Source organism: Jiella soli (genome assembly GCF_020615385.1).
Taxonomy (GTDB): domain Bacteria; phylum Pseudomonadota; class Alphaproteobacteria; order Rhizobiales; family Rhizobiaceae; genus VKMB-3413.
Window position 1 is genome coordinate 255,431 of the sequence record NZ_JAJAVB010000025.1, and the last position, 112,631, is coordinate 368,061.

The window sequence follows — 112,631 nt, forward strand, 5'->3', positions numbered from 1 at the left end:
CCACGATGCGCAGCAATTCGTCGCCACAGGACTGGCCCAGGCTGTCGTTGATCTCCGACAGATCGTCGAGATCGATATAAAGATAGGCCATCTGCTCGCGCGTCGCCCGGATCGTCGCCAGAACCTGGTCGATGTCCTCCTGCGTCCTGCGGCGGTTGAGGAGGTGCGTCAGCGCGTCGTGATTGTCGAGAAACTGGATGCGCTCGTCGGCCTCGGCGATCTTGCGCTTGCGGCGGAGATAGAGAAGGAAGGGGGCGCCGGTCGCGGCGAGCAGAACCAGCACGACGAGGACGGACGTGCGCGCCAGGGTTACCTCATAGCGATACCGGTCGCCGATCATGTCGGCGACGACCGAGACATAGCCGATCGTCTGGCCGTCGCGGATCAGGGGCTGGATCACCGAGGGATTGGTGCGGCCGTCGTCATAGACGATCTGAAAGTCGCCGGTCCGCGCGAGCACCGAGGGGCTCAGACGGTCGCCGGAACTCAGGCCGCCCGGCCGGTCGCGCAACAGCCACTCATAGCGATCTGAACGCGAACGATAGACCTCCACGCCCTTACGGTCGAAGATCGCGAAACTGTCGATGGCGGCGAGGTTGGCGACCTTTCGGATCGTCGCTTCCGCATCCGGCTTGCGGGAAATGCCGGTGAGAAAGGCTTCGACCTGGCCGTCCGGCGTCAGAAGCAACCGTGTGAAGTCGGCGCCGCGGCCCCGCATCTCAGCCTCGACGAGCTTGCCGACCGCGTTCTGGCCGAGAGACAGAATGGTGACGACGACAAAGCCGACGATGGCTGCAACGCCCAGGATTACGGCCCAATGTCGCTTGAGGAAGAAACGCACCATCGACTCTTCGTTTCTTGAATCGAGACGAGGCTAGAGGCGAGAAGTAAATTTTCTGTCCTGCTACCGGATTCAACCTGTTGCTCTTGCAACGAAGGTGCCGAGAACATCCGGTAGGCCCGCAGAAACAGGGCGTCTGGTACCATCACGCGGAAGGCTCGCGCACCCGCGCAGCGAAATGCCTTAACGGAACCGAAGGGTAAGTGGGGCCGCTAGGCTTTGCCATCTTGAGCAAGGCGCGCCGTAACCATACGAATGGGTCCGAGTTTCCTTCACAACTTCGGCAATTGACCGCGATCAGCCTCCGACCTAGTGTCTTTTTTGCGGCAAAAAGACGCCAATTATCAGGCTGGAGAAGTGAAATGAGAAAGTTTGCCCTGGCGATCGCCATGATCGTCGGCAGCTTGACGCTCGGCCTCGGCGGAGCGCAAGCGGGTCTCGTGGCGAAGGTCGACCTGTCCTCGCAGACCTTGACGGTCATTCAGGACGGCCACGTGAAGTATCGCTGGCCGGTTTCCACCGCCCGGCGCGGCTATGTCACCCCGACCGGCAGCTACAGGCCGACGCGGACCCACCGCATGTGGTATTCGCGCAAATACGACAACTCGCCCATGCCTTATTCGGTTTTCTACCACCGAGGCTACGCCATTCACGGCACCGGTGCGATCAGCCGCCTCGGTCGTCCGGCCTCGCATGGCTGCGTCCGCCTGCATCCGTCGAACGCGAAGATCTTCTATTCGCTCGTCAGGCAGGTGGGCATGGGGAACACGCGGGTCGTCGTCCAGCGCTGAGCGCACGCCAGGACGCTCGAATCATCCCGGATGATTACCCCTTCGGCCTGCCGCACCACGGTGGGCCGAAAGCAGTCGCGGCATTCGGCTGAACAGCCTGTCCCATAGCGTTGGTGCCGCGGCTGGCGCATCGGGCCCGAAACTGGCAACCGGCTTTCGAGAAAAATCCGATGCGACAGCAATGAAGATAGGCCGGAGGAGCGATTCCGATCTGCTTCCCAACGCCCAACGCCCAACGCCCGAACTTTAAAGGTGCGTAGGTCGTCAGCGCGAAGATTTCAGCCGGGCCCTCCGTGTCGGGCCTTCACTGCAACGGGCGCAGGATCCGCCGGCGCAGGCCTGCCGCCGTCGCAGGCCGCAGAACCTCGATCGAGACGCTGTAGCCGAGTCGCTCGACGCGCGAGGCGTCGAGGATGGCCGAACGGATTGCATCGACGCGGCGGCCGAACAGTCCGTGCGGTTCGTGGCAGAACGAGACCGCCCAATGCTGCCCGACCGGCTCGACCCGGTATTTCACTTGACCGGAATGCATGCTGCGGTCCTCCTTCCCGGCCGATGTCACGCTTGGCGCGGCGTGAGCGGCTCTTCGTCCTCCCGTCCGGTGCGTCCACCGTTTTCGGCGACCCCTTGGCGGAAAAGCCCGAAGCTGTTCGACGGCCGGAAGCGCCGGGGGACTCGACCGTCGACGTCAGTGCGCCATGAGAATCGGATATGGGCTGCTTTGCAACAATTCTCGCGTCACGCCGCCGAAAATCATCTCACGGAAGCGTGAGCGGCCATACGCTCCGCAGACCAGAAGGTCTGCGCCGAGGACGGTGGCCTCGTTCAGGAGCCCGGCGGCGGGATGATGCCATTGCGGCACGTTGCGGATCTCCACCTTCACACCGTGCCGGGCCAGATGGCGGGCCATGTCGGACGCCGGGAGGAGGTGGCGTTCCTCGTCGGAGGCATCCTCGGTGACGGAGACGAGATGCACCGCTTCGGCCCGGACCATGAAGGGGAGGGCGGCGGCGATCGCATGCGAGCATTCGCGCGTGTCGCGCCAGCCGACAACGACGGTCCGCGGCGCGCGTAGCGGCGCCGACGGCGCGTTCGGAACGATGAGCGTGGCGACGCCTGCTTCGAACAGCACCGCTTCCAGCATGTCCCCGGACTGATCGAGCTGATCCGACGGCTGGCTGATCACGAACAGGTCGCTCGTGCGGGCGAGCCGGGCAGCGGCGATGGCCAGATCGCGGATCAGTCCGTCGGTCCGGCGCAGGTTCGCCTGCGGTGCGAGCCGTCCCATGCGCTCGCGCAGAGCGGTCTCGAACCGGTCCCCCGCCGCCTCCGCGTTCTTCCAGATTTCTGCGATCAGCCAGTCGGAGCCCGGACCGATCGGGATCGCGGTGCTCGGGACGAGATTGGCCAGGAAGCAGTCGAGATGGGCATCGAAGGCAGAGGCGATCGTCTCGGCATAGGCGAGCTTGGCCTCGTCGTCCGGGCCGCCGGACAGATGCACGGCGATGTCGGCGATAGGATGCGTCTTGCTGGACGGCATTGCCTGCGGACGTGCGGCTGCGGTGCCGGACTGGCCCTCTGGGTCGGCGATCGTCTCGGACGTCATGGTGGGGTTCCTCCTCTGGCCGCCTCCGGCCGTTCGATCCGCAGCACCTTGCGTGACTTACATCGGTCGGGCCTTGATCGGAATCAATGAATGCGAGGGACGGTTGCGCGGCAGCAGGCTGCTTCGGCCGCCGGTCCTCAGCGGGCCTTGCGCCCCGGCTTCTTCGGTCGCGTCTGCCAGCGGTCGTGGAACCACATCCACTGCTCGGGATGTTCGCGCACCCAGCCCTCGACCACGTCGTTCAGAAGCTGGCAGCTGACAGTCACGTCGATGTCCCCGGTCGCGTTGCGCGGCAGGTCAAGGCGCGGCATCAGTTCAAGGCGGTAGCGTCCGTTCGGAAGGCGGATCGAGCGGGCCGGATAGACCTCGGCGTCGAACTGCCGCGCGAGCTTGGGAACCAGCGGATTGGTATGGCAGGGCCGTCCGAAGAAGGTGGTCGGGACACCCTTCTTGAACTTCTGGTCGACGAGCATGCCGACCGCCCCGCCGCGCTGCAGGATGCCGGCGAGCGTCCAGGCGGCCCCCGCCTTGGACGGCACCAGATGGCCGCTGGCGGTCCGGCGGGCCGACTGGACCTCCTTGGCGATGTAGCGGTTGTTCGGCTGGCGGAAGAGGGCGGTGAACTCCAGGCCGAAGGCGGCCGCGCCGATCGGCAGCAGCTCGAAGCAGCCGAGATGGCCGGTGAAGAAGATGAACGGGCCCTTGCGTTCGCGCAGCTCGACGAAGGTGTCGATGCCCTCCACCTCGACGCGTCCGGCCTGGGGGTTCTCCGGATCGAAGTCGAAGAGGTCGTCGAGAAAGACGAACTCGGCGGCTATCCGGCCCATCTGGCCCCAGTTGGCGCGGGCCGTCCTCTCGACCCAGTCCTCGTCTTTTTCAGGATAGGCCTGGCGCAGATTGTCCTTCGCAAGGCGGTGCCGGGCGGTCAGCGGGCCCAGCCAGCGCGCTGCCCGATCCGCGAAGGCAAGCCCGGCGCTCGCCGGAAACAGCCGCAGGAGCTTCAGCGCGGCGAAAAGGATCTGCGCGACGACGAAGTCGCCGGCGCGCTTTGCCCTGAGCGCGAGTTTGGCGGTTCGCGGATTCATGCGGAGAGGACGTCGCCATCCCCGTCGAGCCTGAGGATGATCTTGCCGAAGACTTCGCGCGCTTCCATCCGCTTCAGCGCCAGCCCGATCCCCTCGAAGCCGATCTCGGTGTCGATCACCGGATGGACGAGGCCGCGCGCCATCTTCTGCATGGCATTCGCCATGTTCTCCATGCGGCAGCCGAAGGAGCCGAAGAGCTTCAATTGCTGCTGGAAGAGCTGCATCAGGTTCATCTGCGTCGAGACACCCGAGGTCGAGCCGCAGGTTACCAGCCGTCCGCCGCGCTTCAGGCACAGCATGGAGCCCGCCCAGGTGTCGGCGCCGACATGCTCGAAGACGACGTCGACGCCCTTCTTCTTCGTCAGCTTGCGGGTGACGCCCTCGAAGCGGTCGGCCCGGTAGTTGATGACGTGGTCGGCACCGAGCGCCTTGGCGCGCTCGATCTTGTCGTCAGAGCCGACGGTGGTGATCACCGTACAGCCCTGGCGCTTGGCGAGCTGGATCGCCGCCGAGCCGATGCCCGAGCCGCCGGCATGGATCAGGATGGTCTCGCCGGGCTCGAGCTTCGCATTGTCGAACAGCATGTGCTCGACCGTCCCGAAGGTGACGGGGGCGAGCGCTGCGCCGACGGCGTCGCAGCCGGGAGGCGCGGGGACGAGGAGGCGGGCCGGCAGGTTGATCTTCTCCTGCGCGAAGCCGTCGAGATGGAAGCCGTGGACCCCGGAGACGTTCTCGCAGAGATTGTCGCGGCCCTCGCGGCAGGGGCGGCAGAGCCCGCAGGTCTGCGCGCCGTAGATCGAGACGAGCTGGCCGGGCAGAACCGAGGCGACGCCGGGGCCGATCGCCTCCACCACGCCCGCGGCCTCGGCGCCGACCGTCAGCGGCAGCTTGCGCCTGGCGAAGGCCATGCCGCGCCAGCCCCAAACGTCGATATGGTTCAGCGCCACCGCCTTGATCGCGACGGTCGCCATGCCGGGACCCGGCGCCGGCGGCGGAAGAACGTCCACCGCCCTCAGGTCGCGATCGCCGAACAGCTGCAATGCCCGCATGATGATTTCCTGTCCGCGGTTCCGGTCTGCCTCAGGCGCGCGGTTCGCGGCCGATGACGAGGCAGGCGTTCTGCCCGCCGAAGCCGAAGGAGTTCGACAGCACCGCCGCAATGTCGGCCGAGCGCGCCTTGTTCGGCACGGTGTCGAGTTCGATCGCCGGATCCGGATTGTTGTAGTTGATGGTGGGCGGCAGGATGCCGTCCTTCAGCGATAGGACCGAGAAGACCGCCTCGATCGCCCCGGCCGCCGTCAGCGTGTGGCCGATCATCGACTTGTTGGAGGAGATCGGCGTCGTCTTCAGCGCCTCCCCGAAGACGGCGGCAAGGCCGGTCGCCTCCATCCGGTCGTTCTCCGGGGTCGAGGTCCCGTGCGCGTTGATGTAGTCGATGTCTTCCGGCTCCATCCCCGCATCGGCGATGCCCGCCCTGATCGTCGCGATGATCGGGGAGCCGTCGGGCTTGGACCGCGTGCGGTGGAAGTCGTCGGCCCGCTCGCCGCAGCCATGGATGACGCCGAGGATCTTCGCCCCGCGCGCCCTGGCCGCCGACAGGGATTCCAGCACCAGCGCACCGGCGCCCTCGGCCATGACGAAGCCGTCGCGGTCCTTGGAGAAGGGCTTGGAGGCCTTTTCTGGCACGGCGTTGTTGGTCGACAGGGCCGACAGAAGCGAGAAGCGGATCAGCGATTCCTGGGTGATCGAGCCGTCGGTGCCGATGGCGATCGCCCGGTCCGTCTCGCCGCGGCGGATCGCCTCGACGCCGAGCTGGATCGCGCTCGCGCCGGAGGCGCAGGCGGTCGACAGCGTGATCGGCAGGCCGCGGGTGCCGAGCTTGTCAGCCAGGAGTTCGGAGATCCGGCTGCACTGGGTGAGGTGGTAGATCGCCGGGTTCGGCCGGCGGCGGGCGATCTCGAGCAGGCGGTCGTAGCCGGCTTCCTCGCGGCTCGCCCCGTCCATGGCGTCGAGCTCGAGCCGGTGCTGCCACTCCATCTCGACCGGCGGCGCAGCGAGGAAGAGCGGGCCGCCGAAATCGTCCACCGGCAGGCCGGCCATGGCGATCGCCTCGGTGCCCGCCGCGTCGGCCATGAGATAGGAATGGCCTGTCGAGGTCTCGCTGCCGGGCCCCATAAAGTCGACGCTGCCGGAGATCGTGGTCTTCAGGCCGTCGGTGGCGAACCGTTCGATCCGATGGATCCCGGATCGGCCGGCGGTGAGTGCCGACCAATTGTCCTCGATGCCGCGGCCGAGCGACGAGACCAGGCCGAGCCCGGTGATGGCGATCACCGGGCGGCCGAGGAAATCGGTTTCGCTGTCACGCATTGTCTGACCTTTCACAGGCTGCGGCCGTCGATCGCCTCGATCAGGCAGGCGCCTTCGGCATGAAGATGGCCGATCGTCGTGACCACCGCCTGCCGCGGCGCCTTGGCCGCCGGACGCTCCTCGCCCGGATCGAAGGGCGGCAGGGCGATCCCGCGGGCGAGCGCACCTGCCGCGAGCGCGACGCCGGCCGGCATCTGCGTCTCGAAGGAGTGGCCGAGAATCGTCCCATAGGCTCTGACCGGACTTTCCGGCAGCTTTTCGGCAAGAACGCCCATCTCGACGTCGAGAAGCGGCTGCAGCCCGGTGGCGCCGGACAGGACCAGCGTCTCGTCGGCCGGAACGCTCGGCTTCGGCAGGACAGCCGCAAAGCGGGCGGAGGTCGCCGCGCTCTCGCGCCGGCCGCGATCGCCGGATGCCGCGACGAAGCGGGCATAGGCCGTGGCCGAGCGCGCGGCGGCGTGCTCGGCCGATTCCAGGATCAGGAAAGCGCCGACGCTGCCGACGGTGACGCCGTCCTTGGGCTCCCGGCGCGCGAGTACGGGCCGCCACTCGTCCCGCAGCATCAGCCCGGCGAGGTCGAAATTGAGGATCAGGTCCTTGCGCTCCGCCGAAAAGGCGCTGCCGACGAGGCAGATCTCGCTCTGGCCGGCCGCGATGCGCGCCCTGGCCGAGGCGAGCGCGGAAATGCCCGCCGCCTCCTCGCCCATGAAAGTGCGCGAGGAACCTGTCACCTTGTGGACGATCGAGATGTTGCCGGCGAGGAGGTTCGACAACTGCGCCAGGAAGAGCGTGGGCCTGAGTTCCGTCGACAGCGTCTCGTTGATGACGGCCTCGCGATCGTTGGCGGTGCGGGCGCGCTCCATCAAGAGCGCGTCGACGGCCGCATCGCGCTCGCCGCCGCCGGCCGCCACGATCATGTCGATCTTGCTGCGCACCGCCTCGTCGGCGGGAATGCCGGCGTCTTCGAGCGCCAGGCCCGCGGCATAGGTGCCTAGCTTCTGCCAGGTCTCCATCTGGCGCTGGTCGCCCTTTTTCGGGATCTGCTTCGACCAGTCGATGGCAGGCAGCGGGTGGACGAAGTAAGGCGCGTAGGCTTCCGTCTCGATCCGCGGCTGCAGGCCCGGCCCGCGGGCCATGATGTCGAGATGGGCCGCGATGCCCTCGCCGAGCGAGGACACCAGCCCGATCCCGGTAATCACGACGTCCCTGTCTCGCTCACTCATCGGGATATTCCATCAGTCCGCCGCGTTCGAAAACGCGTTCCGCCTGGAGCGCGGCGCGGCGCGTCGCGTTGGATCCACGACGGACGCTCCAGCCTATTCGATCATCGCACCCGAGGTCACCGCAAACCGGTGCCGGTCTTCGGGCCGATGCTGTCGGTCGCCGGGCCCGCCCTTCCATGTGCCGGGCCAGGCGAAATCGGCGTCAGCCGGCGGCCTTCGCCGCGCGCAGCTCATCGATCTTCGCGCAGAGATTCTTCAGGACGAAATATTCCTCGGTCGGAACTTCGCCGTCATTGACCTCCTGCGTCCACTTCTCGAGCGGGATCTTGATCCCGAACTCCTTGTCGATCGCAAAGACGATATCGAGGAAGTCGAGAGAATCGATGCCGAGATCGTCGATCGTGTGGCTCTCCGGCGTGATCTGGTCTCGGTCGATCTCGCTGGTCTCGGCGATGATATCCGCGACCCGGTCGAAGGTGGAAGACAATGTCCGGTCCTTACATGTTTCGCATTCGTGAATTCGGCGCGAAGCTATAGGGATTCAAGCCCGAAAAGCAAAGCGAGAACGCCTCCTCGGCGATGTCGGCCGCAAAGGTGTGACATTCCGACTTCGGCGCCGCCCTTTCGAATTCGAGCCGCGGGCTCCTCCAACCCTCGCGGGTTCCGAAGATGGGCGTCGGCGCCCGCCTCCGAAGGCCGGCCCGAGGCATGCCCGGCCGAGACAGACGCAAATTCCAACGATTGTCGAGGCAACGTCTTGGGCGACGGCGCGTTTGGACTGGACCTCAAGCCGGGAAATCTTCGCAAGAGCCGAAATGAGCGGTCGAATGATGAATGTCATGTCTGAAGAGAGCCGCGTTCTTTCGGTGACGAACCGGCTGATCCGCGCGGCAACCGCGCTCGGGCGCATCACCGCACAGGTACACAAACGCGAACACGGGCTGACCGTGCCGGAATTCGGCGTGCTGATGATCCTCGGCGGCGGCGAGCACGAAGCGGCCTTCACCTCGTCCTACATCGTCGACGCGACCGCCATGGATAAGACCAAGGTCAGCCGGGCCGTGTCCTCGCTCGACCAGCGCGGCTGGCTGATCCGCAACCGCGCCTCCGCCGACCGGCGATTCGAGCATCTGGCGCTGACGGATGACGGCCGAAAGGCCTATGCGGATCTGATGCCTAAGGTGCGGGCAGCCGAGCGGTCGGTGCTCAAGCACCTGTCCGAGGCCGAGCGGCGCGGCCTGGAGGCCGGCCTCGAAGGGCTCGACCGCGCCTTCGGGCACTGACGCCGCAGTCGCACCTACTATCCGCGTTTGAACGAAAACGGCCCCGCCGCGGACGACGGGGCCGGAAAGACCGGGCGGCAGCGGTAGCAGCCGCCCCTGCGTTCAGGTGATTACTTGGCCTTCTCGGTGTCGACGCCTTCGCTCGCCTTGAGCTGATCGCCGCCCTTCTCGGTCATGTCGGTGTTCTCGGCAACGTTGACGTAGTCATACTTGCCGTCCTTCCACTCGTAGACGACGTAGCCCGGCAGGGTGACGTCGCCCTTGTCGTCGAAGGACAGGTCGCCGATGACGGTGTTGAAGTCGCCGTCGTCGAGCGCCTTGACCACCGGATCGTAATCGGTCGAGCCGGCCTTCTCCACCGCCTGCGCCCAGGCCTGGATCGCCGCATAGGTGTAGAGGACGTAGCCCTCGGCGGTCTGGCCCTTCTTGTTGAGCTCGTCGACGACCGGCTTGGCCGCCTCGTTCTTGCGCGGATCGGGCGAGAAAGTCATCAGCGTGCCCTGGCCGGCATCGCCCGTGATCGCCCAGTACTCGTCGGTGACGAGCGCGTCACCGGACATGATCTGGGTGTCCATTCCCTGCTCTTTCATCTGGCGCGCCATAAGGCCCGCCTCGGTGTGGTAGCCGCCGATGTAGAGGAGGTCGACGCCCGCCTGCTTCAGCTTGGTGACGAGGGCGGTGTAGTCCTTTTCGCCGGCGGTGTAGGATTCCACCAGCGCCGGCTTCACGCCTTGCTTTTCCAGGTTCTTCTGCGTCTCGTCGGCAAGGCCCTTACCATAGGCGGTCTTGTCGTTGATGATCGCGACCTTGGCGTCCGGGAAGTTCTTGGCGATGTAGGCCGCCGCGACCTCACCCTGCTGGTCGTCACGGCCGCAGACGCGGTAGATGCCGGGGCCGGGACGCTGGTCGGTGAAGGCCGGGTTGGTCGAGGCCGGCGAGATCTGGACGATCTGCTCGTCGGCATAGACCTGGCTTGCCGGGATCGAGGAGCCCGAGCAGAAGTGGCCGGCGACGAAGGGAACGCCCTGCGAGGCGAACTGGTTCGCGACCGCGACGGCCTGCTTGGGATCGCAGGCGTCGTCGCCGACGGACAGCTTCAGCATCTCGCCGTTGACGCCACCCTTGGCGTTGATGTCCGCGACCGCCTGCTCGGCACCGACCTTCAGCTGCTGCCCGAAGCTCGCGTACTGGCCGGTCATCGGGCCGGCGACGCCGATCGTGATGTCGGCGAAAGCCGAGCCTGCAAAGACGAGATTGAGAGCTGCGCCGGCGAGGAGTGCTTTCTTCATAGGAACCTTCCCTGTTTTTCTATGAGGCGACCGTCCGGTCATGGAACGAGGGGACCCGTTCCTGCCTGGGCCGGATTAAAGACCGGATCGGCTTCGGTTGAAAGCCGGTCGGCCTAAATTTTCGACCATGGTTATAGATGAAGCAGGGCCGAGGGCCGGTGCCTGCGGAAGGACCTGAGCGCAGATCCCGGTCAAGCCGCCGACCGGCGAAGCGGACCGTACTGGCGGGCCATCTGGCGGTTGCGCACGAAGCTTCGTCCCGCCGCGGCGAAGGCGAACAGGATGACGTAGTCGACGATGCCGTGGTGGAGCCCGACCCAGAAGGTCGACAGCGGCAGGAAGAACGAACCGCTGAAAAGCCCGTAATGAATGAAGCGCACGGCGATATCGAGCAGGAGAACATAGAAGGCCATCAGCCCCCAGCCGCTCCAGGTGAGCGCCGTCGAGCGGCCGATCATCCAGGCGCCGGCGCCGCCGAGGATGACGGTGACGAAGAGGAACTCGGCGAGCGAGACTTCCCAGATCAGCCCGTCCATCAGTGCGCTCCCCCTTCCAGATAGGCGCTGCGCACCTCTTCGCGGGACAGCAGCTCGCGCCCCGTGCCCGACATGGTGATGACGCCGTTGACCATGACATAGCCCCTGTGGGCGAGGCGCAGCGCATGGAAGGCGTTCTGTTCGACGAGGAACACGGTGAGCCCCTCATTGCGGTTGAGTTCGCGGATGACCTCGAAGATCTGCTTGACGATCAGGGGGGCCAGGCCGAGCGAGGGCTCGTCGAGGAGGAGGAGCTTCGGCCGGCTCATCAGCGCCCGGCCGATCGCCAGCATCTGCTGCTCGCCGCCAGACAGCGTGCCGCCGCGCTGGCCGCGCCGTTCCTTCAGGCGGGGGAACAGCTCGAACACCTTGCGCAGGTCGTCCTCGAAATATTTCTCGTCCTCGAGGATCGCGCCCATCTGCAGGTTCTCGATCACCGTCATGCGCGGAAACACCCGGCGCCCTTCCGGCGACTGGGCGATCTGGCGCGACATGATGTCGTGCGTCGGCAGATGGGTGATGTCGTCGCCGCGATAGAGGATCTGCCCCTCGCGCGCCTGCGGATTGCCGCAGACAGTCATCATCAGCGTGGACTTGCCGGCGCCGTTGGCGCCGATCATGGTGACGATCTCGCCCTCGTAGACGTCCACGTCGACGCCCTTCAGCGCCTGGATCTTGCCGTAGAACGTGTGGACGCCGCGGATCGCCAGCAGCGGAAGCTCGTCGCCGCGTTCGGCCGTCGCCTCGGCAACGGCCGCGCTCGTGCCCGCCGCACTCATGCCCTGTCTCCCGAAGTCTCGCGTCCCGCCCCGCCGGCGGGCGGTGCTTCCTTGATCTCGAGCTCCTGCTCGACCTCGTCGACCTCCTCGTCGTCGACGCCGAGATAGGCCGCGATCACCTTCGGGTCGCGGCGCACGCGCTCGGCATTTCCGTCGGCGATTTTCTTGCCGTAGTCGAGGACGACGATGTGGTCGGAGATCTCCATGACGACGCCCATGTCGTGCTCGATCAGGAGGACCGAGACGTCGTGCTCGTCGCGGATGTGCCGCAGGAGCGTGTTGAGCTCGGTCGATTCGCGCGGGTTGAGGCCCGCCGCCGGCTCGTCCAGGCACAGAAGCGCCGGACCGGTGCACATCGCCCGGGCGATCTCCAGCCGGCGCTGGGCGCCGTAGGGAAGGTCGGAGGCGGGATCGTCGGCCCGGTCGAGGAGGTCGGTCCGGCGCAGCCAGTCGACCGCCTTGTCCTTGGCCGCGCTGGCGGCCCGGCGATAGCCCGGCAGCCCGATCAGCCCGCCGATGGTCATGCCGGAGGCGCGCATCAGCTTGTTGTGCTGGGCGACGAGGAGGTTTTCCAGGCAGGTCATGCCGCCGAACAGGCGGATGTTCTGGAAGGTGCGGGCAACGCCCGCGACGTCCGTGATGCGGAAGTCGGCCATCCGCTCCAGCAGATAGATCGCGCCCTCTTCGTGCTCGTCGTGCTGGCGGCCGCTGGCGGTCAGTGCGTCGACCCGCTCCTGCGGGATGCCGCGGCCGCGGCGCAGCGCGATCCGGCCTTCGGTCGGCTTGTAGAAGCCGGTCACGCAGTTGAAGACGGTGGTCTTGCCTGCGCCGTTCGGGCCGATCAGCGCGGTGATGTCGCCACGACCGACATTGAAGGACAGATCGTCCACCGCCACGAGACCGCCGAAGCGCATGGTCAGCCGTTCGACGGTCAGGACCGGGTCGACGGCCCAGCTTTCGGTTTCCTTGAGCATCAGTGTCCCTCGCCCTGGCTGACGAGATCGGCGCCGATCGCCTTCTTCTCCTTGTAGACCGCCGACGGCGAGCGCGACGAGACGAGACCGCGCGGCTTCCAGACCATGATCGCCACCATGGCGAGGCCGAAGATCAGCATGCGGTACTGCGTCGGGTCGAAGCCCGCCCCGAAGATCCCTTGCAGGAAGGTCAGGTTGCGCAGGAGCTCGATGCCGCCGATCATCACCACCGCGGCAATGGCGACGCCGAGCTGCGAGCCGAGCCCGCCGAGGACGACGATGGCTAGGATGATCGCCGATTCGATGAAGGTGAAGCTTTCCGGCGAGATGAAGCCCTGGCGCGTTGCGAAGAAGGCGCCGGCGAAGCCGCCGAACATCGCGCCGGTGGCAAAGGCCGTCAGCTTGACGTTGACGGTGTTGATGCCGAGCGAGCGGCAGGCGATCTCGTCCTCGCGCAATGCCTCCCATGCCCGGCCGACCGGCAGCTTGCGCATGCGCAGGGTGACGAAGTTGGTCAGGAGCGCCAGCGCCAGGATGATGTAATAGAGGAAGACGAAGCGCTGCACCGTGTCGTATTCGAGCCCGAAATAATCGGCGAAGGAATTGTCGCCGCGGGTGAATTCGAGACCGAACAGGGTCGGCTTCGGAATGCCGAGGACGCCGTTCGGTCCGCCGGTGAAACTAGCCCAATTGAGGAGGACGACGCGGATGATCTCGCCAAAGGCGAGCGTCACGATGGCGAGGTAGTCGCCCCTGAGGCGCAGCACGGGGAAGCCGAGCATCACGCCCCAGGCCGCGGCGAAGAAGCCTGCCATTGGCAGGCAGACCCAGAAGCCGAGGCCCGTGCTCTGCGCGATCAGCGCGAAGGAATAGGCGCCGACCGCGTAGAAGGCGACATAGCCGAGGTCGAGAAGGCCGGCGAGCCCGACGACGATATTGAGGCCCCAGCCGAGCATCACATAGGTGAGGATCAGGATCGACAGGTCGAGGAGATAGCGGTTCTGGCTCGGGACCAGGGTCGCCAGGAGGTAAGGGAGAAGCAGCGCCAGGATCAGGAAGACGATGGCGACGATCTTGCCGACCGGCAGGCCGCCGGTGCCGAACTTGACCTTCTTGAACCAGCCGGTGACCGGCCGCTCCGATTTATAGACGAAATAGGAGAGCAGGAAGCGGCCGACGAAGGCGATCCCGATCCAGATCACCCAGAGCGCCGGCGTGGCGGTGAGATCGAGGCCGCCGACGGCGATGTCGGTCCGAAAGGCGAAGAAGAAGACGGTGATCGCGGCGACGAGCGCTGCGGTGATCCCGGCTTCCTTGAGTGCGGCGACGAGCCGGCTGTCGGTGGTCGGTTCGGGGGCGAAGGGCGGCTCGCCGCGCATGGCGGCGCGGCGTTCCTCGGACAGGCGCTCGGCGCCTTCCGGTCGGTTTGCGGAAGCGGCGGTCGTCTCGGAGGCCATAATCTCAGACCTTCTCGACTTCGGGCCGTCCGAGCAGGCCGGAGGGCATGAAGATCAGGACGATGGCCAGGATCGAGAAGGCCGCGACGTCCTTGTATTCGACGGTGAAATAGCCCGACCAGAAGGTCTCGATCAGGCCGATGGCAAGGCCGCCGAGCATGGCGCCCGGGAGCGACCCGATGCCGCCGAGAACGGCCGCGGTGAAGGCTTTCACGCCGGCGATGAAGCCGATGTAGAAGTCGATCACCCCGTAATAGAGAAGGTACATCATCCCCGCGACCGCGGCGAGCGAGGCGCCCATCACGAAGGTCAGAGAGATCGTCCGGTCGACATTGACGCCGAGCAGGGAGGCCATCTTGCGGTCCTGCTCGCAGGCGCGCTGCTGGCGCCCGAGCGAGGTGCGCGAGATGATCAGCGAGAAGATCACCATCAAGACGATGGTCATGCCGATGATGATGATCTGCATGTAGGACAGCTGGACGACGATGCCGCTGGGGCTATCCATCAGCGTGATGCCGCCCTGGATCTGCGGCGGCAGCGGCTTGACGCGCGCCCCTTGCGTCACCTGGACGAAGTTCTGCAGGAAGATCGACATGCCGATCGCGGTGATCAGCGGGGCGAGGCGGAAGGAGCCGCGCAACGGGCGGTAGGCGACGCGCTCGATCGTCCAGCCCCACATCGCCGTGAAGATCATGGCGACGATGACCATCAGGAGAAGCACGATCGGAAGGAAGGTGATTCCGAGCGCCGCAAGTCCCAGGAAGACGGTCAGCGCGATGAACGCGCCGATCATGAAGATCTCGCCATGAGCGAAGTTGATCATGCCGATTATGCCGTAGACCATCGTATAGCCGATGGCGATCAAGCCGTAGATCGACCCGAGGGTGATCCCGTTGATCAGCTGCTGCAGAAAATATTCCATGAACCGCCCGTGTTCCGGTGCTTGTTGAATGCCTTCATGGGGCCGGTGCGGTGGGATCTGTCAGGAACGCCGCGCCGTGAGGCATGATGAATTCCACAGCAGTGTGGCCTGTGCAAGTTAATCCCGCAAGCGCCCATCGCTCCTCCACAGCCGGCATTGCGGACTTCGCGCGTCGCGACACGCCGGCCCCGCCTCTCGATCGGCTCACCGCGAACGGGCGGCAGTGTAGGCGCCCTGCAAGTCCTGGTGACAGCCATACGAAAGCCGCATAGGCTCATCGCCGGGTGGAAGAGCAGCCTGCCCAAGAGGCAAGCGGGGAGCGGGCCCGATCGAGACGACGGACATCAGCCGGCATGCCTGCGGAATCCGCACCGCCGTCTATCGCGGGAAGGGGGTGGACGGGCTCTGTGCGTTCGCCGAGACCGTTGCGGCGGAAGACGACTTCTCCCTGGTCCTGGTGTTCTTCGACCCCGCCTTCGACGGCGGCGAACTGGCGCGCGGGCTGAAGCGCAGCCTCGCCGTTCCCACGCAGATCTGCTGCTCGACCGCCGGCGGCATCGGTCCGTTCGGCTATCTCGACGGCGGCGCGATCCTGATCCTGTTTCCGGCCGCGTCCTTCGAGGCGCTGGCCGCCGTGATCCCGGACCTTTCGGCGGGCGGCATGCGCGGCGGCGCCGAGATCGCCGAAGCGCTGCGCGGCCGCTTCGATCGTCTGATCGCGGAGCGGGCGCAGGGTGCGCCGCTGGCGCTCGCCTTCATCGACGGGCTGTCGATGCACGAGGAGATGGTCGTCGCCGCCTTCGACTCGGTCTTGCCGGACGTGCCGCTGGTCGGTGGCTCGGCCGGCGACCGGCTCGACTTCGGCGTCACCCGCGTCTCGCTCGACGGGCGCGTCTACGAGCACGGCGCGGTGCTGTGCCTGATCTGGTCGACAGTGCCGTTCAGGATCTTCAAGTCCGACCACTACCGGCCGACCCAGACGCGGCTCGTCGTCACCGAATCGGACCCCGACCGGCGGCTGGTCACGGCGCTGAACGGCGCGCCGGCCGCCAGCGAATACGCAACCGTCCTCGGGCTGGATCCGCTCGGCCTAAACCGGTTCAGCTTCGCCTCCTATCCGGTCGTGGTGAAGATCGGCGGCGAGCACTATTGCCGCTCGATCCGGCGCATGGAGGAGAACGGCCTGTCCTTCTTCTGCGCCGTGGAGACCGGCGTCGTTCTCACCCTCGCCGAATCCCGCGACATGGCCGATTCGATGCGCGACGCGCTGTCGCGGGTCGCCGGGGACCTCGGCGGCATCGACGTCGTCGTCGGCTTCGATTGCGTGCTGCGCCGTGTCGAGGCGGAGGAGCGCCAGCTCAGCCGGCAGGTTGCTTCGGTGTTCTCCGACTACAAGGTGTTCGGCTTCACCACCTATGGCGAACAGTACCGCTCCATGCATCTCAACCAGACCTTCACCGGCGTCGCCTTTGGCGCGGCGGCTGGCGATGCGGCCGGCTCCGCATGAACCGCATCCTCCTCGGCACGCTCGGCGCGATCGGCGAGGACGCGGTTCCAGACCGTCCACCGGAGGAGGTGCGCCGGCTGGAGCTCGTCAACGCCGCGTTGATGCGCCGCATCGAGCAGGTTACCGACAGCCAGGCCAACGCCTACTCGCTCTTCCAGACGGCGATCGACCTGGAATCGCAGGTTCGCCGGCGCACCGTCGAGCTCTCGCAGGCGCTGGCACGGGTCGAACAAACCAATCGCGAGAACCTCGCCGCGCTCGAACTTGCCGACCGCGCCAACCGGTCGAAGACGAAGTTCCTCGCCGCCGCGGGCCACGACATCCTGCAGCCCCTGAATGCGGCGCGCCTCTCCCTCTCCGCGCTGATCGCATCGGGGGTGGCCGAGGACGGCCATCGCTACGCGGCGAGCATCGACAAGGCGCTCGACACGATGGAGGGGCTGATCACCAGCGTTCTCGACATCGCGCGGCTCGACGCCGGAGCGATGACGCCGGAGATCGGCGAGATCTCGCTCTACGACCTGATCGCCAGCCTTGCCGCCGAATTCTCGCCGATCGCCGAGGGCAAGGGCCTCTCGCTGAGGGTCGCGGGACCGCAGGTGACGGCGCGAAGCGACGGCGCGCTCCTGCGCCGGCTGGTCGCCAATCTCGTCTCCAACGCCATCCGATATACCCGCGAAGGCGGCGTCCTGATCGGCCTCAGGCGCCGGGGCGACCAGGTGCGGCTCGACGTCTACGACACCGGCATGGGGATCGCGCCGGACCAGTACGAGCTGATCTTCCAGGAATTCCACCGCGGCCGCGTCGCCGGCGACGATCCGCGCGCGGCGATGGGCACCGGGCTCGGGCTCGGCCTCTCCATCGTCCGGCGCATCGCCGAGGCGCTCGGCCACCGCCTGTCCTTCCGCTCGGTCGAGGGGCGCGGCACGGTATTCTCGCTGATGCTGCCGGCGGTCGCCGAGCCGGCAAGGACCGTCCCGGTGCGGACCGCAGAATTCCGGCCGTCGGGCTTCGGCCTGGCACTTGCCAAGGTCCTGGTCGTCGAGAACGACCAGAGCGTGATGGACGCGACGCTGGCGCTTCTCGAACGCTGGTCCTGCACGGTGCGCACCGCGACGGAGATGCGCGACGCCTTGCCGATCCTTTCCCATGAGCGCTTCCATCCGGACGTCATCCTCGCCGATTTCTGGCTCGACAAGGGCCAGATCGGCCTCGACGTCGTCGAAGCCGTCAGGGCGATGACCGGCTGGGCGGTGCCGGCGATCGTGATGACCGCCGATTATTCTGCGGAGACGCAGGCCGCGGTCGAGCGCGCCGGCTGCGAACTCCTGTTGAAGCCGGTCAAGCCAGCGGAGCTGCGCGCGCTGCTCGCCCACTTGGCATCCTGACCCTGAGACGGCGCGTCCCTCGTCAGCGCGAGGCGGGAGGCTGCGCGGGCGCACCGGCCGGCAGGACGCCGAGCTTGTCGAAATCGAGCTTGGCGACCTCGATCACCGCCTGGGTCCGGCTGAAGACGTTGAGCTTGCGAAGGATTTCCGAGACGTGCGCCTTCACCGTCGTCTCGCCGACATTGAGCTCGTAGGCGATCTGCTTGTTGAGGAGTCCCTGGCGGATCATCGAGAGGACGCGCAGCTGCTGCGGCGTGAGACTGGCGATCCGCGACGGCAGGTCGCCGGCGTCTGCGCGGCGATCGCTCTCGCCGGAGATCAGGCCGGGCTGGACATAGACCGAGCCTGCCAGCACCTCGGTGATCGCCGTCGACAGATCGAGCTTCTTGGCCGATTTCGAGACGAAGCCGGCGACGCCATAGGCGAGGACCTGCCGTACGATCTTGGGATCGTCGAGGGCCGAGACGACGAGGATCGGCAGCCGCGGAAACCGGCCGCGCAGTTCGAGAAGGCCCTCGAAGCCTGTGGTGCCGGGCATGGTCAGGTCGAGAAGGGCGAGATCGAAGGAGCGCTCGGCGGTCTCGACGGCTTCGATCGCGGTCTCGATGGCACCCGCCTCGACGATCTCGGCCTTTGGATCGGCCAGCGCGACGGCGCTGCGCAGCGCCTCGCGGAACAGCGGGTGGTCGTCGATGATCAGGAAGTGGTTCATCCCTGGCGCTCCGCCTCGATCCCGGCCAGAAGCCCGTGAAGAGCCCGGCCCTGATCCCGCAACAGGTTAGGAGCCGGATTTCGGCCGGGCAAGTGGACCTTCGGACGAAGCTCGACCCTGCTCCGCACCGTTAAGAACGGCCGGAGGGCTCGGCATGGGCCTTGTCGCCGGATGAATGCTCGAAGCTCGCGGCCGCTGCCTCGGCCGTGATCTCGTCCGAGCCTTCTTCCGGATCGACCGCGCCGTGCGCCTCCAGCCACTGGGCCACGAGCCACCAGCCGAGCGCCCATGCGGCGCCGGCAGTCCAGCCGGCGAGGACGTCGCTCGGCCAGTGGACGCCGAGATAGACCCGGCTGACTCCGACGAGGATCGTCAGGAAACAGGCGCAGGTGATCAGATAGGCCCGCACCCGTCGGCGCGGCTCGACCCGCGCGACGAGGGTCGCCAGCGTCAGATAGACGATCGCCGACATCATCGAATGGCCGCTCGGAAAGCTCGCCGTATAGACGTAGGAGCCGTGCGGGACGAGGTCGGGCCGTGGCCTGTCGAAGCCCATCTTCAGGAGGCGGCCCATCATCTGCCCCGATCCGATCGCCGCCAGCACCAGCCACATCGAGCGCCGCTTGCCGGAAAAGAGGAGGTAGAGCGCGACGAAGACGGTGATCATGACGAGGATGCCGGTGCCGCCCAGCGCGGTCAGATCGCGGCCGAGCTCTTCCAGCCAGGGCGGCCCCAGCGGGTCGGACATGTCGGCGGGACTGCGGAAGGCGAGCAGGATCGTCGTGTCGAAGCCGGTGGTATCGCCCTCCACCACTTCGCCTGCGAGCGAGACGAAAGCCCAGACCGCCGCCGCGACGAGAAGCGCGACGGCGAGCGTGGTGATCTCGACCCGGCTTCGCAGATGAGCCCATATCGCCTTCGCCTGATCGAATTGCATCATCGCTCCCTGTTTCCGGCCGCCGCCAACCGTTCGGCGGCCGGACCTGCCTATTTGGCTGGCAGGGCGAGGGCAAGCGTTGCGCTCTTCGCGTCCACGTGATCGGGCGGAAGCTGACCGGTCAGGCCGGGACCCGCTCGGACGTGCGGGCGATGACGGCGCCGATCTCGCTTCGGCAGGAGCCGCAATTGGTGCCGGCCTTCAGCGCCGCACCGACCGCCTCGACGGTGAGGGCGCGGCCGGAGGTGACGGCGGCGGCGATCTCGTTGACGCCGACGGCAAAGCAGGAGCAGACGACCGCGCCCGGGTCCGGCCGGTCGACGCCGCCGCGCCCGGCGAGCAGCCGGATGCGGTCGCGGCCGACGAAGGCGCCCTGCGAGAGGTGGCCGGCCGCCCAGACGCGGGAGACGGCGACGGGCCTTCGCGACAGGAACAGCGCGCCGGACAGGCGCTCTCCGCCGAAGGCGGCGAAGCGATGTTCGCCGGCCGCCTCGTCGCGATAGGCGAGGAGATCGCCGTCCCCTTCTGCTCCGAGCAATCTTGCCGCAAAGCCCGCGGGATCGGCGAGCGGGGCGAGACCGGCGATCTCCATCCGCCACCCGGCTTCGGCCCGCGCCATCGCGAAATAGTCGAGGCCGTCGGTCTGCGGGCGGTGCGCCGTGACGGCGAAGCCGTACCATGCGGCGGCGAAGCGTTCGAGCGTCACCGGCGTCGCCTTGAGGCCCGGCTGGCCGGAGACAGGATCGGTCGCCGGCGCGACGACCGCGTCGATGCGACCGTGCGAGGAGAATTGGCCGGTCCAGTGCATCGGGGCGAAGACGGTGCCCGGCCGCTGGCGGTCGGTCACGAGGCAGCGGATGATCGCGGCTCCCTGCGGCGAGCGGATGGTCACCAGATCGGCTTCTCCGAGCCGCAGCCGGGACGCGTCCTCGGGGTGGATTTCGGCGAAGGGCTCGGCGATGTGCGCCGACAGCCGCGCCGACAGGCCGGTGCGCGTCATCGTATGCCAGTGATCGCGCACCCGGCCGGTATTGAGCAGGAAGCCGCCGGTTCGAAGCGGTTCCGGAAGGGGCGGGCGGACGGCCACGAAGCGGGCGCGCCCGTCGGCGTGATAGAACCGGCCGCGCGCGAAGAAGCGGCGATCGCCGGCCCGATCCGCCGAGGCGGCGCTGCCCGGCACCGGCCACTGCACCGGGTGAAGCGCGTCATACCCGGTCTGTCCGAGGCCAGCGAGACCGCCGATGTCGAAGTCGCGCGATCCGGCGTTCTCCTCGGCCGACAGACGGGCGTGCTCGTCGAAGATGTCCGCAGCGCTTCCATAGGCGAAGGCGGCGCCGAAGCCGAGGCGCCGGGCGACGGCCGTAAGGATCCACCAGTCCGGCCGCGCTTCGCCCGGCAGCGGCAGGAACGCCCGCTGGCGCGAGATCCGCCGCTCGGAATTGGTGACGGTGCCGTCCTTTTCTCCCCAGGCGGCGGCGGGCAGCGCCACATGGGCGAAGGGCAGCGTGTCGTTCTTCGCGACGACGTCGGAGACGGCGACGAAGGGGCAGGCGGCGAGCGCGGCCTTCACCGCGTCCGCGTCCGGCATGGAGACGACCGGGTTCGTCCCGATGATCCAGAGCGCCTTGATCCGCCCATCGGCGACGGCCCGGAACATGTCCACCGCCTTCAGCCCCGCCCGCGCGGCGATCGTCGGGGATTGCCAGAAGCGCTGCACCAGCGCGCGGTGGTTCGGGTCCTCGATCTCCATATGGGCGGCCAGCATGTTGGCCATGCCGCCGACCTCGCGCCCGCCCATGGCGTTCGGCTGGCCGGTGATCGAGAACGGCCCCATGCCCGGCCGGCCGATCCGGCCGGTGGCGAGATGGACGTTGACGATCGCATTGACCTTGTCGGTGCCGCAGACCGACTGGTTGACGCCCTGGCTGTAAACGGTGACGGTCTTTTCGGTGGTCGCAAAGAGATCGTAGAAGCGCCGGAGGTGGGCCGGTGCGAGCCCTGTCGCGGCGGCGACGGCCGCAATGTCGAACTCGTCCGCGGCGCAAAGCGCCGCGTCGAAGCCCCCGGTGTGGTCGGCGACGAAATCCCGGTCGATCGCGCGTGCCCCGGCGAGATGCCGCAAGAGGCCGGCGAAGAGCGCGGCGTCGCCGTCGGCGGCGATCGGCAGATGAAGGTCGGCGATGTCGGCCGTCGCCGTGCGCCGGGGATCGATCAGCACGACCCGCATATCGGACCGTGCGGCCTTGGCGGCGGCGATGCGTTGATGGATCACCGGATGGCACCAAGCCAGATTGGCGCCGACGATGACGACGAGATCGGCGCGTTCCAGGTCCTCATAGGTGCCGGGAACGGTGTCCGAGCCGAAGGCGCGGCGGTGACCGGCGACCGAGGACGCCATGCAGAGGCGCGAATTGGTGTCGATATTGGCCGAGCCGACGAAGCCCTTCATCAGCTTGTTGGCGACGTAATAGTCCTCGGTCAGAAGCTGGCCGGAGACGTAGAGAGCGACCGAATCCGGCCCATGCTCGGCGATCGTGCCCGCGAAGACATCCGCCACCCGGCCGAGCGCCTCGTCCCATGTCGCTGGCCTGCCGCCGATCGTCGGAAAGAGCAGCCGTTCCTCCAGCGACAGCGTCTCACCCAGCGCCGAGCCCTTCGAACAGAGCCGGCCGAAATTGGCGGGATGCGCCGGGTCGCCGGCGATCGTCACGGACCCGTCCGCCTGCGGCGCCGCGAGCACGCCGCAGCCGACGCCGCAATAGGCGCATGTGGTTCGCACCGATGTCTCGCGCGGCCGCTGTTCCATCGTCTGCCCGCCTATTCCGCCGCTTGCGCGAACGGCTGCGCGCCGGCCGCATCGAGCGAGATCTCGATCGTCTCGGTCAACGGATCGACACGGATGGCAAAGGTCCTGACCGCGCCCTCATCCGGCCCTTCGACGCGGCCGGTCTTGAGCGAGATCACCTGGTTGTGCAGCGGGCAGGTGACCGAGGCGTCGTGGACGATGCCTTGGCTGAGCGGGCCGCCCTTGTGCGGACAGCGGTCCTCGGTCGCGAAGACATGATCCTCGGCGGTGCGGAAGATCGCGATCCGCCCCAGCGGGGTCAGGACGCAGCGCGCGCCGCGGCGGGGGATGTCGGTGATCGTTCCGATCCTGTGCCAGTCGCTCATCACTCCGCGGCCTCCCGGAAGGTCAGGTCGGCCATCGGCCGGAATTCATGGGATGCGACGCGGCCGGTCGCCCGGTCCGCCCAGGGATCGCGCTGTGAGAACTTCTGGCTGAAGACGAAGGCATCGAAACACGCCCGGCGCTTCTCGGGGTCGTCGACGATGGCCGCGTGGATCGAGTCCATCCCGACCCGCTTCAGCCATTTGTACATGCGCTCGAGGTAGTGGCCCTGCTCGCGATAGAGCTGGACGAGGGCGACGATCATCTCGAGCGCCTCGTCCTCGGTCCTAACCTGCGTCAGGACTTCGGTACCCTTGATGTCGAGCCCGGCGGCGCCGGCGAAATGGATCTCGTAGCCGGCGTCGGTGCAGATGACGCCGACATCCTTGCAGGTCGCCTCGGCGCAATTGCGCGGGCAGCCGGAGACCGCCATCTTGACCTTGGCCGGCGTCCAGGAGCCCCACATGAAGCGCTCGATCCGGATGCCGAGGCCGGTCGAATCCTGCGTCCCGAAGCGGCACCAGTCGGTGCCGACGCAAGTCTTCACGGTCCGCAACGCCTTGCCATAGGCGGCGCCCGAGACCATGCCGGCGGCGTTGAGGTCGGCCCAGACGGCGGGCAGGTCCTCCTTCTTCACGCCCAGCATGTCGATGCGCTGGCCGCCGGTGCATTTGACAGAGGGGATGTCGAACTTCTCGACGACGTCGGCGATGGCCCTCAGCTCCTTCGCCGAGGTCATGCCGCCCCACATGCGCGGCACCACGGAATAGGTGCCGTCCTTCTGGATGTTGGCGTGGACGCGCTCGTTGATGAAGCGCGACTGCTTGTCGTCGAGATATTCGCCCGGCCAGTCGGCAAGGAGGTAGTAGTTCAGCGCCGGCCGGCATTTGGCGCAGCCGCAGGAGGTCTTCCATTGAAGCTCCTGCATGAGCTCGGGGATCGACTTCAGGCTCTTTGCCCTGATCAGTCGGCGCACATCCGCATGGCCGAGCTCGGTGCAGCCGCACATCGGCTGGACGGCGGAAGGATTGTAGGCGTCGCCGAGTGTCAGCGCCATCAGCTGCTCGACGAGGCCGGTGCAGGTGCCGCAGGAGGAGGAGGCCTTGGTGTGGGCCCTGACGTCCGACAGCGTCGTCAGGCCCTTCGCGGCGATCGTGCCGGTGATCTTCGACTTGCAGACGCCGTTGCAGCCGCAGATCTCCGCATCATCCGGCAAGGCTGCAACGGCCGCCATAGGGTCCAGGGGGGCGCCTCCCTGATAGGACCGGCCGAAGATCAGCGTCTCGCGCATCTCCGCGACCGGCGTCTCCTTCTTGATGAGGTCGGAGAACCAGGCGCCGTCCGCCGTCTCGCCGTAAAGGACGGTGCCGATGACGCGGTCGTCCTTCAGGATCAGCCGCTTGTAGACCCCGGCGGTGGCGTCGCGCAGGACGATCTCCTCGCGTCCGTCGCCATCGGCGAAGTCGCCCACGGAATAGAGATCGATGCCGGTGACCTTCAGCTTGGTCGGCGTGTCGGAATGGGCGAAGGCGGTGGTCTCGTCGCCGCAGAGCCTTGCCGCGGCGACCCGCGCCATCTGGTAGAGCGGCGCGACGAGGCCGTAGACCCGGCCGCCGACTTCGGCGCATTCGCCGAGGGAGAGGATGTCGGGATCCGAGCTGCGCATGCCGGCATCGACGACGATGCCGCGATTGGTCTCGAGCCCGGCGTCCCTGGCGAGCGCCGCGTTCGGCTTGATGCCGGCGGCCATGACGACGAGGCTTGCGGGGATCACGGTGCCGTCGGCGAGTTCCACCGCCTCGACCTTGGCATCTCCGCGGATCGCCTTGGTGTTCGCCTTCGTCATCACCTTGATGCCGCGTTGTTCGAGCGAGCGCTGCAGCATGAAGCCGGCGGCGGGATCGAGCTGACGCTCCATCAGCGTCGGCATCAGGTGAAGGACGGTGACGTCCATGCCGCGCGCATGAAGACCCGCGGCGGCTTCCAGCCCAAGCAGGCCGCCGCCGATGACGACCGCCTTCTCGCGTGACTGTGCGGCAAGGAGCATCGCCTCGACGTCGTCGAGGTCCCGATAGGTGAGCACCCCCGGCAGGTCCTTGCCCGGCACCGGCAGGATGAAGGGTACCGAACCGGTTGCGATCACCAGCCTGTCATAGGCCTCCGTCACGCCGTGGTCGGAGGTGACCGTCTTTGCGGCCCGGTCGATCGAGACGATCCTGTGGCCCTTGTAGAGGGTGATGCCATGGTCGACATACCAACCGTCGCCATGGATCACGATCTCCTCGAAGGCCTTCTCCCCGGAGAGCACCGGCGAGAGCATGATGCGGTCGTAATTGACCCGCGGCTCGGCGTTGAAGATCGTCACGGCATAGCGGCCGGGCGCCTCTTCGAAGAGGTGCTCCAGCATGCGGCCCGGCGCCATGCCGTTGCCGATGACGACGAGTTTCTCAGTCATGGGCGGAGGCTCCATGGAGGGGTTTTGGACGATTGTCGTTGGCGGGATCGCCACCTAAGGTAGCTGGCGCTGCATCGAGGCGGGCGGGATGGCCGGATGCGATTGGGACGAGACGAAGCGACTGGCGAATCTCGCCAAGCATGGGGTCGATTTTGAGTTTGCGTACGTCGACGCAAAGACCGGAAAGGAAATTCTTCGAGTCATAAGTTTGAGAAAGGCGAACAAACGCGAGAGGCGCTTCTATGAAGAAGCCATGGCTGACCGAACCGATCAGCGATGAAGAGGACGCCGAGATCACGGCTGCCGCATTAAGCGACCCGGACATTCCGCCTCTGAGCGACGAAGACTGGGCTCGCTTGCGTCCCGCCCGCGAGGTCATGCCGCCTGAGTTCTTCGAGCCGGTCACATCGCCGCCCAGACGGTTCTTCATGGCGGAGATCGAGCTGGACGTCGCCGAGCATTTCAAGCGCGAAGCTGGCGAAGACTGGCAGGCCCGCATCAACGACATCCTGCGGGCGGTCATTGCGAAGGACGCTGCAGAATAGACCGGAGCGGCGAGGGGCGAGGCAGGGACCATCACGCTGCCTTCCTGGCCTTCGCGGCCCGAGCGGATTTGCCGGCTGCGTCGCCCAGGCCTGTCTCGGCGGGAGACTTCGCCTCGCCCGGCCGTGCGCCGCCCTCGTATTCCTCGAGAAAGTCGAGCAGCTCCTGCCGGTAGCGCCAGTAGTCGGGATGTTCGAGCAGCGCCTTGCGGCTCCTCGGGCGCGGCAGGTCGACCTTCATGATCTTGCCGATCCTGGCCATCGGTCCGTTGGTCATCATCACCACGCGGTCGGCCAGCAGGATCGCCTCGTTGACATCATGGGTGACGCAGATCGCGGTCACCTGCGTGCGCTTCCAGACGTCCATCAGCACGTCCTGAAGCTCCCAGCGGGTGAGCGAATCCAGCATTCCGAAGGGCTCGTCGAGAAGGAGGAGCTTCGGCGACAGGGCGAAGGCCCGGGCGATGCCGACCCGCTGCTTCATGCCGTTGGACAGATCGGCCGCGCGGCGGTGTATGGCGTCGGCGAGACCGACGCGGTGGAGATAGTGCTCGACGACGTCGCGGCGCTCGGCCGGCGCGGCGTTCGGATAGACGCGGTCGACGCCGAGCGCGACGTTCTCGCGGGCCGTCAGCCAGGGCATCAGCGACGGCGCCTGGAAGACGACGGCGCGGTCCGGTCCGGCGCCGGAAACCTCGCGGCCGTCGAGGACGATGCCGCCCGAGGAAATGTCGGCAAGACCCGCCGCCATCGACAGGACCGTCGACTTGCCGCAGCCAGAATGGCCGATCAGCGTGACGAACTCGCCCTTTTCCATTTTCATGTCGAAGCCGTCGACGACGGTCAGCGGCCCCTTCGGGGTCGGATAGACCTTGCGGACCTCGAAGAACTCGACATAGCCGCGCGCGATCGGCGAATGGGCAGCGTCGCGATAGGCCTTCGGCAGGTCCGGCGCGGGTGCGCGGGGCTTCGATCCGAGCGTGATCGGCACGACGTTCGGCAGCGCGACCGCGTCGCCCGCCTCCTCGTTCGCATGCCGGCCCTTCTCGACGAGATAGCCGGTGACCTCGCGGCGCAGCCGCTTGAACGTCTCGTTCCCGTTCATGGCGCCGCGCTCGCGCGGATGCGGCAGATCGACCGGGAAGGATGGCCCGAGGCTCGCGCGCGGACCGGGATCGAGCGGAATGATCCGGTCGGCCAGAAGGATCGCCTCGTCGACGTCGTTGGTGATCAGGATGATGGTCTTCTTCTCGACCCGGCTGATGGCGGCGAACTCGTCCTGGAGCTTTCCCCGGGTCAGCGCGTCGAGCGCCGAGAGCGGCTCGTCGAGAAGCAGGATCTCGGGGCTCATCGCGAGCGCCCTGGCGACGGCGACCCGCTGGCGCATGCCGCCGGACAGTTCCGCCGGCCGGCGCGCATCGGCATGGGAGAGGCCGACCATGGCGATGTACTTGTCGATACGGCGCTTGCGCTCCGCCCGGCTTTCGCGGGCAAAGACCGTGTCGACCGCGAGCGCGACATTGCCGCGCACCGTCAGCCAGGGCATCAGCGAATAGGACTGGAAGACGAGGCCGCGCTCGGGGCCGGGACCAGCCACCGGCTTGCCCTTCATCAGGACTTCGCCGGCATCGGGTGAAATCAACCCGGCGAGCAGCGAGATCAGCGTGGTCTTGCCCGACCCGGAAAAGCCGACGATCGCGACGAACTCGCCCTCGCGGACGGACAGGTTCACGTCCTTCAGGATTTCGCTGCGGTGCTCGCCTTCGCCGTAGGATTTGGAGACGGACTTCAGTTCGATGATCCGGGAAGGGATGATGGTCATCTTGATCGCCCTCCGACTTATCGGCTCGAGGAGAAGGTGAAGGCGGCCTGCAGCGCGGCCATGATCCGGTCGAGCACGAAGCCGACGATGCCGATGGTGATGACCGCGACGATGATGCGGGCGAGCGAGTCCGAGGAGCCGTTCTGGAACTCGTCCCAGACGAACTTGCCGAGGCCGGGATTCTGGGCGAGCATCTCGGCGGCGATCAGCACCATCCAGCCGACGCCCAGCGACAGCCTGAGGCCGGTGAAGATCAGCGGCATCGCCGAGGGAAGCACCAGCTTGGTGATCGTCTTGTGGGTCGGCAGCTGCAGCACCTTGCCGACATTGACGAGGTCCTTGTCGATCGAGGCGACGCCGAGCGCGGTGTTGATCAGCGTCGGCCAGAGCGAGCAGAGCGTCACCGTGATCGCCGAGACCACCATCGACTTCGGAAGGGCGTCGGAGGCGTTCACGTAGAGCGCCGAGACGATCATCGTCACGATCGGCAGCCAGGCGAGCGGCGAGACGGGCTTGAAGATCTGGATCAGCGGGTTGAGCGCACCGCTGACGGTGGAGGAGAGGCCGCAGGCGATGCCGAGCGGGACGGCGATGATCGTCGCGAGCAGGAAGCCGAGGAAGACGGTCTTCAGCGAGGTGAAGATCTGCTCGGGATAGGTCGGTGCGCCGGTATAGTCGCGGACCTTGACGCGGTCGGCATGGCCGGCGGCGACGAGCTTCTGGTTCCTGGCCTCCTGGCGCTCGTAGAAGGCCACCTTGTCGGCCTCGGTGCGCTGGTAGTCGGCATAGAGCGATTCCACCTGGCCCCAGACCTTGGCCGGGCCCGGCACCGTGCCGAGCGAGGTCTGCACCGTCGGGGCCAGCGCCGCCCAGACGGCGAGGAAGGCGAGGATGCCGATCAGCGGCACCGCGAGGCCCTGCCACAGCGCCTTGAGATTGGAGCGCGGATCGTCGCCGGCGGCGATCTTCATGATCGGCACAGACCAGCCGAGACCGATCGCCGTCAGCGGGCCGGTAGCGCGGGTGATGCGCGTCATCCGTCTTTCCAGACGCAGGGTCCGGCGTTCCTCGGTGGAGAGCTCGTGGCCCATGAAGTCGGAGGCGGTGCTCATGGCAGGATCCGTCGTCGGGAAAATCGGGGCGCGGTTCATCGGACCGGCGCGCCTTGGCGCCGGCCGCGGGTTCAGTTCGAGGCGAGGCTGGCGACGTCCTCGTCGCCCTTCAGGCCGATCTCGAATTTCTTGAGGTACGCATTCGGCGTCCGGCCGTCATATTCGACGCCGTCGATGAAGGCTGATGTCGCCGGCTTGTAGCCGTCGGTCTGCGGCACCTCGGAGGCTTCGAGGCGGCCGTCGTCGACGAGCGAGGCGGCGGCCTGCCTGTAGATGTCCGGCAGATAGACCGACTTCGCCGTCTCTTCGTACCAGTCGTCCGGCTTCGCCTCGGAAATCTGGCCCCAGCGCCGCATCTGGGTGAGGTACCAGACGGCGTCGGAATAATAGGGATAGGTCGCGAACTTCTCGAAGAAGACGTTGAAGTCCGGGGCCGGGCGCTTGTCGCCCTTTTCATATTCGAAGGTGCCGGTCATCGAATTGGCGATCACCTCGGCGTCGGCGCCGACATACTCCGGCCGCGCCAGGATCTGGACGGCCTCCTTGCGGTTTTCAGGGCTTTCGTCGAGCCATTTGCCGGCGCGGATCAACGCCTTGGTGACGGCAACTGCCGTCTGCGAGTTCTCCTCGACGAAGCCTGCGGTCATCCCGAAGACCTTCTCCGGATTGTCCTTCCAGATCTCGGTGTCGGTGATGACGGGAACGCCGATGCCCTTGAAGACGGCCGCCTGGTTCCACGGCTCGCCGACGCAATAGCCCTGGATGGTGCCGGCCTCGAGCGTCGCCGGCATCTGCGGTGGCGGCGTCACCGAGAGGAGGATGTCGGCCTTCACCTGCCCGGACGTGTCGGAGGGGGTATAGTAGCCGGGGTTCAGCCCGCCGGCGGCGAGCCAGTAGCGCAGCTCGTAATTGTGGGTCGAAACGGGGAAGACCATGCCCATGTTGAAGGGCTTGCCGGCTGCCTTGTACTGGTCGACGACCGGCTTCAGGGCGCTCGCCGAGATCGGATGCTGCGGCCTGCCATCGGCGTTTTCGGGGATATGCTTCTTCATCTCGGCCCAGACGGCGTTCGACACGGTGATGCCGTTGCCGTTGAGGTCCATGGAGAAGGGCGTGACGATATGCGCCTTTGTGCCGAAGCCGATGGTCGCGGCGAGCGGCTGGCCGGCCAGCATGTGCGCCCCGTCGAGCTCGCCGGTGATCACCCGGTCGAGCAGTACCTTCCAGTTCGCCTGCGGCTCCAGCGTGACGTAGAGCCCCTCGTCCTCGAAGAAGTGCTTCTCCTTGGCGATGGCGAGCGGAGCCATGTCGGTCAGCTTGATGAAGCCGAACTTCAATTCGTCCTTCTCGGGGATCAGCATGTCGGCTCGCGCCGGCTGTGCTGTTGCGGAAAGGCCGGTGAGGGCGCCGGCAAGGGCAATCGCGGCGACGCCGCCGAGGAAGGCGCGTCTGGAGAGGTCGGTCAGTCTGGCCATGGGCGCAGTTTCCCCGTTGCCGGAAGCCCCGAGGGGGTCCGGAGTGGATGACGAAGGACATGAAAAAAGGCCGCTCGACCAATCGCGGCGCCTGCCATCTGGAAGCGCTCTTGACGAAGGGTCGGCAGCCTTGCCGGTGACGTCCATCGTTGGACGTCGGGTCAAACGGAGCCTCAGCAGCTTCCGTTTTCGAACAGGCGCTACGGTCTTTCGAAGCGCAGGTTGTTCGACTGGGTTTATAGCCGGCCCGCGCTCATGTTGCAATGCGAGCGGAGCAATTTTTGCAGCTTTTCTAGACTTCCGTAGTAATTGTGCAAATAATGAGCAGACCGCTGCGCCTGCAGGCAGCGGAGTTGCGCAGAGGCTAGGCGTCCGCCACGCCAGCCTCGCGGTCGAACAGCCCCGGCGGAACGTCTGGCCCATCTGCCACATCGGAGGATCCGGAGGCCTCCGAATTCGCCTCCGGGCCTTCCCCGAGCGCCTGTCGATAGAGATCCGGCCGGAAGACGTCGCCAGCGACGGCAAGGCTTTCGGGCGAGAGCGGCGCGTCCCCCCACCGCACCATCTGGCGTAGGAGCCAGCGTCCCTGGCGCGGGTCGGGCCGGTTGGCCCCGCTGGCGTGAAAGACGATGAAGTCGGGGATCACCAGATGCCGTCCGGGCGAGACCTCCAGTCGTCCGGCAAGCGCCGGCAGGAGATTCGTCTCGGCGAGACCGAGATTCTCGGGCGCGGCGAGGAGCGCGGCAAGCGCAAGATGGTTGGCCGGGTCGTCGCACCAGGCCGCGGCATCGGCGAGCGCCAGGATCAGCCGCTCCAGCGCGTCGGGGCGCTCTTCGGCAAAGCCTCTTGCGACGCCGAGCACCTTTTCCGGGCTGCGCCGCCAGATCTCCGCCTTGGTGGTGACGATCGCCCCCGCGCTGCGGCGGACCGCGATGGTGCTCCAAGGCTCGCCGACGCAGAAGCCGTCGATCTGGCCGCCGGCCAGCGCATCCGGCACCAGGGGCGGCGGAACCACGGTTATGTCGACGTCGCGCTCCGGCGCGATGCCGGAGGCCGCCAGCCAATAGCGCAGATCGTAGTTGTGGCTCGAATGCGGGTGGACGACGGCAAAACGCAGCGGCGGCTCGCCCTTCGCCTTGCGCCGCTCGACCACGGTGCGGAGCGCCGCGCCGGCATCCGCCGGGCCGGAGCCGAGGGGGCGGACGGTCTCCATCGTGGCCGCGACGGCCTGCGACACGGTGACGGCGTTGCCGCCGAGGGCGAGCACCATCGGCGCGATCATCGGCACGGCCAGCGGCCCGATCCCGAGGCTCGCGGCGATCGGCATCGGCGCCAGCATGTGCGCCACGTCGAAATGGCCGACGCCCATGCGGTCGCGGATCGTCGCCCAGGAGGTTTCGCGCGAGAGCTTCAGATGGATGCCGCGCGCCTCGGCAAACCCTTCCTGCGCCGCGGCGACGAGGACGGCGCTGTCGAGCAGCGGCAGGAAGCCCGCGCGGATCTCGATTGTGCGGCTCATGACCCGTCTCCGAGCAGGCTGTGGGCGCTGACGAGTGACTTCGCGACCTCGGCAATCCGCCGGTTCTCGTTCATCGCGGTCTTGCGCAGAAGCCGGTACGCCTCGGGCTCGTCGAGGCCCTTGGCCTTCATCAGGATCCCCTTGGCCCGGTCGATCATCTTGCGGTCGGCGAGCTCGCTGCGCGCATCGTGGAGTTCGCGGGTCAGCCGGTTGAAGGCGTTGAACCGCATGATCGCCATGTCGAGGATCGGCTTCACCCGCTCCTTTTTCAGCCCGTCGACGATATAGGCCGAGACGCCGGCGGCCACGGCCGCCTCCATCGAGGCGGAATCGGAGCGGTCGACGAACATGGCGATCGGCCGCTGGACCGAGCGCGAGACCTGGAAGAAGTGCTCCAGCTGGTCGCGATTGGGGTTTTCCAGGTCGACGACGATGACGTCCGGCTTCAGCGTCTCGATCCTGCGCACCAGGCCGAACGTCTCCGTCACCACCTCGACATGGCTGTAGCCGGCTTCCCGCAGCCCGTCCTCGATGATCGCGGCGCGCGCGCGGTTTTCGTCGACGACCAGAATCGAGAGGAAGGGACCCATAAGCGCAGTTTGCACCTGCGAAGACGCGCCTGACAATTGCAGCTGAAAGTGCGGGCGATCTGCCTAAACAGGAGGCAGGAACAGGAGCGCCCGCGCCTCCGAAACGCTCGCCGGATGCCGGCCGTGGCGTTCGCAGAGCGCCGCGGCGCGCTCCACCAGTGCGGCGTTGGACGGGGCGAGCGTCGTCCTGTCCAGCCGGACATTGTCTTCCAGCCCGGTGCGCAGATGGCCGCCGAGTTCCAGGCTCCAGTCGTTCAAGGTGATCTGGTGACGGCCGATGCCGGCGCCGGTCCAGGTCGCGTCCGGCTCGAGTCGCTTCAGCGTCGCGGCGAAGAATTCGAAGCTCTCCCGGTCGACCGGCATGGCGTTTGTCACGCCCATGACGAACTGGACGTGCAGCGGGCCCGCGATCAGCCCGCGCTGCTTCAGCGCCGCAGCCTGGAAGATCATCGAGAGATCGAAGGCTTCGATCTCCGGCTTGACCCCGTGGCGCAGCATCTCGCCCGCCAGCCATTCGACGAGGTCTGGCGGGTTGTCATAGACGCGCGTCGGGAAATTGCAGGAGCCGGTGGCGAGCGAGGCCATGTCGGGCTTCAGGGAGAGCATGGCGCCGCGCGCCGCGCCCGCGCCGGAGCGACCGCCGGTCGAGAACTGGACGATCATGCCCGGGCAATGGCGGCGGATGCCTTCCATCAGCCGCGCGAACTTCTCCGGATCGGAACTCGGCGTCTCGTCGTCGTTGCGGACATGGCAGTGAACGAGGCTGGCACCCGCCTCGAAGGCGGCCTGCGTCGATTCGACCTGTTCGGATACGGTTATCGGCACCGCCGGATTGTTCGCCTTGGTCGGAAGCGAGCCGGTGATGGCGACGGTGATGATCGCGGGCGTCGTCATGAGGCTTATCTGGCCGGGGTTTCGCCGAAGTCGAGAGCGAGCGGTGACCGGGCGCGGACGGCGCCCCGGAGGAGCGAAATCCGTCCGGCCCGGTGGTGGGTCCTCCGTCGATTGTCATGGAACCGAATCCGATCCGACATCGAGGGTTCACCGACGGCCAATAGTCCACTGCCGAACGCGGCGCTCCCGGGCCACCACCGGTCCACAGCGGGCGGCGCAGCGAACTTGGCCGAGCATGGTGAACCGATGCTGAAACTGGAAAACGTCTCCCGACGTTTCGCCACGTTCACCGCCGTGAACGGCGTTACGCTGTCGATCCCGGCGGGACAGATGGTCGGTGTGATCGGCCGCTCCGGCGCGGGAAAATCGACGCTCCTGCGGATGCTGAACCGGCTGATCGACCCCAGCGGCGGCCGGATCGGCTTCGGAGAGACCGACGTGACCGCGCTGCGCGGGGCCAAGCTCCGCCGCTGGCAGCGCGACTGCGCGATGATCTTCCAGCAGTTCAACCTCGTGCCGCGGATCGATGTCCTCACCAATGTTCTGCTCGGCCGGCTGAACCACCGCAACACCGTCCTCAACCTCCTCGGCATCTTCTCGGACGAGGAGCGCGTGAAGGCGCTCGCGGCGCTCGACCGGCTCGGCATCGCGCAGACCGCCCTGCAGATGGCCGGGACGCTTTCCGGCGGCCAGCAGCAGCGGGTCGCCATCGCACGGGCCCTGATGCAGGAGCCCAAGGTCATCCTCGCCGACGAGCCGATCGCCTCGCTCGACCCGCTCAACGCCGAGATCGTGATGGACGCGCTGCGCGACATCAACGAGAAGGAAGGCATCACCGTCATCACCAATCTGCACACGCTCGACACCGCACGCGCCTATTGCGAGCGCATCGTCGGGCTGGCGGCGGGCGAGGTGGTGTTCGACGGCGCCCCGGAAGCCCTGACCAGCGACGTCGTCCGCCGGATCTACGGCGCCGACGACAAAGCGCTCAGCGAGCATATCACCTCCACCAGTATTTCCCGTCCCCGGGCCGAGGCCGCGCAGGCGCCGCAGAGATTCCGGCCGGTTCTCGAAGCCGGCTGACGAGACGGATTTTCGTACTTCGCTGCCCCGACGTACGCCGTCGCGGCGGCAAGAACCGGTACCCACGCATCCAACAGGAGAGAGAAAATGTTGAAGCAAGTCCTTCTCGGCGCCGTCGCGATCGCGACTGTGGCCGCCGGCACGGCGTCCGCCTCCGCTTCGGAATTCCGCATCGGGATACTCGGCGGCGAGAACCAGGCGGATCGGCTGCGCAACTTCCAGTGCATGGTCGACCAGCTGAAGCCGGTGCTCGGCGTGGACGAGGTCAAGCTGTTCCCGGCCGCCGACTATGACGGCGTCGTGCAGGGCCTTCTCGGCGGCACGCTGGACGAGGCCGAGCTCGGCGCTTCGGGCTATGCCAAGGTCTATCTGGAGAACAAGGACGCGGTCGATCCGATCCTGACCACGGTCCAGACCGACGGCTCCACCGGCTATCGCTCGGTCATGGTCGCCCGGAAGGATTCCGGCATGACCAAGCTCAAGGACATGAAGGGCAAGAAGCTCGGCTTCGCCGATCCGGATTCGACCTCGGGCTATCTCGTCCCGAACGTCGCCCTGCCGAAGGACATCGGCATGCCGATCGATGAGTTCTTCGCTTCGACCGGCTTCGGCGGCGGCCATGAGAACCTCGTCCTCGAAGTCGTCAAGGGCACCTTCGACGCCGGCACGACCTGGGCCTCGGGCGTCGGCCAGTTCGAGGACGGCTACACCTCCGGGAACCTGCGCAAGATGGTCGACAAGGGCGAACTGGACATGAACGACCTCGTCCAGCTGTGGGAATCCCCGCTGATCCCGAACGGCCCGATCGTCGTGCGCTCCGACCTCGACAAGGACATGAAGCAGAAGTTCAAGGATTGGATGATGAAGCTGCCGGAATCCGATCCGGCCTGCTTCTCGGCGATCGAGGGCGGCGAATTCAAGGGCTTCACCGAGGTGACGCCCGCCTTCTACGAGACCATCATCGAGGCTCGCCGCTCCGTCATCGGCGGCTGATCGATCCCGCCCTGTCGGCGCGTCGCGGCCCCCGCGGCGCGCCAATTTGGTTCAGGTGTCCCGTATGCCCGTTTCCGCGGCCGATCTCGGTCACGATACACAGCTCGTCTATCGGCATTTCCGGGAGCTGCAGTTCCAGCGCCGGCTCTACAGCTGGGGCGGTCTTCTCGTCGTTCTCCTGGCGCTCGCCGGATCGCTCTGGTTCGCCAACGAGACCAATGCCGGCAAGTTCTTCGACCGGCTGCCGCACTTCTTCGACTTCATCGACCAGATGATCCCGCGCGACGCCACCGAGGTCTGGCGCGCTTTGTTCGACCTGCCGTCGCCCTACGATACCGGCAGCCTGAAGTACAACTACCCGGTCGGGCGCTTCTACATCACGGACGGGTTCTACATTCCCGAATATTTCTACAAGATGGTGGAGACGCTGAACATCGCGCTGGTCTCCACGATCATCGGCTTCGTCTTCGCCTTCATTCTGAGCTTTCCGGCAGCCCGCAATCTTAAGGCGCCCTTCTTCGTGCGGATCCCGGTCAAGCGCTTCATGGAGATCGTGCGCGCCTTCCCGGAAATCGTGCTCGCCGGCTTCTTCCTGGCGATCCTGTCGATCGGGCCGATCCCGGCGATGATCGCGGTGTCGATCCATGCGATCGGCGCGCTCGGCAAGCTCTTCTATGAAGTCGTGGAAAACGCCGACATGAAGCCCGACGAGGGCCTCAGGGCGGTCGGCGGCTCCTGGGTGGAGCGGGTGCGCTACGGCATCGTGCCGGCGGTCCTGCCGAATTTCCTCTCCTATACGCTGCTGCGGCTGGAGATAAACGTGAGGGCCTCAGTCATCATCGGCGCGGTAGGCGGCGGCGGCATCGGCGAGCCCCTGCGCCTGGCGATCAGCCGCGGCCATGAGGCCAAGACGCTCGCGATCATCCTTTTGTTGTTCGCGACGATCGTCGCGGTCGACCAGCTCTCGGCGCATCTCAGGCGCCGGCTCGTCGGAAACACCGCCTTCCAGCTCGGCGGCTGAGGGAGACCGAGATGAGCGCCATGTCCGCCGCAGCCGCAGACGATTTGCGCAGCCGCTATCCCGAGGTGTTCCACCAGTCGTTCTGGCAGCGCTGGCGGTTCCCGGCGATCGCCGGCGCGACGATCCTCTACCTCTGCTTCGCCTGGTGGATGTTCGGCGTCGGCACGGCGCTCTCCAGGGCGAGCTGGCACATCGCCGGGATCTACCTGTCCGACTGGGTCTCCTATGAGGTCCGGCCGACGGTCGAGACCGACGGCGACTATCTGAAGGTCACCTATCCGCGCTTCTCGCCGCTCGGCGACAATCCCGATCCGGACTGGCTGAAGAAGGACGAGACCACGATCGCCCGGCGCGCCGCCGAAACCGCAGCGGGCACGTCGCCGGCCGGCGCGCCCGCCACCTCGACCTCGAGCAGCGCCGGCAGCTTCATGGCGCCGGCCGCTCCGGCGGCCTCGGCCCCTTCGACATCGACGCAGAGCAGTGCGGGGAGCTTCATGGCGCCCGCGGCGCCGGCGACCTCGGCGCCGTCCACCTCGACGAAGAGCAGCGGCGACAGCTTCATGGCTCCGACGGCGCCGGCAACTGAGACCGGCCCAGCGAAACAGGACGCGCCGCCGGCGGCAACGCCCGCCGCGCCGGCCGTGGAGACCGTGACGACCGCCGCCCATCTGACCATCGGCGGCGCCGACATCACCATCGCACCGCGCATCGTCACGGTCGCCTATGAGGGCGAGACGCGGATCATCGACATGACGCCCGGCAAGAGCGTCGTCATGCGGGGCGGGCCGCTTCCCGCCTGGGCGAGCCAGGTCGGCGAGACGGGGACGCTGCGCTGCGATTTCGGCTTTCGCGGATCGATCGAAGTGCGCGACGACGAGGTGAAGGTGCGCCATCGCTTCTGGGGCTGGCAGAACTTCGTCTTCGACACCCGCTCGCCCTTCTTCGGCAAGTCGGCCTCCGACGTGATCCACCTGATCGTCTCCGGCCCGCGCCTCGATCCCGCGCAGTCGAACCTGTCGCTCGCCTGGGACAACATCCTCAACAATGCCGAATGGCAGCATGGCGATGTCTGGCTGAAGCTGATGCAGATCATCGTGATGGCCTTCGCCGGCACGCTGTTCGCCTCGCTCGTCGCCTTTCCGCTCGCCTTCGTCGCGGCGCGCAACATCACCCACAACAAGCCGGTCAACCAGATCACCAAGCGCTTCTTCGACTTTCAGCGCTGCGTCGACATGCTGATCTGGGCGCTGTTCTTCATCCGGGCCTTCGGACCCGGCCCGCTCGCCGGCATCTGCGCGATCTTCTTCACCGACACGGGCACGCTCGGAAAGCTCTATTCGGAAGCGCTGGAGAATATCGACGACAAGCAGCGCGAGGGGCTGAAGTCGGTCGGCGCTGCGCCGGTGCTCGTCCAGCGCTTCGGCGTCCTGCCGCAAGTCCTGCCGGTCTTCGTCTCGCAGTCGCTCTATTTCTGGGAATCGAATACGCGCTCGGCGACGATCATCGGCGCGGTCGGCGCCGGCGGCATCGGCCTGAAGCTCTGGGAGGCGATGCGCACCAACGCCAATTGGGAAAACGTCGCCTATATGGTGCTGCTCATCCTGATCGTGGTGCTCATCTTCGACGGCATCTCCAACGTCATCCGCAGCCGGCTGATCAAGGGCGACCGGCGCTGAGGCGGGTGGAAGCGCGGGCTGCCCGGCCGCTTCTAAACCCCCGCCGCATCCAGCAGGCGTTCGACCATGCCGCGATAGCCGCTGCCGAAGAGCCTCAGATGCACCAGGGCGGGCCAGAGCTGGTAGAGGTCGCGGCGCTCCGGCCAGCCGGGCTCGAGCTCGCCATAGGCCTCGAAGAAGGCCGGGCCCGGGCTGCCGAAGAGTCCGAGCATGGCGATGTCGATCTCGCCATGGCCATGATAGCAGGCCGGGTCGATGAGGCCGGAGATCCGCCCCTTCGATGCAAGGACGTTGCCGCTCCACAGGTCGCCGTGGAGGAGTGAGGCGGGCGGGCTTGCGGGCAGGCGTTCGTCGAGGCCATGCGCGAGCGCTTCCAGCCGACGCGCGACGGCGCCCGGCACGTGCGGCAGATGGGTGAGGAGACGGCGCTCGCCGTAAAAGCGCGGCCAGTCGCCTCCCGCGGTATTCTCGATCACGACCTTGCCGAAGGCGTAGTCGGCCTCCCAGCCGTAATGCGGCCCGGTGGCCGCGTGAAGCCGTCGAAGCACAGCGCCGAGATCGGCCGAAGCGGAGGAAAGACTGCCGCCGGACGGCAGAAGTTCGATCGCCAGCGCCGCATCGTCCACGCCATAGACCTTCGGCGCGGGGGCGCCGGCCGCCCGGATCGCCTGGAGCATCGCGGCTTCCATCCGCGGAGCGGGGCCGGTCTTGACCACGGCCCGGCGGCCGTCGGCGAGCGTGATGGTCACGAGGTCGGAGAGCGAGCCGCCGGAAGCGCCGCCGGCTTCGGCGAGCGTGCCGCCCATCAGCGCGGCGCCCCGTTCGGCAAGGCCGGTCATGTCTCGCCTGCGATATGCCGGGCGAGCCCCGCCGCGCCCTCCGTCGCGTCCGCCCAGGTGACGTCGAAACCGGCATCGTCGCCGTAATAGGGGTCGGCGACCGGCTGACCTTCGCGTCCGGGCACGAAATCGAGAAGCAGGCAGAGCTCGGCCGAAGCATCGGCCGGACGGATCCGCCGGAGGTTCCTGAGATTGTCGCTGTCGAGCGCGACGACATGGGTGAAGCGGGTGAAGTCTTCCTGCGTCACCTGCCTCGCGCGGTATTGCGAGATGTCGATCCCGGCCCGCGCGGCCACCGCCTGCGCCCGGCGGTCCGGCGGATGGCCGACATGATAGTCGCCGGTTCCGGCCGAATCGGCCGTGACATCCAGCCCGAGACGCGCCGCCTCGGCGCGAAAGGCGGCCTCGGCGAGGGGCGAGCGGCAGATATTGCCGAGGCAGACGAAGAGGACGGCGGGCTTGGAGGTCACGGCTGGCTCGTCTTTGAACAGGGGGCGGTGCGCGCTGGCGGCTCTCGGGCGAAGCTGTCGCGCACATAGGACCTGTCAACCGTCCCGGCTCCGAAGCATGCAAGCCGGCCCTTCGCCGCTGGCGGTGTCGCGCGGACCTCCGTCCCGACCCAGCGAGTCCGTCTACTGCGTGAAGATCGCGTAGTCGGGCATGCCGAGGCCGAGAATGCCGACCAGCGTCTCGGCGCCGGCTTCCGCCGGCCCGTCATTGACGATGCGCACGAAGCGCTCGGCGCCGTCCGGCAGCTTCAGCGGAACGGCGCGGTCGAGCCGGGCGGCGACCTCCTCGCGGCTTTCGCGGCCACGGCCCGATACGCGTTCGACGAGGACTTCCCGTGGCGCGGTGATTTCGACGACGGCGAGCCGCGGAAACCGCGCCGCCGCCGCGTCGAGCACCCGGCGGGAGATGTTGGCTATGACCGTGCCGCCGGAGGCGACATGCCCGACGAGGCTCGCCGGCAGGCCGTAGGCGAGGCCATGCGCGCGCCAGGAGAGGCAGAAGGCGCCACCCGCCTCCGCCGCCTCGAAGGCGGCAAGGCTCATCACCTCGTGGTCTTCCAGTTCGGCGACCGCCGGGCGCGTGACCACGCGCCGGGCGACGACGACGCCGGAGGCCTCCGGCAGGCGCGCGGCGGCGAGCCCGATCAGCGTGTCCTTGCCGGCGCCGCTCGGGCCGACGACGGCGCAGAAGAGGCCCGGTGCCGGGTCCTGGGCCACGGCGTGCAGGTCCATCCGATCAGGCAACGCGCCGCCCCTCGCGAAAGACCGAGCGCACCACCGGCGGCTCGCCGCGATGGGCGCGGATGCGCACGAGATCGGCGCGGCGACCGGGCTCGATCGCGCCGCGATCGGCCAGGCCGACGGCCTCTGCCGGGGCCTTCGTCACATGCCGGATCGCTTCCGGCAGCGAAGCCTCTTCGAGGTCGTAGAGATGGAAGGCCGCCTGCAGCATGGAGAAGGGCACATAGTCGGAGGACAGGATGTCGAGGACGCCGAGCCGCATCAGCTCCAGCGCCGAGACATTGCCCGAATGCGAGCCGCCGCGCACGATGTTGGGCGCGCCCATCAGGATATGCAGCCCGGCCGCCCGCGAGGCTTCCGCTGCCTCGACCGTCGTCGGAAATTCGGCGACGGCGATGCCGAGTTCGACGGATTCGGCGACATGCGCGGCGCTGGCGTCGTCATGCGAGGCGAGCGCGATGCCCCGCTCGCGGCAGGCCGCGGCGATCGCCCGCCGGCTCGCCGGCGCGTATTTCTCCGACTCGGCAATCCGGCGCTCGCAGAAGGCGTCGAACTCGGCGTCGGTCAGCCCGTCCTTCTTCTGGTAGAAGGCGCGATAGGCATCGAGATCGCGGAACTGGCGCTGGCCGGGCGCGTGGTCCATCAGCGAGGCGAGCCTCAGCCGCGGATTGTCCTTCACCTTGTCGAAGCCCTCGACGACGTCCTCGGCCGAGACCTCGCATCTGAGATGGATGAAATGGTCGGCGCGCACCCGGTCCTCGTCCACCGCCTGGCCGATCGCCCGTCCCATCGCCGCGATGTCGTCGGAACTGGCGATCCGGTTCTCGTCGGTGCCGACGCGCAGGGCGTCGAAGACGGTGGTGATTCCCGAGGCGGCGATCTGGGCGTCATGCGCCTGGATCGCGGCCATCCGGTTCCAGACGACGCGCGGGCGCGGGTGGTAATGGCCCTCGATATGGTCGGTGTGGAGCTCGACGAGGCCGGGGATGACGAAGTCGCCGCCCATGTCCTCGCCGCGCGTCGACCGGCCTTCGCCGATCTCGGCGATCTCGCCGCCGATCAGGACGAGATGGCCGTCGACGATCTCCTCGGGGGTGACGATTTTGGCATTGGTGAGGATCGTCTCGGCGGGCATTGCGGTGTCTTTCGAAAGGAACGCGCGTTCGGCCGCGGCGCAGTTTCGGCAGGGCAGGTGGCGCGCGGCGGCTCGCGGCCATCGCGTCCCCCGATGCTGGATGCGGCGGCGAGGGGCATGTGGTCGATCCGGGCGAGAAACGTCAAGTGACGCTTTGACGTCAGCTGCATACGGCCGGGCGAGGCGTGCGCGAACGCATCCTGCCGACACCGCGTCGCTGCATCGGCGCGGACCCGGCACTCCTTCCGCGCGGCGTCCTTGATTGGGGGCGGGCGTCTCGCCGTTGGCTACACCGGCACCGGCAACACGACCCGGTTCGCAACGCTCGAGCACGAGTCCGGCAGGGACTGTGGCCGATGACGATCGCGCTCGCATCATCTCAGATGCCGAAATCGGACGGAAGGTAAACCGGACGGCTAAAGGCGCGCTTCATGCGAGATCGATCGCCATCTATAGTCGCTGCGTTGAGCCAGGCAGTGGGGACGAAATTGGCCGAAAGCGACGAAAATCCGCAGGTGCGTGGCGGTCTGTCAGAGGAGATCGCGCGCCTCAAGGAACAGGTGAAGGAACTCCAGGCAGCTTCGGTACATCATGAGCAGAGGTGTCACAGAATAGAAGCCCTTCTCAGCGGCACGTCTGCGGCTCGACCTCCCGGAGCGAGTGTGGCGGCGGTCGCGACGGGCGGACCAGTCGTTTCCGTCATCATGCCTACCTTTGATCGTGCAAAGTTCATTGGTGAAGCCATTGCGAGCGTTCAGAGACAGCAGTTCCAAGAATGGGAACTCATTGTTGTGAGCGACGGAGCAAGCGAAGATACGGAGGCCGCCGTCATCCCATTCCTGGAAGACAAGCGGATCAAAATGGTCCGGCAACAGAATGCAGGATCGGCGAATGCCAGGAATTTCGGCATCCTCAATTCTTCCGCTCCGCTTCTGGCATATCTTGATGATGACAATCTTTGGTATCCAGAGTTTCTTTATCGTGCGGTCGACGTCTTCGCGACCCGCGAGGATGTTGATATTATCTATGGTGCCTTAGTGACTGAGGAGAATAGATTGCGGAATTCCTGCGTACTTTGGAAGAAATTCAATAGAAAACATCTTGAAATTTTGAATTACATTGATACGAACGTGATCGTTCACCGTCGAAAGCTTTTTGATAAGTATGGAGGGTGGGACGGAAGTGTCAGGAAACTCTGCGACTGGGATCTGGTCCTGCGATATACCTCGCACAGCCCTGCGCTCGCGTTGAACGTGCTGGCGGCTTACTACCGTGATTGCGACGGCGGTCGGGCCAGAGGGCCATCGGATCCGCTGACGTTCAATGAGGTCCGTCGACGGATCGAATCCGGCTCGTATCAGCCCGTATCACCCAACCAGCCGGGCTAATCTGTCCCGCGCTCCGATCCAGGAGTCGGGCCCGGCTTGCGACCACACCGTCAGTCGTCTTCGCAGCTTGGCGATGGATTCTTCCATATTCCAGTCGGCCGGAGTGTCCTTGAAAAATGAACGTGAGAGCCAGGCGCCAGATGCATCCAGGCGCGGATACTGGGCAATAACGAGGTCCGGGGGATAGGGAAGATTTCCGTCATCCGGACGCGCCAGCCCGCCCACCGAGAACGGCAGTCCGGCATCATTCACCGCTCGTGCGAGGCGAGACAGCGCTTCGGAAACCAGAACTTCGAAGTGGCTTCGAAGTCTTAGCTGTATGCGTAGATCGTTCAGCCCGGCCATGATCTCGTCCACACCGGGGATATCTAGAATTTTATCGATGCGCTCTAAAGCGGGTTTCGTCTCCACAAGAAGAATAGTGCGCGCGCGCGCTCGAACCAAATCGATGAAATGGGCCACTTCGGTCGGGCTTGTGAAATACGGAAGCATTATTACCTTGGCCCCGGCCTCCAGAACGCTCTCTATTTCCTGATCGCTTTGAGAATTGATGGGGTTGATGCGTACAAATGCGTCGGAACGGCTGAGGACTTGCGATACGCGTTGGAGATCGGAAATCGAATGGTATGAAAGGCGTGTATCGAGGCCGGATTGCCTGACGGATTTGCCGAGCGTTTCTAAGTCCACCCCGACTCGATCGACACCCGCTGCATCCGCTGCGGCCGCCTGGAACCGGTCATTCGTGATGAATGTCAGAACGAACGCTTCACCGTAGGATCGGTCCATATAAGATCTACAACACTTTCGGGATCATGGGAGAGCCGGGCTCGGCTCTCCAATTGTCAGGTTCTTCATGAACATAGGTTTCGTCGGTAATGTTTAGATAGCTGGCCGGGCACCCGCTTTCATTGCGCAATCCGTGCCAGACTCCAGGCGGTACAACGACCATGACGGGGCGCTTGGCCCCGATCCGAATGATATCCGTCGCGCCGTGGGTGGGAGAGCGGGGTCTCGCGTCCCAAAGCGCGAGCTTTATATTGCCGCCGATTCCAACAAGATGGTCAGTTTGCTTGGTATGAGCGTGCCAGTCGGTAACGGCGTCCGGGTTCATCTCCACCCAATTGACCTGTCGGACGTCTATTCCGATTTCCGACCAGTCGATCCTGAATACTTCGGCCATGGAGCCGCTGCGAGTGAGGATGTTTCCGAGCTCGCGTACGAGAACGCCTGAAATATTCGGGGTATGAGCGCGCGCGCCGTCGCTCTTTACGGTTTGCGTATCTCTAGTTCCAATCATGCCCATCTCAACAATCATCGCTGTGTAAATCTATTCAAACTGCCGGTAGTCGCTGCGACCGGCCATCCTATTCTGCCGTGGAGCGAGGTCCTCGGCCTTTGGTGTGGGCGGTTCAACCCGAAGCCTCTGTGTCGCATGTCAGTGGGAGCAGAGCCTTGGCAGGCAAGACGCTCATTTCACCAAGTGTGCCGGTGCCTACCCAGCGACGGATGGTCTGCGACCATCTGCGCCTTCGTCTGGCTGATCTCCGTCAGAACCTCGTCGCCATGCAGGCGATCACTCTCGCAGGCGCCGGCGTCTTGGCCTTCTCCCGATTGTCGAGCCAGGCGGCCGCCGTCCGCCGCCGTTCAAAGATATTTGCCTCCTCATGGGCAAACGGCTCTTCACGCTTCAGCCGGATCTGTGCGAGATGGACGACCGACCCATCCTGCGGCTTGCAAAATCCGATCGTGCTCACTGTCCTTGTCTGCATCGGTGCAACATCAGGACTCCCAGTGCAACATTGTGGCACTCAAGGCAATAGAATAGCGTGATGCGGCCTGAAGGAAGAACAGACGAAACAATGCAGAACCAGGCGTAAGTCTCTGACATGACGCAAAGATCAAGCTACTCCGCGTCCCGCATCTTCGCCGTCGCGCCCATGATCGACTGGACGGACCGGCATTGCCGGTTCTTCCACCGGCAGCTGACGCGGCGGGCGCTGCTCTATACCGAGATGATCGTCGACCAGGCGATCATCCATGGCGACGCGGACCGGCTGCTCGGGTTCGACGCGGCCGAGCATCCCGTGGCGCTTCAGATCGGCGGCTCCGATCCAGAGAAGCTCGCCCGCGCCTGCGCTATCGCCGGCGGCTATGGCTATGACGAGATCAACCTCAATGTCGGCTGCCCGTCCGACCGGGTGCAGTCCGGGACGTTCGGCGCCTGCCTGATGCGCACGCCGGAGCTCGTCGGCGACTGCCTCGCGGCCATGGTCGAGGCGAGCGCCGCGAAGGTGACGGTGAAGTGCCGCATCGGGGTCGACGATCAGGATCCGGAGGCGGCGCTCGACGCGCTCGCCGATGCGGCGGTGAAGGCCGGCGTGGAGACGATCTGGGTCCATGCGCGAAAAGCCTGGCTCCAGGGTCTCAGCCCGAAGGAAAACCGCGACATTCCGCCCCTCGACTACGACCGCGTGCGCCGGCTGAAGGCGCGGCTGCCGGAGGTCTTCGTCGGACTGAATGGCGGGCTGAAGACGGTCGCGGCGGCAAGGTCCGAGATGCGGGAACTCGACGGCGTCATGCTCGGCCGCGCCGCGTATCAGACGCCGGACATCCTTGGCGAGGTGGATGCGGCGTTCTATGGCGAGCCGGCACGGCCGGTGGACTATGGCGCGGTGATCGCAACGATGACGGGCTATGCCGTGCGCCATGTCGCTGGCGGCGGCAAGCTCGGCCAGGTCACGCGGCATATGACCGGCCTCTTCAGCGGGCTGCCGGGCGCCCGGCGCTGGCGGCAGATCCTGTCGGAGGGCGCCAGCCGCCCGGACGCCTCGCCGCGGCTCATCGAAGAGGCCTTCGCCGCGGTGCGGCTCGAGCCGGCGGCGGGTAGCGCGCGCGACGCGGCTTGAATGCGCTTGAGGGGTTGGCGCCGTAGAGCGCTGACGTCTCAGATTTTCGGACGGTCCGAACACCAGCCAACAGCGGCTCCCCGTGGCGTTCGTCGGCGAGCCGGCCTATGAGGCCGGGATGACCAGCCTCGCCGACGCCCATCTTCTGACGCTCATTCCGACGTTGCTTGTCGCCGCGGCCGCCGCCGGCTTCCTGGCCGGCCTGTTCGGCATCGGCGGCGGGGCGATATTCGTGCCGGTGCTCTACCAGACCTTCGAGGGCCTCGGCGTCGCGCATTCGGTGTCGATGCATCTCGCCGTCGGCTCGTCGATCGCGATCATCGTGCCGACCTCCGTGCGCTCGCTGATGGCGCATGCGAAGAAGGACGCCGTCGACAAGACGCTTCTGAAGCAATGGCTGGTCGCCGTACCGCTCGGCGCGGTGGCGGGTGCGATCGTCGCGGCCGCCGCCTCTTCGGAGGAACTGCGGGGCATCTTCGCGGCGCTCGCCTTCCTGCTCGGCCTGAAGCTCCTGATCGGGCGCGTCGGCTTCACGCTCGGGACGGACCTGCCGGGGCTCGTCGGCCGCTCGATCGCCGGGTTCACGATCGGCCTGTTGTCCTCGCTGATGGGGATCGGCGGCGGCGTCCTCAACAACACCTTCATGACGCTCTATGGCCGGCCGATGATCCAGGCGGTGGCGACGAGCGCCGGGGTCGGCGCGCTGATCTCGGTGCCGGGCCTCGTCGCCTACATCGTCGGCGGCTGGGGCGATCCGGCCCTCCCGGCGTTCAGCCTGGGCTTCGTCAACATCCTGGCGGTGCTGCTCGTCGCGCCGGCCTCGATCCTGGTCGTGCCCGCAGGCGCCGCGCTCGCCCACAGACTGACACGGCGCCAATTGGAACTCGGCTTCGGCTGCTTTCTTCTGATCGTCGCCGCGCGCTTCGCCTACAGCCTGTTCTGACGGCCCGCGCGCAAGGCACCGGCGTCAATCGGTCAGGATCAGCCGGTCGCCGCGGAAGTCGTAGGAAGTCAGCGTGTCGAGATAGCTCATGCCGAGCAGCACGACGCCCAGCCCCTTGCCTTCGGTGACGGCGGCCGGGACGTTATGGCGCACGATGTCGCCGATCTTCACCGTGTCGAGGCGCACGGGCGCGGCTCGGGCAAGGCCATTCGCCGTCATCACCTGCTGGGTGTAGTTGAGGGAGCGGGTGTCGATCCCGAGCGACTGCGCGGTCTCGGCATCCATCGCGACGACCGAGGCGCCGGTATCCACCATCATCGGCGCAGGCGCGCCGTCGATCGTCCCGTTGAGATGGAAATGTCCGTCGGCCGTGCGGACCGCCATGAACTGCCGGCCCTCGCTGCCGGAGACAGGCACCAGGCTGCCGGGCACGAGGACGGCATAGACGCGGTCCTTCAGCGCCTGAAATTCCGGCGCATAGGCATAGGCAGCGACCAGCACCAGGAAGGCCAAGCCCCACACGACCGCGCTCTTGATCGCCGTCGTCAGCTGCGTTCGCGCGAGGATCACGACACCCGCCGCCATCGCCGTGCCCCAGGCGCCGTAATAGGCGAGGCCCGCGAACTGGTCCTTGTCGAGCCCCGCAATCGTCTCGCCCTGACTGAAGACGAGGGCGAGGCAGGCGAGGCCGAGCACGGCGAGAATGACCCAGAGGATCGTGTCACGTCGCATCGCTGGGTCCCCCATTCTTAGCACGCTCAGCCGCTTTGGCAGCCGGCGCCTCGCGGGAGGTCAGTGCGGCCAGCCGATCCGGCAGTTCCTGCATCAGCTGGAGGCGCCGCTCGGCTGAAAAGCCGAGCCAGCAGGCGATCTCCTCGCCCGTGCGCCCGCAGCCAAGGCAGAAGCCGCTTTGCGGATCGAGCGTGCAGACACTGTTGCAGGGGGTTGCGATTCCCATCGGGAAGTTGGCCGTCCATTTCTGATCGTGAGCGTCTCTTTGGGATATGGCGGCAGGCGCCCTTTGTAACAAGGATATCCTGCAAACCTTGCCGAGGCTTCATCGGCCGTGGGCCGCCAAATCCATCCCGATCGAAGCCGCTCCCGCGACTGCCCGGCATCGTGCTGAAGGCCCGGATGTCGTGCGCCGGCCTGTGGCGGTCCTTAGCTAACTGCCTATAGCCGCACATGTTTAATTCATCGCAGGAGGCTGAACTTGAGTGTCCTCCTCCGCATTGTCCCCGCCGAGGCAGATACCCCGTGGGGGTATGAGCGCACGCGTGGTGCGGGCGCTCGCCTGACAACAAAGGGACCGATCATGTTCTATCTCGACAAGCGCCTCCAATATCCGGTGAAGGTGGAAAATCCCGATCCGCAGTTCGCGCGCATGCTGCAGCAGGCCATCGGCGGGATCGAAGGCGAGATCCGCGTCGCCATGCAGTATTTCTTCCAGGGCTGGGGTGCCCGCGGCCCCAATCCGAAATATCGCGACATGCTGCTCCATACGGCCACCGAGGAGATGGGCCATGTGGAAATGCTGGCGACCGCCGTCGCCATGAACCTCGAAAAGGCGCCGACCTCGCTACAGGAAGCGGGCGCTGCGGACGCCGTCGTCGGCGCTGTCATGGGCGGCGAGAATCCGCGGCACGTGATGGAAGGCATGCTGCACAGGCACGTCCTGTCGACGGGCCTTGCGGCTTATCCGGCCAATTCCGACGGCGTTCCCTTCGACATGTCGCACATCTATGCGAGCGGCAATCTTGCGGCCGACATGTACTGCAATGTCGCCGCCGAGAGCACCGGCCGCGTCCTCGCCGTACGCCTTTACAACGCCGCGCATGACAAGGGCATGAAGGACATGCTGCACTTCATGATCGCGCGCGACACCATGCACCAGCAGCAATGGCTGGCCGTGATCGAGGAACTCGGGGGGCACAAGGGCACGCTGCCGATCCCCAATTCCTTCCCGCAGGAGAAGGAGGACCAGGAGCACAATTACGATTTCTTCGGCTCGGCCGCCGACGGCACGCCGCCGCCCGCCGGCCGCTGGACGGAAGGCGCCTCGCTCGACGGCAAGGGCAACTTCACCGTCTTCCAGAACAAGCCGCTCGGCCAGGAACCCGATCTCGGGCCGGCGCGCCCGGACAGCGGTGCGCAGACTGAGCAGATGGGCTAAGGATCCTTCAGGCCCCGCCCCGGCGGCGGGGCCTGAATCCCATCGGCTTCGGCTGTAGCCGGCGCGATCCCGGCCGCCATTGCCGGACCGCCGGCCTCGAAAAGGACGGACCTGACGTGCCTGGCGGAGAGATCATCGGCGACCGCATCGAACTGCGGCGAACGGAGGAGGAGAAGCGGCCACTCCTGCAGCGGCTGAAGCGGATCGAGGGACAGGCCCGCGGTCTCCAGAACATGATCGCGGAAGACCGCTACTGCCTCGACGAGGTCCAGCAGATCAATGCGATGACCGCGGCGCTGCGCGAGGTCGCGCTGATGATCATCTCGCAGCATGTCAGCTGCGGCATCGAAATTGCTGTCGAGGATGACCACAAGAAGATCGCGGTGGAGGATATCATGCGGGTCCTGCGCCCGGCGATGCGCCCAAGCGGCTGAGAGTGCCGGCCAGGCACCTGTCGCATTGACGTTTACGTAAGAGGGAGACATTGTTCCGGAAGGCGTCGGTGGAAACCGCCGCGCGGTCTCTACATAAGCCCGCAAGAGGGCAGCCAACCGGAGCATTCCCATGTCTTTCCGAAAGGACAAGCTGACCCGGCCGATCTACCGGTGGGCGAAGAAGGTCATGCCGCCGATCTCCGAGACGGAGACCGAGGCGATCAACGCCGGCACCGTCTGGTGGGACGGCGAACTGTTCTCGGGCGCGCCCGACTGGAACAAGCTCCTCGCCATGCCGCCGGCGCGGCTGACGCCGGACGAGCAGGCCTTCATGGACGGCCCGGTCAGAGAGCTCTGCTCCATGATCGACGACTGGAAGATCGCTTCCGTCGATCACGACCTGCCGCCCGAAGTGTGGGACTTCCTGCGCCGCGAAAAATTCTTCGGCATGATCATCCCGAAGGAATATGGCGGCCTCGGCTTTTCCAACACGGCCCATTCTGAGGTCGTGCGCAAGGTCTCCTCCTGCTCGGTCGTCGCCGGCGTCACGGTCATGGTGCCGAATTCGCTCGGACCGGGCGAGCTGATGCTGCATTTCGGCACCAGGGACCAGTGCGACTACTGGCTGCCCCGGCTCGCCGACGGCCGGGAGATCCCGTGCTTCGGCCTGACCTCCGCCGATGCCGGCTCGGACGCCGCCGCCATGACCGATACCGGCATCGTCGAATATGGCGAGCACGAGGGCAACCAGGTCCTCGGCATCCGGCTGAACTTCCACAAGCGCTACATCACGCTCGGGCCCATCGCGACTGTGATGGGCTTGGCCTTCAAGCTCTTCGATCCGGGGAACCATCTCGGCCGCGGCGAGAATCTGGGCATCACCGTCGCCCTGCTGCCGACCTCGACACCCGGCGTCGTCCATGGCGACCGGCACATCCCGCAGATGACCTATTTCCAGAACGGGCCGCTCAGCGGCAAGGACGTTTTCATCCCGCTCGACTGGATCCTCGGCGGCGAGAAGCAGATCGGGCAGGGTTGGACCATGCTGATGACGGCGCTCGCCGCCGGTCGGTCGATCTCGCTGCCCTCCCAGTCGGCGGCCTCGGCGGCGATGTGCGCGCGCGTCACCGGCGCCTATGCCAGGATCCGCACGCAGTTCAACGTGCCGATCGGCCTCTTCGAAGGCATCCAGCAGCCGCTCGCCGAGATTACCGCCAACGCCTATCTGATCGACGCCGCGCGGCGGCTGACGGTGGCCGCCCTCGACGAGGGTCACAAGCCCTCGGTGATCTCCGCGATCATGAAGGCGCACGCGACCTACCGGATGCGCGAATGCATCGAGCGGGCGATGGACATCCATGGCGGCAAGGCGATCATCGACGGGCCGAAGAACTATCTCGGCCAGGCCTATCGCTCCGTGCCGATCGGCATCACCGTCGAGGGCGCCAACATCCTCACCCGCAGCCTGATGATCTTCGGCCAGGGAGCGATCCGCGCCCATCCCTACATGCTGAAGGAGATGATGGCCCTGTCCGAAAAGGACGAGGCGAAGGGGCTCGCCGAGTTCGACAGGCATTTCTGGGCGCATGTCGGCCACGCCGTCACGAACACGGTCCGCGCCTTCGTCCAGGGCTGGACCGGCGGCCTCGCGGCCCCGGCGCCGAAGGACGCGGCCTTCACCGGCCACTGGCGTCAGCTCTCGCGCTACGCCTCGGCCTTCGCGCTGGTCGCCGATCTCTCGCTCCTGACCCTCGGCGGCGCGTTGAAGCGCAAGGAGATGCTGTCGGCCCGTCTCGGCGACATCCTGTCCGAACTCTATCTCCTCGCCGCGGTCCTGAAGCGCTTCGAGGTGGAGGGACGGCCGGAGGCAGACCGTCCGCTGATCGAGTACATCATGGAAAAGGGCTATTGCCGCCTGGCGATCGCCTTCACCGGCGTGCTCGACAATCTGCCGGCGCGATGGGCAGCCGGCTTTGCCCGCTTCGTCGCCTTCCCGCTCGGCGTCCCCTATCAGGAGCCCTCGGACGAGTTGCTGCAGGAGGTGGCGGCGATCGTCATGCGCCCGTCCTCGCAGCGCGACCGTCTGACCCCCGATCTCTATCTCGGCGAAGGCCATGCCGACCATCCGGTCAAGGATTTGGAGCATGCCTTCGAGCTCGTCGCGGAAGCCGCGCCGATCGAGAAGAAGATGCGGGACGCCAGGATCCGCGATCCCGAAGCGGCGCGGGACGAGGGCGTGATCACGGCCGCCGAGTTCGACCAGCTTCAGGCCGCCAGGGCGGCCGTCGCCAAGGTGGTCGCGGTCGATGCCTTCCCGGGTGCCGATGTCTCTCCGATCGCCGCGCAACACGATCGCGGCTCCGATCGTTCGGGAAGCGGCGCACCATCACCCTCCAGGGAGGCCGCGGAATAATGGCGCGAGACGTCTACCTCGTCGACGGGGCCCGCACGCCCTTCATCAAGGCGCGCGGCAAGCCCGGGCCCTTCTCGCCGGTCGACCTCGCCGTCCAGTGCGGCCGGCCGCTGCTCCTGCGGCAGGCCTTTTCGCCGGACGCGATCGACCTCGTGATTTTGGGCTGCGTCAACGTCGTCGCCGACGAGATGAACCCGGCGCGTGTCGCCGCGCTCCGTCTCGGTCTGTCCGACGAGACCCCGGCCTTCACCGTGCAGATCAATTGCGGCTCCGGCATGCAGTCGATCGACACCGCCTTCCGCACGATCGAGAACGGCAAGGCCGAGATCGTGCTGGCCGGCGGCGCCGAGGCGCTCAGCCACTCGCCGCTGGTCCTGAGGCGCGGGGCGGTCGACTGGTTCGCGCGGCTGAACGGCGCCAAGACGACGAGCGACCGGCTCAAGGCCTTCACCGGGCTGAAGCCGGAATTCCTGAAGCCGGAGATCGGTCTCGAGCGCGGCCTGACCGACCCGATCACCGATCTCAACATGGGCCAGACCGCCGAGGTTCTCGCCCATCTCTTTTCCATCTCCCGGCGCGAGGCCGACGCCTATGCGGCGGAAAGCCACGAGCGGCTCGGCCGCGCCACCAGCGAAGGCTGGCTGAGGGACGAGATGCTGCCGGCCTTCTCGCGCGGGGGCGAGGTCTTCGACCATGACGACGGCATTCGGCCGGGCTCGACGGCCAAGAGCCTGTCGAAGCTGAAGCCGGTCTTCGAGCGGCCCTATGGCAAGGTGACCGCCGGCAACGCCTCGCAGATCACCGACGGCGCATCCTGGACGATCCTCGCGTCGCAGGAAGCGGTCGAAAAGCACGGCCTCTCGCCGCTCGCCAAGATCGTCGATTCCGAATGGGGCGCGCTCGATCCCGCGATCATGGGGCTCGGCCCCGTGGTCTCGACGGCTCCGATCCTGAAGCGGCAGCAGATGGCGGTCTCCGACGTCGACCTTTGGGAGCTGAACGAGGCCTTCGCAGCGCAGGTCCTCGCCTGCCTTGCCGCCCTCGACGAGCCGGATGTCGCCGACGGTGTGCTCGGCCTCGACGGGCGCGGCGGGGCGATCGACCGGGAGCGGCTGAATGTCGACGGCGGGGCGATCGCGCTCGGCCATCCGGTCGGCACCAGCGGCAACCGCATCACGCTCCACCTCGCCAACGCCATGCGCCGCCTCGGGCTGAAGCGCGGCATCGCCACCGAATGCATCGGCGGCGGGCAGGGCGGGGCGATGCTGCTCGAAGCCGCCTGACACCGAGCCGCCGCGTTCAAGGCAGGCCCGCACGCCGGCCTGCCGAAACGAGATCCCGCCGGGGCTGTTCTTTCACCCCTTTGTTCCAGCCGAGAGACGAGACCGAGATCCCATGGGCAGAATGCTGACCGCGCTTTCCGATCGCGCCCTCGAACTGGGCCCGGCCCGCACCGCGCCGCAGGAGGGAAACTGGCGCCTCGCCACCGACCGGGACTATGTCGCCTGGCTGGTGCTCGACCGTCCGGACCGCTCGGTCAACACGATCGACCGCAGCGTCATCGAGGAACTCGACCGGCATCTGGGCACGATCGCCGAGCAGAAGCCGACGGCCCTCGTCATCCGCTCCGCCAAGCCCACGGGCTTCGCGGTCGGCGCCGACATCCAGCAATTCGTCGGCGCCTCGACGGCCGAGATCCACGGCATGCTCGAAGAGGCCCACCATGTGCTCGACCGGCTGGCGTCGCTCGAGGCGAAGACCATCGCCGTCGTCCACGGCCACTGCCTCGGCGCCGGGCTCGAGATCGCGCTCGCCTGCGACCGGCGGATCGCCGTCGCCGATGCCAGCCTCGGCTTTCCCGAAGTGATGCTTGGGCTTCATCCCGGGCTCGGCGGCACCTATCGTGCGACCGCCATTGCCGATCCGATCGAGGCGATGACCATGATGCTGACCGGACGGTCCGTCTCGGCGAGGAAGGCGAAGGCGATCGGCCTCGTCGACGCGGTCGCCGAGGAGCGCCATGTCGGCGCGGCGGTCGAGGCGGCGCTCTATGGCGACCTTCCCCCGCGCGGCGGCAGCTTCAAGGCGCAGGCCTTCTCGCTGAAGCCCGCGCGCGCCTTCGCGGCGGGCCAGATGCGCAGGAAGACGGCCGAAAAGGCGGCGAAGGCGCATTATCCCGCGCCCTACAGGCTGATCGACCTCTGGGAGGCGCATGGCGGCGACCCCGAGACCATGCGGCACGAGGAGGTGAAGAGCTTCGCCGAGCTGATCGAGACGGAGACGGCGCAGAACCTCGTGCGCGTCTTCTTCCTGCGCGAGGCGATGCGCGGGCTGAAGGAGGGCGCTTCAGCGATCCGCCACGTCCATGTCGTTGGCGCGGGGGCTATGGGCGGCGAAATAGCGGCCTTCGCCGCCGGCCGCGGCTTCCACGTCACCCTCGGCGACATCGCCGCCGAGCCCATCGGCAAGGCGATGCGCGCGGCGACGAAGATGCTGGAGCGCACGCTGAAGGACAAGATCAAGGTCCGCGACGCGCTCGACCGGCTCACCCCCGACCCGCGCGGCTTCGGCATCCGCCATGCCGATCTCGTCATCGAGGCGGCGCCGGAAAAACCCGATCTGAAGCGGAAGATCTATGCCGAGATCGAGCCGCAGCTGAAGGACGGCGCGCTTCTCGCCACCAATACCTCGGCCCTGAAGCTTGCCGAACTCGCCGAGGGGCTCGCCGATCCCTCGCGCTTCGTCGGGCTCCACTTCTTCAATCCGGTCTCGCGCATGCAGCTCGTCGAGATCGTCCATCACGACAGGATCGATCCGAAAACCGCGCGGCGGGCGACGGCCTTCGCGGTCGAACTGTCGAAGCTGCCGGCGCCCCTCGCCTCCGCGCCGGGCTTCCTCGTCAACCGCGCGCTGACGCCGTACATGGCCGAGGCGCTGGTCATTCTCGACGAGGGCGTGCCGAAGGAGCGGATCGACAGGACGGCCGAGGACTTCGGCATGCCGATGGGGCCGATCGAACTCACCGACCAGGTCGGGCTCGACATCGCCCTCGACGTCGCGACCTCGCTGCGCCGGGACCTCGACACGGCCTATCCCGAGACGCCCGGCTGGCTGAAGGCGATGGTCGAGGAGGGCCGGCTCGGCCGCAAGACCGGGCGCGGCCTCTACGAGTGGGACGAGGACGGAAAGCCGAAGAAGAAGAAGGTCGAGGCGCTGCCCGACGATTCCAGGTCCGACCCCGACCTCCTCGACCGGCTGATCCTGCCCATGCTGAACGCCGTCGTCGCGTGCCTCCGCGAAGGCGTCGTCGAGCGCGAGGACATCGCCGACGGCGCGATGATCTTCGGCACCGGCTTCGCCCCCTTCCGCGGCGGCCCGCTCCACTATGCGAGGTCGCGCGGCGTGGACGCGATCGTCGCCCGGATGCGGGAACTGGAGGGCAAGCACGGGCCGCGCTTTGCGGCAGACGCCGGGTGGGAGAGGCTCAAGGGGTGATGCCCCGGTATCTGATCGACGCGGGCGCGCGGGTCGGGCGTTACCGCCGGACAAGCACCATGCCGGCATGGTGCAGTTCGTTGGACGCGACGAATTCGCCATCCGCGGTGAAGCCCGTGTCGTCACGATAACTGATATGCGTGCCGGTCACTTCGTAGGAGCCCATGTAGGCGCGTTCTCGCGTTCCGCGGGCCTCGACATTGCGACCGTTGGGCAGAAGTTCATGCCGGATGCGTTCGTCTTCGGTGACCCAGAGACCGACATAGGGATGATTGCCCACAACGGACGCGGCATCGGCATCGAGCCCAAGGAGGTCTGCTTTCGTCATGACGGACCTCATCACTGCACCGCCGCGGTCGGGCGGATGGTGATTTCGCTCGTCTCGACGCCGGCGGGTGCCTCGATCAACTGGCGCACTGCCCGCGCGATGTCTGAAGGTTGCAGCGCGATGGCACGGTACTGATCCATGAAGGCCATCGTCTCGGCATGGGTAATGGTCCCGGCGAGTTCGCTTTCGACCACGCCTGGATTGACGCAGGTGACGCGCACGGTCGGGCTTTCCTGACGCAATCCGTCCGAGATCGCGCGGACGGCGAACTTCGTGCCACAATACACTGCGGCCGTCGGCACCGATTGCAGGGCGCCGACGGAGCCGATGTTGATGATCTGCCCCGTGCCCTGCCGCTCCATCGTCGGCAGCACCGCGCCGATCCCCCACAGCACCCCTTTGATGTTGACGTCCACCATACGCTCCCATTCGTCGAGCTTGCCGGCGGACATGGGCGACAGGGGCATGATGCCTGCGTTGTTGATCAGTACGTCGATGCGGCCCCAGAGATCCAGGGCGCGTTTTGCAAAGGCCTGCATGTCGACGCGATCGGTGACATCCAGCGCGGCGGTTTCCACCGTCCCGCCTTCGGCTCGCAGCTCCGCCGCGAGCGCGTCCAGCCGGTCGATGCGTCGAGCGCCCAGAAGCACTTTCGCGCCAGCGCCGGCCAGCTCGCGGGCGATACCTGCGCCGATGCCGCTCGACGCGCCGGTGATGAGAATGACTTTGTCCATGGCATCGTCCTTTTCAGCCAGTTGCACCGGCAAGATGGACGTCCGACATTGTTCACGGTATTCCCTGAGCGCTGGACGAATTGGTTAGGCCTACTGGACAATGGATCTGAATCTGCTGCCGCTTCTGCTCGCAGTGTCGGAAGAGCGGAACTTCCGTGCCGCGGCCGATCGACTGGGACTGACACGCTCGGCCGTCAGCCAAGGGATTCGCCGGCTTGAGGATACGCTTGGGCAGCAGCTCGTCATGCGCACGACGCGCTCGGTGCGGCTGACCGAGGCAGGAGAGCGGCTGGTGTCGAGCCTGCGCGGCCCCATGGAAGCGGTCCGCGAAGCGCTGGAAGTGCGGGACGGGGTGCCGCGTGGACGTTTGCGCCTTGCGGTAACCTCTATCGCCGAGCCGTTCCTGTCCGGCCCGCTCCTCGCGCGCTTTGCAGAAGACCATCCGCAGGTGACAGTGGACGTCACGGTGACGGATGAGGAGTTCGACATCGTCGAACGTGGCTATGACGCGGGGGTGCGGCTCGGAGAGGTCATTGAGCAGGACATGATCGCCGTGCCTGTCGGTGGCCCGCAGCGAGAGATCGCTGCCGCAACGCCGGCTTATCTCGCGCGCCACGGCGTCCCGACGCATCCGGGCGACCTACTGTCGCACCGGTGTATCGGGTGGCGTCCGGCACCGGAGACAACGCCTTGGCGATGGGAATTCGTCGAGGGCGGCAAGCCGTTCGACGTCGCCGTGAACCCGCAGGTAACGACCAACGACTTGGGGCTGATGCTGCGGGTGGCGCTCGCCGACGGCGGCATCACCTTCGGCCCCTGGGACTGTTTCGAAGCGCATTTTGGAACTGGTGCCCTGACGCCGCTACTCGAAGAGTATTTGCCGCCCTTCGCAGGGTTTTCGCTCTATTTCCCTCAGCGCCAGCACATGGCACCGAAGCTGCGGGCTCTTGTCGATCACCTGCGCCAGTGGCGCCGCTGACTGCACAATTCCCTGGCCTCGCAAACGACCATCCACCATTCGGAAAAACCGTCAGTGATGGCCGTCATGAACGGAGCTTGCCTCCGCCCACACCCAGCTCCATCACCGCCCTCTACGCCGACACGCAGACATAGCTCTGCTCGCCGAGCTTCGTGCCGCCGAGGCGCACCTTGTCACCGGGCTTGAGGAAGCGGGGCGGGTCGTAGGAGAGGCCGACGCCGCCGGGGGCGCCGGTGAGGAGGACGTCGCCGGGCTCCAGCCGCATGAAGCGCGAGACGTAGGAGATCAGGTAGGGCACCTTGAAGATCATGCCCTCGGTCGTCGCCTGCTGCTGGCGCTCGCCATTGACCTCGAGCCAGAGTTCGATCCCATCGAGATCGGGGAACTCGTCCGGCGTCACCAGATAGGGGCCGAGCGGGGCGAAGGTGTCGTGCGACTTGCCCTTCGACCACTGGCCGCCGCGCTGCAGCTGGAAGTTGCGCTCGGTGATGTCGTTGGCGAGGGTGAAGCCGGCGACGCAGCGCATCGCATCCTCGACGCTGACATATTTTGCGACGCGCCCGATGACGACGGCGAGTTCCACGCCCCAATCGACGCGGTTCGCCATCTTCGGCAGTTCGATCGGATCGTTCGGCCCGGAGGCCGCCGTCGACGCCTTGAGGAAGAGCGTCGGTTCCGGATTGATCCGGAAGCCGGCGAGCGAGGCGCTGTCCTCGTAGTTCGGGCCGATGCCGACGATCTTGCCGATCCGGTCGATCGGCTTGCAGAGGCGCGTGCCTTCCCGCACGGCCGGCAGCGCGGCCGGATCGAGCCGGGCGCATTCGGCGAGCACGTCCGGGTCGAGCGAACCGTCTTCCAGCGCCCGGATCCGGTCCGACAGATCCCGGATCACGCCATCCGCGTCGACCATTCCCGGCCGCTCCGAACCCCGATCGCCGAACCGTACGAATCGCATCAATTGCCTCCCGCACCCAATATCCCTGGAATGGCCCCGGCGATCGTTCGGTTCCTTGCTCTACGATGCAGGCCGGATAAGTTGTCCGGCAAGTCGAAGAGCCGCCGGCGGGGCCGCCGGGAAGGGGAAGAATCGATATGTTCGAGCCGCCGATCCGGGATATCGCCTTCACGCTCAACAAGATAGTCGGTCTTGAGACGGCTATGGAGAAAGGCCTGTTCGCCGATCTGTCGCCCGATCTCGTGGATGCCGTGCTTTCGGAGGCGGCGCGGTTTTCCGCCGAGCGCATGGCTCCGCTGGGCATCAGCGGCGATCGCGAGGGCGCCCGCTGGCATGACGGCATCGTGAACACGCCCGCCGGCTGGAAGGAGCTCTACGCGGACTGGGCGGAAGGCGGCTGGAACGGCATCTCCTCGCCGGCCGAGTTCGGCGGCCAGGGCCTGCCCCTCGTCCTCAACGCGGCCGTCAGCGAGATGTGGAACTTCGCCGCGATGGGCTTCGCCCTCGGGCCGCTGCTCACCACCGGCGCCGTCGAGGCGCTGCATGCCCATGGGTCGGACGCGCTCAAGCGGACCTTCGCGCCGAAGCTGACCTCCGGCGAATGGATGGGCACGATGAACCTGACGGAGCCGCAGGCGGGCTCCGACCTCGCGGCGCTCCGCGCCCGCGCCGAGCGTGCGGGCGACGGGACCTACCGGATCTTCGGCCAGAAGATCTACATCACCTATGGCGAGCACGATCTGACCGACAACATCGTGCATCTGGTCCTGGCGCGGCTTCCCGACGCACCCGCCGGCGTGAAGGGAATCTCGCTCTTCCTTGTGCCGAAATTCCTGGTCGAGGCGGACGGGACGCTCGGCCGCAGGAACGACGTCGCCTGCGCCTCGATCGAGGAGAAGCTCGGCATCCACGGCTCGCCGACCTGCACCATGATCTATGGCGATGGAAGCGTGCCGGGAGAGGAGCCGGGCGCGGTGGGCTACCTCGTCGGCGAGGAAAACCGCGGCCTCGCCTGCATGTTCACGATGATGAACAATGCCCGGCTGCTCGTCGGCATCGAGGGGATCGGCATCGCCGATGCCGCCTATGAGAAGGCTCTCGCCTATGCGAGGGATCGCCGGCAGGGCCGCTCGACCCGGCTGGCGAAGACGCCGGAGCCTTCGGGTGCGATGAGCCCGATCGTCGAACATCCGGACGTCGCCCGCATGCTCCTGACGATGAAGGCGCTCGCCGGCTCGGCCCGGGCGATCGCCTATGACTGCGCCTTCGCGATCGACATGGCGCGTGCGCATGCCGGCGATGCGGCGGCGCGGCGCTGGCAGGAGCGGGCCAATCTCCTGACGCCGGTCGCCAAGGCCTTTGGCTCCGATGTCGGCGTCGAGGCGGCCTCGCTCGGCATCCAGGTGCATGGCGGCATGGGCTATGTCGAGGAGACCGGCGCCGCGCGGCTCTGGCGCGACGCGCGCATCGCGCCGATCTACGAGGGCACCAACGGCATCCAGGCGGTCGACCTCGTCGCCCGCAAGATCGGCCAGTCCGGCGGCGAGGCGGTGGAGGCTTATTTCGCCGCGCTGAACGAGACGGTCGAGGCCGCCCGCGCCCGCAATGCGACGGAGTTCGGCGCCATGGGCGAGGCGCTGAGGAACGCGATGGCGGATCTGCGCGAGGCGACGGCGTTTCTTCAGGAGCGGCTTTCCGCTGGCGAGACGGACACGGCGCAGGCCGGCGCGACGGCCTATCTGCGCCAGTTCGCACTCACCGCCGGCGCGGTCTATCTCGCCAGGGGAGCGATCTCCGACGGGGCGGGGCCCGAGCGCGTCGCGCTCGCCCGGTTCATGGCCGAGAACCTCCTCACCGAAGCGAGCGGGCTGAAGCGCCGCGTCGTTTCCGGCGCCGAAAGCCTCGCGGCGGCGCAGGAACTCCTCCTGGCGGCGGGAGCCTGATGAGCGCCGCGGTCGAGAGGCGGGTCGAGGCGCGCGTCCTGACGATCCGGATGCGGCGGCCGGAGAAGAAGAACGCCATCACCCGCGAGATGTACCGGGCGATGGCCGACGCCCTCGCTGCCGCCGACGCCGACGATGGGGTCGCCGCCATCGTCTTCTGCGGTGTGCCGGGCGCGTTCTCTGCCGGCAACGACATCGCCGATTTCGTGGCGATCGCCGAGAGCGGCGCGCTGCCGGCGGAGGTGCGCGACTTCCTGCATGCGCTTGCCGGCGTGCAGAAGCCGCTGATCGCCGCCGTCGACGGGCTCGCGGTCGGCATCGGCACGACGCTTCTGATGCATTGCGACCTTGCCTATGCCTCGCCGGGCTCGATCTTCCGCACGCCCTTCCTCGACCTCGGCGTCACGCCGGAGGCCGCCTCCAGCCTGATCGGGCCGCGGCTGATGGGCCATCAGCAGGCCTTTGCGCTGCTCGTCCTCGGCGAGACCTTCGGTGCGGCAAGGGCGCGGGAGGCGGGGCTGATCACGCAGGTGGTGGAAGATCCGGAGGCGGCGGCGGGGGATGCGGCGCGACGGCTCGGCGAGAAGCCGGCCGAGGCGCTGCGGATCGCCCGGGCGCTGCTCCGCGGCGCCCCCGACGAGATCGCGGCGCGGATCGATCTCGAGCTGAGATATTTCGGCGAACGGCTGCGCTCGGACGAGGCGCAGGCGGCGTTCCGGGCGTTCCTGGCGCGCTGACTTCCGGTCGAGGCCTCCGGTGCTGCGCAGGCTCAGGAGCCCGACTGGTCGGCGGCTTCGGCGCGCGATGGCCGCGGCTCCGGGTCGTCCGACTTGGCGAACAGGAATTTGTAAGTCCCGATGCAGCCGATCAGGCAGATGATTGCCGCCGCGACATAGAGCGGCCAGGTCGGATAGCCCTTGAAGACATGCTGGAAGGCTGTGCCGAAGAGATAGGCGCCGCCGCCATAGGCACCGGCCCAAAGCGCCGCGCTGATCGCATTGTAGAGGAAGAACACCGGCCAGTTCATGTGCATGGTGCCGGCGACGAAGCCGTTGAGCTGTCTCAGGATGATCACGAAGCGGGCGATCAGGACAACGACGAAGCCGTAATTCTGGAAGCGCTCCTCGACCATGGCGAAGCGCTTCTCGCCGAGGCCGAAATGCTCGCCCCATTTCACCACGATCCGGCGTCCGTAGCGCCGGCCGATGAAATAGCCGGTGTTGTCGCCGATGATGGAGGCCGCCCAGGCCACGAACAGGACGGCGAAGATGTTGAAATTGTCGTCATAGGCGAGGAGGCCGGCCGCTGCGACGAGGCTCTCGCCGGGAAGCGGCAGGCCGGTGGATTCGAACAGGACCACGATGAACAGGAAGGCGTAGCCGTAATGGGCGAGATATTCGGTCACGGCATCTGCGCTTTCCAGGCGTCACCCGCGGACATGGGGCTGTTCGGGGTCATGGCATCCAACGAGGCTCGGCGCCGGCGGGCGAGCGCCGCGAAGATCGGGCGGCGGCGGACCGTCTGCCCGCGCCGTGTCTTGGCTTGCATGAACGGATCCTGCCGGCAAGCCTCTTCTGGCAGCATGCCGCCATTTGCGGCGTCATCGCTCGAGAAGTGCCACCGCCTCCACATGGTGCGACCAGAGGAACTGGTCGATGGGCGTCACGGACACGATCCGGTAACCGCCGGCCAGAAGGATCGCGAGATCGCGGCCGAGCGTCACCGGGTTGCAGGAGACCGCGGCGATCTTGCGGACGGACGAGGCGGCAAGCTCGCGCGAGACGGCCTCCGCTCCGGCCCGCGGCGGGTCGAAGACGACCGCGTCGAACCCCTTCATCTCCCTAGCCTGCACCGGCCGGCGGAAGAGGTCGCGCCGCTCGCAGGTCAGCGGTTTCAACCCGGATGCGCTGCGCCAGGCGGCGGTCTGCGCCGCGAGCGGGGCTTCCTCAGCTTCGACGGCGTGAACGGCGGACGTCTGTACGAGCCGCAGGGAGAAGGTGCCGCAACCGGAGAAGAGGTCGAGGCTTCGCTTGGCGTCGGCGAGATGTTGGGTCACCAGCGTGGCCATTGCAGCCTCCGACTGGGCCACGGCCTGGAGGAAGGCCCCCGGCGGCGGCTCGACGGTGATCCCGCCGAAATCGACCAGCGGCGGACGGGTCTGAAACAGCACCTCCCCACTGGCCGAGAGGCGGACGAAGTTCGAATCGAGCGAGAGCGCGACGGCGTCGCGCCTGATGACCTCGTTCAATCGCGCCGTGTCGGTCGCGGCGACGTCGAGCCCGCTGGCGGTGGCCGTGACGAGGAGCCGCAGCGGGCGCTTGCGGTCGATGAGGATGGACGCCAGGCGCCGGAGCGCCGGCAGCGCCTCCTGGATCGCGGGTAGCGCGATCGGGCAGGTCTCGATCGCGACGATGCGATTGGACTTTTCTGCATTATAGCCGATGAGCACGCGGCCGCCGGCGCGCACCGCCGAGAGCGTCACGCGCCGCCGCGAGGCGGGCGGGCAGGACGTCAGCGGCGCGACACCAGCCTCGACCCCCGCCCGGGCGAGGGCGGTGACGACGAGATCGCGCTTGAAGCGGCGATAGAGGTCGTCGCTCGCATGCTGCAGATCGCAGCCGCCGCAGGTTCCGAAATGCGGGCAGGGCGGCTCGCGCCGATCCGGGGAGGGGGCGAGGATGTCCGGCTCGTTCCGGCCGCCGAGGGCCGTGGTCGCCACACGCTCGCCCGGCAGCGTGAATGGAAGATAGACCGGCCCCTGCGGCGTCTCGGCGATGCCGTCGCCCTTGGCGCCGAGCCGGTCGATGGTGAACTCGCTCATGACGCCTTGTCCGCCGCGAGCAGGAATTCGGTGTTGCCGTCGCCGCCGGCGATCGGCGAGACGATGAGGTCGCGGACGGTCCAGTCCGGCTGTTCGGCGAGCCAGTCGCGCACCGAAGCCGCGACCGCCGGCGCCGTCTCCGGATCGCGCAGAAGCCCGTTCTTTGCGATCGCCTCGCGGCCGGCCTCGAATTGCGGCTTGATCAGGAGGACGGCGGTGGCGCCGGGGTCGGCGAGGCCGAGCGCCGGAGGCAGGGCGAGGCGCAGCGAGATGAAGCTGACATCGGCGACGAGGAGATCGAAGCGGGCCCCGCCGATGTGCTCACGTTCCATCTCGCGGGCATTGAGCCCCTCGATCGGGGTGACGCGCGGATCGGCCTCGATGCGCGGATGCATTTGGCCATGCCCGACATCGACCGCGACGACATGCGCCGCCCCGCGCCTGAGCAGCGCCTCGGTGAAGCCGCCGGTCGAGGCGCCGATGTCGAGGCAGTGCCGGCTGGCGACGGGAACGGCGAAGGCATCCAGCGCGGCCTCTAACTTCAGCCCGGCGCGCGAGACGTAGTCGGCGGCCGGATCGTCGAGCGTGATGACGCTGTCTGCCGCGACATTGAGGCTCGGCTTGGTGACGACGGCGCCGTCGACCCGAACATGGCCGCGCAGGATCGCGTCGCGGGCGCGCGCCCGACTTGCCGCAAGGCCGCGTTCGCCGACGAGCACGTCGAGCCGGATGCGGGATAGATGCTGTTCTTCGGTCTGTGCCATCTGGCGGTCATGCGGGTCCCTATGCAGGAAGGCAAGCCGCAATCGCGTGACAGCTGGTGCTACGCCTGCAGCACCCGTCGGGATTCCTCGCCGAGCGCCCGGAACACCGCGTCGACGATGCCCTTTGTGTCGAGCCCGGCCTGGGCGATCATCTTTTCGGGTGCGGCGTGGTCGAGGAAGCTGTCGGGCATCACCACCGGCCGCACCTTCAGCCCGTTGTCGATCAGGCCGTGAGCGGCGAGGTGATGGAGAACCTGGCTGGCAAAGCCGCCGCTCGCGCCTTCCTCGAGCAGGATCAGGAGCTGGTGGTCGCGGGCGAGGCGGGCGATCAGCTCGGCGTCGAGCGGCTTGGCGAAGCGGGCGTCGGCCACCGTGGTCGACAGGCCGAACGAGTCGAGTTCTTCCGCCGCCTTCACCGCATCGGCGAGCCGCGTGCCGAAGGAGAGGATCGCGACCTTGGTCCCCTCCTTGACGATCCGCCCCTTGCCGATCTCGAGGGCCTTGCCCCGCTCCGGCATGTCGACGCCGACGCCGTTGCCGCGCGGATAGCGGAAGGAAATCGGGCCCTCGTCATATTCGACCGCGGTGCGCACCATGTGCCTCAACTCGGCCTCGTCGGCGGCCGCCATCACCACCATGCCCGGAAGCGCAGACAGGAAGCCGGTGTCGAAGGAGCCCGCATGGGTCGGGCCGTCGGCGCCGACAAAGCCGGCGCGGTCGATGGCGAAGCGCACCGGCAGGTGCTGGATCGCGACATCGTGGACGATCTGATCGTAGCCGCGCTGCAGGAAGGTCGAGTAGATGGCGGCGAAGGGCTTGTAGCCCTCGGTGGCCAGTCCCGCGCAGAAGGTCACCGCATGCTGTTCGGCGATGCCGACGTCGAAGGTGCGGGTGGGGAAGATCTCGCCGAACTTGTCGAGACCGGTGCCTGCCGGCATGGCGGCGTTGACGGCGACGATCTTGTCGTCCTCGCGCGCCTCCTGGATCAGGCTCTCGGCGAAGACGGCGGTGTAGCTCGGTGCATTCGCCTTCGACTTCGCCTGCGCTCCGGTGATGACGTCGAACTTGGAGACGCCGTGGTATTTGTCGGCGGAATCCTCCGCCGGCCCGTAGCCCTTGCCCTTCTTGGTGACGACATGGACGAGGATCGGTCCGGTGCGCGAATCGCGCACGTTCTTCAGGACCGGCAGGAGATGGTCGAGATCGTGGCCGTCGATCGGGCCGACATAGAAGAAGCCGAGCTCCTCGAACATCGTGCCGCCGGTGAAGAAGGCGCGGGTGTATTCCTCCGTCCGCCGCGCGCCCTCGCGCATGAAGCCGGGAAGGTGCTGGGTGAAGTCCTTGGCCCGGTCGCGCAGGCTGCGATAGGTCTTGCCGGAGACGAGGCGCGCAAGATAGGCGCTCATCGCGCCGGTCGGCGGGGCGATCGACATGTCGTTGTCGTTGAGGATGACGATCAGCCTTGCATCGAGCGCGCCGGCATTGTTCATCGCCTCGTAGGCCATGCCGGCGCTCATCGCGCCGTCGCCGATGATCGAGACGACGTTGTTGGTGCCGTGCGAGAGATCGCGGGCGACCGCCATGCCGAGGCCGGCCGAGATCGACGTGGAGGAATGGCCAGCGCCGAAGGCGTCGAACTCGCTCTCCGCCCGCTTGGCAAAGCCGGAAAGTCCGCCTTCCTGGCGCACGGTGCGCATGCGATCGCGGCGGCCGGTCAGGATCTTGTGTGGATAGGCCTGGTGGCTGACGTCCCAGATCAGCCGGTCGCGCGGCGTGTCGAACACGTAATGCAGGGCGACGGTCAGTTCGACCACGCCGAGCCCCGCGCCGAGATGGCCGCCGGTCTTCGACACCGCGTCGATCAAATCGGCTCGCAACTCGTCGGCGACCTGGCGAAGGCTGGTCTCCTTCAGCCGGCGCAGGTCAGCAGGGGATGCGATCTGATCAAGCAGCGGCGTCGTCGACTCGTTCGGCACGATGAACCCTTTCGAAACTCACACCGGGAAACCGCGACGGCGGCCGCTGCCGGCTCTGCAATTCCATCCCCGGAACATCATGGCGCGGAGAAGGCTCCAGCTTCCGGCACAACGATGTTACCAAGCCTGGCGACATTAGATCGGTTCCAGGCGCCTGGCTTCAAGGAGAACCGCCGATCGCGCGCCGGGAAGTCGCAGGGCGCCTATCGAGCGACATCCCCACGATGCGGTTCTGCATCGCCGCGACAGCCCGGTGCGGGCCTTCTCAACTCGGATCGAGCGGCTCCGTCCCGGTCGGCTTTCCCGCGCGGTTGAGCTTGATCTTCTCGACCTTGTCCTCGGCCGCCGAAAGCAGCCGGTCGCAATGGTTCTTCAGCTTCTCGCCGCGCTCGTAGATCCGGATCGAGCGGTCGAGCGGCACGTCGCCGCGTTCGAGATCCGCGACGATCCGCTCCAGCGCCGCGAGCGCCTCCTCGAAGCTCATCCGCTTGATGTCGGAATCGTCGGCCGGAACGGCGGTTTCGGCAGTGTCGGACATAGTTGAACCTTTCGGCAGATCTCAATGGCTGCGGACGGCGGCTAAGGCGCCGCCCGGCGGGGGAAGATCGCGCTCAGCCGGTCATCAGGCGCTTGACGTGCGCAGCCGTGGAACTTGCAAGGCCCTCGAGGTCGTAGCCGCCCTCGAGCAGGCTGATCAGCCGGCCATCGGCGTGCCGGTCGGCGACCTCCATGAGTTCCGCCGTCGCCCAGTCGAAGTCCTTGTCGATGAACTTCAAATTGGCCAGCGGATCGCGATAATGGGCGTCGAAGCCGGCCGAGATGATCACGAGGTCCGGCGAAAAGTCGTCGAGCGCCGGCAGGATGCGGGAGCGGAACGCCTCGCGGAAGGCGCCACCGCCGTCGCCGGCCGCGAGCGGCGCGTTGACGATATTGCCCTTGCCGACCTCGTCCTTGGCGCCGGTGCCGGGATAGAGCGGCATCTGGTGCGTCGAGCAGTAGAGGACGGACGGATCGGACCAGAAGATGTCCTGGGTGCCGTTGCCGTGATGGACGTCCCAGTCGATGATCGCGACGCGCTCCAGCCCGTGCACCGCCTGCGCGTGGCGGGCCGCGATGGCGGCGTTGTTGAACAGGCAGAAGCCCATGGCCGTCGCCCGTTCGGCGTGGTGGCCGGGCGGGCGCGCGGCGACGAAGGCGTTCTCGGCCTCCTTGGCGACCACCGTGTCGACGGCGGCGGTCGCCGCGCCGACGCCGTGGAGCGCGGCCGAAAAGCTCTTGGGGCTGAGGATCGTATCGGAATCGACCCGCACCATCCCCTCTTCGGGAATCGCGGTCGCGAGCCGCCTCACGAACTCCTCGGGATGGCATCGATAGATCGATTCGAGGCTGCCTTCCGGCGCTTCCGCCCGGTCGAGGAGGTGGAACGCCTCATCTTCGAGCACAGCCATCACGGCGCGGATCCGGTCCGGCCGCTCGGGATGTCCGGGCCCCGTGAGGTGTTCGGCGAAGATCGGGTGATGGAAAAGGCGGGTCAGCATGGGTTCAAGGATTAACCTCACACGGGCCAGGGCGCAATTTGCATTCCTGCAACCGCCGCCTAGATCGGCTGGAAGCGGTCCGGTTTGCGGGCCAGCGGCCCCGGCGCCGAGCCGGCTTTCCCGCCAACTCCCCTTACATAGACATTTCCGGAGACATCAGTATGGCTGACCAACCCGTCGTCGCGTTTCATGACGGTCGATCGATCCCGCAGGTCGGGCTCGGCGTATGGCAGACGCCCAACGAGGATGCCGCCGCAGTGGTGTCGGCGGCGCTTGCGGCCGGCTACCGCCATATCGACACGGCCGCCGCCTATGGCAATGAAGAGGGTGTCGGCGAGGGCATCCGCGCCTCTGAGATCGGGCGCGACGAGATCTTCGTCACCACCAAGCTGTGGAACAACGACCAGGGCTACGACGCGGCGCTCAAGGCCTTCGACACCAGCCTGGAACGGCTCGGCCTCGAATCCGTGGACCTTTACCTCATCCACTGGCCGATGCCGAAGAAGGCGCTCTATGTCGAGACCTGGAAGGCGCTGACGAAGCTCAAGGCGGAGGGTCTCGCGCGCTCGATCGGCGTCTCCAATTTCTGCGAGGAGCATCTGGAGCGGATCATCGGCGAGACCGGCGAGACCCCTGTCCTCAACCAGATCGAGCTGCATCCCGACTTCCAGCAGAAGAAGCTGCGCGCGGTTCACGAGCGGTTGGGGATCAAGACCGAATCCTGGAGCCCGCTCGGCCGCGGCCAGCTGCTCGACCATCCGGAAATCGGGAAGATCGCCAAGAAGCACGGCCGTACCGCCGCGCAGGTGATCATCCGCTGGCATGTCGAGGAAGGCCTGGTGGTGATCCCGAAATCGTCCAATCCGGATCGGATCCGGCAGAATTTCGACGTCTTCGGCTTCGCGCTCGACGCGGACGACATGGCGGCGATCGCGGCGCTGGATTCGGCCGATGCCCGGATGGGGCCGGATCCTATGACGGCCGACTTCTGACGCGGCGGGGGCTGGAACCACAATCCGCCCCGGACCATAGAGGCTGCCCCTCTTGCGAGGGCGCCGCGCGGTCAGCTTCGGCCGGTCTGCGCGCGGTTCCTCAGATAATGGTCGGCGATCGCGCAGGCGACCATCGCCTCGCCGATCGGCACCGCGCGGATTCCCACGCAAGGGTCGTGGCGGCCCTTGGTCATGACGTCAACTTCCTGCCCGTCGGCATCGACGGAGCGGCGCGGCGTCAGGATGGAAGAGGTCGGCTTGACCGCGAAGCGCGCGACTACCGGCTGGCCGGTGGCGATGCCGCCGAGAATGCCGCCGGCGTGGTTCGACAGGAATTCCGGCCGCCCGTCCGCTCCGATCCGCATCTCGTCGGCATTGTCCTCGCCGCTCAAGCCTGCCGCGGCGAAGCCGTCGCCGATCTCGACGCCCTTGACCGCATTGATCGACATCAGCCCGGCCGCCATGTCGGCGTCGAGCTTGCCGTAGATCGGCGCGCCGAGCCCCGCCGGTACGCCGGTTGCGACGATCTCGATCACCGCGCCGACGGAGGAGCCGCGCTTGCGCACGCCATCGAGGAGTTCGGCCCAGCGCTCGGCGGTCTCGCGGTCCGGGCAAAAGAACGGGTTCTCGTCGGTGGCGTCCCAGTCCCAGCGCGCGCGATCGATGCGGACATCGCCGATCTGGACGAGCGCGCCGCGCACGAGCAGCCCCGGCACCACCTTGCGGGCGATCGCTCCGGCGGCAACGCGCGTCGCGGTTTCGCGCGCCGAGGAGCGGCCACCGCCGCGATAGTCGCGGATCCCATATTTCATGTCGTAGGTGACGTCGGCATGGCCGGGCCGGTAGCGCTTGGCGATCTCGGAATAGTCCTTGGAGCGCTGGTCGACATTCTGGATTTCCAGCGCGATGGGCGTACCCGTAGAAATCAGCTCGCCCTCCGCCTCGCCGGGCATGGTGCCCGACAGGACGCGCACCCGGTCCGGCTCCTGGCGCTGCGTGGTGTAGCGCGACTGGCCGGGCCGGCGCTTGTCGAGATAGGCTTGGATCTCGGCCTCGGAAAAGGTGAGCCCTGGGGGCGTGCCGTCGACGACGCAGCCGATCGCTGGGCCGTGGCTCTCGCCCCAGGTGGTGACGCGGAAGAGATGGCCGTAACTGTTATGTGACATGGCGTCCGCCGCAGGGAGAAAGGGATGGGCGGGGTTTAGGCCGCCACGGGCTTAACCGTCAAATGCCGGTTCGATCGATCTCGAAACAAATCGTCACGCCTCCGTACGACTGTTGACACAATCCCGCGGGACCTTGCCTACTGCAGCGAGGCGATCGGACGCATATGAAATGGCTCGGGGGATGAGCCGGAGGCGGCAGATGCGGACGACCCGACGGAACGAGGACAGAGCAGTGACCAGACGCATACTCGCATTCTTCGCAAGCTCGTTTCTGACCGTGGCCTTCACCATCCCCGCCATGGCGCAGGAAGTCGACGGGACCATCGAGTCGATCGATCCCGAGCGCGCCCAGCTTCGGCTGAGCGACGGCGAGACCTACGACCTGCCGGAGCATTTCGACTATTCGGCCGTCGCACCCGGCATGACCGTCGTCTTGATCTACGACCAGGACGAGCCGACCATTCTCCGCGTGATCTGAGTCTCGGCGCGGCATAAGCGCGTTGCTCCGTCGGCGGATGCGCCGGCGGACGATTTCTGGCGAAGCGCCGGGAGCCGTAGCCGGGGCGAGTTCTGATCTATTCCGCGCTGCTGCCGCCCTTGAGCAGGCTCAGCGCCATTGCGGCTGGCCGTGCTCCAGGGTGAGGACCCGGTCCTGCGGAATGCCCAGATAGGCGGCCTCGTCGCCCGGAACGTCGCAATATTCTGCAAGGAAGATGCGCGAGATGCCGCCATGGGCGGTGATGATGGTCGGGCCGGTCAGCTCTTCGAAGACCGGACGTGCCCGCTCGGCCAGAATGGCGTAGGACTCGGCCCGTTCGCCGGGCGGCACGAAATGCCATTTGTCGGCGTCCCGCGCGGCAAGCCCGGCGGCGTCCCACTGCCGGATCTCGCGGGTGGTCTGGCCTTGCCAGACGCCGAAATTCAGCTCGATCAGCCGGTCATCCGTCTCGAAATCCTCCGGAACGAGCCCGAGCTCGCGGCGGATGATCTGCATTGTGTCGCGGGCCCGCGACAGCGGGCTCGACAGAAAGCGGAAATCGGCGACGCGATCGCGCAGGACTTCGCGAAGATAGCGGCCGTTGCGTCGCGCCTGATGACGGCCGAGCGGGCTGAGCGGCACGTCCTCCTGGCCTTGCAGCCGGCCTTCGGCATTCCAAGAGGTCTGGCCGTGCCGGCACAGGAACAGGGGCGGCAGGGCCATGTCGGTCACCTTGCGGATGCGCTCAGGGCAGGTCCTTGACGACCGAGATGTCCGGCGCGTCCACGGCCTTCATGCCGACCGTGTGGTAGCCGCAGTCGACGTGATGCACCTCGCCGGTGACGCCGCGGGACATGTCGGACAAGAGGTAGAGGGCCGACTGGCCGACCTCATCGATCGTCACCGAGCGCTTCAGCGGCGCGTTGTATTCGTTCCATTTGAGGATGTAGCGGAAATCGCCGATGCCGGAGGCCGCCAGCGTCTTGATCGGCCCGGCCGAGATCGCGTTGACCCGGATCGCCTGCTTGCCGAGGTCGACCGCGAGATAGCGAACCGAGGCCTCCAATGCGGCCTTGGCGACGCCCATCACGTTGTAATGCGGCATCACCTTCTCGGCACCATAATAGGTGAGGGTGAGGATCGAGCCGCCCTTGGTCATCAGCTTCTCGGCGCGCGCGGTCACCGAGGTCAGCGAGTAGACCGAGACGTCCATCGTCTTGCGGAAGTTCTCGCGGCTCGTCTCGACATAGCGGCCGGTCAGCTCGTCCTTGTCGGAGAAGGCGATGGCGTGGACGACGAAGTCGAGCGAGCCCCACTTCTCCCGAAGTCCGTCGAAGACGGCGTCGATCGTGGCTTCGTCGGTGACGTCGCAATGGCCGGCGAGGCTGGCGCCCAACTCCTCGGCGAGCGGCGCGACCCGCTTCTTCAAAGCGTCGCCCTGATAGGTGAGCGCGAGTTCGGCACCCTGTTCAGCCAGGGCCTTGGCGATGCCCCACGCGATCGACCGATTGTTGGCGATGCCCATGATGAGGCCGCGCTTGCCGTTCATCAGACCGGTCGATGGGGCCATGGGGCGAATCCTCCGGGATCGTTTTTTGTGAGCCGTCTCAGCGGCGGCGGGTATGGCATAGGGGCGCCGCCCCATCAAGCGCGGCCGCCCGGCCGCCCGGAGCGGACAAGCCCCTTTCCGGCCATCGGTTCCCCAAACCCGGCGCCTCAGGGATCAGGCAGCGGCCTCGCGGGCCATCCGCTCGCGCAGGAGGATCTCCAATTCGCGGTCGTCTTCGGGCAGCATGATCTGCGTCGAAACCATGAGGTCGCCGCGCTCGCCGCCCTTCTTCGTCAGGCCCTTGCCCCGCAGCCGGAAGGTCTTGCCGGAGTTCGTCCAGGCCGGGATGCTGAGCGCGATGCGCCCGTCCAGCGTCTCGACCTCGACCTTGCCGCCGAGAACGGCTGTCTTGAGCGGGACCGCCAGGTTGAGGAAGAGGTTGCGATCCTCCACCCGGAACCTCGGATGCCTGGCGAAGTGCACGGTGATCAGCGCGTCGCCCGGCTGGCCGCCGGTGATCGGTGCGGGCTGGCCCTGACCCTTCAGGCGGATCTGCTTGCCGTCCTCGACGCCGTCGGGAAGCGAGATTGCGAGCTTCTTGCCGGAGCCAAAGGCGACCTCGACCTTTTCGTTCGAGACGATGTCCTCGAGTTCGATGGTGAGGCTGGCGGTGACGTCGGCACCCTTCGAGGCGGCCTCGCGGGCGGCCCCGAAACCGGAGCGCGGTGTGCGCCTGGCGCCGCCCATTCCCGCCGCGCCGCCGGCGCCGCCGAAGGTCTGCTCGAAGAAGTCGGAAAAGATGCTGTCGGCGTCGAAGTCCTCCGCGCGGGTCGACGAGCGGAATTCCGCCCCGCCCGGCTGGGCGCCTGCGCGGCCGCCGAACGGCCCGCGGAAACCGAAGGGGCTGCCCCCGGCAAAGCCCTGGAACTTCGGCTTGCCGTCAGCGTCGATCTCGCCGCGGTCGAACTGCGCTCGCTTGTCCTTTTCTCCGAGGATCTCGTAGGCCTGGTTCGCCTCGTTGAAACGCGCCGAAGCGCCCGGATCGTTCGAATTGGCGTCCGGGTGGTACTTCTTGGCGAGCTTGCGAAATGCCGCCTTGATCTCCTTTTCGCTCGCCGATTTGGATACGCCGAGGACGGAGTAGGGATCGCGCATGGGATCGATGTCCTCCAAAAAAACGCAAGGTTGATGGCGCAGCCGCGCATGGGCGCCGCGCCTGAATGTCTACAGGTCGCCCTGTATATGGAGGCGGATTTCGCCGAATTGAAGCCCGTGACAGCACTTGGGGCCGACGATCAGGGCCCGCGCGGCGCGAAGCTGACGAGTACCCACCGGCCGGAACCGGTGCTGCAGGCCTCGCCGTCGTAAAGCAGGACACCGTCGAAACGCTGGCGCGATGTCTCGAAGCTGCGGCAGATGCGCGAGTCCTTGCGGACCTCGGCGAGCTTGGCGATGACGCCGCTGGCGCCGGTCTCCGGGTTGGACCAGGCAAAGCGCCCGTCGCCCGTGCGGAGGTCGGCGGACGACACCGCGTTGCGGATGATCCTCTGGTCGGAGACCTGGTCCTCGGGCAGAGCGGGGGCCGGCGCGATCGAACCCGTCACGATGCTCTCGTCGACCATGTCGGCGAGGCCCGGGCCCGAGACGACGCAGCCGCCGAGCGAGATCGTGCAGATTCCCAGCGAGAGAAGTTTAAACCAGAGCATCGATCTCATATGACTTGCGAAACGCCGACTCGGCGCAACGACGAAGAAGAGATGAGCGCAGCATGGCCAATGAACGGTTAACGCTCGGTGAAACCCCTGTGGGTGACGACCCGATGGCATTGTTCGGCGTCTGGCTCAAGGACGCCGAGGACACGGAGCCGAACGATCCGAACGCAGTCGCACTGGCGACGGCCGACGACAACGGCCTTCCGGACGTGCGCATGGTGCTCTTGAAGGCCCATGACCCCAAGGGCTTCGTCTTCTATACCAATTTCGACAGCGCCAAGGGGCGCCAGATCCGCGAGAATCCGCAGGCCGCGATGTGCTTCCACTGGAAGTCCCGCCGCCGCCAGGTCCGGATTCGCGGCGGCCTCGAGACCGTGACGGACGCCGAGGCCGACGCCTATTTCGAAAGCCGGCCGCGCCAGAGCCGGGTCGGCGCCTGGGCTTCCGACCAGTCGCGCCCGCTGGGCAGCCGCTCCATGCTGGAGCAGCGCGTCGCCGAATTCTCCGAGCGCTACGGGGACGGCGATATCCCGCGGCCTCCTTACTGGTCCGGCTTCCGGCTGCGGCCGGTGCAGATCGAGTTCTGGCAGGACGGCGCGTTTCGTCTGCACGACAGGATCGTCTTCCGCCGGCCCGATCCGGACGCGCCGTTCACGATCGAACGGCTGTATCCTTGAGCGGACGCCCGGCATCTGCCGAACAGCGGCGCGGCGGGTCGATCACGGCCCGCTGCGCGGAAGCGGCGAACGCGCCGTTGCCAGCGCATCGCAAATTCGTGTATGTGGCAAATTAAAGATCACGTGGGGGAATGCCGTGGCCGGAACGCCGACTTTCGATACCTCGTCTGCTGCCGAGATGGACTATCCGGAGCACGAGAAGACCTACAATCTCTTCCTCGGCCTGGTGAAGTGGGGCGCGATCGGCGTCGTGATCATCCTGGTCTTCATGGCGCTCTTTCTGCTCTGACGGCTAGGCCGCCCGGGGAGTGAGGCGGCCCGAGCACGGGAGCGAAAGCCGAAATACGGGGTGAGTGCGTCCGGCGAATCGTCGCCGGGGCCGCTCCGGACGCGACCTGCGGTGGGCACCGGCAGGCCGGCGAACGACAAGGGGAGGCGGTGCCGTTGAAGCTGTTCGTACCGAAGGAGCGCGACGCCGTCGAAACGCGCGTCGCCGCCTCGCCCGACACGGTGAAGCGCCTGGCCGGCCGCGGCATCGCGGTGGTCGTGGAAAGCGGAGCCGGCGACCATTCGCGGATCACCGACCAGGCCTTCGAGGCGGCCGGCGCGAAGATCGGCTCGTCGAGCGACGCCGGCAATGCCGACGTGATTCTGAAGGTCCGGCGGCCCTCGGACGAGGAACTCTCCGGCTACAAGCGCGGCGCTGTCGTCATCGCGACCATGGACCCCTACGGCCATGAGGATGCGGTGCGGGCCATGGCCGAGGCCGGCATCCTTGCCTTCTCCATGGAATTCATGCCGCGCATCACCCGCGCGCAGGTGATGGACGTCCTGTCCTCCCAGGCGAACCTTTCCGGCTACCAGGCGGTGATCGACGCGGCGGCGGAGTTCGACCGGGCCTTCCCGATGATGATGACGGCGGCCGGCACGGTGCCAGCCGCGCGGGTCTTCGTCATGGGCGCGGGCGTCGCCGGCCTGCAGGCCATCGCGACGGCAAGACGCCTCGGCGCCGTCGTCACCGCGACCGATGTGCGCCCGGCCGCCAAGGAACAGGTGGAATCGCTCGGGGGCAAGTTCGTCGCCGTCGAAGACGAGGAATTCAAGGCGGCCGAGACCGCCGGCGGCTACGCCAAGGAGATGTCGAAGGAGTATCAGGCAAAGCAGGCCGAGCTCGTCGCCTCCCACATCGCCAAGCAGGACATCGTCATCACTACCGCGCTGATCCCCGGCCGCCCGGCGCCGCGGCTCGTCACCAAGGCGATGGTCGAATCGATGAAGCCGGGTTCGATCCTGGTCGACCTCGCGGTGGAGCGCGGCGGCAATGTCGAGGGCGCGGTGGCGGGCGAGGTCGCCTCAGTCGGCCCCGCCAGGATCATCGGCCATCTCAACGTTCCCGGCCGCATCGCCGCCTCCGCCTCGCTGCTCTACGCCAAGAACCTCCTCGCCTTCCTCGAGACGATGCTCGACAAGGAAAGCGGGGCGCTCGCGATCGATTTCGACGACCAGCTGGTCAAGGCGACGCTTCTGACCCGCGACGGCAAAATCGTCCATCCGAACTTCGCGAAGGAAGAGCCGGCTGCGGCCCCGAGCGCCGGGACGCCAGCCGAAGGGGGAGACGCCTGATGGAACAGGACACTGCACGCGAGACCCTGCAGCGCCTCAACGATGCCGGCGCCGCGATCCGCGACGCCCGCAGCGGCGTCGAACAGATGATCGGCAGCCGCGCGGTCCATTCGGCAGGCGAGGCGATCGCCGCCGTCGACCCCTTCGTCTTCCACTTCGCGATCTTCGTGCTCGCGATCTTCGTCGGCTACTATGTCGTCTGGTCGGTGACGCCGGCTCTCCACACGCCGCTGATGAGCGTCACCAACGCGATCTCGTCGGTCATCATCGTCGGCGCGCTTCTGGCCGTCGGTCTCTCGGTCTCCGGCCTCGCCACGACCTTCGGCTTCATCGCGCTGATCCTGGCCTCGGTGAACATCTTCGGCGGCTTCCTCGTCACCCAGCGCATGCTGGCGATGTACAAGAAAAAAGAAAAGTGAGGCGGGGAAGATAATGTCCGAGAGCACCGCCGCCTTCCTCTATCTCGTCTCCGGCGTCCTGTTCATTCTGGCGCTGAGGGGGCTTTCGCACCCGACGACCAGCCGCCAGGGCAACATCTTCGGCATGGTCGGCATGGGACTTGCCGTCCTGACCACGCTGTTCCTGGCGCAGCCCTCCTTCGGCGGGCTCGTCCTGATCGTCATCGGCATCGCCATCGGCGGCACCGCCGGCGCGGTGATCGCGCGGCGCATCGCGATGACCGCGATGCCGCAGCTCGTCGCCGCCTTCCACTCGCTGGTCGGCCTTGCCGCCGTGATGGTGGCCGCCGCCGCGCTCTACGCGCCGGAAGCGATCGGCATCGGCACGATCGGGGCGATCCACGGCGAGGCGCTGGTCGAGATGTCGATCGGCGTCGCCATCGGCGCGATCACCTTCACCGGCTCGATCATCGCCTTCCTGAAGCTCGACGGGCGGATGAGCGGCAAGCCGATCATGCTGCCGCAGCGCCACCTCATCAACATCGTCCTCGGCGTCCTCCTCGTCGCCCTGGTGATCTGGTTCGCCGCCAGCCAGTCGCATCTCCTGTTCTGGCTGATCGTCCTCGTCTCGCTGGCGCTCGGCGTCCTCCTGATCGTGCCGATCGGCGGAGCCGACATGCCGGTCGTCGTGTCGATGCTGAACTCCTATTCCGGCTGGGCGGCAGCCGGCATCGGCTTCACCCTGCAGAACCTCGCGCTGATCATCACCGGCGCGCTGGTCGGCTCGTCGGGTGCGATCCTCTCCTACATCATGTGCAAGGGGATGAACCGCTCCTTCATCTCGGTGATCCTCGGCGGCTTTGGCGGCGAGAGCGGACCGGCGGGCGGCGACGATCTCGGCGACCGGACGATCAAGCAGGGCTCGGCCGAGGACGCGGCCTATCTTATGAAGAACGCTTCCAAGGTCATCATCGTGCCCGGATACGGCATGGCGGTGGCGCAGGCCCAGCATGCGCTGCGCGAGATGGCCGACAAGCTCAAGGCCGAGGGCGTCGAGGTGAAATACGCCATCCACCCGGTGGCGGGCCGCATGCCCGGCCACATGAACGTGCTCTTGGCCGAGGCGAATGTTCCCTATGACGACGTCTTCGAGCTCGAGGACATCAATTCGGAGTTCGCCCAGACCGACGTCGCCTTCGTCATCGGCGCCAACGATGTGACCAACCCGGCCGCGCGCGACGACAAGTCCTCGCCGATCTACGGCATGCCGATCCTCAACGTCGATCAGGCCCAGACCTGCCTGTTCGTCAAGCGTTCGCTCGGCTCGGGCTATGCCGGCATCGACAACACCTTGTTCTACAAGGACAACACGATGATGCTGCTCGCCGACGCCAAGAAGATGGTCGAGGACATCGTCAAGTCGCTCGGCGACTAAGCTCTTCCGGACGCGGGAGATTGCCAGTCCTGGGCCGTTCGCAGCCATCATCGGTCACGCCGTGCTGGCTGCGGCGCCGTTCGGGAGATGAGGCATGGCGATCGCGACGACGAATTCGGCTGGGGCTCCGGCCCCAATCGAGGAGCGGCTTGACCTCGCCATAAGATCCGGCCTTCTCGACGGGCTCCACGCCGTCCTCGTCAGGCGCAAGGGGGAGACGCTGCTCGAGCGATGTCTCGGCGGTCTCGACGAGGCCTGGGGCCGTCCGCTCGGCCATGTCGCGTTCGACGCCCGGACGTTGCACGACCTCAGATCGGTCACCAAGAGCGTCACCAGCCTGCTCTACGGCATTGCACTGGAGCGGGGGATGGTCGCCGATCCCGCAAGCCCGCTTCTCGAAGCCTTTCCGCAATATGCCGATCTCAGGGCAGATCCGCGCCGGGCCGGCTGGCGCATCGAGCATGCGCTGAACATGACGCTCGGCACCGAGTGGAACGAGGATCTGCCCTATTCGGACCCGAGGAACAGTGAAATCGGTATGGAACGCTCCGGCGATCGCTATCGGTTCATCCTGGATCGTCCGCTCGTCGAGGAGCCTGGCGAGCGCTGGATCTACAATGGCGGTGCGACCGCGCTGATCGGCTATCTGATCGAAAGGGGCACCGGCCTCGACCTTGCGAGTTTTGCCCGGGAATGTCTGTTCGACCCGCTCGGCATTTCGCGGTTCGAATGGGCCGCGGGATCGGATGGCGTCCTCTCGGCGGCATCGGGGCTACGGTTGAGCGCACCCGACCTTTTACGGATCGGGGAACTGATGCTGGCGCGCGGGGTCTGGAACGGCCGGAGCGTCGTGCCGGCAGAATGGATCGCGCGGTGTCTCGAGCCACAGGCCACGACGTCCTTCGGCCTTGGATACAGTCATCAATGGTATCTGTCGGCACAGCCGCTCCAGGGGCACGAGCCACGGACGACCCGGATGATCTCGGCCATGGGCAATGGCGGCCAGCGGCTCTTCGTCCTGCCCGACTACGAGGCATCGGCGGTGACGTTTTCGGGCTGCTACAACCGGCCGGACCAGTGGGTGAACCCCACCCTTCTGTTGCAACGCCTGATCCTGCCGAGTTTGGCCGCTTACGGCTAGTGCCGCGTCGTGACGGTCAGGTTCCCATGATCTGCGCCGACGCCACAGGCGCCCGGCGAATGCGAGCTGCGCGAGTTCGAGGAGCAGAGGGCTTTCATGCGAGCGCGGCGCCCGAGGGATCGGGCGCCGCGCGATTGGCATCAAGCTCCTGGTAGCCGGCAGATTACTTCGGCACGACCGTGCCGGCGCCTGCGGGCTCTGCCGGCACCTCGACCTTCGTGTCGCCGGTCACGACCGGCTCTGCGGGCGCCAGCGTGAACTTGGAGACGCCGATCGCGGCGTTGATGCCTTCCTGCTCCTGCACGCTCACCGGCTGCAGGGTGAAGCCGTTGTCGCCGCCGACGAGGACGTTGGCGCCGCCGCCGACGATCGCCGAGGCGTTGGCCGAGGCTCCGGTATAGACCCCGGCCAGTGCATGCGGTTCGTAGGCATCGGTGCCGGTCTCGAGCACGGCCCACTGCATGGTAGTGCGGCCGGTGACGCCGACATCGAGGCCGAAGGTGTTCAGCGTGCCGGCATAGACCTCGCGCTCGCCGTTGCCGGCGGGCGTGAATTCGCAGACGAGATCCTTCGACGAGCCGATGATGAAGCCGGTCGAGCCGTCGCTGTGGCAGCCGAGGAGGCCAAGCTTGGTCTCCGCCGAGGCCGGGCCCGAGAGGGCGGGAATCGCGGCGATGGCGGCGGCTGCAGCGAGGGCGGTGGTGAGGACTGTCTTCATGATGGTTTCCTTCCTGGCTGGTGCCATTTCGGCAAGGAAACCGCGTGCCGGCGATCGGGTTCCGGCAAAAGTCGCGCGCCGGTCCCGGTCGGGGCCAGAGGAAGCCACTGATTCGGCTGAAGGTTCCGCTGCGAGAGCTTCGCCGCCGTCAGGCAGTCATCCGGCCGCCGCGTTGGCGAGCTCCGCTATTACGCAGCCGGCATCAGCTGCGGGTGCGCGCCATGCCTTCCTTGGCGGGCGCGTATTTCGGGTCGAGCGAGGCGGCGTGCGCGTAGGCCTTGAACGCGCGGGGCTTGTTGCCTTGCTGCTCGTACACGATCGCCTGGTTGACCCAGTATTCGGCTTTGGTGTTGTCGAGCTTCAGCGCGATGTTGAAGTCGGCAAAGGCGTTGTCGAGATCGCCGAGCGCCACATAGGAGACGCCGCGGCCGGAATAAGGCTCGGCCGCCTTCGGATCGATCGAGATCGCGGTCGAGAAATCCTCGATCGCCTGCTTGTGCTGACCGTCGCGCTGATAGAGCAGGCCGCGATTGTGATAGGCGCGGGGATCGGCGGTCTTCAGGTCGATCGCGCGCTGGAAGTCGGCCAGCGCCTCGCGGTTTCGGCCCGCGACGCGGTAGACATTGCCCCTGCCGATATAGGCGGAATCATAGTTCGGATTGATCGCCAGCGCTTTGTTGTAGTCGGCCACGGCCTTGGCCGGCTCGTTGATCTGCCGGTAGACCAGCGCCCGGTTGGCATAGGCCTGGTAGAAGTTCGGATCGAGCTGGATCGCGGTGGAAAAGTCCTTGATCGCGGCGTCGTAGTCGCCGGCGCGGCCATAGGCGGTGCCGCGCACGTTGTAGCCTTCCGGCTCCTGCGGATTGGCGTTCACCGTCTGGGTGAGGGAACCGATGTTCTGTTCCAGGCCCTGGTTCCGGTCGAGCGAAATCGCCTGAACGTCGGCAAGGTCGCTGGTCTGGCAGGCGCCGAGCGCGCCGGCGGCGATGAGACCCGCCAAGGCGAGGCCTGAACGCAAGGACCGCCTGCCGCAAGGAGCGTCCACCACGCGCGGATCCAAGGGGCGAACGAGCCTCAGGGCGGGGGAGGTGGTGTCGTCACGGCGCATCGGCGAACGGCTCTCCAGAACGATCAGTTTCGGTCGGACGCGGACCCTTGCTCGCGGCGCGGGTCCGGCTCTGCATTGCGGGGATCGAAGCCATGGTCCCGAATGTCGAAGGGACGAGAATGCCATGACCCCGTTCACGCAAAGCAAAAAGGCGGCGGGCTCTTCGCCCGGCCGCCTCGGCTAGACTGCGATTGGGTCGAAACGACGGCGCCTCAGTGGGCGGTGCGGCCGCCGCTGACCAGACCTTCGCGCTGCGCACGCTTGCGGGCGAGCTTGCGGGCCCGGCGAACCGCCTCGGCCCTCTCGCGTGCGCGCTTCTCCGAGGGCTTCTCGTAGAAATTCCGCATCTTCATCTCGCGGAAGATGCCTTCGCGCTGCATCTTCTTCTTGAGCGCGCGAAGGGCCTGATCGACATTGTTGTCGCGGACGAGTACCTGCACTGGGCGTTCCGTTTCTAGCGTGTGCGTACAGGAGGGGCCGACAAACCTCACTCCTCTCGCGAAGACCGATCTTCGAAAGTGGGTTGCCGATAGCAGATCCGGGGCTACTTGTCGAGCGGCTTCAGCGTTCGTCTCGGCATCTCGGATGCAGCGATGCGCAGGCGGTCAGCCACCGGCCTGCGGGCTGTCGAGCGGCGCCGCTGCCTCCTTGCGCGGATGCGCCGCCGCTCCGGCGGTCTCGCTCCGGTCGCGGAGGGGTTCGTCGAGAATATGGGCGATGACTGCAAGGGCGAGGCGCGGGTCGCTTCGGTCCTCGGGCGTGTCGGCCGCGAGCGGCAGGCGCGAAGGGGCCCGGCCGAGGGTCAGCATCTCGCTGCCGAAGAAGCTGCTGCTGCTGGCCTTGGCGGTGGCTACCTTTGCGCGCACGGCGGCGATGCGAGATCCAAGATCGGCGGGCAGGCTCTCCTGCGTGACGAGCATGGCGCGCAGCGCGTCCGCGAAGACATGCGCCCAGTGGGCGCAGCCGCGAAAGCGGATCAGCGTGCGGCGGACGCGGCCGGGGCGGCGCACCAGCTGCCAGTTGGAGCCGAGCGGACGCGCCGCCACGGCGAGATCGTCCGCCTTCCGGTCGATCTGCCGGGAGGACCGCAGGAGCTTGATGTCGGGCTCGCCGGCCACGGCCCGTTCGGCCGCCTCGAGAAGATCGTCGAGTGCGTCGAAATAATCCTCCACCGCCTGCCGCGCGACCGAGCTCGTCGAGCGCGAGAAGACCGCGAAGCTGACGAGGATCCCGGCCGCCGCGCCGATCAGGGTCTCTTCCAGTCGCAGCACCAGAAGCTCCGGCGTGAACTGGCCGATCAGGCCGTAGAGCAGTGAGACGACGAGGGTGATGAAGAAGGTCATCGCCGCATAGGAGACCTGGAGATAGTAGAAGGCGGAGAACACGAAGACGACGATCAGGCCGATCTCGACGCCGGTCTTTCCTGACAGCGCCGTCGCAAGCGCGATGCCGACGACGATGCCGAACAGCGTGCCGAGCGCGCGGGCAAGGCCGCGCATCGCCGTATCCCCCCGCGACTGGGTGTTGGTGAAGACCAGGAAGGCGGTGAGGATCGCCCAGAACCAGCGGCGCTCCGACAGCCAGATGCCGGCTGTCATGGCGATGGCCGAGGCGAGCGTGACCTGGATCGCGGTGCGCACCGCCGGATCCTGGAACAGGCCCATCCATCCGGTCCCCGGCGCGGCGGGGCGCGGCAGGCCGGGATCGGCGGCGAAGGCGCTTTTCGGCAGGGCCGAGGCCAGCCGGCGGACCGCCTCGAGGGTGCGGTCGATGCGCCTGTCCGCCACGTCGATCTCGCCGGGTGCCGCCTGACCCGTCGTCTCGTCGAAGCCGACGAAGAAGCGGGTCTCCGCGGCCAGATGCAGGTCGAAGAGCGCGATCGCCATCTCCCGGCGCGCGGCCTCGCCAGCCGCATCGGCCGCCTTGGCCGGCAGATAGCCTTCCGCCGTCAGGATCATGTCCTTCAGGCGCGCTTCCAGCCGCACGATCTCGCGCGCTCGCATCGGATCGCCGGGGCCCGCCGCATGGGCGTCGGCGAGGGCCAGGCGAAGCTGCCGCAGCCGCTCGCCCACGGCTTCGACCGCAACGGCGAAGTCCCAGGCCGGGCGTTCCGGCAGGACTGTGTTGCGCACGAGATGGGCGACGGCGCTGGAGACGCCGATCGCGAGCGCGACGCCGCCGAGATCGCCGACGCCGGCATGCAGATAGGCGCTGAGGAAGGTCGCCATGAAGGTTGCCATGCCGACGGCATTCCAGCGCGGACCGAACCGGCGGATGAAGACGGCGAGGAAGATGATGACGAGGAACAGCCCGTCGACGATCCGTGGATGGGCGATGACGCTCACCATCGCCACGGCGGCGAAGCTCGCAAGCCCGCTATAGAGGCGCGAGACCGCCCGTGCCCGGGCCCCGATGTCGCGGATCGCCAGGGAGCCGATGAAGGCGGTGACGATCCCGAGCCCGTAGGCGGCGATCGACAGCGTAGTGACGAAATGCAGCGCGGCGAGCGACGCGGCGACCGCGACGAGGGTCAGCGTCCCGCGCAGCGCCATTCGCAGGCGGGACAGGCCGGGATCGGAGGACGCCATGAAGGCGAAGGGGGTGATGCGTGAGAGCATGAAGGACGGTCGTTCTTGCCTCGCGGCTGGATGAAGACATGGCGCGCCGCCGATGGCGCAAACCTAACGCCGATTTTCCGCCCGGCGACGCCCCGCGCATTGACCGGGGCGCTGCAATGACCAAAACCCATGGCGGGCGGGTTGGCCGCGTCGATCGATGCCGCGGCGCGGTAGTGTCCGGTAATGCGGATGGCGTATGCTCGGCGCGGGGCTCCGCGGTGGAATGTGCGGTTGCAGGCGATGGAAGTTGAAAGAATGGCGATGAGTGAAATCAGGCGGGATCGAACAGCGGCTGTCGGAAGCATCAGGCGGATCGCCTGGGGCGCGATCGTCGCGGGCACACTGCTCGCCCTGGCGATCCAGTTCATGCTCGGCCTGCTCGGCCTCGGCATCGGTCTCGTCAGCATCAATGCCGGCGCAGACATTGCCGCCGACGCCGCGGCCTTCGCCTCCGTCGCGGGCCTTTGGACCGTCGCGGTGGTCCTGATCGGCCTGTTCCTCGGTGCCTATACGGCGGCCCGGCTGGCCGGAAGCCCGGATCGGCTGGACGCGCTGCTCCATGGCGTCATCACCTGGGCGAGCGCAACGCTGGTCGTGATCGTGCTCCTGACGTCCAGCAGTTCCGCGCTGATCGGCGGTGCCTTCGGAGCGGTCGGCAATTCGATCCAGGGCCTAACGCAGGCGGCGGAGGCGGTTGCCCCGCAGATCGGCGCGCTGCCGCCATCGATCCGCAGCGAGGTGGACGATCTCTTCCGGCAGGCCGCGGCGGCGAAGCCCGCGACGGCTCCCGCCGGCGAGGACGAGACGGAGGCTTCGGCCGCGTCGCAGACGGCGGGCACGGCGGCTCCCGCCGCGACGGGCCCGAACGAATCGTCCTATTCGGATCTCGCCGCCGGCCTTGCCGAGACGGCGACGCAGGAAGACAGGCAGAAGGCGCTGGCTGTCCTGACCGGAGCCGGCGCCCTGTCCCCGGCGGCGGCCGAAGAACGGCTGCAGGCCTTCCAGCAGCGCTACGACCAGTCGGTGCGCCAGGCCCGCGAAGCGGCGAGCGCGGCCGCCAGCGCCGTCTCGTCCGGTGCGTTCGGCGCCTTCGTCTCGCTGCTTCTCGGGCTCATCGTCGGCGCGGCGGGCGGGATCGTCGGCAAGCCGAGGCAGGCCGTCTATTCAACGAACAGCTGAGCGGTCGCTGCGGCGGCCCAGGGATCGAGTCCGATTCCCGGGCCGCTCTCCTTCATCTCGGCGGCGGTGCGATCAGGCGGCAGAACCAGAGGCTGGCGGCCGGCTTTACGGGGCCTCTATCGTCAGGTGGCCTGCGAGCGGCGATAGGCGTCGCGGTCGGTGACGCGTTCGACATATTCGGCGATGACCGCGCTGTCGCCGACCCGCGGCGCCCCGAACATCACCAGCCAGGACAGGGTCGCGCCGATCATCAGGTCTGCGGCGCTGAAACGCTCCCCCAGGAGGTATGGACTCTTGCCGAGCGTCATCTCCAATGTGTCGATGACGTCGTCATAGCTGCCCCAGCCGACGCTGACCTTGGGCAGCGGGGCGGCATCCTTGCGCATCATCTTTTCGATGGCGGCCGGCTCCAGGCAGGAGCCGTTGAACATCAGCCAGCGATAATAGGTGCCGCGGGCAGGCGAGCTGATCTCGGGCGCAAGGCTCTTGTCGGCATGGGCGTCGGCGAGAAAGGCGACGATCGCGGGGGTTTCGGTCAGAACCGTGCCGTCGGCCAGCACCAGCGTCGGCAGCTTGCCCATGGGATTGATGGCGAGGAAATCCGGCCGGCGATTGCTCCCGGACTCGAAGTCGATGTGAACGAGGTCGTAGTCCGCCCCGACCTCCTCCAGCATCCAGCGGGCGATCGCGGCCCGGCTCTGCGGGTTGTAGTAGAGCCTCATCTTGTTCGACATCACACGGGTCCCTCCGTTGAAACGCCGCCGAAGATTCTGACGCAATCATGGCAGGCTGACGACGGGGCGGCCCGTCGGCCCCCCGCCGGTCGCCTCGCTATTCGCTTTAGCGGACCCGCATGCCCGCGGTCTCGTCGAAATGCAGCTTCTTGTCCGACTTCGGCAGCGGCGCGTCGTTCTCGCCGATGGTGACGCCGTACTGCCAGTCGGAGGGGCAGATCGCGACATAGCGGGCATAGCCGCCGAGACCGCCGCCGAACTTCGGATAACCGATCGCGACCAGGGCGCCGGTCTCCGGCACCTTGTCGAGGTTCGCCACGCCCTCGGCCTGGGCATAGCCGTGATGCATCAGCCAGTCCTCGCCCTCGAGCGTCGGTGTGGAATCGGTGTCGAGCGGCTCGTGGCCGTGGAAGAGGATGTGGCGTTCCTCGTGCAGGAACTTCAGCGCGTCGAGCGAGACTCCGGGAAACTCCTTGAGCGTCGCGAGCGTCTTGTCCGGCCAGGCCTTCGACCAGTCGGAGCGTACGAAGACGACCGAGCCTTCCGGGATCTTGCCATGCGCCTTCTCCCAGGCCTCGATGTCCGAGACCCGAAGGGCATAGTTCGCGTCATTCTTCAGCTGGTCGACGATCGAGATGACCACCAGCGGCCGGATCGTATAAGTCGCCGGCAGCTCGTCGATCGCCGGATATTCCGGCGCCCAATGGGCCGGGGGATCGAGCTGGGTGCCGAGCTGGTCGGTGTTGAGGTGGTATTCGGTCGCCTCAAAGCCGTGCTTGTCGTAGCTGTAGGTATCGCCCTTCCTGGCATAGCCCTCGATATCCGAGCCGGCCTTGGCCGGCGCGAAGGTGGAATCGGCAAAGCCGGACCAGACCGGAATGTCCGGCGTGATCGTGTGGGTGAGATCGACATATTTTGCCGACTTCAGGGCATCGTTGTAGACGGACCAGAGACCGTCTCCTTCCGCCCGAGCGCCCGCGGCAACGCTCAGCGCACCCGCGAGCGCTGCGGCGATCAGTGTCCTGTGCCAGATCCTGCCTGTCATGCCGTCCCTCCTGCAAATGATCAGGGAAGGCTAGCAAAGCTCCGCCCGCCGGAGAAGATGGTTTGCCGGCGATATGGGCATCGGGTCGGATTGACCGCTTCCGCGGCAGAGAAGCCACCGCGCGCGCCCTCGCCGGACGCAGCGGGCGGCTGAAAGCGTCCGCACCGTCGCGGCGCCGGTCAGTAAGGAACGCCCCCGGCGTCCCGCTTGGCCTTCAGCGCCTCGGCATACCATTCGAACTCGTCGAGGAACTTGACCGAAGACTTGTCGATCCAGGCCTCGTTGGCCGAGCCGTCGTCGGCGAGCGCCTTGCCGATCGAGGGGATCGCCAGGATCGAGGGCAGGCTCGGCATGCCCATTTCGGCGAGCACCGGCCGCAGCGCGATCGCCGCGCGCACGCCGCCGAAGCGGCCGGCCGAATAGGAGACGATGGTCGACGGCCGCCAGAAATACTCTTCGAGAAAATAGTCGAGCGTGTTCTTCAGCGCCGGCGGGATCGACTGGTTGTATTCGGCGGTGACGATGACGAACCCGTCGGCGCGGCGATAGAGATCGGCGAGGCGTTCGAGCTTTTCCGGCGCGGTCCCCTTCGGATATTCCTTGTACATCCGGTCGAGCAGCGGCAGGTCGAGCTCCATCGGGTCGACCAGCACCGCCTCATGGCCGCGTTCCCTCAGCTTCGCCAGGATGAAGCGGGCGGCCTTGATCCCCTGCCGGTCGGAGCGGACCGAGCCGAGGATGACGGGGACGAGCAGGGGCATGAGGCTCTCCTCTCAGGCAGCTTTCGGACGGGGTTCGATGCGGCTGAGTTCCCCCGCAATGCGCCTGCGCTGTTCCATGAGATCGTAATCTGCCTGGACTCCCAGCCAGAAGCCATCCGACAGGCCGAAATAGCGGGCGAGCCGCAGGTCGGTGTCCGCCGTGATCGCGCGCTTGCCGAGCACGATCTCGTTGATCCGGCGCGGCGGGACGCCGATCGCGCGTGCGAGCGCGTTCTGGCTGAGCTGCATCGGCTCGAGGAAATCCTCCATCAGCATCTCGCCGGGATGGGGATTGGGAATCATCTCAGTGGTAGTCGACGATTTCGACATCGTCCGCACCTCCGTCGCTCCATGTGAAGCAAATTCGCCATTGCCGATTGATCCGAATGCTGAACTGGCCTTCGCGGCGCCCCTTCAGCGCTTCCAGCCGGTTGTTCGGAGGAACCGCAAGATCATCGAGCACGCGAGCGTTGTTGAGTATACGCAACTTGCGAAGGGCTGTTCTCTGAATGTCGGTCGGCAGCCTGCGAGAAAACGCGCCGGACCAAATCCTCTCGGTCGCGAAGTCGCGAAAGCTCCTGATCATACCCCACTATAACGCATTGCGTTATGAGTGTTCAACTGAGGTCCCATCATCACGTTCGCCCGGCAGCGGATGCAGGCACGCCGCGTGCTGGCGAGGCCCACGCTTCGCAGCGTCCAGCGGCGGCATCTTTTCCCGGCAGTCGGCCTGAACGCGCGGGCAGCGCGGGGCGAAGGGGCAGCCCGGCGGGGGATCGTAGGGATCGGGGAGTTCGGCGATGTCGTCCTGCGTCCGCTCGCGCTTCCGGCCGGGAACCGGCGCCGATCCGATTAAAAGGCCCGTATAGGGATGGAGCGGCGCGGCGAAGAGATCGCGCGCCGGCGCCTCCTCCACGATCGAGCCGAAATACATCACCGCGACCCGCGTCGCGACGCTTTCGACCACGGAGAGGTCGTGGCTGATGAAGACGAAGGTTAGGCCCCGTTCGCGCTTCAGCCGGTCGAGGAGGTTCAAGACCTGCGCCTGCACCGAGACGTCGAGCGCCGAGACCGGCTCGTCGAGGACGATGATGTCGGGCTCCGCCGCCAGCGCCCGGGCGATGCCGATCCTCTGCGCCTGGCCGCCGGAGAATTCGTGCGGATAGCGCTCGAGGAATTCGGGGCGAAGGTTCACCGCCTCGATCAGTTCGCCGAGCCGGCGGTCGCGCTCTTCGGCGGTAAGGCCGAGCAGGTGGCGCATCGGCGCTTCGAGGATCGCGCGGATGGTCTGGCGCGGGTTCAGCGAGGAGACCGGGTCCTGGAACACAAATTGGACGCGGCGGGCGAGCGCCCGTGTGCCGGCCTTGGTCAGGTCTTCGCCGTCCAGCCGGATCGTGCCCGTCGTCGGGGCGTCGAGCCCGACCAGCATGCGGGCGAGGGTCGACTTGCCGCAGCCTGATTCCCCGACGATGCCGAGCGTCTCGCCCCGTTCAAGGTCGAGGGCGAGGCCGCGCACCGCCGTCAGGCTCGGCTTCTGGGAGCCGAACAGCGTGCGGCCGCCGCCGAAGCTGCGGGTGAGCTCGCGCACTTCCATGAGGGGCTGTGTTCCGGCGGGTGAACGGCTCACGACAGCATCTCCCCCGGGCCGAGCGGGTGGAGGCACCGCGCCTCGATCGATCCGTGCTTCGGTTCGAGCGGGATCTCGCCGGAGCGGCAGTCCGGCTGGACCCGCGGGCAGCGGTCGGCGAAGGCACAGCCTTTCGGCAGGCGATCCACCGCCGGCGGGCGGCCCCGGATTGCGTCGAGCCGGCGCTCCGGCTCGCCCATCACCGGCACGCAGTCGATCAGCATGCGGGTATAGGGATGGGCCGGCTGCGACAGGACGTCCTCGGTACGGCCGGTCTCGACGATCCGCCCGGCATACATCACCGCGATGCGCTCGCAGATCTCGGAGACGACGCCAAAATCATGGGTGATGAAGAGGACGGCGGCGTTCTTCTCGCGCCGAAGATCGTCGAGGAGGCGCAGCACCTGCGCCTGCACGGTGACGTCGAGCGCCGTCGTCGGCTCGTCGGCGATGATGAGATCGGGTTCGTTAGCGAGCGCCATTGCGATCGAGACGCGCTGGCGCAGACCGCCGGAGAGTTCGTGCGGAAATGCCTTCATCCGTTCGGCGGGATTGGGGATCCTGACCTGTTCGAAGAGCCGGCGGGTCTCCTCGTCCGCCTGCCGCCGCGAGAGCGGCCGATGGGCGCGAATCGCCTCGGCCACCTGATCGCCGACGGAAAAGAGCGGATGCAGCGTCGCAAGCGGGTCCTGGAAGACGTGGCTGACGGCGCCGCCTCGCAGCTGGCGGATACGGCCGTCCTTGGCGTCCAGCAGGTCCTCGCCCTTGAAGCCGACCGCGCCGCCGGCAACGACGCCCGGCGGTGAGGGGACGAGCCCCATCAGGCTCATCGCCGTCACCGACTTGCCGGAACCGGATTCGCCGACGAGGCCGAGACATTCGCCGCGGGCGATTCTGAGATCGACGCCGCCGACGGCCCTGGCGACGGTCCGGCCCATGCGGAATTCCGTCGCGAGATCGCGCACGTCCAGCACCGCCTCGGCGTCCGGCTCGCCTTGCGGGCGGCGGCGGTCGCGGGCGATCGCCGTCCGCGCCGAGGGGCGCGTCAGCGCCCCCGACCTGAGCCGCGGGTCGAGCACGTCCCTTATGCCGTCGCCGAGAAGATTGATCGCCATCACGATGAGGAAGATCGCGAGCCCCGGCACCAGCGAGACCACCGGCGCGGTGAAGAGCACCTTGCGCCCCTCGCCGAGCATCGAGCCGAGATCGGCCTGGGGCGGTTGCGCGCCGAGGCCGAGAAAGGAGAGGCCGGCGGTCTCAAGGATCATCCAGCCGACCGTGGTCGACAGCGTGATGACGATCGTCGGCAGGACGTTGGGCAGGATTTCTGTCGCGAGGATGCGGATCGGTCCCTTGCCGGACAGGCGCGCCGCATCGACGAATTCGCGGCGGGCAAGGCCGATGGTGATGCCGCGGATGTTGCGGGCGAAGAAGGGGATGTTGACGATCGCGATGGCGTAGAGGGCGTTGATCAGCCCGGGGCCGAGGATCGCGACGATGGCGAGCGCGAGGAGGATGTAGGGAAACGCCATCAGCATGTCGATGCCGCGCATCATCAGCTGGTCGGTGCGCCCCCCGGCATAGCCGGCGACAAGGCCGATGGCCGAGCCCGCGAGCGCGGCGATCAGCGAGGCCGAGAGGCCGATGGCGAGCGAGACGCGGGCGCCCCAGACGAGCCGCGAGAGGACGTCTCGGCCGAGCGCGTCGGTGCCGAGAAGATGGCCGTCCGCAAGGAGCGGCGCGAGGCGGCCCGCCGGATCGGTGGCGTTGGGATCGGCGAGCGGCAGGATCGGCGCCGCGAGCGCCGCGGCGACGATGACGGCGAGGATCGCAAGGCCCACTGCTGCGAGCCGGTTGTTGAGAAGCAGGGCGAAGGAGGAGGGGCGGGCGGAGCGCTCAGCTTTCTCCGGCCGGGGGTCGGCGGCGGCTGCGGTCATTTCAGCCTCGGATCGATCAGCGTCTGGCAGATGTCCGCCGCGAGATTGAAGAGGACGTAGGAGGCGGCGACGACGAGGACGCCGCCCTGGACGAGCAGGATGTCGCGCTGCGAGATGGCGTTGACGAGCATCGCGCCGATCCCCGGCCATTGAAACACGGTCTCGATATAGACCGCGCCGCCGAGCACGAAGCCGGCCTGGATGCCGATGACGGGGATCACCGAGACCAGCGCCGCCTTGAAGGCGTGGCGGAAGATCACCCGGCGTTCCGACAGTCCCTTGGCGCGGGCGGTGCGGATGAAGTCCTGGCGCAGGACCTCCAGCATGGCGGTGCGGGTGAGGCGTGCGATGACGCCGGTCGCGACAGCGGCGAGCGTAATCGCCGGAAGCGCGAGGTGGTGCAGGATGTCGAGCGGCCCGCCGCCGCCATAGATCGCGACCATGCCGCTCGCCGGGAAGAGCTGGATCCTCACCGCGAAGAACAGGATCAGGATCAGGCCGAGCCAGAAGGACGGCACCGAAATGCCGATCAGGACGAAGAGCGTGATTGCCTTGTCGGCGAAACCGAACTGGCGCACGGCGGAGACGATGCCGGCCAGGAGCCCGAGGAGCGAGGCGAGCACGAGCGCCGCGCCGGCCAAGAGCAGCGTCGCCGAGAAACGCTCCAGCACGATGTCGATCACCGGCCGATTCAGCGCATAGGAGCGGCCGAAATCGCCAGTCAGGATGCCCGAGATCCAGGCGAGATATTGCATCGGCAGCGAGCGGTCGAGGCCGAGTTCGCCGTTCAGCCGGGCGACGTTTTCCGGCGTCGCATAGGCGCCGAGGATCGCTGTTGCGGGATCGCCCGGGATCAGCGCAATCATCAGGAAGACCAGGATCGAGAGACCGAGGAGGACGGGGATCGCGGCCAGCAGGCGCTTGAGGATGGTCGCCGTCATGGGCGGGGCCTGGAAAGGGGGAAGGCCAGGCCGTCCCTATCCGGAAGAGCCGCGCCCTTCGCGCCCCCCTCTGCCCTGCCGGGCATCTTCCCCACGAGGGGGGAGATCGGCAGCTTCGCCGTTCTGTCGCAAATCTCCACCGATCCCGCAGTCTGAGGCACCCGCCTGAAGTCAGCTGCGCTTGGGCGCGATCGATCTCCCCCCTTATGGGGGAGATGGGCGGCAGCCCAGAGGGGGGTGTTTGGCGCAATCATCGCAGACAAAGAACGAGCGTCGAGAAGCCTCTCGCTCACCCCTTGGTCACGTCCTTCAGGATGAGCAGAAACGACGGCTCCAGCTCGAAGCCCTGGACCTGCGCGGTCGACACGGCGTTCTGCTTCCAATTGGCGATGAAGGCCCAGGGCGCGTCGTCGTGGACGATCTTCTGCACCTCACCGTAGAGCTTGCCGCGCTTGGCCTGGTCGGTCGTCTTGCGCGCCGCGTCGAGCAACTGGTCGACCTTCTGGTTGGAGTAGTAGCCGGAGTTGAAGCCGCCTTTGTCCGGCATGGCATCGGTGCGGAGTGCCAGGAAGGGCAGCGTGTCCGGATCGTTGGTCATCCAGGCCATCTCGGCCATGTCCGCCTTGCCCTGAAGGCCGGGGTTCACATTGGCGAGGAAGGTGTTCCACTCATAGGTCTCGATGCGGACGTTCAGCCCGACCTTCTTCAGGTCCGCCTGGATGGCCGTCGCCATCGCCACGGGATCGAGCATGCCGGAGCCGCCTTCGGCGACGTAGAAGGTGACCGTCTTGCCCTCCGCGCCGGCCTGCCGGATCAGTTCCTTGGCCTTTTCCGGATCGTAGGGGTAGGGATCGACCGAACCATCGTTCGCCCAGCCGAAGGCCGGCGGGATCGGCCCGGCGGCGACGTCCGCGGTGCCCTGCAGGACGTCGTTCACCAGCGTCTTCTTGTCGATCGCGTAGTTGACGGCCTGGCGCACGCGCTTGTCGGAGAATGGGCCTTCCTTGGTGTTGAGGATCAGGAACCACAGATGCGGGCCGGCCTGCTCGTAGACCTTGTAGCTCGCATTGTCGCGGAACTGGCCGAGACTGTCCGGCGGCACCTCGACCATCAAGTCGATCCCGCCGGACAGCATCTCGGCGACGCGGGTGTTGGCGTCGGCGATCGGGCGGAAGACGACCGCTTCGAGCTTAGGCGCGCCGTCCCAGTAGTCGTCGTTGCGGGTGACGACGACCTTTGCGTTCGGATCCCATTCGGCGAATTTGAAGGCGCCCGTGCCGACCGGATGGCGGCCGAAATCCTTGCCATACTGCTTCACCGCGGCGGGCGAGACGATCAGGCCGGTCGGATAGGCCAGATTCGACAGGAAGGGTGCGAAGGGCTCCTTCAACTGGAAGACCACCGTCTGCTTGTCCTTCGCCGTCACCGTGTCGACCTGCGAGAAGAAGAAGGCGAGCGGAAACGGCCCGGTGTCGTGAAAGGGATGATCGTCCTTCAGCATCCGGTCGAAGGTGAACTTCACCGCCTCCGCGTCGAAGGGCGTGCCGTCCTGGAAGGTGACGCCGTCGCGCAGGTGGAAGGTGTAGGTCATGCCGTCGTCGGAGATGTCCCAGCTCTTCGCGAGCGCCGGCTCGACCTCCAGCGTCCCCTTCTTGAAGCGCACCAGACCGTCATAGACGTTCATCAGGATGCGGAAGTCGTTCGTGGCGGTGACCGCCTGGGGATCGAGCGATTTCGGCTCGGCGATCTGGCCGACGATGAGGACATTCGGCGGGATCTGCGCGGTCGCCGGGCCGATCAGGGCCAGGAAGAGAGCTGCGGCGACGGTGAAGAACCATCTCATGAAGGGGCTCCGTCTGTTCGGCTGGTTGCGGGTAGAATGGCCCTCAGGGCCGGACGATCAACCGTCCATCGCAAACGAAATGCGCGTTTGGTACGCAGCGGCTTTGCTCCGATCCGCCCGTTCGGCCGGCCCCGCATCATTGACGACTTCTAGGTTTCGTCAAAATTTCACGCGGCGGACCATGTGCATCCGGCGGCGAGCGACCGGCGGCGGGTAGAGAATTCGGCGCCTCGAAGAATCAAACCGATTTTAATATGGCGATGGCGGCGCGAACGACTGGACGCAGCCTTGCCGCACGCCAATAAGAGGGCACGGCGGCATATGAAGCCCCGACGTCCGACTGTCCTTCCGAAGGAAAACGAACCATGCTGAGAACCGAGGCCGTCCGGAACATCCTGTCCTGGTACGAAGGCGAGACGCCAGGGCTGAAGAGCAATCTGTCCCGCCTCCTGATGCACGGGCGCCTTGCCGGGACCGGCCGCGTGGTCATCCTGCCCGTCGACCAGGGCTTCGAGCATGGGCCCGCCCGGTCCTTCGCGCCGAACCCGACCGCCTACGATCCGCATTATCTCTACGAGCTCGCGATCGAGTCCGGTGTCTCGGGCTATGCCGCGCCGCTCGGCCTTCTGGAGCAGGGAGCCGACACCTTCGCCGGTGAGGTTCCGCTGATCCTCAAGGTCAACAGCGGCAACTCCCTCGTCTCCAGCGCCGATCAGGCGCTGACCGGGACGGTGGAGGACGCCATGCGCCTCGGCTGCATCGGCGTCGGCTTCACCATCTATCCCGGCGCGGACGCCTCCTACGGCATGATCGAGGAATTGCGCGAGATCAGCCATGAGGCGAAGTCGCGCGGTCTGATCTCGGTCGTCTGGTCCTATCCGCGCGGCGGCAAGGTGACGAAGGACGGCGAGACCGGCCTCGACATCATCGCCTACGCCGCGCACATGGCAGCGCTGATGGGCGCGACGATCATCAAGGTGAAGCTGCCTTCGGCCCATATCGATCTGGACGCCGCGAAATCGACCTATGACAAGTATCCGGTCGACGTGAACGATGCAGGCGCCCGTGTCCGCCACATCATGCAGGCCGCCTTCAACGGCAAGCGGATCGTCGTCTTCTCGGGCGGCGCGGCGAAGAACACGCCGGAGCTTCTCGACGAGGCGCGCGCCATCCGCAAGGGCGGCGGCAACGGGTCGATCATCGGCCGCAACTCCTTCCAGCGCTCCAAGGCGGACGCCATCGACCTTCTGAACCAGGTGATGGACATCTACGCCTGAGCGAGGCGGGCCAGATTCGTCGGACGCTCCTTTGAACGCAGGAACGGCCGCTCCCCGGGGAGCGGCCGTTCTTGAACCTGAAGTCTACGAAGCGAAGCCGCTTACTGGCCGGCGGCCGCCTTCAGCGCCGCGGCCGGATCCTGGTTCTCGCCCTCTTCGTTGAAGGTCGCGAGATAGGTAATGACGTTGGTGCGGTCCTTCTCGTCCTTCATGCCCGGGAAAGCCATCTTCGTGCCCTTGACTACGGCCCGCGGGTCGGCAAGCCACTTGTCGAGCAGCGCCTCGTCCCAGGCCGCCTTGTCCGCCGACCAATCCTGGAACGGCTTGGAAAAGGTGTAGCCCTCGACGGCGCCGGGTTTCTCTCCGACGATGCCGTTCAGGGCCGGGCCGATCTTGTTCTTGGCGTCCGGGCCGACGGCATGGCAGGCACGGCACTTGTTGAACACCTTCTTGCCGGCATCGGCATCGCCCACCGTCTGCGCGAACGCGCTCGACGACAGGACAACGACAAGGGCCGCACCGGCCGCCAGGGAAATACTACGCATGAATCCTCCACGAATCTCGTTGATTGATCGCCCACGCGCCCAACCGTCGGCATCATATTGAACGATTCCAGAAAATGGCAACCGAGCCCGGCGGGCAAGGCTTGTCCGGCGTGACCGGTCGTCGCGTACCCGCTCGGGGCTTTGCGCCAAGGGAATCGCGAAGAGAGTTTGCGTAGCCGGCGACGGAGAAAGCCGGACATGAAGGCGACCGAAATGCGGCGCGACTGCCCTCAGGTCACATATCCGGTCGCTCCTCGGCACTGATCCCGCAAGCGCCTGCCGCATGGGGTGTGGGTGGAGCCGGGCTTGCGATTTCATCAGCACGGCTGATGAACCTAGGAAAACGATCCGGCACAAAATCGCCATCTTCGTTAACCCGCACGATATCACGGTTTGGGCATAAACCATCGATTTTAAGACAGAATCAACGGTAAGCGTTCACAAAGAGGGCACCACGCCGGTTTCGTAGGGGCAGAAAGTGGCCCTTCGGCAACATGGCGGAGAAGACCGCATTCCTGCCATTCTTCGGGCACGAGTGCGACCCATAACCCCTCGCGAGCCCGCAGATCGGGTATCGCAAATCCGGCCGCAACGAGGATCGGCGTCCGGATGGACAGTCGCGATTGCGACAGAATGGAGTACAGTCATGAAACGCGTTGCACTTCTCATGGCCGCCACGGCCTTCGGAACCCCGGCCTTCGCAGCGGACATCATCGCACCCGAGCCGCCGGCTCCGGCCCCGATCCAGATCGAGCCGGTTGCGACGACCAAGACCTGGACCGGTCTCTACGTCGGTGGCCAGGCCGGCGTTGCCTTCGGCAACAGCGACAACGGCGCCGTGTTCGATCCGGGCAATAACGGCATCGGCCTGTTCGACAACGGTTCGAGCAGCGACGACAACAATGCCGGCTTCATCGGCGGCGCCCATATCGGCTACGACTACCAGTTCCAGAACAACATCGTCGTCGGTGCCGTCGCGGACATCAACTACATCGACGCCGAGACGAACCGCTCCTACACGACGCCGGGCGGCTCGAATTTCGAGACCAACAGCGACATCAACTATCTCGGCACCGTGCGCGGCCGCATCGGCTACGCTTTCGACAGCCTGCTCGTCTACGGTTCGGGCGGTCTCGCCTATGCCGGCGTCGACAACAGCATGAGCGCCCCGTCGGGCGGCGAGTTCGCCAACTACCGCTTCAAGCAGGACGGCGAGGATGCCGACTTCGGCTATTCGGTCGGCGGCGGTGTCGACGTGCTGGCGACGCAGAACCTGTCCTTCGGCGTGGAGTATCTCTACACCAATCTCGGCTCCAACGAGCAGACCATCACGGGCACCAACGGTACCAACACGGTCAGCTTCACGAGCGACTCCAACGACGAAGACCTCGACTTCCACACGATCTGGGCGAAGGCGTCCTACCGCTTCAACTAATCGGGTCAGTGGCAGTCAAAGGTCCGGGCGAAGCGTCCGGACCTTCGCGACGGAGATCGAACAGAACCGGCTGGATCCTCGCGATCCGGCCGGTTTTTTGTTGTCGTCTGTAGCGTGAGACAGGGGCTGCGCGGGGTTGCGGCGAGGGCGGTCGCCGGGATCCGTCGGCATCGCCGCCGGCCTCGCCCCGATGCTCGTCAGGCGAGCGGCGGCAGGCCGAGGTCGCCGCGGCGCGGCAGGTCCGCGCCGCGGCGCGAGCAGGTGACGGCTGCGGCGCGGACCGCGAAGTCGAGCAGCGCCTCGATCTGTGGCCGGTCCGCCGCCTGAAGCGCCTCGCGCGACAGGGCACCGCGTTCCTTCAGGCCGGCCAGAAGCGCCGCCTGGAAGGTATCGCCGGCCCCGACCGTATCGGCGACGACGATCCGCTGTCCGTCCACCGCGGCGGCGACGCCGCCGGCGCTGAGCGCGCTCGCGCCCCGCTCGCCTTTCGTCACCACGGCCATCGCCGCGCCCGCTGCGACCCAATCCTGAAGAACGCTGTCGATCGACCGGCCCGGATAGAGCTGGTCGAGATCCTCCTCGCTCGCCTTGACGAGGGCCGCGAGCGGCACGAGTTCGCCGACCTTCGCCCGCCAGACGTCGAGATCCGGCTCGATCGAGGCGCGGATGTTGGGATCGTAGGAGATGAAGCGCCGGTCCGATTCCTGGCGCACGAGGCGCAGGAGCGCCGACGCCGTCGGCTCGGTCACCGTGGAATAGGAGGCGAGGTGGATCGCTTGCAGCTCTTGCGGGAGCGTCGCCGGCACCTCGTCCGGTTCGATCGAGCGGTCGGCGGTTCCCTCGATATAGAAGGAGTAGGCGGCCGAGCCCTCGCCGGAAAGCGAGACCATGGCGAGCGTCGTGTTGCGCTCCGTTCGAACCAGGAAGCGCTGGTCGATCCCCTCGCGCTCCATGAAGGCGCGGATCTTCCGGCCGAAGAGATCGCCGGACATCTTGGTGAAATAGCCGACGGGATGGCCGAGACGGGCGAGGCCGAGCGCGACGTTGAGCGGCGAGCCGCCGATCCGGCCGCCGAGCGCCACCTCGGCCACATCCTCGCCTTCCGAGGCAAAGAGATCGAACAGGCAGTCGCCGCAGCTCAGAAACATGTCGTCATCTCCTTTTCGCGCTCCAAGGCGCAATCGCGCCACGCCGCTAGCAGGATTGTGCCGGAGGGGAAAGGCGGTCGGCGCTGGCCGGTTCGACGGTCCCGGCCTTTCTTCGCCGGCCGCCGCCGCTATCATCGCGGCCGATCGAACGGAGAGGAAAAGCGCTCATGGCATTCGCCCGCGTCAACGGCATCGTCGTCCACTACGGGGTTGAGGGCAATCCCGACGCACCAAGCCTCGTCCTGATCAATTCGCTCGGCACCGACTTCCGCATCTGGGACGCGTTTGTCGACGAGCTCGGCGGTGCCTATCGCATCCTGCGCTACGACAAGCGCGGACACGGGCTCTCCGAGGCGACGCCGGCGCCCTACGCCATGAAGACGCATGTCGACGATCTCGCCGCGCTGATGGACGCGGTCGGCATGAAATCCGCTCTCCTCGTCGGCCTGTCGATCGGGGGCATGATCGCGCAGGGGCTCGCGGCAAGCCGGCCGGACATGGTCAAGGCGCTGGTGCTGATGGACACCGCCCACAAGATCGGCACGGCAGGCTCCTGGAACGAGCGGATCGAGAAAGTCGAGGCCGGCGGCATCGCTTCTCTCGCGGGGCCAATCCTCGAACGCTGGTTCACGCCGGCCTATCGCAGGCCGGACAATGCCGACTTCGCCGGCTATGCGAACATGCTCCTGCGCACGCCCGTGGCGGGCTATGTGGGAAGCTGCGCCGCCCTGCGCGACGCCGACTACACCGAGGCGGCGAAGGCGCTCGCCCTGCCGGTCCTGTGCATCGTCGGCGACCAGGACGGCTCGACGCCGCCCGATCTCGTGCGCGCGACGTCGCAGCTCATCCCCGGCGCCGGTTTCGAGATCGTCGCGGGGGCCGGCCATCTGCCCTGCATCGAGCAGGCGGAGAAGACCGGCGCGCTGGTGCACGATTTCGCGACGAAGATCTTCGGCGGGGACGCGGCGCGATGACGGCTTCCCCCTTCGACCATCCGATCCTCGGCCGGTTGCTCGGCGACGAGGAACTCGCCACCTATTTCACCGCCGCGGCCGATATCGACGCCATGCTCGGCTTCGAGACGGCGCTCGCCGACGCCGAGGCGAAGGCCGGGCTCATCGAGCGGTCGGCTGCCGAGGCGATCCGCGCGGCGGTCGAGGGGTTCTCGCCGGATCTCGCGGCGCTTGCCGAGGGTACGGCGAGGGACGGCGTCGCCGTGCCGGCGCTGCTGGCGCAGTTTCGCCGCGCGCTCGATCCGGACGCCGCCAAGGCGCTGCACACCGGATCCACCAGCCAGGACGTGATCGACGCGTCCTTCGCGATGCGGCTGCAGGGCGTTTCGCTGGTGCTCGACCGCCGGCTGGAGGCGCTGGTGAGCGCGCTGACAGAATGGGGTCTCAAGGACGGCGACAGGACCGTTATGGCCCATACACGGATGCAGGCGGCCAAGCCCGTCCGCTTCGCCCGCAAGATCGCCGCCTGGACCGACCCTCTGGTGCGCTGCCGGCTGCGCCGCGAGGAGATCGCGCCCCGCGCCTTCGCGCTGCGGATCGGCGGCGCCGTCGGTGACCGCGCCGGCTTCGGCGAGCGCGGCGAGGCGGTCGCACGGGACGTCGCGCAGGCGCTCGGCCTCCATTATGCGCCGACCGCCCTGCATTCGGAGCGCGACGGGATCGCCGAACTTGCCTCCTGGCTCTCGCTCGTCACCGGCGCGCTCGGCAAGTTCGGCGAGGACGTGACGCTTGCCGTGCAGAACGAGGTCGGGGAACTGACGCTCGAGGGCGGCGGCGGCTCTTCGGCGATGCCGCACAAGCAGAACCCGGTCGGCGCCGAGGTGCTGGTGACGCTCGCGCGCTTCAATGCGACGCTTCTGTCCGGCGCGCACCAGGCGCTCGTCCATGAGAACGAGCGCTCTGGCGCCGCCTGGACGCTGGAATGGATGATCCTGCCGCAAATGGCGATGGCGGCGGGCGCCGCGACCCGGACGGCCCTCGACCTCGTGCCCCGGCTCGCCGTGGCCGAGACGACGTCCGACGTCGGCTAAGGGCAAGGGCAAGAGGCACGGGCGACGGAAGCCGCCCGTGCTTCGCAGGAACCCGCGACTAGCCCTGGATGAAGGCCAGAAGATCCGGATTGACGATGTCCGGATGGGTCGTGCACATGCCGTGCGGCAGGCCGGGATAGGTCTTCAGCGTGCCGTGCTTGAGGAGTTCGACCGACAGCGGCGCGGAGTCGGCATAGGGCACGATCTGGTCGTCGTCGCCGTGCATCACCAGCACCGGAACGTCGATCGCCTTGAGATCCTCGGTGAAGTCGGTTTCCGAGAAGGCCGCGATGCAGTCGTAATGGGCCTTGATGCCGCCCATCATGCCCTGCCGCCACCAGTTCTGGATCGCTCCTTCCGAGACCTTGGCGCCGTCGCGATTGAAGCCGTAGAACGGGCCGGACGGGACGTCACGGTAGAACTGCGCGCGGTTGGCGACGAGTGCGGCGCGGAAGCCGTCGAAGACTTCCATGGGAAGGCCGCCGGGATTTTTTTCGGTCTTGAGCATGATCGGCGGCACCGCCCCGATCAGCGCCGCCTTGGCGACCCGTCCGGGTTCGGCGCGGGCGACATAGCGGGCGACCTCGCCGCCGCCGGTCGAATGGCCGATATGGACGGCGTCCTTCAGGTCGAGCGCGGCGGCAAGCGCGATCACGTCGGCCGCATAGGTATCCATCTCGTTGCCTTCGGCGGTTTGGGAGGACCGGCCGTGGCCGCGGCGGTCATGGGCGATCACCCGAAAACCTTCGCCGAGGAAGAACATCATCTGGTTGTCCCAGTCGTCGGAGGAGAGCGGCCAGCCATGGTGGAAGACCAGCGGCTGCCCGCTTCCCCAGTCCTTGTAGAAGATCTCGGTCCCGTCATTCGTCGTGATGGTCGGCATGTCAGCACTCCATGGAGGGATTGGGAGGGTGGGGCATCGCATGCGTGCAACTGGCCGAAGGCAGGGCGGATCGTCGTGATCCTCTGCCCGTATCGGCGGCCTCCGCCTCCGGCGGGCCGGACGGCAAAGGCATGCTCGTGAGGAGCCGGGCGTCGGGTGGTGCTGGAGCAGGCGCAGCAGCGCAGATCCACGGGCTCAGAGGGATCCACGACTTCGCACGTCCAATCTTCCCTCTGACGCCGGATCGTCAGCGCAGCGAATAATGCACCGCAATGATCGTCCTGAGAAGAGGGCTGAAGGCCCTGGCGCGCGGGTCGGACAGCGGCCGTTCGGATGGCCCGTAGCGCGGAGCTGAGAGACGTCGCGAACGCGCCCTGTGGCGCTCAGGTCCGGCTGTCGTCTTGCGTGCTCTCGGTCGCCTCGTCGTCCGCATCTCCGGCCGATTTGGGGCCGTCCCTTGCCTCGGCCGCAGCCGCATCGGAGCCGCCGGCGGGCGCCGGGTCGTACTGCAGGAAGAAGGTCCACACCGCCCAGGCGGCCGCCGCGCTCGACAGGACGCCCCAGAACGATTCGCCGTGCCACCACTCGATCGCGGTCCAGATCAGGAGCGCTGCGAGGAGGCAGATCCTGACCCAGAGGGGGCGGTAGAACGGGTGGGAGGCCTCGCTTCGCAGCATCGGATCGTCCTTCTCGCGAGATCGGCGGCATCCGCTAACGTCTCGGCTCACACCGCCGCCGCCATGGGCTGGCGTCAGCTCCGGTTCCCTGTCCAGATAGCGCCTCGCGCCGCTGCCGTCAGCCGCGGCCCGCCTTTTGCTGGCGTCCGCCTTGCCGTCCACCCTATGCTGGGTTCCGAACGGCGAGGGGGGAACGGACGGGCATGGCCAATCGGGGCGGGCAGGCATCCTGGCGCGGCGGCGACGCGCTGACGCTCCGCCAGTTCCGCTATTTCGTCGCCGTCGCCGAGACCGAATCGGTTTCGCGCGCCGCCTTCGGGGTCGGCATCTCGCAATCGGCGATCACAGCGGCGGTCCAGGCGCTGGAAGAGGAGACCGGGACGGTGCTGTTCGAGCGGCACGCCATGGGCATGCGGCTCACCCATGACGGCCATCAGCTCCTGCGCTATGCCCGCCACATCCTAGCCACCGTCGCCGATGCCCGGCGCGCCCTCGGCGCCCGGCCGCAGGCGGTGACCGGCGCCATCAATATCGGCGTCACCCGGATGGTCTCCGGCTATTATCTCGCCGACCTTCTGGCCCGGTTCCGCCGGGTCTTCCAGAACGTTACGGTGCGGGTCGTCGAGGACGAGCGCAGCTATCTGGAACATCTTCTCGTCGGCGGCGAGCTCGATGTCGGGCTGATGATCGTCTCCAACCTCGCCGACCGCCAGGCCCTGGAGAGCGAGCTTCTGATGCGCTCGCCCTGGCGGGTCTGGCTACCGGCCCGCCACCCCCTGCTCGGCGCCTCGGCCCTGTCGCTCGCCGAGATCGCGGCCGAGCCCTTCATCATGCTGACCATGGACGAACTCGCAGAGACCACGGCGCGGCTGTGGAAGGATGCCGGACTGAAGCCGAACGTCGCCATGCGCACCGACTCCGTCGAGGCGGTGCGCAGCCTCGTCGGCACGGGCCTCGGCATCGCCACCCTGCCGGATCTCGTCTACCGGCCGTGGTCGCTCGAGGGAGACCGGCTGGAGGCACGTCATCTCGGGACCGTCATGCCGACCGTCGACATCGGCCTCGCCTGGCGCCGCGGCGTGCCGCTCGCCTCGCCGGTCACCGACTTCATCGAATTGTGCCGGGACTACGGGCAGGGCGGGGAGCATCATGCCTAGATCCGGAGCGTTCTGTTTTTCAGAATGCACGACGCAGGATTTCTGATTTTCTATTTTCCCGAAAGCTTCATAGCATCCGCTAAACTGACATCACGGGAGCGGTTTGATGCTGATCGGGGGACAGGTCGTCGAAGGCAAGGGACCGGAAGAGGAGATCGTCGATCCTGCGACGGGCGCGGTGATCCGCTCCATCGCCGATGCCGACGAGGGACAGGTGGACGAGGCCGTGAAGGCGGCCGAGATGGCCTTTTCCGCCTGGTCCAGGACGCCGCCCGGCGAACGCGCCGCCATGCTCCTGAAGCTCGCCGACCGGATCGAGGCGGAAGGCGACGCGTTCGCCGCCCTCGAAGCCAAGAATTGCGGCAAACCGCTCGCCCGGGCGAAGGCCGACGAGATTCCGGCGATCGTCGACTGCTTCCGCTTCTTCGCCGGCGCCGCGCGCACCGCGACGGGCAGTGCCGCCGGCGAATACATGGCCGGCCACACCTCGATGATCCGGCGCGACCCCGTCGGCGTCGTCGGCTCGATTGCGCCGTGGAACTATCCCTTGATGATGCTCGCCTGGAAGATCTGCCCGGCGCTGGCGGCCGGCAATACGGTGGTCATGAAGCCCTCCGAGCAGACGCCGCTGACCGCGCTGAAATTCGCCGAGATCGCCGCCGAGGTGCTGCCGGCCGGCGTCTTCAACCTCGTGCTGGGGCGCGGCGACACAGTCGGCGCCGGCCTCGTCTCCCATCCCCGCGTCCGCATGGTCTCGCTCACCGGCGACATCGCCACCGGCCGAAAGGTGCTGGAGGCGGCCGCGAAATCGATCAAGCGCACCCATCTCGAACTCGGGGGCAAGGCGCCGGTGGTTGTCTTCGACGATGCCGACCTTGCCGAGGTCGTCGAGGGCGTGAGGACCTTCGGCTACTACAATGCCGGCCAGGACTGCACCGCCGCCTGCCGGATCTATGCCGGTCCGAAGATCTACGACAAGCTCGTCGCCGATCTCGCCTCCGCCGTTTCGAACATCCGCTACGGGCCGCAGGACGAGGACGTCGAGATCGGCCCGCTGATCTCGGAGCGCCAGCGCGGCCGGGTGTCGAGCTTCGTCGAGCGGGCACGGGCCGAGAGCCATATCGAGGTCGTCGCGGGCGGTGCGGCCGGCGAGGGCGGCGGCTTCTTCTACAAGCCGACGGTGATCGCGGGCGCGCGCCAGACCGACGAGATCGTCCAGCGCGAGGTCTTCGGGCCCGTCGTCTCCGTCACCCGCTTCTCCGATGTCGAGGAGGCGGTCGCCTGGGCGAACGATTCCGACTACGGCCTCGCCTCCTCGGTCTGGACCAAGGATATCGGCCGGGCGATGGCGACGGCGGCGCGCCTCCAATACGGCTGCACCTGGATCAACACCCATTTCGCCCTCGTCAACGAGATGCCGCACGGCGGCATGAAGATGTCCGGCTATGGCAAGGACATGTCGATGTATTCGCTGGAGGACTACACGGTCGCCCGGCATGTCATGGTCAAGCACTGAGGACGGGGCGCTGAGACCGGAGGCGGCGATGCCGGGCGTAAACGGGTACCGATGGCAGGAGCGGGGGCCGGGGGCGGAATGCTGAAGACGCTCGATCCCAGCGGATCGCCGGAGGTGGACCTCGAGGCGAAGGCCGACCGATCGGAACTTCTCCGGCTGGCGGGCGTGCGCAAGACGTTCAAGGGCTTCGTCGCGGTCGACCGCGTCGACCTTTCCGTGCGCCGCGGCGAGTTCTTCACCCTGCTCGGCCCGTCCGGCTCGGGCAAGACGACGACGCTCCGCCTGATCGCCGGCTTTGAGCGGCCGGACGAGGGCCGCATCGAACTGGCCGGCCGCGACGTCGCGCGGCTCGCGCCCTTCGACCGCGACGTCAACACCGTCTTCCAGGATTATGCCCTGTTCCCGCATATGAGCGTGGCGGAGAATATCGCCTATGGGCTGCGGGCGAAGCGCGTCGCCCGCGAGGAGATCGCGGCGCGGGTCGAGGAAGCCTTGCGCATGGTGCAGCTCGAGGCCTTTGCCGGGCGCTCGCCCACGCAGCTTTCCGGCGGCCAGCGTCAGCGCGTCGGGCTCGCGCGCGCCATCGTCAACCGACCGAGCCTCCTCCTCCTCGACGAGCCGCTCGGCGCGCTCGACCTGAAGCTGCGCCAAGACATGCAGCTGGAGCTCAAGCACATCCAGGAAAAGCTCGGCATCGCCTTTCTGTACGTGACCCACGACCAGGACGAGGCGCTGTCCATGTCGGACCGGATCGCCGTCTTCAACGACGGCCGGATCGAGCAGATCGGAACGCCCGAGGATGTCTATGAGCGGCCGGCGAGCGAGTTCGTCGCCGGCTTCGTCGGCACCTCGACAATCCTCGAGCGCGGCGGCCGCCAGCTGGTGCTGCGGCCGGAGAAGATCCGGGTCGCGCCGCCCTCGGAGAGCTTCGACCGGTCCGGCTGGCAGGTGGAGTCCGGGATCCTCGAGGACATCGTCTATGGCGGCATGTTCACCCGCTACCTCGTGCGGCTCGAGCGCGGCGAGAGCGTGACCGCTGCCGAGCAGAACCATTCGGGCCCCAGCCAAAGGCTGCGGGTGATGCGCGGTCAGACCGTGATCGTGGCCTTTCGGCCGGACGGCGTCTTCTCGCTTGGAGAGGTCGCCAGAACAAAGAGGATGGAGAACCGGACATGACGAAGCGCATTGCCGCCGCCGCCAAGGCGGCCGCCCTCATTGCAGCGGCCGGACTGCCGCTCAACGCCTTCGCGGCGCCGGTCGCGCCCGACTATCTCAAGGAGATCGGCAAGGGCGAGGGCGAACTCAACATCGTCGCCTGGGAGGGCTATGCCCAGGACGATTGGATCAAGCCCTTCGAGGAGCAGTCTGGCTGCAAGGTCAACCGCAAATATGCCGGCTCCTCCGACGAGATGGTGGCGCTGATGCGGTCCGGCGGCGGCGGCGAATACGACCTCGTCTCGGCCTCCGGCGACGCCTCGCTGCGCCTGATCTATGGCGGCGACGTGCAGCCGATCGACGTCAAGCTGATCCCGGCCTTCGAGGACTTCCTGCCGCAGCTTCAGAGCCCGCCGCACAACACGCTGAAGGGCGTCCACTACGGCCTGTCCTACGAGTGGGGGCCGAACGTGCTCCTGTGGAACACCGAGAAGGTGGACCCGGCGCCGACGAGCTGGAGCGTCATCTATAACGACACCTACAAGGGCAAGGTCACCGTCCCCGACAATCCGATCCAGATCGCCGACGCCGCGCTGTATCTGATGGCGACGAAGCCCGATCTCGGGATCAAGAACCCCTATGAGCTGACCAGGGACCAGCTCGCCGCGGCGACGGACCTTTTGAAGAGCCAGCGCCCGCTCATCAAGAAATACTGGGCGCTCGCCTCTGACGAGATCGAGCTCTTCACCAATGGCGACGCGGTGATCGGCGCGGCCTGGCCCTACCAGACCAATGCGCTGAAGGGCGCCGGCGTGAAGGTCGACGACACCGTTCCGTCGGAAGGCGCGACCGGCTGGGCCGATTCCTGGATGCTCTCGGCGAAGTCGCAACACGTCAACTGCGCCTACGAGTTCATGCGCTATGTCTCGACGCCGAAGGTCCAGGCACAGCAGGCGATCTATTTCGGCGAAACGCCAGCCAACACCAAGGCCTGCGACGAGATGAACGCGCTCGAGGCGGGCTCTTGCGAGAAGTACCATCTCAACGCGCCGGCCTCCTATTTCGACAGCATCCACTTCTGGCAGACCCCGCTGCCGACCTGTGCCGACGGCTCGAAGGAATGCACCAGCTATGGCGACTGGCAGCGCGCCTGGCAGGAAGTGAAGGGCTGATACCGGCAGCGGCGGGAAGCGGGCGATGACCAGTCTCGAAGCCTCCGGAGCACTGCCGGAGCGGCAAGGGCGCGGCGGCCTTCGCCGCCGCCTCTCGGCGCTCGTCTGGCGGCGGCCGCGGCTTGGCCTCGCCGCCCTGCTCGCCCCGCCGCTCGCCTGGTTCCTGCTGATCTATCTGGCGGCGCTGGCGGTGCTTTTCGTCGCCGCCTTCTGGTCGGTCGACCCGTTCACCGGCCTCGTCGAGCGGAGCTTCACGCTCGACAATTTCCGCGACATCGGGGAGAGCGGCACCTATCGCTGGATCGCGGTGCGGACTCTCCTGATGGCGGCGGCCGTCACGCTGACGGACGCCGTCCTCGCTTTTCCCACCGCCTATTTCATGGCCCGGATCGCCGGGCCGAAGCTTCGGATCGCACTCTTTACCCTGGTGCTCCTGCCTTTGTGGTCGAGCTATCTCGCGAGGGTCTACGCTTGGCGGCTGATCCTCGCCCATGATGGCGCGCTCAATTGGGCGCTGATGGAGATCGGCCTGCCGCGGCTGGCGATCGGCTATTCCAACTGGGCGATGTGGATCGTCTTTTCCTATATTTGGCTGCCCTTCATGATCATGCCGCTCTATGCGGCGCTGGAGCGCATTCCGACCTCGCTGCTGCAGGCTTCCGGCGATCTCGGCGCGCGGGGCTTCAGAACCTTCGTCAGGGTGATCCTGCCGCTGGCGATGCCCGGCCTGGTCGCCGGCTCGATCTTCACCTTCTCGTTGACCCTCGGCGACTACATCACGCCGGTCCTCGTCGGTGGGCCCGGCTCGGACTTCATCGGCAATGTCGTCTACGCCAATGTCGGGATCGCCAACAACATCCCCTTCGCCGCCGCCTATGCGACGATCCCGCTCGTCGTCATGGCGCTCTATCTGATCGCCGCCCGCCGGCTCGGCGCCTTCGAGGTGATGTGATGGAGACGCGGCTGACACGCATCGTCCTCGGCGTCTGGACTGGGCTCGTCCTCCTCTTCCTCTTCGTGCCGATCGCGATCATCGTCCTCTACGCCTTCAATTCCTCGAATGTGCAGAGCTGGCCGATCGCCGGCTTCAGCCTGAAATGGTTTCCGGCGACCTTCCAGAACCGCGAGGTTCGCGAAGCGCTCCTCCTGTCGATCGAGGCGGGGCTGGTCGCGACGGCGATCGCCGTCGTCCTCGGCACGGCCTCCGCTTTCGCCGTCGAGCGTTATCGATTTCGGGGGCGCGAGGCGGTCTCCTTCGTCACGGTGATGCCGATCGCGCTGCCCGGCATCATCACCGGCATGGCGCTCAACTCCTTCTTCGTGTTCTGGGCGATGGGCCTCAGCTTCTGGACCATCGTCATCGGCCACGCGACCTTCTGCATCGTCGTCGTCTACAACAACGTCGTCGCGCGGCTGCGGCGCCTGCCGCGATCCCTCACCGAAGCCTCGATGGATCTCGGCGCCGACGGCTTCGCCACGTTCCGGAAGGTGACCCTGCCGGCGATCTCGACCGCTCTGATCGCAGGCGCGATCCTCGCCTTCGCGCTCTCCTTCGACGAGGTGATCGTGACGACCTTCACCGCCGGGGCGCAGAACACGCTGCCCTTGTGGATATTCGGCGCGATAAGGCTCGGCCAGGAACTGCCGGAGGTGAACGTCATCGTCCTCATCGTCATGGCGGTGACCTTCGTGCCGGTGATCCTCGCCTATCGCTTCACCGAGAAGTCCGGCGGCTGAAGCAGGTACCGCGGGCTCGGCCAATTTGGAGCGCTACCAAGAGTTGTTCTGTTTGCGCTGCGGTATTCGTGACGCAGTGCAAAGTAAGAGAAATATTTCTCCCGATTTCTTCCGTGTTTGGCGGCTCTGAGGCCCTGCGTGCAAAGTCCGGCCATAGCATCGCCGTTGACCGCGACTTGCGGCGACGATACCGTCCTCTCTGCTGCACATGTGTGCAATGGCGGCGGACCTCCGGCAGACAACGGAGGCCGCGCGGGATCGGTGGCCGTGCCGCGCTGGGAGGCGGGCAGCGGCCGGGTTTGGGAGGACGTCATGAAATTTTTATTGGAGAAGTTGCTGATTGCGGGCGCCGTCGCGGCGCCTCTGGTCGGGCTGGTGGGGCCGGCCCATGCGCAGGCGAAGGACCTGACCATCGCCACGTCCATGCCGGCGCTCGAATTTCCCTTCTTCGTCCACATGCAGGACGCCTTGACCGCGAAGGCCAAGGACATCGGCGGCATCACGCTCAACGCCACCGACGGGCAGAACAAGACGACCAAGCAGACCGGCGACGTCGAAGCCGCGGTGATCAAGGGCGTCGACGGCATCATCATCAGCCCGCTCGATGCCGTCGCGATGGCGCCGGCGCTCGGCCAGGCGGTCGAAGCAGGCGTGCCCGTCGTGACGATCGACCGCCGCGTCGAGGGCGTCGACGGGATCCTCGCCCATGTCGGCGCGGACAATGTCGTCGGCGGCGAAGCCCAGGGTCATCTGATCGAAGAGCTGTTTCCGGACGGGGCGCGGATCGTGAACCTGCAGGGCCAGCCGGGCGCGAGCCCCGCCATCGACCGCAACAAGGGCCTGCACAACGTCCTCGACAAGTCCGACAAGTACAAGTTCGTGGCCGAGCAGACCGCCAATTTCGCCCGCGCCGAGGCCGCGAGCGTGACCGAGGCGATCCTCGGCGGGCTCGACTCGCCGCCGGACGTTATCGTCGCCGCCAATGACGACATGGCGCTCGGCGCGCTGCAGGTGGCGCAGGAGCGCGGCCTCGACGTGCCGATTCTCGGCTTCGACGCGCTGCCCGAGGCGCTCGCCTCGATCCGCGACGGCGGGCTGAAGGCGACGGTCGAGCAGTTCCCCGGCGGGCAGAGCGAGAAGGCGCTGCAGACGCTGGTCGACTATCTGCGTGACGGCAAGCAGCCGGAGAAGCTGATCCTCCTGCAGCCGATCGCGATCACCAAGGACAATCTCGACAAGTCCGAGCGGCTCAGCGAGATCAAGTAGCGTCGCCTTGCATCCGGGGTCGGTCCGTCGGGCCGGCCCCTCCCGTGTCACCCACCGGATCTCATCATGAGCCAAGCGACCTCGCCCGCCGCGCCGAAGGCGCCGGAGCGGCGGTTCGACGCGATCCAGTTCATCGCGACCTATGCCGCTCCCCTGTTCCTCATCGCCCTTGTCGCCGTCTTCGCGATCATCGAACCGCGATTTCTCTATCCGCTCAACGTTTTCAACGTCCTGCGCCAGGTCTCGATCTCCGGGCTGATCGCGATCGGCATGACCTTCGTCATCCTGACGGCGGGGATCGACCTGTCGGTCGGTTCGCTGATGGCGCTCGCCGGGCTCGTCTGCGCCTATGTCTCCAAGGGCGGGCTGCAAGACCGCTTCGCCATCGGCGCCGCCGATACGGCGGGCCATCCGCTGTTCCTCGCGGTGGCGGCGGCGCTCGCCGTCGGCATCCTCTGCGGCGCGCTGCAGGGCCTGGTGGTGACCCGGCTGAAGGTGCCGCCCTTCGTCGTCACGCTCGGCGGGCTCACCGCCTTTCGCGGCGCGGCGCTCCTGTTTTCGGGCGGCGGTCCCATCTCCGGCTTTTCAGCCGACTTCACCTGGTGGGGGCAGGGGCGGATCGGCATGGTCCCGGTGCCGGTGATCATCTTCGTCGTCGTCGCGGCGATCGCCCATCTGGTGCTGCGCTACACGGCCTTTGGCAAGCATGTCTACGCGACCGGGGGCAATCTGCGGGCGGCCGAGCTCAACGGCGTGCCGACCCGGCGGATCGTGCTCCTCGTCTATGTGATCAGCGGGCTTTCCTGCGCGCTCGCGGCCTTCCTCCTGACGGCGCGGCTGAACTCGGCCGAGGCGGTCGCAGGGCTCGGGCTGGAGCTCACCGTCATCGCGGCGGTGGTGATCGGCGGCACCAGCCTCTTCGGCGGGGTCGGTGGCATCTTCGGCACCGTCGTCGGCGCGCTCCTGATCGGTGTCCTGACCAACGGGCTGGTGCTCCTCAACGTCTCCTCCTTCGTCCAGCAGATCGTCATCGGCGTGATCCTCGTCGCCGCCGTCGCGCTCGACCAGTTCGCCGCCGGGCGGAGGCTCGCTCAATGAGCGCTCCGCTGTTCGAGCTTCGCGGCGTCTCCAAGCGCTTCGGCGGCATTCATGCCCTGGAACAGGTGGATTTGTCGCTCGGCGCCGGCGAGGTGATCGGCTTGATGGGCGACAATGGCGCCGGCAAGTCGACCATGGTCCGGATCATCGCCGGCAATTTCCAGCCGAGCGAGGGCGAGGTGCGGCTGAAGGGCGAGGCCGTGCGCTTTGCAAACAGCGCCGATGCGCGGGACCGGGGGATCGAGGTCGTCCATCAGGACCTGGCGCTCTGCGACAATCTGACCGCCGCCGACAACGTCTTCCTCGGCCGCGAGCTGAAGCGCCGGATCGGCCCGTTCCGCTTCCTCGACTACCGGGCGATGGCGCGGCGCGCCGGCGAGCTCTTCGCCGAGCTGCAGTCGGAGACGCGGCCCGCCGACAAGGTGCGGATGATGTCCGGCGGCCAGCGCCAGGCGGTGGCGATCGCCCGCACAAGGCTCTCGGACGCGCCGATCGTCCTGATGGACGAGCCGACCGCCGCGATCAGCGTCCGCCAGGTCGCGCAGGTGCTGGCGCTCATCGAGCGGCTGAAGGCCAGCGGCGTCACCGTCGTGCTGATCAGCCATCGCATGCCCGACGTCTTCACCGTCGCCGACCGGCTCGTCGTCCTCAGGCGCGGCCGCAAGGTCGCCGACAAGAAGATCGCCGACACATCGCCCGAGGAGGCGACCGGTCTCATCACCGGTGCGATCGAGCGGGCATGAGCGGAAGCCAGCGGCCAGGTTCCGGCCCTCGCCGCCGCGTCACCGCCCTCGACGTGGCGCGGCTGGCCGGCGTCTCCCGCTCGGCCGTCTCGCGGGCCCTCACCGAGGGCGCGAGCGTGTCGGACGAGACGCGAGCCAAGGTGCTGAAGGCGGCGGAGACGCTCGGCTATCACCGCAACGCCCTCGTCCGGGGCATGGTGAGGCAGCGCTCCGGCATCATCGGCATCGTCGCCGGGCGGCTCGACAACCCGTTCATCGCGGTGGCGCTGGAGATCCTGTCGCGGCGGCTGCAAGAGGACGGGCTGAAGTCGATGATCTATTCCGGCGATGCCGAAAGCGACATCGCCGTCGCGCTGCCCTCGCTGGTGGAATACCGGGTCGACGGCTGCTTCTTCCTCTCGAACGACCTCTCTCCGCAGGGGGCGGCGAAATATACGAGGCTCGACATTCCCCTGGTCGTGCTCTTCAACTCGGACATGGCCGGGATCTCTGACCATGGCGACGAGGTGCCCGTCGGCGCGATCACCGTCGACAATGTCGAGATATCGCGGACGGTGGCGGACCTCCTCCTCGGCGGCGGCTGCCGGCACTTTGCCTATATCGAGGGACTGCCGCGCGCCACGACCAGCCGCGAGCGCCAGCGCGGCTATGTCGAGCGCCTCGCCGAGCGCGGATTTGCCGTCGAGGCGGTCGCCACCGGCAATTTCAACTATGCCGACGGGCTCGCCGCCGCGCGCGGCCTGTTGGCGGCGAGACCGCGTCCGGATGCGATCTTTGCCGCAAACGATCTGATGGCGCTCGCCGTGCTCGATGTCGCGCGGGCGGAATTCGGCCTCAGCGTGCCGGAGGACGTCGCCGTCGTCGGCTTCGACGATATCGGGGCGGCCGCCCAGGCGGCCTATGACCTGACGACGGTGCGCCAGCCTTTGGCCGACATGGTCGAGGCGGGCGTCGATCTGATGCTGGCGCTGATCGAGGAGCCGGACCGGCGCCCCGAGGAGATCCGGCTGCGTTCGCACCTGATCGAGCGCTCGACCACCCGCCAACCATACGGAATGTCCGCGCCCGAAAGGGCCGCAGGACCGCAGGAGGCCTGAACCATGACCGATCGAGCCGCGGCGCATGCAAGAGAGGCGGACGGGGCGAGTGCGGGCCGGCCCCTGGTCGTCAGCGTGCCGCATCCAAGAACGCTGGACCTGATCTTCACGCCGGAGCAGCGGGACGTCCTCTTTCGCCGCTACCGGATCGTCGAGACCGAGCCGGAGGATTTCGCCGGCCTCTCCGACGAAATCCTCGGCTCGGCGCGCTACATCGTCGGCCAGCCGGCGATCGACCCTGAGACGCTGGCGCGCCTGAAGAGCCTTCGCTGCGTCTTCAATGTCGAGAGCAATCTGATCGACAACATGCCCTATGAAACGCTCTTTGCCCGCGGCATCCACGTCGTCACCACCGGCGCCGTCTTCGCGCTGCCGGTGGCGGAGATGGGGCTCGCCATGGCGCTGGAGATGTGCCGCGGGGTCGGCGCCGCGGACGAGGCGTTCCGCGCGGGGCGGGAAGCATGGGGCGGGGCGGGCAATCGCGACGCCCGGCTTCTCAGCGGGTCGGACGTCGGGATCATCGGTTTCGGCGACCTCGGCCGGGCGCTGAACCGCGTCTTGTCCGGCTTCCGAGCGCGGGTCCGAGCCTATGACCCCTGGCTGCCGAAGTCGGTGCTGCTCGAGCACGGGGTCGAGCCGACCGGTCTCGACGATCTTCTCGCCGGCAGCGACTTCGTCTTCGTCACCGCCGCGGTGACCTCCGAGAACCGGGGCTTCCTCGGCGCCGAGGCGTTTTCCCGGATGCGCCGGGGCGCCGGGTTCATCCTCCTCAGCCGCGCCGATGTCGTTGATTTCGACGCGCTGATGGCGGCCGTCGCCTCCGGCCACATCCGCGCGGCGAGCGACGTTTTCCCACAGGAACCTCTGGCGCGGGATCACACGGTGCGCGGCCTTGCCGGCTTCCTGCGCTCGGCGCATCGGGCCGGCGCGCTCGGCG

Annotated in this window: 108 protein-coding genes (2 of these 108 running past the window's edge); 44 read left to right on the plus strand and 64 right to left on the minus strand. The window is 67.1% G+C overall.

Annotation, left to right across the window (positions count from 1 at the left end; translation table 11 throughout):
- Window positions 1-844: the 5' end (the start) of a putative bifunctional diguanylate cyclase/phosphodiesterase gene (locus LH400_RS15640; RefSeq protein ID WP_229153684.1), read on the minus strand. It extends 1,151 nt beyond the left edge of the window; 844 of the gene's 1,995 nt are visible here — the first part of the coding sequence; the start codon lies at window positions 842-844; its stop codon lies beyond the left edge, outside the window.
- A 359-nt stretch (window positions 845-1,203) separates the two neighbouring features.
- On the opposite strand from LH400_RS15640, the gene LH400_RS15645 reads away from it, so the two are divergent.
- On the plus strand, window positions 1,204-1,632 hold the full coding sequence (locus tag LH400_RS15645; protein ID WP_229153686.1) for a L,D-transpeptidase: 429 nt from the start codon (window positions 1,204-1,206) through the stop codon (window positions 1,630-1,632).
- Window positions 1,633-1,936: 304 nt separating this feature from the next.
- Here LH400_RS15645 and LH400_RS15650 read toward each other — a convergent pair whose 3' ends face one another.
- The 7 genes from LH400_RS15650 to LH400_RS15680 form a co-directional block, all read right to left on the minus strand.
- A complete protein-coding gene (locus tag LH400_RS15650) occupies window positions 1,937-2,164 on the minus strand; it encodes a hypothetical protein (RefSeq protein WP_229153687.1) in 228 nt (75 codons plus the stop codon).
- Between the two features lie 156 nt (window positions 2,165-2,320).
- Window positions 2,321-3,238, minus strand: a complete 918-nt coding sequence (locus LH400_RS15655) for a universal stress protein (protein ID WP_229153688.1) — start codon at window positions 3,236-3,238, stop codon at window positions 2,321-2,323.
- Window positions 3,239-3,375: 137 nt separating this feature from the next.
- Window positions 3,376-4,323, minus strand: a complete 948-nt coding sequence (locus LH400_RS15660; RefSeq protein WP_229153689.1) for a lipid A biosynthesis lauroyl acyltransferase — start codon at window positions 4,321-4,323, stop codon at window positions 3,376-3,378.
- The gene (locus tag LH400_RS15665) at window positions 4,320-5,372 is read right to left on the minus strand and encodes a zinc-binding dehydrogenase (protein WP_229153690.1); all 1,053 of its coding nucleotides are present in this window, start codon (window positions 5,370-5,372) and stop codon (window positions 4,320-4,322) included. Before LH400_RS15665 ends, LH400_RS15660 begins: the two co-directional genes overlap by 4 nt.
- 31 nt (window positions 5,373-5,403) lie before the next feature.
- The gene (locus tag LH400_RS15670; protein WP_229153691.1) at window positions 5,404-6,690 is read right to left on the minus strand and encodes a beta-ketoacyl-ACP synthase; all 1,287 of its coding nucleotides are present in this window, start codon (window positions 6,688-6,690) and stop codon (window positions 5,404-5,406) included.
- Between the two features lie 11 nt (window positions 6,691-6,701).
- Entirely contained in the window at window positions 6,702-7,913 is a 1,212-nt protein-coding gene (locus LH400_RS15675; protein WP_229153692.1) for a beta-ketoacyl-ACP synthase, read from the minus strand.
- 202 nt (window positions 7,914-8,115) lie between these two features.
- Entirely contained in the window at window positions 8,116-8,400 is a 285-nt protein-coding gene (locus tag LH400_RS15680) for an acyl carrier protein (protein ID WP_229153693.1), read from the minus strand.
- Window positions 8,401-8,752: 352 nt separating this feature from the next.
- Between LH400_RS15680 and LH400_RS15685 the strand changes: the two genes are divergently transcribed.
- A complete protein-coding gene (locus LH400_RS15685) occupies window positions 8,753-9,196 on the plus strand; it encodes a MarR family winged helix-turn-helix transcriptional regulator (RefSeq protein WP_229153694.1) in 444 nt (147 codons plus the stop codon).
- Window positions 9,197-9,306: 110 nt separating this feature from the next.
- Here LH400_RS15685 and LH400_RS15690 read toward each other — a convergent pair whose 3' ends face one another.
- The 6 genes from LH400_RS15690 to LH400_RS15715 form a co-directional block, all read right to left on the minus strand.
- A complete protein-coding gene (locus LH400_RS15690; protein ID WP_229153695.1) occupies window positions 9,307-10,485 on the minus strand; it encodes a branched-chain amino acid ABC transporter substrate-binding protein in 1,179 nt (392 codons plus the stop codon).
- A 191-nt stretch (window positions 10,486-10,676) separates the two neighbouring features.
- Window positions 10,677-11,021 (minus strand): DUF6867 family protein, encoded by a 345-nt coding sequence (locus LH400_RS15695; protein WP_229153696.1) that lies wholly within the window; start codon window positions 11,019-11,021, stop codon window positions 10,677-10,679.
- Window positions 11,021-11,800, minus strand: a complete 780-nt coding sequence (locus tag LH400_RS15700; RefSeq protein WP_229153698.1) for an ABC transporter ATP-binding protein — start codon at window positions 11,798-11,800, stop codon at window positions 11,021-11,023. Before LH400_RS15700 ends, LH400_RS15695 begins: the two co-directional genes overlap by 1 nt.
- Window positions 11,797-12,774, minus strand: coding sequence for an ABC transporter ATP-binding protein (locus LH400_RS15705; RefSeq protein WP_229153700.1), 978 nt, complete (start codon window positions 12,772-12,774; stop codon window positions 11,797-11,799). The genes LH400_RS15700 and LH400_RS15705 overlap by 4 nt, the downstream gene beginning before the upstream one ends.
- The gene (gene livM, locus LH400_RS15710) at window positions 12,774-14,231 is read right to left on the minus strand and encodes a high-affinity branched-chain amino acid ABC transporter permease LivM (protein ID WP_229153702.1); all 1,458 of its coding nucleotides are present in this window, start codon (window positions 14,229-14,231) and stop codon (window positions 12,774-12,776) included. The genes LH400_RS15705 and livM overlap by 1 nt, the downstream gene beginning before the upstream one ends.
- Window positions 14,232-14,235: 4 nt before the next feature.
- The gene (locus LH400_RS15715; protein ID WP_229153704.1) at window positions 14,236-15,153 is read right to left on the minus strand and encodes an ABC transporter permease subunit; all 918 of its coding nucleotides are present in this window, start codon (window positions 15,151-15,153) and stop codon (window positions 14,236-14,238) included.
- A gap of 394 nt (window positions 15,154-15,547) precedes the next feature.
- Here LH400_RS15715 and LH400_RS15720 point away from each other — a divergent pair, with 394 nt between their 5' ends.
- Entirely contained in the window at window positions 15,548-16,660 is a 1,113-nt protein-coding gene (locus tag LH400_RS15720; RefSeq protein WP_229153706.1) for an FIST N-terminal domain-containing protein, read from the plus strand.
- Entirely contained in the window at window positions 16,657-18,048 is a 1,392-nt protein-coding gene (locus tag LH400_RS15725) for an ATP-binding response regulator (protein WP_229153708.1), read from the plus strand. The genes LH400_RS15720 and LH400_RS15725 overlap by 4 nt, the downstream gene beginning before the upstream one ends.
- A gap of 22 nt (window positions 18,049-18,070) precedes the next feature.
- On the opposite strand, the gene LH400_RS15730 is transcribed toward LH400_RS15725, so the two are convergent.
- From LH400_RS15730 to nirB, 5 genes are all read right to left on the minus strand, one after another.
- Entirely contained in the window at window positions 18,071-18,760 is a 690-nt protein-coding gene (locus tag LH400_RS15730) for a response regulator (RefSeq protein WP_229153710.1), read from the minus strand.
- A 130-nt stretch (window positions 18,761-18,890) separates the two neighbouring features.
- Window positions 18,891-19,700 (minus strand): phosphatase PAP2 family protein, encoded by an 810-nt coding sequence (locus tag LH400_RS15735; protein WP_229153712.1) that lies wholly within the window; start codon window positions 19,698-19,700, stop codon window positions 18,891-18,893.
- Window positions 19,701-19,818: 118 nt separating this feature from the next.
- Entirely contained in the window at window positions 19,819-22,503 is a 2,685-nt protein-coding gene (locus tag LH400_RS15740) for a nitrate reductase (RefSeq protein WP_229153714.1), read from the minus strand.
- Window positions 22,504-22,514: 11 nt separating this feature from the next.
- Window positions 22,515-22,868: a nitrite reductase small subunit NirD gene (gene nirD, locus LH400_RS15745; protein ID WP_229153716.1), complete on the minus strand. Its 354-nt coding sequence runs from the start codon at window positions 22,866-22,868 to the stop codon at window positions 22,515-22,517.
- Window positions 22,868-25,321, minus strand: coding sequence for a nitrite reductase large subunit NirB (gene nirB / locus LH400_RS15750; RefSeq protein WP_229153719.1), 2,454 nt, complete (start codon window positions 25,319-25,321; stop codon window positions 22,868-22,870). The genes nirD and nirB overlap by 1 nt, the downstream gene beginning before the upstream one ends.
- Window positions 25,322-25,563: 242 nt before the next feature.
- Between nirB and LH400_RS15755 the strand changes: the two genes are divergently transcribed.
- A complete protein-coding gene (locus LH400_RS15755) occupies window positions 25,564-25,866 on the plus strand; it encodes a BrnA antitoxin family protein (RefSeq protein WP_229153721.1) in 303 nt (100 codons plus the stop codon).
- A gap of 31 nt (window positions 25,867-25,897) precedes the next feature.
- On the opposite strand, the gene LH400_RS15760 is transcribed toward LH400_RS15755, so the two are convergent.
- The 6 genes from LH400_RS15760 to LH400_RS15785 form a co-directional block, all read right to left on the minus strand.
- Window positions 25,898-27,685: an ABC transporter ATP-binding protein gene (locus LH400_RS15760; RefSeq protein WP_229153723.1), complete on the minus strand. Its 1,788-nt coding sequence runs from the start codon at window positions 27,683-27,685 to the stop codon at window positions 25,898-25,900.
- Between the two features lie 17 nt (window positions 27,686-27,702).
- Window positions 27,703-28,797 carry an ABC transporter permease gene (locus tag LH400_RS15765; RefSeq protein ID WP_229153725.1) on the minus strand — a complete coding sequence of 365 codons (1,095 nt, stop codon included), beginning with the start codon at window positions 28,795-28,797 and terminating at the stop codon, window positions 27,703-27,705.
- 71 nt (window positions 28,798-28,868) lie between these two features.
- The gene (locus tag LH400_RS15770; RefSeq protein ID WP_229153727.1) at window positions 28,869-30,272 is read right to left on the minus strand and encodes a CmpA/NrtA family ABC transporter substrate-binding protein; all 1,404 of its coding nucleotides are present in this window, start codon (window positions 30,270-30,272) and stop codon (window positions 28,869-28,871) included.
- A 364-nt stretch (window positions 30,273-30,636) separates the two neighbouring features.
- Window positions 30,637-31,791 (minus strand): CmpA/NrtA family ABC transporter substrate-binding protein, encoded by a 1,155-nt coding sequence (locus LH400_RS15775; RefSeq protein ID WP_229153729.1) that lies wholly within the window; start codon window positions 31,789-31,791, stop codon window positions 30,637-30,639.
- On the minus strand, window positions 31,788-32,381 hold the full coding sequence (locus LH400_RS15780) for an ANTAR domain-containing response regulator (protein ID WP_229154411.1): 594 nt from the start codon (window positions 32,379-32,381) through the stop codon (window positions 31,788-31,790). Before LH400_RS15780 ends, LH400_RS15775 begins: the two co-directional genes overlap by 4 nt.
- Window positions 32,382-32,444: 63 nt before the next feature.
- The gene (locus LH400_RS15785) at window positions 32,445-33,275 is read right to left on the minus strand and encodes a 3-oxoadipate:acetyl-CoA acetyltransferase (RefSeq protein ID WP_229153731.1); all 831 of its coding nucleotides are present in this window, start codon (window positions 33,273-33,275) and stop codon (window positions 32,445-32,447) included.
- A gap of 246 nt (window positions 33,276-33,521) precedes the next feature.
- Here LH400_RS15785 and phnC point away from each other — a divergent pair, with 246 nt between their 5' ends.
- From phnC to phnE (LH400_RS15805), 4 genes are all read left to right on the plus strand, one after another.
- Window positions 33,522-34,358 (plus strand): phosphonate ABC transporter ATP-binding protein, encoded by an 837-nt coding sequence (gene phnC / locus LH400_RS15790; RefSeq protein ID WP_229153732.1) that lies wholly within the window; start codon window positions 33,522-33,524, stop codon window positions 34,356-34,358.
- A gap of 87 nt (window positions 34,359-34,445) precedes the next feature.
- A complete protein-coding gene (gene phnD / locus LH400_RS15795) occupies window positions 34,446-35,351 on the plus strand; it encodes a phosphonate ABC transporter substrate-binding protein (RefSeq protein WP_229153733.1) in 906 nt (301 codons plus the stop codon).
- 64 nt (window positions 35,352-35,415) lie between these two features.
- Window positions 35,416-36,372: a phosphonate ABC transporter, permease protein PhnE gene (gene phnE, locus LH400_RS15800; protein WP_229153734.1), complete on the plus strand. Its 957-nt coding sequence runs from the start codon at window positions 35,416-35,418 to the stop codon at window positions 36,370-36,372.
- Between the two features lie 11 nt (window positions 36,373-36,383).
- The gene (phnE, locus tag LH400_RS15805) at window positions 36,384-38,048 is read left to right on the plus strand and encodes a phosphonate ABC transporter, permease protein PhnE (protein WP_229153735.1); all 1,665 of its coding nucleotides are present in this window, start codon (window positions 36,384-36,386) and stop codon (window positions 38,046-38,048) included.
- A 32-nt stretch (window positions 38,049-38,080) separates the two neighbouring features.
- Here phnE (LH400_RS15805) and LH400_RS15810 read toward each other — a convergent pair whose 3' ends face one another.
- From LH400_RS15810 to LH400_RS15825, 4 genes are all read right to left on the minus strand, one after another.
- Window positions 38,081-38,887, minus strand: a complete 807-nt coding sequence (locus LH400_RS15810) for a fructosamine kinase family protein (RefSeq protein WP_229153736.1) — start codon at window positions 38,885-38,887, stop codon at window positions 38,081-38,083.
- On the minus strand, window positions 38,884-39,357 hold the full coding sequence (locus LH400_RS15815; protein ID WP_229153737.1) for a low molecular weight protein-tyrosine-phosphatase: 474 nt from the start codon (window positions 39,355-39,357) through the stop codon (window positions 38,884-38,886). The genes LH400_RS15810 and LH400_RS15815 overlap by 4 nt, the downstream gene beginning before the upstream one ends.
- A gap of 162 nt (window positions 39,358-39,519) precedes the next feature.
- A complete protein-coding gene (gene phnN, locus LH400_RS15820) occupies window positions 39,520-40,113 on the minus strand; it encodes a phosphonate metabolism protein/1,5-bisphosphokinase (PRPP-forming) PhnN (RefSeq protein ID WP_229153738.1) in 594 nt (197 codons plus the stop codon).
- A 19-nt stretch (window positions 40,114-40,132) separates the two neighbouring features.
- On the minus strand, window positions 40,133-41,272 hold the full coding sequence (locus LH400_RS15825) for an alpha-D-ribose 1-methylphosphonate 5-triphosphate diphosphatase (RefSeq protein WP_229153739.1): 1,140 nt from the start codon (window positions 41,270-41,272) through the stop codon (window positions 40,133-40,135).
- Window positions 41,273-41,760: 488 nt separating this feature from the next.
- Here LH400_RS15825 and LH400_RS15830 point away from each other — a divergent pair, with 488 nt between their 5' ends.
- The gene (locus LH400_RS15830) at window positions 41,761-42,660 is read left to right on the plus strand and encodes a glycosyltransferase family 2 protein (RefSeq protein WP_229153740.1); all 900 of its coding nucleotides are present in this window, start codon (window positions 41,761-41,763) and stop codon (window positions 42,658-42,660) included.
- Here LH400_RS15830 and LH400_RS15835 read toward each other — a convergent pair.
- Window positions 42,640-43,446, minus strand: a complete 807-nt coding sequence (locus LH400_RS15835; protein WP_229153741.1) for an aldolase/citrate lyase family protein — start codon at window positions 43,444-43,446, stop codon at window positions 42,640-42,642. The two genes, LH400_RS15830 and LH400_RS15835, sit on opposite strands and share 21 nt — an antisense overlap.
- A 7-nt stretch (window positions 43,447-43,453) precedes the next feature.
- A complete protein-coding gene (locus tag LH400_RS15840; protein ID WP_229153742.1) occupies window positions 43,454-43,975 on the minus strand; it encodes a dTDP-4-dehydrorhamnose 3,5-epimerase family protein in 522 nt (173 codons plus the stop codon).
- A gap of 571 nt (window positions 43,976-44,546) precedes the next feature.
- Here LH400_RS15840 and dusA point away from each other — a divergent pair.
- Window positions 44,547-45,566, plus strand: a complete 1,020-nt coding sequence (dusA, locus tag LH400_RS15845; RefSeq protein ID WP_229153743.1) for a tRNA dihydrouridine(20/20a) synthase DusA — start codon at window positions 44,547-44,549, stop codon at window positions 45,564-45,566.
- A gap of 118 nt (window positions 45,567-45,684) precedes the next feature.
- Window positions 45,685-46,509 (plus strand): sulfite exporter TauE/SafE family protein, encoded by an 825-nt coding sequence (locus tag LH400_RS15850; protein ID WP_229154413.1) that lies wholly within the window; start codon window positions 45,685-45,687, stop codon window positions 46,507-46,509.
- Window positions 46,510-46,533: 24 nt separating this feature from the next.
- On the opposite strand, the gene LH400_RS15855 is transcribed toward LH400_RS15850, so the two are convergent.
- The gene (locus LH400_RS15855; protein ID WP_229153746.1) at window positions 46,534-47,241 is read right to left on the minus strand and encodes a retropepsin-like aspartic protease family protein; all 708 of its coding nucleotides are present in this window, start codon (window positions 47,239-47,241) and stop codon (window positions 46,534-46,536) included.
- Window positions 47,231-47,467 carry a DUF1289 domain-containing protein gene (locus tag LH400_RS15860; protein ID WP_229153748.1) on the minus strand — a complete coding sequence of 79 codons (237 nt, stop codon included), beginning with the start codon at window positions 47,465-47,467 and terminating at the stop codon, window positions 47,231-47,233. Before LH400_RS15860 ends, LH400_RS15855 begins: the two co-directional genes overlap by 11 nt.
- 357 nt (window positions 47,468-47,824) lie before the next feature.
- Here LH400_RS15860 and LH400_RS15865 point away from each other — a divergent pair, with 357 nt between their 5' ends.
- From LH400_RS15865 to LH400_RS15885, 5 genes are all read left to right on the plus strand, one after another.
- Window positions 47,825-48,682, plus strand: coding sequence for a manganese catalase family protein (locus LH400_RS15865; RefSeq protein ID WP_229153750.1), 858 nt, complete (start codon window positions 47,825-47,827; stop codon window positions 48,680-48,682).
- A 116-nt stretch (window positions 48,683-48,798) separates the two neighbouring features.
- Window positions 48,799-49,116 carry a metal-sensitive transcriptional regulator gene (locus LH400_RS15870; protein ID WP_229153752.1) on the plus strand — a complete coding sequence of 106 codons (318 nt, stop codon included), beginning with the start codon at window positions 48,799-48,801 and terminating at the stop codon, window positions 49,114-49,116.
- A 130-nt stretch (window positions 49,117-49,246) separates the two neighbouring features.
- Complete coding sequence (locus LH400_RS15875; RefSeq protein ID WP_229153754.1) at window positions 49,247-51,529, plus strand: acyl-CoA dehydrogenase; 2,283 nt, start codon at window positions 49,247-49,249, stop codon at window positions 51,527-51,529.
- Complete coding sequence (locus tag LH400_RS15880) at window positions 51,529-52,812, plus strand: acetyl-CoA C-acetyltransferase (protein ID WP_229153755.1); 1,284 nt, start codon at window positions 51,529-51,531, stop codon at window positions 52,810-52,812. Before LH400_RS15875 ends, LH400_RS15880 begins: the two co-directional genes overlap by 1 nt.
- Before the next feature lie 112 nt (window positions 52,813-52,924).
- Window positions 52,925-55,024, plus strand: coding sequence for a 3-hydroxyacyl-CoA dehydrogenase NAD-binding domain-containing protein (locus tag LH400_RS15885; protein WP_229153756.1), 2,100 nt, complete (start codon window positions 52,925-52,927; stop codon window positions 55,022-55,024).
- Window positions 55,025-55,064: 40 nt separating this feature from the next.
- On the opposite strand, the gene LH400_RS15890 is transcribed toward LH400_RS15885, so the two are convergent.
- Window positions 55,065-55,352 (minus strand): Atu4866 domain-containing protein, encoded by a 288-nt coding sequence (locus LH400_RS15890; protein ID WP_370638400.1) that lies wholly within the window; start codon window positions 55,350-55,352, stop codon window positions 55,065-55,067.
- 11 nt (window positions 55,353-55,363) lie between these two features.
- Window positions 55,364-56,086 carry an SDR family oxidoreductase gene (locus tag LH400_RS15895; RefSeq protein WP_229153758.1) on the minus strand — a complete coding sequence of 241 codons (723 nt, stop codon included), beginning with the start codon at window positions 56,084-56,086 and terminating at the stop codon, window positions 55,364-55,366.
- A gap of 100 nt (window positions 56,087-56,186) precedes the next feature.
- Between LH400_RS15895 and LH400_RS15900 the strand changes: the two genes are divergently transcribed.
- The gene (locus LH400_RS15900; RefSeq protein WP_229153759.1) at window positions 56,187-57,065 is read left to right on the plus strand and encodes a LysR family transcriptional regulator; all 879 of its coding nucleotides are present in this window, start codon (window positions 56,187-56,189) and stop codon (window positions 57,063-57,065) included.
- Between the two features lie 112 nt (window positions 57,066-57,177).
- Here LH400_RS15900 and LH400_RS15905 read toward each other — a convergent pair whose 3' ends face one another.
- Window positions 57,178-58,020, minus strand: a complete 843-nt coding sequence (locus tag LH400_RS15905) for a fumarylacetoacetate hydrolase family protein (protein ID WP_229153760.1) — start codon at window positions 58,018-58,020, stop codon at window positions 57,178-57,180.
- A gap of 137 nt (window positions 58,021-58,157) precedes the next feature.
- On the opposite strand from LH400_RS15905, the gene LH400_RS15910 reads away from it, so the two are divergent.
- Entirely contained in the window at window positions 58,158-59,963 is a 1,806-nt protein-coding gene (locus LH400_RS15910; protein WP_229153761.1) for an acyl-CoA dehydrogenase family protein, read from the plus strand.
- A complete protein-coding gene (locus LH400_RS15915) occupies window positions 59,963-60,700 on the plus strand; it encodes a crotonase/enoyl-CoA hydratase family protein (RefSeq protein WP_229153762.1) in 738 nt (245 codons plus the stop codon). The genes LH400_RS15910 and LH400_RS15915 overlap by 1 nt, the downstream gene beginning before the upstream one ends.
- A gap of 32 nt (window positions 60,701-60,732) precedes the next feature.
- On the opposite strand, the gene LH400_RS15920 is transcribed toward LH400_RS15915, so the two are convergent.
- The 6 genes from LH400_RS15920 to LH400_RS15945 all read right to left on the minus strand — a co-directional run bounded on the left by LH400_RS15920 (window position 60,733) and on the right by LH400_RS15945 (window position 67,062).
- A complete protein-coding gene (locus tag LH400_RS15920; RefSeq protein ID WP_229153764.1) occupies window positions 60,733-61,368 on the minus strand; it encodes a DedA family protein in 636 nt (211 codons plus the stop codon).
- 195 nt (window positions 61,369-61,563) lie between these two features.
- Window positions 61,564-62,784, minus strand: a complete 1,221-nt coding sequence (locus LH400_RS15925; protein WP_229153766.1) for a class I SAM-dependent RNA methyltransferase — start codon at window positions 62,782-62,784, stop codon at window positions 61,564-61,566.
- Window positions 62,781-63,548 carry a TlyA family RNA methyltransferase gene (locus tag LH400_RS15930; protein ID WP_229153768.1) on the minus strand — a complete coding sequence of 256 codons (768 nt, stop codon included), beginning with the start codon at window positions 63,546-63,548 and terminating at the stop codon, window positions 62,781-62,783. The genes LH400_RS15925 and LH400_RS15930 overlap by 4 nt, the downstream gene beginning before the upstream one ends.
- 59 nt (window positions 63,549-63,607) lie before the next feature.
- On the minus strand, window positions 63,608-65,524 hold the full coding sequence (gene dxs, locus LH400_RS15935; protein ID WP_229153770.1) for a 1-deoxy-D-xylulose-5-phosphate synthase: 1,917 nt from the start codon (window positions 65,522-65,524) through the stop codon (window positions 63,608-63,610).
- A gap of 265 nt (window positions 65,525-65,789) precedes the next feature.
- Window positions 65,790-66,062: an exodeoxyribonuclease VII small subunit gene (locus LH400_RS15940; protein WP_229153772.1), complete on the minus strand. Its 273-nt coding sequence runs from the start codon at window positions 66,060-66,062 to the stop codon at window positions 65,790-65,792.
- Window positions 66,063-66,135: 73 nt separating this feature from the next.
- The gene (locus LH400_RS15945) at window positions 66,136-67,062 is read right to left on the minus strand and encodes a histone deacetylase family protein (RefSeq protein ID WP_229153774.1); all 927 of its coding nucleotides are present in this window, start codon (window positions 67,060-67,062) and stop codon (window positions 66,136-66,138) included.
- 161 nt (window positions 67,063-67,223) lie between these two features.
- Between LH400_RS15945 and LH400_RS15950 the strand changes: the two genes are divergently transcribed.
- A complete protein-coding gene (locus LH400_RS15950) occupies window positions 67,224-68,054 on the plus strand; it encodes an aldo/keto reductase (protein ID WP_229153776.1) in 831 nt (276 codons plus the stop codon).
- Window positions 68,055-68,125: 71 nt separating this feature from the next.
- On the opposite strand, the gene aroC is transcribed toward LH400_RS15950, so the two are convergent.
- The gene (aroC, locus tag LH400_RS15955; RefSeq protein ID WP_229153778.1) at window positions 68,126-69,220 is read right to left on the minus strand and encodes a chorismate synthase; all 1,095 of its coding nucleotides are present in this window, start codon (window positions 69,218-69,220) and stop codon (window positions 68,126-68,128) included.
- Between the two features lie 232 nt (window positions 69,221-69,452).
- Here aroC and LH400_RS15960 point away from each other — a divergent pair, with 232 nt between their 5' ends.
- A complete protein-coding gene (locus tag LH400_RS15960; RefSeq protein WP_229153779.1) occupies window positions 69,453-69,698 on the plus strand; it encodes a DUF1344 domain-containing protein in 246 nt (81 codons plus the stop codon).
- 129 nt (window positions 69,699-69,827) lie between these two features.
- Here the strand turns inward: LH400_RS15960 and LH400_RS15965 are convergent, their stop codons facing one another.
- The 4 genes from LH400_RS15965 to LH400_RS15980 all read right to left on the minus strand — a co-directional run bounded on the left by LH400_RS15965 (window position 69,828) and on the right by LH400_RS15980 (window position 72,953).
- Complete coding sequence (locus LH400_RS15965) at window positions 69,828-70,421, minus strand: histidine phosphatase family protein (protein ID WP_229153780.1); 594 nt, start codon at window positions 70,419-70,421, stop codon at window positions 69,828-69,830.
- Window positions 70,422-70,443: 22 nt separating this feature from the next.
- On the minus strand, window positions 70,444-71,268 hold the full coding sequence (gene fabI / locus LH400_RS15970; RefSeq protein WP_229153781.1) for an enoyl-ACP reductase FabI: 825 nt from the start codon (window positions 71,266-71,268) through the stop codon (window positions 70,444-70,446).
- A 153-nt stretch (window positions 71,269-71,421) separates the two neighbouring features.
- Window positions 71,422-72,402, minus strand: a complete 981-nt coding sequence (locus LH400_RS15975; RefSeq protein WP_229153782.1) for a DnaJ C-terminal domain-containing protein — start codon at window positions 72,400-72,402, stop codon at window positions 71,422-71,424.
- A 140-nt stretch (window positions 72,403-72,542) separates the two neighbouring features.
- On the minus strand, window positions 72,543-72,953 hold the full coding sequence (locus tag LH400_RS15980) for an RT0821/Lpp0805 family surface protein (RefSeq protein ID WP_229153784.1): 411 nt from the start codon (window positions 72,951-72,953) through the stop codon (window positions 72,543-72,545).
- A gap of 62 nt (window positions 72,954-73,015) precedes the next feature.
- On the opposite strand from LH400_RS15980, the gene pdxH reads away from it, so the two are divergent.
- The 6 genes from pdxH to LH400_RS16010 all read left to right on the plus strand — a co-directional run bounded on the left by pdxH (window position 73,016) and on the right by LH400_RS16010 (window position 78,233).
- Window positions 73,016-73,636 (plus strand): pyridoxamine 5'-phosphate oxidase, encoded by a 621-nt coding sequence (gene pdxH / locus LH400_RS15985; RefSeq protein WP_229153786.1) that lies wholly within the window; start codon window positions 73,016-73,018, stop codon window positions 73,634-73,636.
- Between the two features lie 136 nt (window positions 73,637-73,772).
- Window positions 73,773-73,925: an aa3-type cytochrome c oxidase subunit IV gene (locus LH400_RS26395; RefSeq protein ID WP_229153787.1), complete on the plus strand. Its 153-nt coding sequence runs from the start codon at window positions 73,773-73,775 to the stop codon at window positions 73,923-73,925.
- A 155-nt stretch (window positions 73,926-74,080) separates the two neighbouring features.
- Complete coding sequence (locus LH400_RS15995) at window positions 74,081-75,259, plus strand: Re/Si-specific NAD(P)(+) transhydrogenase subunit alpha (RefSeq protein ID WP_255617629.1); 1,179 nt, start codon at window positions 74,081-74,083, stop codon at window positions 75,257-75,259.
- Complete coding sequence (locus tag LH400_RS16000; RefSeq protein WP_229153789.1) at window positions 75,259-75,678, plus strand: proton-translocating transhydrogenase family protein; 420 nt, start codon at window positions 75,259-75,261, stop codon at window positions 75,676-75,678. Before LH400_RS15995 ends, LH400_RS16000 begins: the two co-directional genes overlap by 1 nt.
- A 13-nt stretch (window positions 75,679-75,691) precedes the next feature.
- On the plus strand, window positions 75,692-77,092 hold the full coding sequence (locus tag LH400_RS16005; protein ID WP_229153791.1) for an NAD(P)(+) transhydrogenase (Re/Si-specific) subunit beta: 1,401 nt from the start codon (window positions 75,692-75,694) through the stop codon (window positions 77,090-77,092).
- Window positions 77,093-77,186: 94 nt separating this feature from the next.
- Window positions 77,187-78,233 (plus strand): serine hydrolase domain-containing protein, encoded by a 1,047-nt coding sequence (locus LH400_RS16010; RefSeq protein ID WP_229153792.1) that lies wholly within the window; start codon window positions 77,187-77,189, stop codon window positions 78,231-78,233.
- A 163-nt stretch (window positions 78,234-78,396) separates the two neighbouring features.
- On the opposite strand, the gene LH400_RS16015 is transcribed toward LH400_RS16010, so the two are convergent.
- The 4 genes from LH400_RS16015 to LH400_RS16030 all read right to left on the minus strand — a co-directional run bounded on the left by LH400_RS16015 (window position 78,397) and on the right by LH400_RS16030 (window position 82,677).
- Window positions 78,397-78,951, minus strand: coding sequence for a DUF992 domain-containing protein (locus LH400_RS16015; protein WP_229153793.1), 555 nt, complete (start codon window positions 78,949-78,951; stop codon window positions 78,397-78,399).
- 202 nt (window positions 78,952-79,153) lie between these two features.
- Window positions 79,154-79,951: a tetratricopeptide repeat protein gene (locus tag LH400_RS16020; protein ID WP_370638401.1), complete on the minus strand. Its 798-nt coding sequence runs from the start codon at window positions 79,949-79,951 to the stop codon at window positions 79,154-79,156.
- Window positions 79,952-80,271: 320 nt separating this feature from the next.
- Window positions 80,272-80,499: a 30S ribosomal protein S21 gene (gene rpsU / locus LH400_RS16025; RefSeq protein WP_229153795.1), complete on the minus strand. Its 228-nt coding sequence runs from the start codon at window positions 80,497-80,499 to the stop codon at window positions 80,272-80,274.
- Between the two features lie 165 nt (window positions 80,500-80,664).
- Window positions 80,665-82,677 (minus strand): FUSC family protein, encoded by a 2,013-nt coding sequence (locus LH400_RS16030; protein ID WP_229153797.1) that lies wholly within the window; start codon window positions 82,675-82,677, stop codon window positions 80,665-80,667.
- 261 nt (window positions 82,678-82,938) lie between these two features.
- Here LH400_RS16030 and LH400_RS16035 point away from each other — a divergent pair, with 261 nt between their 5' ends.
- A complete protein-coding gene (locus LH400_RS16035; RefSeq protein ID WP_229153800.1) occupies window positions 82,939-83,856 on the plus strand; it encodes a hypothetical protein in 918 nt (305 codons plus the stop codon).
- A 122-nt stretch (window positions 83,857-83,978) separates the two neighbouring features.
- On the opposite strand, the gene LH400_RS16040 is transcribed toward LH400_RS16035, so the two are convergent.
- From LH400_RS16040 to LH400_RS16080, 9 genes are all read right to left on the minus strand, one after another.
- The gene (locus tag LH400_RS16040; protein WP_229153802.1) at window positions 83,979-84,590 is read right to left on the minus strand and encodes a glutathione S-transferase family protein; all 612 of its coding nucleotides are present in this window, start codon (window positions 84,588-84,590) and stop codon (window positions 83,979-83,981) included.
- A gap of 106 nt (window positions 84,591-84,696) precedes the next feature.
- Window positions 84,697-85,635, minus strand: a complete 939-nt coding sequence (locus LH400_RS16045; protein WP_229153803.1) for a cyclase family protein — start codon at window positions 85,633-85,635, stop codon at window positions 84,697-84,699.
- Window positions 85,636-85,814: 179 nt separating this feature from the next.
- Window positions 85,815-86,396 (minus strand): NADPH-dependent FMN reductase, encoded by a 582-nt coding sequence (locus tag LH400_RS16050; RefSeq protein WP_229153804.1) that lies wholly within the window; start codon window positions 86,394-86,396, stop codon window positions 85,815-85,817.
- A 12-nt stretch (window positions 86,397-86,408) separates the two neighbouring features.
- Window positions 86,409-86,726, minus strand: a complete 318-nt coding sequence (locus LH400_RS16055) for a HigA family addiction module antitoxin (RefSeq protein ID WP_229153805.1) — start codon at window positions 86,724-86,726, stop codon at window positions 86,409-86,411.
- A complete protein-coding gene (locus tag LH400_RS16060) occupies window positions 86,701-86,982 on the minus strand; it encodes a type II toxin-antitoxin system RelE/ParE family toxin (protein WP_229153806.1) in 282 nt (93 codons plus the stop codon). Before LH400_RS16060 ends, LH400_RS16055 begins: the two co-directional genes overlap by 26 nt.
- A 21-nt stretch (window positions 86,983-87,003) precedes the next feature.
- A complete protein-coding gene (locus LH400_RS16065; RefSeq protein ID WP_229153807.1) occupies window positions 87,004-88,023 on the minus strand; it encodes an ABC transporter ATP-binding protein in 1,020 nt (339 codons plus the stop codon).
- Window positions 88,020-89,960, minus strand: coding sequence for a dipeptide/oligopeptide/nickel ABC transporter permease/ATP-binding protein (locus LH400_RS16070; protein WP_229153808.1), 1,941 nt, complete (start codon window positions 89,958-89,960; stop codon window positions 88,020-88,022). Before LH400_RS16070 ends, LH400_RS16065 begins: the two co-directional genes overlap by 4 nt.
- Window positions 89,957-90,901: an ABC transporter permease gene (locus tag LH400_RS16075; protein WP_229153809.1), complete on the minus strand. Its 945-nt coding sequence runs from the start codon at window positions 90,899-90,901 to the stop codon at window positions 89,957-89,959. The genes LH400_RS16070 and LH400_RS16075 overlap by 4 nt, the downstream gene beginning before the upstream one ends.
- Window positions 90,902-91,190: 289 nt before the next feature.
- The gene (locus LH400_RS16080) at window positions 91,191-92,744 is read right to left on the minus strand and encodes an ABC transporter substrate-binding protein (protein WP_229153811.1); all 1,554 of its coding nucleotides are present in this window, start codon (window positions 92,742-92,744) and stop codon (window positions 91,191-91,193) included.
- A gap of 365 nt (window positions 92,745-93,109) precedes the next feature.
- Here LH400_RS16080 and LH400_RS16085 point away from each other — a divergent pair, with 365 nt between their 5' ends.
- Window positions 93,110-94,021, plus strand: a complete 912-nt coding sequence (locus tag LH400_RS16085; RefSeq protein ID WP_229153813.1) for a class I fructose-bisphosphate aldolase — start codon at window positions 93,110-93,112, stop codon at window positions 94,019-94,021.
- Window positions 94,022-94,122: 101 nt separating this feature from the next.
- Here the strand turns inward: LH400_RS16085 and LH400_RS16090 are convergent, their stop codons facing one another.
- The gene (locus LH400_RS16090) at window positions 94,123-94,566 is read right to left on the minus strand and encodes a c-type cytochrome (RefSeq protein WP_229153815.1); all 444 of its coding nucleotides are present in this window, start codon (window positions 94,564-94,566) and stop codon (window positions 94,123-94,125) included.
- A gap of 646 nt (window positions 94,567-95,212) precedes the next feature.
- Between LH400_RS16090 and LH400_RS16095 the strand changes: the two genes are divergently transcribed.
- A complete protein-coding gene (locus LH400_RS16095) occupies window positions 95,213-96,001 on the plus strand; it encodes an outer membrane protein (RefSeq protein WP_229153816.1) in 789 nt (262 codons plus the stop codon).
- A 197-nt stretch (window positions 96,002-96,198) separates the two neighbouring features.
- Here the strand turns inward: LH400_RS16095 and LH400_RS16100 are convergent, their stop codons facing one another.
- Window positions 96,199-97,149, minus strand: coding sequence for a carbohydrate kinase family protein (locus tag LH400_RS16100; RefSeq protein WP_229153818.1), 951 nt, complete (start codon window positions 97,147-97,149; stop codon window positions 96,199-96,201).
- A gap of 167 nt (window positions 97,150-97,316) precedes the next feature.
- Between LH400_RS16100 and pcaD the strand changes: the two genes are divergently transcribed.
- Together pcaD and LH400_RS16110 are read left to right on the plus strand one after the other, a co-directional pair.
- Complete coding sequence (gene pcaD / locus LH400_RS16105; protein ID WP_229153820.1) at window positions 97,317-98,123, plus strand: 3-oxoadipate enol-lactonase; 807 nt, start codon at window positions 97,317-97,319, stop codon at window positions 98,121-98,123.
- A complete protein-coding gene (locus tag LH400_RS16110; protein WP_229153822.1) occupies window positions 98,120-99,193 on the plus strand; it encodes a 3-carboxy-cis,cis-muconate cycloisomerase in 1,074 nt (357 codons plus the stop codon). Before pcaD ends, LH400_RS16110 begins: the two co-directional genes overlap by 4 nt.
- A 58-nt stretch (window positions 99,194-99,251) precedes the next feature.
- Here LH400_RS16110 and LH400_RS16115 read toward each other — a convergent pair whose 3' ends face one another.
- Both LH400_RS16115 and LH400_RS16120 read right to left on the minus strand, forming a co-directional pair.
- Window positions 99,252-100,076: an alpha/beta fold hydrolase gene (locus LH400_RS16115; RefSeq protein ID WP_229153823.1), complete on the minus strand. Its 825-nt coding sequence runs from the start codon at window positions 100,074-100,076 to the stop codon at window positions 99,252-99,254.
- A gap of 383 nt (window positions 100,077-100,459) precedes the next feature.
- Window positions 100,460-100,753 (minus strand): hypothetical protein, encoded by a 294-nt coding sequence (locus LH400_RS16120; RefSeq protein ID WP_229153824.1) that lies wholly within the window; start codon window positions 100,751-100,753, stop codon window positions 100,460-100,462.
- A gap of 203 nt (window positions 100,754-100,956) precedes the next feature.
- Here LH400_RS16120 and LH400_RS16125 point away from each other — a divergent pair, with 203 nt between their 5' ends.
- The 11 genes from LH400_RS16125 to LH400_RS16175 form a co-directional block, all read left to right on the plus strand.
- Window positions 100,957-101,910 (plus strand): LysR family transcriptional regulator, encoded by a 954-nt coding sequence (locus LH400_RS16125; RefSeq protein WP_229153825.1) that lies wholly within the window; start codon window positions 100,957-100,959, stop codon window positions 101,908-101,910.
- Window positions 101,911-102,016: 106 nt separating this feature from the next.
- The gene (locus LH400_RS16130) at window positions 102,017-103,426 is read left to right on the plus strand and encodes a gamma-aminobutyraldehyde dehydrogenase (protein ID WP_229153826.1); all 1,410 of its coding nucleotides are present in this window, start codon (window positions 102,017-102,019) and stop codon (window positions 103,424-103,426) included.
- A 78-nt stretch (window positions 103,427-103,504) separates the two neighbouring features.
- Window positions 103,505-104,602 carry an ABC transporter ATP-binding protein gene (locus LH400_RS16135; RefSeq protein WP_229153827.1) on the plus strand — a complete coding sequence of 366 codons (1,098 nt, stop codon included), beginning with the start codon at window positions 103,505-103,507 and terminating at the stop codon, window positions 104,600-104,602.
- Window positions 104,599-105,753, plus strand: coding sequence for an ABC transporter substrate-binding protein (locus LH400_RS16140; protein WP_229153828.1), 1,155 nt, complete (start codon window positions 104,599-104,601; stop codon window positions 105,751-105,753). Before LH400_RS16135 ends, LH400_RS16140 begins: the two co-directional genes overlap by 4 nt.
- Before the next feature lie 25 nt (window positions 105,754-105,778).
- Entirely contained in the window at window positions 105,779-106,705 is a 927-nt protein-coding gene (locus LH400_RS16145; RefSeq protein ID WP_229153829.1) for an ABC transporter permease, read from the plus strand.
- Window positions 106,705-107,490: an ABC transporter permease gene (locus LH400_RS16150; protein ID WP_229153831.1), complete on the plus strand. Its 786-nt coding sequence runs from the start codon at window positions 106,705-106,707 to the stop codon at window positions 107,488-107,490. The genes LH400_RS16145 and LH400_RS16150 overlap by 1 nt, the downstream gene beginning before the upstream one ends.
- Before the next feature lie 312 nt (window positions 107,491-107,802).
- Window positions 107,803-108,756, plus strand: a complete 954-nt coding sequence (locus tag LH400_RS16155) for a substrate-binding domain-containing protein (protein WP_229153833.1) — start codon at window positions 107,803-107,805, stop codon at window positions 108,754-108,756.
- Window positions 108,757-108,822: 66 nt separating this feature from the next.
- Window positions 108,823-109,854, plus strand: a complete 1,032-nt coding sequence (locus tag LH400_RS16160) for an ABC transporter permease (protein ID WP_229153835.1) — start codon at window positions 108,823-108,825, stop codon at window positions 109,852-109,854.
- Window positions 109,851-110,597 (plus strand): ATP-binding cassette domain-containing protein, encoded by a 747-nt coding sequence (locus tag LH400_RS16165; protein ID WP_229153837.1) that lies wholly within the window; start codon window positions 109,851-109,853, stop codon window positions 110,595-110,597. Before LH400_RS16160 ends, LH400_RS16165 begins: the two co-directional genes overlap by 4 nt.
- The gene (locus LH400_RS16170) at window positions 110,594-111,694 is read left to right on the plus strand and encodes a LacI family DNA-binding transcriptional regulator (RefSeq protein WP_229153839.1); all 1,101 of its coding nucleotides are present in this window, start codon (window positions 110,594-110,596) and stop codon (window positions 111,692-111,694) included. The genes LH400_RS16165 and LH400_RS16170 overlap by 4 nt, the downstream gene beginning before the upstream one ends.
- 3 nt (window positions 111,695-111,697) lie before the next feature.
- Window positions 111,698-112,631, plus strand: the 5' portion of a protein-coding gene (locus LH400_RS16175) for a hydroxyacid dehydrogenase (RefSeq protein WP_229153841.1). Its footprint extends 137 nt past the window's final position; 934 of the gene's 1,071 nt are visible here — the first part of the coding sequence; it begins with the start codon at window positions 111,698-111,700; its stop codon lies off the right edge, out of view.

Coding starts and splice junctions, on each gene's coding strand:
- LH400_RS15910 (WP_229153761.1), top strand. CDS start 58,158: ATGTTCGAGCCGCCGATCCGGGATATCGCCTTCACGCTCAACAAGATA.
- LH400_RS16150 (WP_229153831.1), top strand. CDS start 106,705: ATGGAGACGCGGCTGACACGCATCGTCCTCGGCGTCTGGACTGGGCTC.
- LH400_RS16030 (WP_229153797.1), bottom strand. CDS start 82,677: ATGCTCTCACGCATCACCCCCTTCGCCTTCATGGCGTCCTCCGATCCC.
- LH400_RS15685 (WP_229153694.1), top strand. CDS start 8,753: ATGTCTGAAGAGAGCCGCGTTCTTTCGGTGACGAACCGGCTGATCCGC.
- LH400_RS15855 (WP_229153746.1), bottom strand. CDS start 47,241: ATGCGACGTGACACGATCCTCTGGGTCATTCTCGCCGTGCTCGGCCTC.
- LH400_RS15860 (WP_229153748.1), bottom strand. CDS start 47,467: ATGGGAATCGCAACCCCCTGCAACAGTGTCTGCACGCTCGATCCGCAA.
- LH400_RS15730 (WP_229153710.1), bottom strand. CDS start 18,760: ATGAACCACTTCCTGATCATCGACGACCACCCGCTGTTCCGCGAGGCG.
- LH400_RS15875 (WP_229153754.1), top strand. CDS start 49,247: ATGTCTTTCCGAAAGGACAAGCTGACCCGGCCGATCTACCGGTGGGCG.
- LH400_RS15735 (WP_229153712.1), bottom strand. CDS start 19,700: ATGATGCAATTCGATCAGGCGAAGGCGATATGGGCTCATCTGCGAAGC.
- LH400_RS15865 (WP_229153750.1), top strand. CDS start 47,825: ATGTTCTATCTCGACAAGCGCCTCCAATATCCGGTGAAGGTGGAAAAT.
- LH400_RS15755 (WP_229153721.1), top strand. CDS start 25,564: ATGAAGAAGCCATGGCTGACCGAACCGATCAGCGATGAAGAGGACGCC.
- LH400_RS16070 (WP_229153808.1), bottom strand. CDS start 89,960: ATGACCGCAGCCGCCGCCGACCCCCGGCCGGAGAAAGCTGAGCGCTCC.
- LH400_RS16100 (WP_229153818.1), bottom strand. CDS start 97,149: ATGTTTCTGAGCTGCGGCGACTGCCTGTTCGATCTCTTTGCCTCGGAA.
- LH400_RS15645 (WP_229153686.1), top strand. CDS start 1,204: ATGAGAAAGTTTGCCCTGGCGATCGCCATGATCGTCGGCAGCTTGACG.
- LH400_RS15785 (WP_229153731.1), bottom strand. CDS start 33,275: ATGACGACGCCCGCGATCATCACCGTCGCCATCACCGGCTCGCTTCCG.
- LH400_RS15770 (WP_229153727.1), bottom strand. CDS start 30,272: ATGGCCAGACTGACCGACCTCTCCAGACGCGCCTTCCTCGGCGGCGTC.
- LH400_RS15665 (WP_229153690.1), bottom strand. CDS start 5,372: ATGCGGGCATTGCAGCTGTTCGGCGATCGCGACCTGAGGGCGGTGGAC.
- phnC (WP_229153732.1), top strand. CDS start 33,522: ATGCTGAAACTGGAAAACGTCTCCCGACGTTTCGCCACGTTCACCGCC.
- LH400_RS16055 (WP_229153805.1), bottom strand. CDS start 86,726: ATGTCGAAATCGTCGACTACCACTGAGATGATTCCCAATCCCCATCCC.
- LH400_RS15740 (WP_229153714.1), bottom strand. CDS start 22,503: ATGGAACAGCGGCCGCGCGAGACATCGGTGCGAACCACATGCGCCTAT.
- dusA (WP_229153743.1), top strand. CDS start 44,547: ATGACGCAAAGATCAAGCTACTCCGCGTCCCGCATCTTCGCCGTCGCG.
- LH400_RS16035 (WP_229153800.1), top strand. CDS start 82,939: ATGAGTGAAATCAGGCGGGATCGAACAGCGGCTGTCGGAAGCATCAGG.
- LH400_RS15945 (WP_229153774.1), bottom strand. CDS start 67,062: ATGCTGACCCGCCTTTTCCATCACCCGATCTTCGCCGAACACCTCACG.
- LH400_RS15895 (WP_229153758.1), bottom strand. CDS start 56,086: ATGGACAAAGTCATTCTCATCACCGGCGCGTCGAGCGGCATCGGCGCA.
- LH400_RS15660 (WP_229153689.1), bottom strand. CDS start 4,323: ATGAATCCGCGAACCGCCAAACTCGCGCTCAGGGCAAAGCGCGCCGGC.
- LH400_RS16045 (WP_229153803.1), bottom strand. CDS start 85,635: ATGACAGGCAGGATCTGGCACAGGACACTGATCGCCGCAGCGCTCGCG.
- LH400_RS15700 (WP_229153698.1), bottom strand. CDS start 11,800: ATGAGTGCGGCGGGCACGAGCGCGGCCGTTGCCGAGGCGACGGCCGAA.
- LH400_RS15695 (WP_229153696.1), bottom strand. CDS start 11,021: ATGGACGGGCTGATCTGGGAAGTCTCGCTCGCCGAGTTCCTCTTCGTC.
- nirD (WP_229153716.1), bottom strand. CDS start 22,868: ATGAGCGACTGGCACAGGATCGGAACGATCACCGACATCCCCCGCCGC.
- LH400_RS15650 (WP_229153687.1), bottom strand. CDS start 2,164: ATGCATTCCGGTCAAGTGAAATACCGGGTCGAGCCGGTCGGGCAGCAT.
- LH400_RS16160 (WP_229153835.1), top strand. CDS start 108,823: ATGAGCCAAGCGACCTCGCCCGCCGCGCCGAAGGCGCCGGAGCGGCGG.
- LH400_RS15975 (WP_229153782.1), bottom strand. CDS start 72,402: ATGCGCGATCCCTACTCCGTCCTCGGCGTATCCAAATCGGCGAGCGAA.
- LH400_RS15810 (WP_229153736.1), bottom strand. CDS start 38,887: ATGACCGGCCTTGCCGAACGGGGCGCCGCGCTGATGGGCGGCACGCTC.
- LH400_RS15835 (WP_229153741.1), bottom strand. CDS start 43,446: ATGGACCGATCCTACGGTGAAGCGTTCGTTCTGACATTCATCACGAAT.
- LH400_RS15780 (WP_229154411.1), bottom strand. CDS start 32,381: ATGGGTCCCTTCCTCTCGATTCTGGTCGTCGACGAAAACCGCGCGCGC.
- LH400_RS16125 (WP_229153825.1), top strand. CDS start 100,957: ATGGCCAATCGGGGCGGGCAGGCATCCTGGCGCGGCGGCGACGCGCTG.
- LH400_RS15760 (WP_229153723.1), bottom strand. CDS start 27,685: ATGACCATCATCCCTTCCCGGATCATCGAACTGAAGTCCGTCTCCAAA.
- LH400_RS15765 (WP_229153725.1), bottom strand. CDS start 28,797: ATGAGCACCGCCTCCGACTTCATGGGCCACGAGCTCTCCACCGAGGAA.
- LH400_RS15840 (WP_229153742.1), bottom strand. CDS start 43,975: ATGATTGTTGAGATGGGCATGATTGGAACTAGAGATACGCAAACCGTA.
- LH400_RS16135 (WP_229153827.1), top strand. CDS start 103,505: ATGCTGAAGACGCTCGATCCCAGCGGATCGCCGGAGGTGGACCTCGAG.
- LH400_RS16140 (WP_229153828.1), top strand. CDS start 104,599: ATGACGAAGCGCATTGCCGCCGCCGCCAAGGCGGCCGCCCTCATTGCA.
- LH400_RS15880 (WP_229153755.1), top strand. CDS start 51,529: ATGGCGCGAGACGTCTACCTCGTCGACGGGGCCCGCACGCCCTTCATC.
- LH400_RS16060 (WP_229153806.1), bottom strand. CDS start 86,982: ATGATCAGGAGCTTTCGCGACTTCGCGACCGAGAGGATTTGGTCCGGC.
- LH400_RS16095 (WP_229153816.1), top strand. CDS start 95,213: ATGAAACGCGTTGCACTTCTCATGGCCGCCACGGCCTTCGGAACCCCG.
- LH400_RS15825 (WP_229153739.1), bottom strand. CDS start 41,272: ATGCCCGCCGAGACGATCCTCACCAATGCCAAAATCGTCACCCCCGAG.
- LH400_RS15775 (WP_229153729.1), bottom strand. CDS start 31,791: ATGAGCCGCACAATCGAGATCCGCGCGGGCTTCCTGCCGCTGCTCGAC.
- LH400_RS15925 (WP_229153766.1), bottom strand. CDS start 62,784: ATGAGCGAGTTCACCATCGACCGGCTCGGCGCCAAGGGCGACGGCATC.
- LH400_RS15675 (WP_229153692.1), bottom strand. CDS start 7,913: ATGAGTGAGCGAGACAGGGACGTCGTGATTACCGGGATCGGGCTGGTG.
- livM (WP_229153702.1), bottom strand. CDS start 14,231: ATGGCCTCCGAGACGACCGCCGCTTCCGCAAACCGACCGGAAGGCGCC.
- LH400_RS16115 (WP_229153823.1), bottom strand. CDS start 100,076: ATGCCGACCATCACGACGAATGACGGGACCGAGATCTTCTACAAGGAC.
- LH400_RS15965 (WP_229153780.1), bottom strand. CDS start 70,421: ATGGCCCTGCCGCCCCTGTTCCTGTGCCGGCACGGCCAGACCTCTTGG.
- LH400_RS16005 (WP_229153791.1), top strand. CDS start 75,692: ATGTCCGAGAGCACCGCCGCCTTCCTCTATCTCGTCTCCGGCGTCCTG.
- LH400_RS16015 (WP_229153793.1), bottom strand. CDS start 78,951: ATGAAGACAGTCCTCACCACCGCCCTCGCTGCAGCCGCCGCCATCGCC.
- LH400_RS15980 (WP_229153784.1), bottom strand. CDS start 72,953: ATGCTCTGGTTTAAACTTCTCTCGCTGGGAATCTGCACGATCTCGCTC.
- LH400_RS15655 (WP_229153688.1), bottom strand. CDS start 3,238: ATGACGTCCGAGACGATCGCCGACCCAGAGGGCCAGTCCGGCACCGCA.
- phnD (WP_229153733.1), top strand. CDS start 34,446: ATGTTGAAGCAAGTCCTTCTCGGCGCCGTCGCGATCGCGACTGTGGCC.
- LH400_RS15890 (WP_370638400.1), bottom strand. CDS start 55,352: ATGACGAAAGCAGACCTCCTTGGGCTCGATGCCGATGCCGCGTCCGTT.
- LH400_RS16110 (WP_229153822.1), top strand. CDS start 98,120: ATGACGGCTTCCCCCTTCGACCATCCGATCCTCGGCCGGTTGCTCGGC.
- LH400_RS16170 (WP_229153839.1), top strand. CDS start 110,594: ATGAGCGGAAGCCAGCGGCCAGGTTCCGGCCCTCGCCGCCGCGTCACC.
- LH400_RS16155 (WP_229153833.1), top strand. CDS start 107,803: ATGAAATTTTTATTGGAGAAGTTGCTGATTGCGGGCGCCGTCGCGGCG.
- LH400_RS16130 (WP_229153826.1), top strand. CDS start 102,017: ATGCTGATCGGGGGACAGGTCGTCGAAGGCAAGGGACCGGAAGAGGAG.
- LH400_RS15670 (WP_229153691.1), bottom strand. CDS start 6,690: ATGCGTGACAGCGAAACCGATTTCCTCGGCCGCCCGGTGATCGCCATC.
- LH400_RS15930 (WP_229153768.1), bottom strand. CDS start 63,548: ATGGCACAGACCGAAGAACAGCATCTATCCCGCATCCGGCTCGACGTG.
- LH400_RS16010 (WP_229153792.1), top strand. CDS start 77,187: ATGGCGATCGCGACGACGAATTCGGCTGGGGCTCCGGCCCCAATCGAG.
- LH400_RS16080 (WP_229153811.1), bottom strand. CDS start 92,744: ATGAGATGGTTCTTCACCGTCGCCGCAGCTCTCTTCCTGGCCCTGATC.
- LH400_RS15705 (WP_229153700.1), bottom strand. CDS start 12,774: ATGCTCAAGGAAACCGAAAGCTGGGCCGTCGACCCGGTCCTGACCGTC.
- LH400_RS15950 (WP_229153776.1), top strand. CDS start 67,224: ATGGCTGACCAACCCGTCGTCGCGTTTCATGACGGTCGATCGATCCCG.
- phnE (WP_229153735.1), top strand. CDS start 36,384: ATGAGCGCCATGTCCGCCGCAGCCGCAGACGATTTGCGCAGCCGCTAT.
- LH400_RS16050 (WP_229153804.1), bottom strand. CDS start 86,396: ATGCCCCTGCTCGTCCCCGTCATCCTCGGCTCGGTCCGCTCCGACCGG.
- pdxH (WP_229153786.1), top strand. CDS start 73,016: ATGGCCAATGAACGGTTAACGCTCGGTGAAACCCCTGTGGGTGACGAC.
- LH400_RS15885 (WP_229153756.1), top strand. CDS start 52,925: ATGGGCAGAATGCTGACCGCGCTTTCCGATCGCGCCCTCGAACTGGGC.
- LH400_RS16165 (WP_229153837.1), top strand. CDS start 109,851: ATGAGCGCTCCGCTGTTCGAGCTTCGCGGCGTCTCCAAGCGCTTCGGC.
- LH400_RS15905 (WP_229153760.1), bottom strand. CDS start 58,020: ATGCGATTCGTACGGTTCGGCGATCGGGGTTCGGAGCGGCCGGGAATG.
- LH400_RS16040 (WP_229153802.1), bottom strand. CDS start 84,590: ATGTCGAACAAGATGAGGCTCTACTACAACCCGCAGAGCCGGGCCGCG.
- nirB (WP_229153719.1), bottom strand. CDS start 25,321: ATGACTGAGAAACTCGTCGTCATCGGCAACGGCATGGCGCCGGGCCGC.
- LH400_RS15690 (WP_229153695.1), bottom strand. CDS start 10,485: ATGAAGAAAGCACTCCTCGCCGGCGCAGCTCTCAATCTCGTCTTTGCA.
- pcaD (WP_229153820.1), top strand. CDS start 97,317: ATGGCATTCGCCCGCGTCAACGGCATCGTCGTCCACTACGGGGTTGAG.
- LH400_RS16075 (WP_229153809.1), bottom strand. CDS start 90,901: ATGACGGCGACCATCCTCAAGCGCCTGCTGGCCGCGATCCCCGTCCTC.
- phnE (WP_229153734.1), top strand. CDS start 35,416: ATGCCCGTTTCCGCGGCCGATCTCGGTCACGATACACAGCTCGTCTAT.
- fabI (WP_229153781.1), bottom strand. CDS start 71,268: ATGGCCCCATCGACCGGTCTGATGAACGGCAAGCGCGGCCTCATCATG.
- LH400_RS16085 (WP_229153813.1), top strand. CDS start 93,110: ATGCTGAGAACCGAGGCCGTCCGGAACATCCTGTCCTGGTACGAAGGC.
- LH400_RS15715 (WP_229153704.1), bottom strand. CDS start 15,153: ATGGAATATTTTCTGCAGCAGCTGATCAACGGGATCACCCTCGGGTCG.
- LH400_RS15940 (WP_229153772.1), bottom strand. CDS start 66,062: ATGTCCGACACTGCCGAAACCGCCGTTCCGGCCGACGATTCCGACATC.
- LH400_RS16120 (WP_229153824.1), bottom strand. CDS start 100,753: ATGCTGCGAAGCGAGGCCTCCCACCCGTTCTACCGCCCCCTCTGGGTC.
- aroC (WP_229153778.1), bottom strand. CDS start 69,220: ATGTCACATAACAGTTACGGCCATCTCTTCCGCGTCACCACCTGGGGC.
- LH400_RS16145 (WP_229153829.1), top strand. CDS start 105,779: ATGACCAGTCTCGAAGCCTCCGGAGCACTGCCGGAGCGGCAAGGGCGC.
- LH400_RS16000 (WP_229153789.1), top strand. CDS start 75,259: ATGGAACAGGACACTGCACGCGAGACCCTGCAGCGCCTCAACGATGCC.
- LH400_RS15900 (WP_229153759.1), top strand. CDS start 56,187: ATGGATCTGAATCTGCTGCCGCTTCTGCTCGCAGTGTCGGAAGAGCGG.
- LH400_RS15915 (WP_229153762.1), top strand. CDS start 59,963: ATGAGCGCCGCGGTCGAGAGGCGGGTCGAGGCGCGCGTCCTGACGATC.
- LH400_RS15725 (WP_229153708.1), top strand. CDS start 16,657: ATGAACCGCATCCTCCTCGGCACGCTCGGCGCGATCGGCGAGGACGCG.
- LH400_RS15850 (WP_229154413.1), top strand. CDS start 45,685: ATGACCAGCCTCGCCGACGCCCATCTTCTGACGCTCATTCCGACGTTG.
- LH400_RS16090 (WP_229153815.1), bottom strand. CDS start 94,566: ATGCGTAGTATTTCCCTGGCGGCCGGTGCGGCCCTTGTCGTTGTCCTG.